This window comes from Arthrobacter sp. B3I4 (assembly GCF_030816855.1).
Classification (GTDB): Bacteria; Actinomycetota; Actinomycetes; order Actinomycetales; family Micrococcaceae; genus Arthrobacter.
Genome location: NZ_JAUSYK010000001.1, coordinates 113,574 through 226,552 on the forward strand (window position 1 = coordinate 113,574; position 112,979 = coordinate 226,552).

General features: G+C 66.7%; 97 protein-coding genes, 1 tRNA gene, 3 rRNA genes, 1 pseudogene and 1 riboswitch (2 of these 103 cut by a window edge). Of the genes and pseudogenes, 29 read left to right on the top strand and 73 right to left on the bottom strand.

From position 1 onward, the window contains the following. Positions 1-726: the 3' portion of a winged helix DNA-binding domain-containing protein gene (locus QFZ61_RS00505; protein ID WP_307032327.1), read on the top strand. It extends 468 nt beyond the left edge of the window; 726 of the gene's 1,194 nt are visible here — the last part of the coding sequence; its start codon lies beyond the left edge, outside the window; the stop codon is at positions 724-726. Positions 727-918: 192 nt separating this feature from the next. On the opposite strand, the gene groL is transcribed toward QFZ61_RS00505, so the two are convergent. The 5 genes from groL to QFZ61_RS00530 form a co-directional block, all read right to left on the bottom strand. Continuing rightward, positions 919-2,556 carry a chaperonin GroEL gene (groL, locus tag QFZ61_RS00510; RefSeq protein ID WP_307032329.1) on the bottom strand — a complete coding sequence of 546 codons (1,638 nt, stop codon included), beginning with the start codon at positions 2,554-2,556 and terminating at the stop codon, positions 919-921. A gap of 294 nt (positions 2,557-2,850) precedes the next feature. Continuing rightward, entirely contained in the window at positions 2,851-4,143 is a 1,293-nt protein-coding gene (locus QFZ61_RS00515) for an ABC transporter substrate-binding protein (RefSeq protein WP_307032331.1), read from the bottom strand. Positions 4,144-4,196: 53 nt separating this feature from the next. Continuing rightward, complete coding sequence (locus tag QFZ61_RS00520; protein WP_307032333.1) at positions 4,197-4,400, bottom strand: cold-shock protein; 204 nt, start codon at positions 4,398-4,400, stop codon at positions 4,197-4,199. Positions 4,401-4,469: 69 nt separating this feature from the next. After that, complete coding sequence (locus QFZ61_RS00525; protein ID WP_307032335.1) at positions 4,470-5,102, bottom strand: LytR C-terminal domain-containing protein; 633 nt, start codon at positions 5,100-5,102, stop codon at positions 4,470-4,472. Between the two features lie 90 nt (positions 5,103-5,192). After that, positions 5,193-5,516 (bottom strand): DUF3263 domain-containing protein, encoded by a 324-nt coding sequence (locus QFZ61_RS00530; protein ID WP_373427105.1) that lies wholly within the window; start codon positions 5,514-5,516, stop codon positions 5,193-5,195. Positions 5,517-5,631: 115 nt separating this feature from the next. Between QFZ61_RS00530 and QFZ61_RS00535 the strand changes: the two genes are divergently transcribed. Together QFZ61_RS00535 and QFZ61_RS00540 are read left to right on the top strand one after the other, a co-directional pair. Beyond that, entirely contained in the window at positions 5,632-6,426 is a 795-nt protein-coding gene (locus tag QFZ61_RS00535) for a uracil-DNA glycosylase (protein ID WP_307032336.1), read from the top strand. Between the two features lie 26 nt (positions 6,427-6,452). Next, on the top strand, positions 6,453-7,292 hold the full coding sequence (locus QFZ61_RS00540; RefSeq protein WP_307032338.1) for a siderophore-interacting protein: 840 nt from the start codon (positions 6,453-6,455) through the stop codon (positions 7,290-7,292). Positions 7,293-7,306: 14 nt separating this feature from the next. Here the strand turns inward: QFZ61_RS00540 and QFZ61_RS00545 are convergent, their stop codons facing one another. Next, positions 7,307-8,803, bottom strand: coding sequence for a threonine/serine exporter ThrE family protein (locus QFZ61_RS00545; RefSeq protein ID WP_307032340.1), 1,497 nt, complete (start codon positions 8,801-8,803; stop codon positions 7,307-7,309). Positions 8,804-8,834: 31 nt separating this feature from the next. After that, positions 8,835-9,908: a peptidoglycan bridge formation glycyltransferase FemA/FemB family protein gene (locus QFZ61_RS00550; RefSeq protein WP_307032342.1), complete on the bottom strand. Its 1,074-nt coding sequence runs from the start codon at positions 9,906-9,908 to the stop codon at positions 8,835-8,837. Positions 9,909-10,060: 152 nt separating this feature from the next. Between QFZ61_RS00550 and QFZ61_RS00555 the strand changes: the two genes are divergently transcribed. Next, on the top strand, positions 10,061-10,615 hold the full coding sequence (locus QFZ61_RS00555; RefSeq protein ID WP_307032343.1) for a TspO/MBR family protein: 555 nt from the start codon (positions 10,061-10,063) through the stop codon (positions 10,613-10,615). Positions 10,616-10,659: 44 nt separating this feature from the next. On the opposite strand, the gene QFZ61_RS00560 is transcribed toward QFZ61_RS00555, so the two are convergent. The 5 genes from QFZ61_RS00560 to gcvP all read right to left on the bottom strand — a co-directional run bounded on the left by QFZ61_RS00560 (position 10,660) and on the right by gcvP (position 18,390). After that, on the bottom strand, positions 10,660-12,072 hold the full coding sequence (locus tag QFZ61_RS00560; protein WP_307032345.1) for an L-serine ammonia-lyase: 1,413 nt from the start codon (positions 12,070-12,072) through the stop codon (positions 10,660-10,662). Positions 12,073-12,484: 412 nt separating this feature from the next. Next, positions 12,485-13,807, bottom strand: a complete 1,323-nt coding sequence (gene glyA, locus QFZ61_RS00565; RefSeq protein WP_307032347.1) for a serine hydroxymethyltransferase — start codon at positions 13,805-13,807, stop codon at positions 12,485-12,487. Continuing rightward, the gene (gene gcvH / locus QFZ61_RS00570) at positions 13,804-14,190 is read right to left on the bottom strand and encodes a glycine cleavage system protein GcvH (RefSeq protein WP_307032350.1); all 387 of its coding nucleotides are present in this window, start codon (positions 14,188-14,190) and stop codon (positions 13,804-13,806) included. Before gcvH ends, glyA begins: the two co-directional genes overlap by 4 nt. Before the next feature lie 179 nt (positions 14,191-14,369). Further along, positions 14,370-15,518: a glycine cleavage system aminomethyltransferase GcvT gene (gene gcvT / locus QFZ61_RS00575; RefSeq protein WP_307032352.1), complete on the bottom strand. Its 1,149-nt coding sequence runs from the start codon at positions 15,516-15,518 to the stop codon at positions 14,370-14,372. Between the two features lie 10 nt (positions 15,519-15,528). Then, positions 15,529-18,390, bottom strand: coding sequence for an aminomethyl-transferring glycine dehydrogenase (gcvP, locus tag QFZ61_RS00580; protein ID WP_373427106.1), 2,862 nt, complete (start codon positions 18,388-18,390; stop codon positions 15,529-15,531). Positions 18,391-18,545: 155 nt separating this feature from the next. Continuing rightward, a riboswitch (glycine riboswitch) is annotated at positions 18,546-18,644 on the bottom strand. Between the two features lie 307 nt (positions 18,645-18,951). Between gcvP and QFZ61_RS00585 the strand changes: the two genes are divergently transcribed. Next, on the top strand, positions 18,952-19,797 hold the full coding sequence (locus QFZ61_RS00585; protein WP_307032356.1) for an aldo/keto reductase: 846 nt from the start codon (positions 18,952-18,954) through the stop codon (positions 19,795-19,797). A 40-nt stretch (positions 19,798-19,837) separates the two neighbouring features. Here the strand turns inward: QFZ61_RS00585 and QFZ61_RS00590 are convergent, their stop codons facing one another. Beyond that, the gene (locus QFZ61_RS00590) at positions 19,838-20,377 is read right to left on the bottom strand and encodes a TetR/AcrR family transcriptional regulator (RefSeq protein WP_307032358.1); all 540 of its coding nucleotides are present in this window, start codon (positions 20,375-20,377) and stop codon (positions 19,838-19,840) included. A gap of 68 nt (positions 20,378-20,445) precedes the next feature. Here QFZ61_RS00590 and QFZ61_RS00595 point away from each other — a divergent pair, with 68 nt between their 5' ends. After that, positions 20,446-22,011 (top strand): MFS transporter, encoded by a 1,566-nt coding sequence (locus tag QFZ61_RS00595; protein ID WP_307032360.1) that lies wholly within the window; start codon positions 20,446-20,448, stop codon positions 22,009-22,011. Positions 22,012-22,117: 106 nt separating this feature from the next. On the opposite strand, the gene QFZ61_RS00600 is transcribed toward QFZ61_RS00595, so the two are convergent. After that, positions 22,118-22,603 (bottom strand): Dps family protein, encoded by a 486-nt coding sequence (locus QFZ61_RS00600; RefSeq protein ID WP_307032362.1) that lies wholly within the window; start codon positions 22,601-22,603, stop codon positions 22,118-22,120. 135 nt (positions 22,604-22,738) lie between these two features. After that, entirely contained in the window at positions 22,739-23,557 is an 819-nt protein-coding gene (locus QFZ61_RS00605; RefSeq protein WP_373427107.1) for a sigma-70 family RNA polymerase sigma factor, read from the bottom strand. Positions 23,558-23,781: 224 nt separating this feature from the next. Here QFZ61_RS00605 and QFZ61_RS00610 point away from each other — a divergent pair, with 224 nt between their 5' ends. Next, positions 23,782-24,297 carry a flagellar protein FlgN gene (locus tag QFZ61_RS00610; protein ID WP_307032366.1) on the top strand — a complete coding sequence of 172 codons (516 nt, stop codon included), beginning with the start codon at positions 23,782-23,784 and terminating at the stop codon, positions 24,295-24,297. A 91-nt stretch (positions 24,298-24,388) separates the two neighbouring features. On the opposite strand, the gene QFZ61_RS00615 is transcribed toward QFZ61_RS00610, so the two are convergent. The 29 genes from QFZ61_RS00615 to QFZ61_RS00755 all read right to left on the bottom strand — a co-directional run bounded on the left by QFZ61_RS00615 (position 24,389) and on the right by QFZ61_RS00755 (position 48,946). Beyond that, positions 24,389-24,643, bottom strand: coding sequence for a carbon storage regulator (locus QFZ61_RS00615; protein WP_307032368.1), 255 nt, complete (start codon positions 24,641-24,643; stop codon positions 24,389-24,391). A gap of 9 nt (positions 24,644-24,652) precedes the next feature. Beyond that, positions 24,653-25,816 (bottom strand): hypothetical protein, encoded by a 1,164-nt coding sequence (locus tag QFZ61_RS00620; protein ID WP_307032370.1) that lies wholly within the window; start codon positions 25,814-25,816, stop codon positions 24,653-24,655. Then, on the bottom strand, positions 25,794-27,842 hold the full coding sequence (locus tag QFZ61_RS00625; RefSeq protein WP_307032372.1) for a flagellar biosynthesis protein FlhA: 2,049 nt from the start codon (positions 27,840-27,842) through the stop codon (positions 25,794-25,796). The genes QFZ61_RS00620 and QFZ61_RS00625 overlap by 23 nt, the downstream gene beginning before the upstream one ends. Before the next feature lie 37 nt (positions 27,843-27,879). Beyond that, positions 27,880-28,962: a flagellar biosynthesis protein FlhB gene (locus QFZ61_RS00630; protein WP_307032374.1), complete on the bottom strand. Its 1,083-nt coding sequence runs from the start codon at positions 28,960-28,962 to the stop codon at positions 27,880-27,882. Next, a complete protein-coding gene (locus QFZ61_RS00635) occupies positions 28,962-29,720 on the bottom strand; it encodes a flagellar biosynthetic protein FliR (protein ID WP_307032376.1) in 759 nt (252 codons plus the stop codon). The genes QFZ61_RS00630 and QFZ61_RS00635 overlap by 1 nt, the downstream gene beginning before the upstream one ends. A 1-nt stretch (position 29,721) precedes the next feature. Beyond that, positions 29,722-29,997, bottom strand: a complete 276-nt coding sequence (gene fliQ / locus QFZ61_RS00640) for a flagellar biosynthesis protein FliQ (protein ID WP_175321994.1) — start codon at positions 29,995-29,997, stop codon at positions 29,722-29,724. After that, positions 29,994-30,830, bottom strand: a complete 837-nt coding sequence (fliP, locus tag QFZ61_RS00645) for a flagellar type III secretion system pore protein FliP (RefSeq protein ID WP_307032379.1) — start codon at positions 30,828-30,830, stop codon at positions 29,994-29,996. Before fliP ends, fliQ begins: the two co-directional genes overlap by 4 nt. Continuing rightward, a complete protein-coding gene (gene fliO, locus QFZ61_RS00650) occupies positions 30,827-31,438 on the bottom strand; it encodes a flagellar biosynthetic protein FliO (protein ID WP_307032381.1) in 612 nt (203 codons plus the stop codon). Before fliO ends, fliP begins: the two co-directional genes overlap by 4 nt. Further along, positions 31,439-32,167: a flagellar motor switch protein FliN gene (fliN, locus tag QFZ61_RS00655; RefSeq protein ID WP_307032383.1), complete on the bottom strand. Its 729-nt coding sequence runs from the start codon at positions 32,165-32,167 to the stop codon at positions 31,439-31,441. Continuing rightward, positions 32,164-33,060 (bottom strand): flagellar motor switch protein FliM, encoded by an 897-nt coding sequence (locus QFZ61_RS00660; RefSeq protein ID WP_307032385.1) that lies wholly within the window; start codon positions 33,058-33,060, stop codon positions 32,164-32,166. Before QFZ61_RS00660 ends, fliN begins: the two co-directional genes overlap by 4 nt. A 109-nt stretch (positions 33,061-33,169) precedes the next feature. Then, positions 33,170-33,997, bottom strand: coding sequence for a flagellar motor protein MotB (locus tag QFZ61_RS00665; protein ID WP_307032387.1), 828 nt, complete (start codon positions 33,995-33,997; stop codon positions 33,170-33,172). Then, entirely contained in the window at positions 33,994-34,809 is an 816-nt protein-coding gene (locus tag QFZ61_RS00670) for a motility protein A (RefSeq protein WP_307032389.1), read from the bottom strand. Before QFZ61_RS00670 ends, QFZ61_RS00665 begins: the two co-directional genes overlap by 4 nt. A gap of 3 nt (positions 34,810-34,812) precedes the next feature. Next, on the bottom strand, positions 34,813-35,106 hold the full coding sequence (locus QFZ61_RS00675; RefSeq protein WP_307032391.1) for a flagellar FlbD family protein: 294 nt from the start codon (positions 35,104-35,106) through the stop codon (positions 34,813-34,815). Positions 35,107-35,449: 343 nt separating this feature from the next. After that, the gene (locus QFZ61_RS00680) at positions 35,450-36,619 is read right to left on the bottom strand and encodes a flagellar hook protein FlgE (RefSeq protein WP_307032394.1); all 1,170 of its coding nucleotides are present in this window, start codon (positions 36,617-36,619) and stop codon (positions 35,450-35,452) included. A gap of 32 nt (positions 36,620-36,651) precedes the next feature. Then, positions 36,652-37,086, bottom strand: coding sequence for a flagellar hook assembly protein FlgD (locus QFZ61_RS00685; RefSeq protein WP_307032396.1), 435 nt, complete (start codon positions 37,084-37,086; stop codon positions 36,652-36,654). 18 nt (positions 37,087-37,104) lie between these two features. Next, positions 37,105-38,673, bottom strand: coding sequence for a flagellar hook-length control protein FliK (locus QFZ61_RS00690; protein WP_307037936.1), 1,569 nt, complete (start codon positions 38,671-38,673; stop codon positions 37,105-37,107). A 5-nt stretch (positions 38,674-38,678) separates the two neighbouring features. Next, positions 38,679-39,389, bottom strand: a complete 711-nt coding sequence (locus tag QFZ61_RS00695; RefSeq protein ID WP_307032398.1) for a C40 family peptidase — start codon at positions 39,387-39,389, stop codon at positions 38,679-38,681. Further along, entirely contained in the window at positions 39,386-39,820 is a 435-nt protein-coding gene (locus tag QFZ61_RS00700; RefSeq protein WP_307032400.1) for a flagellar FliJ family protein, read from the bottom strand. The genes QFZ61_RS00695 and QFZ61_RS00700 overlap by 4 nt, the downstream gene beginning before the upstream one ends. Further along, positions 39,817-41,145: a FliI/YscN family ATPase gene (locus tag QFZ61_RS00705; protein WP_307032402.1), complete on the bottom strand. Its 1,329-nt coding sequence runs from the start codon at positions 41,143-41,145 to the stop codon at positions 39,817-39,819. The genes QFZ61_RS00700 and QFZ61_RS00705 overlap by 4 nt, the downstream gene beginning before the upstream one ends. A 74-nt stretch (positions 41,146-41,219) precedes the next feature. After that, positions 41,220-41,855: a FliH/SctL family protein gene (locus QFZ61_RS00710; protein ID WP_307032404.1), complete on the bottom strand. Its 636-nt coding sequence runs from the start codon at positions 41,853-41,855 to the stop codon at positions 41,220-41,222. Then, a complete protein-coding gene (gene fliG / locus QFZ61_RS00715; protein WP_307032406.1) occupies positions 41,845-42,861 on the bottom strand; it encodes a flagellar motor switch protein FliG in 1,017 nt (338 codons plus the stop codon). The genes QFZ61_RS00710 and fliG overlap by 11 nt, the downstream gene beginning before the upstream one ends. Then, positions 42,858-44,468 (bottom strand): flagellar basal-body MS-ring/collar protein FliF, encoded by a 1,611-nt coding sequence (gene fliF / locus QFZ61_RS00720; protein ID WP_307032408.1) that lies wholly within the window; start codon positions 44,466-44,468, stop codon positions 42,858-42,860. Before fliF ends, fliG begins: the two co-directional genes overlap by 4 nt. Next, the gene (gene fliE, locus QFZ61_RS00725) at positions 44,468-44,773 is read right to left on the bottom strand and encodes a flagellar hook-basal body complex protein FliE (RefSeq protein ID WP_307032410.1); all 306 of its coding nucleotides are present in this window, start codon (positions 44,771-44,773) and stop codon (positions 44,468-44,470) included. The genes fliF and fliE overlap by 1 nt, the downstream gene beginning before the upstream one ends. Next, a complete protein-coding gene (locus tag QFZ61_RS00730) occupies positions 44,773-45,165 on the bottom strand; it encodes a flagellar basal body rod protein FlgC (protein WP_307032413.1) in 393 nt (130 codons plus the stop codon). Before QFZ61_RS00730 ends, fliE begins: the two co-directional genes overlap by 1 nt. Continuing rightward, positions 45,165-45,506, bottom strand: a complete 342-nt coding sequence (locus QFZ61_RS00735; protein ID WP_307032415.1) for a flagellar basal body protein — start codon at positions 45,504-45,506, stop codon at positions 45,165-45,167. The genes QFZ61_RS00730 and QFZ61_RS00735 overlap by 1 nt, the downstream gene beginning before the upstream one ends. Before the next feature lie 158 nt (positions 45,507-45,664). After that, positions 45,665-46,063 (bottom strand): hypothetical protein, encoded by a 399-nt coding sequence (locus QFZ61_RS00740; RefSeq protein ID WP_307032417.1) that lies wholly within the window; start codon positions 46,061-46,063, stop codon positions 45,665-45,667. Then, the gene (fliS, locus tag QFZ61_RS00745) at positions 46,056-46,589 is read right to left on the bottom strand and encodes a flagellar export chaperone FliS (protein ID WP_307032419.1); all 534 of its coding nucleotides are present in this window, start codon (positions 46,587-46,589) and stop codon (positions 46,056-46,058) included. Before fliS ends, QFZ61_RS00740 begins: the two co-directional genes overlap by 8 nt. Next, positions 46,589-47,923 carry a flagellar filament capping protein FliD gene (gene fliD / locus QFZ61_RS00750; protein WP_307032422.1) on the bottom strand — a complete coding sequence of 445 codons (1,335 nt, stop codon included), beginning with the start codon at positions 47,921-47,923 and terminating at the stop codon, positions 46,589-46,591. Before fliD ends, fliS begins: the two co-directional genes overlap by 1 nt. A gap of 186 nt (positions 47,924-48,109) precedes the next feature. Further along, complete coding sequence (locus QFZ61_RS00755; RefSeq protein WP_307032424.1) at positions 48,110-48,946, bottom strand: flagellin; 837 nt, start codon at positions 48,944-48,946, stop codon at positions 48,110-48,112. Between the two features lie 294 nt (positions 48,947-49,240). Here QFZ61_RS00755 and QFZ61_RS00760 point away from each other — a divergent pair, with 294 nt between their 5' ends. Genes QFZ61_RS00760 through fliW form a run of 4 tightly spaced genes read left to right on the top strand, consistent with a single transcriptional unit; the run spans position 49,241 to position 52,469 of the window. Further along, positions 49,241-49,726: a flagellar protein FlgN gene (locus QFZ61_RS00760; protein WP_307032426.1), complete on the top strand. Its 486-nt coding sequence runs from the start codon at positions 49,241-49,243 to the stop codon at positions 49,724-49,726. A 10-nt stretch (positions 49,727-49,736) separates the two neighbouring features. Then, positions 49,737-51,146 (top strand): flagellar hook-associated protein FlgK, encoded by a 1,410-nt coding sequence (gene flgK / locus QFZ61_RS00765; RefSeq protein WP_307032428.1) that lies wholly within the window; start codon positions 49,737-49,739, stop codon positions 51,144-51,146. Between the two features lie 4 nt (positions 51,147-51,150). Beyond that, a complete protein-coding gene (gene flgL / locus QFZ61_RS00770) occupies positions 51,151-52,074 on the top strand; it encodes a flagellar hook-associated protein FlgL (RefSeq protein WP_307032430.1) in 924 nt (307 codons plus the stop codon). Further along, complete coding sequence (fliW, locus tag QFZ61_RS00775) at positions 52,071-52,469, top strand: flagellar assembly protein FliW (protein ID WP_307032432.1); 399 nt, start codon at positions 52,071-52,073, stop codon at positions 52,467-52,469. The genes flgL and fliW overlap by 4 nt, the downstream gene beginning before the upstream one ends. A gap of 95 nt (positions 52,470-52,564) precedes the next feature. On the opposite strand, the gene QFZ61_RS00780 is transcribed toward fliW, so the two are convergent. Together QFZ61_RS00780 and QFZ61_RS00785 are read right to left on the bottom strand one after the other, a co-directional pair. Then, positions 52,565-53,086 (bottom strand): hypothetical protein, encoded by a 522-nt coding sequence (locus QFZ61_RS00780; RefSeq protein ID WP_307032433.1) that lies wholly within the window; start codon positions 53,084-53,086, stop codon positions 52,565-52,567. 285 nt (positions 53,087-53,371) lie between these two features. Further along, positions 53,372-53,674 carry a DUF4193 domain-containing protein gene (locus QFZ61_RS00785; RefSeq protein ID WP_307032435.1) on the bottom strand — a complete coding sequence of 101 codons (303 nt, stop codon included), beginning with the start codon at positions 53,672-53,674 and terminating at the stop codon, positions 53,372-53,374. 152 nt (positions 53,675-53,826) lie between these two features. Here QFZ61_RS00785 and QFZ61_RS00790 point away from each other — a divergent pair, with 152 nt between their 5' ends. Further along, entirely contained in the window at positions 53,827-54,174 is a 348-nt protein-coding gene (locus QFZ61_RS00790) for a hypothetical protein (protein ID WP_307032437.1), read from the top strand. 9 nt (positions 54,175-54,183) lie between these two features. On the opposite strand, the gene QFZ61_RS00795 is transcribed toward QFZ61_RS00790, so the two are convergent. After that, positions 54,184-54,669 carry a GyrI-like domain-containing protein gene (locus tag QFZ61_RS00795; protein WP_307032439.1) on the bottom strand — a complete coding sequence of 162 codons (486 nt, stop codon included), beginning with the start codon at positions 54,667-54,669 and terminating at the stop codon, positions 54,184-54,186. A 111-nt stretch (positions 54,670-54,780) separates the two neighbouring features. On the opposite strand from QFZ61_RS00795, the gene QFZ61_RS00800 reads away from it, so the two are divergent. From QFZ61_RS00800 to QFZ61_RS00810, 3 genes are all read left to right on the top strand, one after another. Beyond that, on the top strand, positions 54,781-55,599 hold the full coding sequence (locus tag QFZ61_RS00800) for a pyruvate, water dikinase regulatory protein (RefSeq protein ID WP_307032440.1): 819 nt from the start codon (positions 54,781-54,783) through the stop codon (positions 55,597-55,599). Between the two features lie 147 nt (positions 55,600-55,746). Further along, the gene (gene ppsA / locus QFZ61_RS00805) at positions 55,747-58,152 is read left to right on the top strand and encodes a phosphoenolpyruvate synthase (RefSeq protein WP_307032442.1); all 2,406 of its coding nucleotides are present in this window, start codon (positions 55,747-55,749) and stop codon (positions 58,150-58,152) included. 99 nt (positions 58,153-58,251) lie between these two features. After that, the gene (locus QFZ61_RS00810; protein WP_307032444.1) at positions 58,252-58,785 is read left to right on the top strand and encodes a DUF2231 domain-containing protein; all 534 of its coding nucleotides are present in this window, start codon (positions 58,252-58,254) and stop codon (positions 58,783-58,785) included. Positions 58,786-58,908: 123 nt separating this feature from the next. Here the strand turns inward: QFZ61_RS00810 and QFZ61_RS00815 are convergent, their stop codons facing one another. From QFZ61_RS00815 to QFZ61_RS00830, 4 genes are all read right to left on the bottom strand, one after another. Continuing rightward, a complete protein-coding gene (locus tag QFZ61_RS00815) occupies positions 58,909-59,115 on the bottom strand; it encodes a hypothetical protein (RefSeq protein ID WP_307032446.1) in 207 nt (68 codons plus the stop codon). A 171-nt stretch (positions 59,116-59,286) separates the two neighbouring features. Then, positions 59,287-59,907 carry an LUD domain-containing protein gene (locus tag QFZ61_RS00820; RefSeq protein WP_307032448.1) on the bottom strand — a complete coding sequence of 207 codons (621 nt, stop codon included), beginning with the start codon at positions 59,905-59,907 and terminating at the stop codon, positions 59,287-59,289. After that, positions 59,904-61,436, bottom strand: a complete 1,533-nt coding sequence (locus QFZ61_RS00825; protein WP_307032450.1) for a LutB/LldF family L-lactate oxidation iron-sulfur protein — start codon at positions 61,434-61,436, stop codon at positions 59,904-59,906. The genes QFZ61_RS00820 and QFZ61_RS00825 overlap by 4 nt, the downstream gene beginning before the upstream one ends. Beyond that, a complete protein-coding gene (locus QFZ61_RS00830; protein ID WP_307032452.1) occupies positions 61,433-62,236 on the bottom strand; it encodes a (Fe-S)-binding protein in 804 nt (267 codons plus the stop codon). The genes QFZ61_RS00825 and QFZ61_RS00830 overlap by 4 nt, the downstream gene beginning before the upstream one ends. 187 nt (positions 62,237-62,423) lie before the next feature. Between QFZ61_RS00830 and QFZ61_RS00835 the strand changes: the two genes are divergently transcribed. From QFZ61_RS00835 to QFZ61_RS00850, 4 genes are all read left to right on the top strand, one after another. Then, positions 62,424-64,184 carry an L-lactate permease gene (locus QFZ61_RS00835; RefSeq protein ID WP_307032454.1) on the top strand — a complete coding sequence of 587 codons (1,761 nt, stop codon included), beginning with the start codon at positions 62,424-62,426 and terminating at the stop codon, positions 64,182-64,184. A 74-nt stretch (positions 64,185-64,258) separates the two neighbouring features. Then, positions 64,259-65,011: a FadR/GntR family transcriptional regulator gene (locus QFZ61_RS00840; RefSeq protein WP_307032456.1), complete on the top strand. Its 753-nt coding sequence runs from the start codon at positions 64,259-64,261 to the stop codon at positions 65,009-65,011. 27 nt (positions 65,012-65,038) lie between these two features. Next, positions 65,039-67,897, top strand: a complete 2,859-nt coding sequence (locus QFZ61_RS00845; RefSeq protein ID WP_307032458.1) for an FAD-binding and (Fe-S)-binding domain-containing protein — start codon at positions 65,039-65,041, stop codon at positions 67,895-67,897. Positions 67,898-68,015: 118 nt separating this feature from the next. Continuing rightward, positions 68,016-68,627 (top strand): dihydrofolate reductase family protein, encoded by a 612-nt coding sequence (locus QFZ61_RS00850; RefSeq protein ID WP_307032460.1) that lies wholly within the window; start codon positions 68,016-68,018, stop codon positions 68,625-68,627. 203 nt (positions 68,628-68,830) lie between these two features. On the opposite strand, the gene QFZ61_RS00855 is transcribed toward QFZ61_RS00850, so the two are convergent. After that, positions 68,831-68,907, bottom strand: a tRNA-Thr gene (locus QFZ61_RS00855). Between the two features lie 148 nt (positions 68,908-69,055). Further along, positions 69,056-69,946: a DsbA family protein gene (locus QFZ61_RS00860; RefSeq protein WP_307032462.1), complete on the bottom strand. Its 891-nt coding sequence runs from the start codon at positions 69,944-69,946 to the stop codon at positions 69,056-69,058. A gap of 310 nt (positions 69,947-70,256) precedes the next feature. Between QFZ61_RS00860 and QFZ61_RS00865 the strand changes: the two genes are divergently transcribed. Together QFZ61_RS00865 and otsB are read left to right on the top strand one after the other, a co-directional pair. Then, entirely contained in the window at positions 70,257-71,666 is a 1,410-nt protein-coding gene (locus QFZ61_RS00865; protein WP_307037937.1) for a trehalose-6-phosphate synthase, read from the top strand. After that, complete coding sequence (gene otsB / locus QFZ61_RS00870) at positions 71,656-72,468, top strand: trehalose-phosphatase (RefSeq protein WP_307032464.1); 813 nt, start codon at positions 71,656-71,658, stop codon at positions 72,466-72,468. The genes QFZ61_RS00865 and otsB overlap by 11 nt, the downstream gene beginning before the upstream one ends. A gap of 1 nt (position 72,469) precedes the next feature. On the opposite strand, the gene QFZ61_RS00875 is transcribed toward otsB, so the two are convergent. Further along, on the bottom strand, positions 72,470-73,447 hold the full coding sequence (locus QFZ61_RS00875; protein WP_307032466.1) for an MIP/aquaporin family protein: 978 nt from the start codon (positions 73,445-73,447) through the stop codon (positions 72,470-72,472). Positions 73,448-73,606: 159 nt separating this feature from the next. Between QFZ61_RS00875 and QFZ61_RS00880 the strand changes: the two genes are divergently transcribed. Further along, a complete protein-coding gene (locus tag QFZ61_RS00880; protein ID WP_307032468.1) occupies positions 73,607-74,008 on the top strand; it encodes a hypothetical protein in 402 nt (133 codons plus the stop codon). Between the two features lie 38 nt (positions 74,009-74,046). Here QFZ61_RS00880 and QFZ61_RS00885 read toward each other — a convergent pair whose 3' ends face one another. Continuing rightward, positions 74,047-74,457, bottom strand: coding sequence for a VOC family protein (locus QFZ61_RS00885; RefSeq protein ID WP_307032470.1), 411 nt, complete (start codon positions 74,455-74,457; stop codon positions 74,047-74,049). A 263-nt stretch (positions 74,458-74,720) separates the two neighbouring features. Here QFZ61_RS00885 and QFZ61_RS00890 point away from each other — a divergent pair, with 263 nt between their 5' ends. Together QFZ61_RS00890 and QFZ61_RS00895 are read left to right on the top strand one after the other, a co-directional pair. Next, positions 74,721-75,803: an ABC transporter ATP-binding protein gene (locus QFZ61_RS00890; protein ID WP_307032472.1), complete on the top strand. Its 1,083-nt coding sequence runs from the start codon at positions 74,721-74,723 to the stop codon at positions 75,801-75,803. Between the two features lie 120 nt (positions 75,804-75,923). Beyond that, a pseudogene (locus QFZ61_RS00895) lies at positions 75,924-77,337 on the top strand (DUF4032 domain-containing protein). 15 nt (positions 77,338-77,352) lie between these two features. On the opposite strand, the gene QFZ61_RS00900 reads toward QFZ61_RS00895, so the two are convergent. From QFZ61_RS00900 to QFZ61_RS00920, 5 genes are all read right to left on the bottom strand, one after another. Continuing rightward, positions 77,353-78,723: an FAD-binding oxidoreductase gene (locus tag QFZ61_RS00900; protein ID WP_307032474.1), complete on the bottom strand. Its 1,371-nt coding sequence runs from the start codon at positions 78,721-78,723 to the stop codon at positions 77,353-77,355. A 49-nt stretch (positions 78,724-78,772) separates the two neighbouring features. Next, positions 78,773-80,644: a glycoside hydrolase family 13 protein gene (locus tag QFZ61_RS00905; protein ID WP_307032476.1), complete on the bottom strand. Its 1,872-nt coding sequence runs from the start codon at positions 80,642-80,644 to the stop codon at positions 78,773-78,775. A gap of 2 nt (positions 80,645-80,646) precedes the next feature. Continuing rightward, positions 80,647-81,612: a sugar ABC transporter permease gene (locus tag QFZ61_RS00910; protein ID WP_307032478.1), complete on the bottom strand. Its 966-nt coding sequence runs from the start codon at positions 81,610-81,612 to the stop codon at positions 80,647-80,649. Further along, positions 81,609-83,261: an ABC transporter permease subunit gene (locus QFZ61_RS00915; RefSeq protein ID WP_307032480.1), complete on the bottom strand. Its 1,653-nt coding sequence runs from the start codon at positions 83,259-83,261 to the stop codon at positions 81,609-81,611. The genes QFZ61_RS00910 and QFZ61_RS00915 overlap by 4 nt, the downstream gene beginning before the upstream one ends. Positions 83,262-83,390: 129 nt before the next feature. Continuing rightward, on the bottom strand, positions 83,391-84,695 hold the full coding sequence (locus QFZ61_RS00920) for a maltose ABC transporter substrate-binding protein (RefSeq protein WP_307032482.1): 1,305 nt from the start codon (positions 84,693-84,695) through the stop codon (positions 83,391-83,393). A gap of 324 nt (positions 84,696-85,019) precedes the next feature. Between QFZ61_RS00920 and QFZ61_RS00925 the strand changes: the two genes are divergently transcribed. Together QFZ61_RS00925 and QFZ61_RS00930 are read left to right on the top strand one after the other, a co-directional pair. Next, a complete protein-coding gene (locus QFZ61_RS00925) occupies positions 85,020-86,756 on the top strand; it encodes an alpha-amylase family glycosyl hydrolase (RefSeq protein ID WP_307032484.1) in 1,737 nt (578 codons plus the stop codon). A 2-nt stretch (positions 86,757-86,758) separates the two neighbouring features. Further along, the gene (locus QFZ61_RS00930; protein ID WP_307032486.1) at positions 86,759-87,790 is read left to right on the top strand and encodes a LacI family DNA-binding transcriptional regulator; all 1,032 of its coding nucleotides are present in this window, start codon (positions 86,759-86,761) and stop codon (positions 87,788-87,790) included. A 157-nt stretch (positions 87,791-87,947) separates the two neighbouring features. Here the strand turns inward: QFZ61_RS00930 and QFZ61_RS00935 are convergent, their stop codons facing one another. The 7 genes from QFZ61_RS00935 to QFZ61_RS00965 form a co-directional block, all read right to left on the bottom strand. Next, positions 87,948-88,436, bottom strand: coding sequence for an SRPBCC domain-containing protein (locus tag QFZ61_RS00935; protein ID WP_307032488.1), 489 nt, complete (start codon positions 88,434-88,436; stop codon positions 87,948-87,950). Between the two features lie 610 nt (positions 88,437-89,046). Further along, a 5S ribosomal RNA gene (rrf, locus tag QFZ61_RS00940) occupies positions 89,047-89,163 on the bottom strand. 229 nt (positions 89,164-89,392) lie between these two features. Continuing rightward, positions 89,393-92,519 (bottom strand): 23S ribosomal RNA (locus tag QFZ61_RS00945). A 554-nt stretch (positions 92,520-93,073) separates the two neighbouring features. After that, positions 93,074-94,599 (bottom strand): 16S ribosomal RNA (locus QFZ61_RS00950). The 16S, 23S and 5S rRNA genes sit together here, the layout of an rRNA operon. A 507-nt stretch (positions 94,600-95,106) precedes the next feature. Then, positions 95,107-98,832: a 1,4-alpha-glucan branching enzyme gene (locus tag QFZ61_RS00955; RefSeq protein ID WP_307032490.1), complete on the bottom strand. Its 3,726-nt coding sequence runs from the start codon at positions 98,830-98,832 to the stop codon at positions 95,107-95,109. A 1-nt stretch (position 98,833) separates the two neighbouring features. After that, positions 98,834-100,630, bottom strand: coding sequence for a maltose alpha-D-glucosyltransferase (treS, locus tag QFZ61_RS00960; protein WP_307032492.1), 1,797 nt, complete (start codon positions 100,628-100,630; stop codon positions 98,834-98,836). Then, positions 100,627-102,708 carry an alpha-1,4-glucan--maltose-1-phosphate maltosyltransferase gene (locus QFZ61_RS00965; RefSeq protein WP_307032494.1) on the bottom strand — a complete coding sequence of 694 codons (2,082 nt, stop codon included), beginning with the start codon at positions 102,706-102,708 and terminating at the stop codon, positions 100,627-100,629. The genes treS and QFZ61_RS00965 overlap by 4 nt, the downstream gene beginning before the upstream one ends. A gap of 140 nt (positions 102,709-102,848) precedes the next feature. Here QFZ61_RS00965 and glgP point away from each other — a divergent pair, with 140 nt between their 5' ends. After that, positions 102,849-105,467, top strand: coding sequence for an alpha-glucan family phosphorylase (gene glgP, locus QFZ61_RS00970; protein ID WP_307032496.1), 2,619 nt, complete (start codon positions 102,849-102,851; stop codon positions 105,465-105,467). Positions 105,468-105,508: 41 nt separating this feature from the next. Here glgP and QFZ61_RS00975 read toward each other — a convergent pair whose 3' ends face one another. From QFZ61_RS00975 to QFZ61_RS00990, 4 genes are all read right to left on the bottom strand, one after another. After that, positions 105,509-105,865 carry a barstar family protein gene (locus QFZ61_RS00975; RefSeq protein WP_307032498.1) on the bottom strand — a complete coding sequence of 119 codons (357 nt, stop codon included), beginning with the start codon at positions 105,863-105,865 and terminating at the stop codon, positions 105,509-105,511. Then, positions 105,862-106,395, bottom strand: a complete 534-nt coding sequence (locus QFZ61_RS00980) for a ribonuclease domain-containing protein (RefSeq protein ID WP_373427108.1) — start codon at positions 106,393-106,395, stop codon at positions 105,862-105,864. The genes QFZ61_RS00975 and QFZ61_RS00980 overlap by 4 nt, the downstream gene beginning before the upstream one ends. A gap of 58 nt (positions 106,396-106,453) precedes the next feature. After that, the gene (gene glgX, locus QFZ61_RS00985; RefSeq protein WP_307032500.1) at positions 106,454-108,568 is read right to left on the bottom strand and encodes a glycogen debranching protein GlgX; all 2,115 of its coding nucleotides are present in this window, start codon (positions 108,566-108,568) and stop codon (positions 106,454-106,456) included. 115 nt (positions 108,569-108,683) lie between these two features. Continuing rightward, on the bottom strand, positions 108,684-109,370 hold the full coding sequence (locus QFZ61_RS00990; RefSeq protein ID WP_307032502.1) for a DUF2848 domain-containing protein: 687 nt from the start codon (positions 109,368-109,370) through the stop codon (positions 108,684-108,686). A 137-nt stretch (positions 109,371-109,507) separates the two neighbouring features. Here QFZ61_RS00990 and QFZ61_RS00995 point away from each other — a divergent pair, with 137 nt between their 5' ends. Beyond that, positions 109,508-110,875, top strand: coding sequence for an MFS transporter (locus QFZ61_RS00995; RefSeq protein WP_307032504.1), 1,368 nt, complete (start codon positions 109,508-109,510; stop codon positions 110,873-110,875). A 6-nt stretch (positions 110,876-110,881) separates the two neighbouring features. Here the strand turns inward: QFZ61_RS00995 and QFZ61_RS01000 are convergent, their stop codons facing one another. Further along, positions 110,882-111,550: a GntR family transcriptional regulator gene (locus QFZ61_RS01000; RefSeq protein ID WP_307032506.1), complete on the bottom strand. Its 669-nt coding sequence runs from the start codon at positions 111,548-111,550 to the stop codon at positions 110,882-110,884. A gap of 31 nt (positions 111,551-111,581) precedes the next feature. On the opposite strand from QFZ61_RS01000, the gene QFZ61_RS01005 reads away from it, so the two are divergent. Continuing rightward, a complete protein-coding gene (locus QFZ61_RS01005) occupies positions 111,582-112,388 on the top strand; it encodes a carbon-nitrogen hydrolase family protein (protein ID WP_307032508.1) in 807 nt (268 codons plus the stop codon). Between the two features lie 102 nt (positions 112,389-112,490). On the opposite strand, the gene rlmB is transcribed toward QFZ61_RS01005, so the two are convergent. Next, positions 112,491-112,979, bottom strand: the 3' portion of a protein-coding gene (gene rlmB, locus QFZ61_RS01010; protein ID WP_307032510.1) for a 23S rRNA (guanosine(2251)-2'-O)-methyltransferase RlmB. The gene runs 504 nt beyond the window's last position; 489 of the gene's 993 nt are visible here — the last part of the coding sequence; its start codon lies beyond the right edge, outside the window; its stop codon occupies positions 112,491-112,493.

The window sequence follows — 112,979 nt, forward strand, 5'->3', positions numbered from 1 at the left end:
ATTGCCCACAGGCTGCCGAAACGGCAACGCGGCATCTGGGAACAGGAAGGCCCCTACGCCCCGGGGCTACCGCTCGGCGAAGGTGTCGTTCATTTCTGTGTCCGCATCCTCGCGCTGCAGGGGGTGGTCTGCTTCGCGCCGCGCGCCGGGAACAAGGCACCGTTCGTCCTCGTCGAGGAGTGGCTTGGCCGTTCCATCCCGGACGTCGACCCGAACCTCGCACGCGCCGAACTGCTTCGCCGCTTCCTGCGCTGCTACGGACCGTCCACGCGCGGGGACTTCGCCGTGTGGGCGGGTTTCCACGCCAGCGACACCGACCCCTGGTGGAACCTTTTGGGCGACGAGCTGACGCCGGTCGAGTTCGGCCGCACGTCGTGGATCCTCACCGAGGATCTGGACGCACTACGGTCGGCACCGATGCCGGCCGGGGCGCGCCTCCTTCCGCCTCACGATCCTTTCACCCAGATGCCCGACCGCCGGACGATCGTCGACCGTCAGTACCACCGAGAGGTATGGAAGAGGGTCGGCCAGCCGGGCGCGGTCCTCGTGAATGGTGAAATCACCGGCACATGGAGTCCGCGTAAGAGCGGTCGGAGACTGGCGGTCACTGTCAAAACGTTCGGCTTACTGACGGATCGGGCCAAGAAGTCACTTCAGGCCGAGGCCGAGCAGCTCGCGCCGTTGCGCGGGGCGTCGGCCGTTGAGGTCCAGTTCCGTACCTACTGAACGGCACATCCCGGGCGCGGAGCCGAGCCCGAGGTTGCTCAGATACTTTCGGACCGATGCCGCGACGCCTCACCACGGAGCGAGCGGGGTTAAATGCCGACGGCGGCCCCACCGAGGTGGGACCGCCGTCGCACCGGCCATCACCGCTTGTCAGCGGCAAGGACCGTTCAAGCCGGGCTTGGTGGCCGGGGGTTAGAAACCGCCCATGCCGCCCATGCCGCCCATGTCGTCGCCGCCGCCCATGGCCGGAGCGTTCTTCTCCGGCTTGTCGGCCACTACGGCCTCGGTGGTGAGGAACAGGCCGGCAATGGACGCCGCGTTCTGCAGGGCAGAGCGGGTGACCTTGACCGGGTCGTTGATGCCGGCTGCCAGCAGGTCGACGTATTCGCCGGTGGCTGCGTTCAGGCCGTGGCCTGCGGAGAGGCCGCGGACCTTGTCGACAACAACGCCAGGCTCCATGCCGGCGTTGAAGGCGATCTGCTTCAGCGGGGCGTCAATGGCTACGCGGACGATGTTCGCACCGGTCGCCTCGTCGCCTTCGAGCTGCAGGTTGGCGAACGCCTTGGCGCCGGCCTGGATCAGGGCCACGCCGCCGCCGGCGACGATGCCCTCTTCAACAGCAGCCTTGGCGTTGCGGACGGCGTCCTCAATGCGGTGCTTGCGTTCCTTGAGCTCGACTTCGGTTGCTGCACCGGCCTTGATGACTGCCACGCCGCCGGCCAGCTTGGCCAGGCGTTCCTGCAGCTTCTCGCGGTCGTAGTCGGAATCGGAGTTCTCGATTTCGGCACGGATCTGGGAGACGCGGCCGGCAATCTGGTCGGCGTCGCCTGCGCCCTCGACGATGGTGGTTTCGTCCTTGGTGACAACGACCTTGCGGGCCTTGCCGAGCAGTTCGAGGCCGGCGGTCTCGAGCTTGAGCCCGACTTCCTCGGAGATGACCTGGCCGCCGGTGAGGATGGCGATGTCGGCGAGCTGTGCCTTGCGGCGGTCACCGAAGCCCGGAGCCTTCACGGCGACGGACTTGAAGGTGCCACGGATCTTGTTGACGATCAGGGTGGCCAGTGCCTCGCCCTCGATGTCTTCGGCGATGATCAGCAGCGGCTTGTTGGACTGCATGACCTTTTCGAGGACAGCAACCAGTTCCTTGACGTTGGAGATCTTCGAGTTGACGATCAGGATGTACGGGTCCTCAAGGACCGTTTCCTGGCGCTCGGCGTCGGTTACGAAGTAGGCCGAGATGTAGCCCTTGTCGAAGCGCATGCCCTCGGTGAGTTCCAGCTCGAGGCCGAAGGTGTTCGACTCCTCGACGGTGATGACGCCTTCCTTGCCGACCTTGTCCAGGGCTTCGGCAATCAGGGCGCCAATTTCGTTGTCACCGGCAGAGATCGACGCGGTGGCGGCGATCTCTTCCTTGGTTTCGATTTCCTTGGCGGAGGCCAGGAGCTCGCGCGTGACCGCCTCGACGGCCTTCTCGATGCCGCGCTTGAGGGACAGCGGGTCAGCGCCGGCGGCGACGTTGCGCAGGCCTTCCTTGACCAGGGCCTGGGCCAGCACGGTGGCGGTGGTGGTACCGTCACCGGCGACGTCGTCAGTCTTCTTGGCAACTTCCTTGACCAGCTCGGCGCCGATCTTCTCGTAGGGGTCGTCCAGCTCGATCTCCTTGGCGATGGATACACCATCGTTGGTGATCGTGGGGGCGCCCCACTTCTTCTCGAGGACGACGTTGCGTCCACGCGGGCCGAGGGTGACCTTCACGGCGTCGGCGAGGATGTTCAGGCCCCGCTCAAGACCGCGGCGTGCCTCTTCATCAAATGCAATGATCTTGGCCATAACGGCAGTAGTCCTTTCGGGACAGTCGTTAAGAATGAACCTTTGCTGCGGTGCCCGCGACGGACGATTCCTGCCCGGCGGCCTCTGTACGCCGCCGGGCCGGGATCTCACCCCAGCCAGGTGTTTCTTTCGCTCCCGGTCAGCCCGCCGCCACAACGGACCCGGTGAAACCAGGCGCTGTATTAGCAGTCAATACGCGGGAGTGCTAACTCCATAATTAGCACTCCCCCGGGGAGAGTGCAAGCAGTGTTCCCTTGGGCCCCGGCGCTGCGGCGCCCGCTTCGCTAGGAGCGATCAGGTGCCCGCACTGCGCGCCATTTCGCTGCCCGTCATTTTTGCAGTGTTGTCCGGCCCATAGCTGTAAACCATGTAGGCGGCGGCAGTGACATCGCCGTTGCTGTCGAAGTTGATGGGGCCCGACTGGCCCTCGTAATCCGCGCGCTTGCCCGCGGTAAGCGCGGCCACGCACTCCTGGTAAGACTTGCAGGCGGCGGCCTCACCGGCGGCGCCGTCCGTGGGGCCGCCGGTGCCGCCGGAGACAGCGATCAGCCGAGACGCGATTGAGGCGCCGGCATCGTCTTGCGCCGCGGCGGCGGCGATCCCCGCGAGGTTGACGGCGTCGTAGGTCTCTGCGGCGAAAGCCATGTCCTTTAGGGCGGGGTCCACGGCAACCAGTTCGGCCTGAAAGTGGGCGGACGGGAAGACGCCCGGCAGCACTCCCCGCGTCCCGTCCAGCGCTTTGGACGCCAGGCCCTGCCCGTACTGGTTGACGGCCCCGTCGCTGAGCAGGAGTTTTTTTCCGGCCAGTCCCGCATTGTTTAGTTCAGCGATCGCGCCCTGGGCGCCGTCCCGTGCCACCAGGACGACGGCGTCGGGGGCGGCGCTCTTGGCGGCCGCCGCCGCCTGCTGCGCCTGTCCGGGCTGGAACTCGGCGTCCACGGCGGTGCCCAGGCCTGCCGCTTTCGCGGCCGCGGACACGGCCACGGCGACCTCCTTGCCGTAGCTCCCCTCCTCGTGCAGCACCGCTAGGGTCTTGGCGCCGCCGTCCTTGGCGAGCTTGACGAGGACCGATGCCTGCGCAACGTCGGCGGCGGCCGTCCGGAAGTAGTATCCGCCGCTCTTGTATTTACTGAGTCCGGGTGCCGTGTTCGCCGGGGAAATGATGGCGACCTTGGCGCGCGCGAGGACGTCGATGGCGTCAGCGGCGCGGCTGGAATCGGTCGGTCCGATGACGACATCAGCCTTCGCGGCCACCAGGTTCTTCGCCTGGGCGGCGGTGTCGGTGCCGACGGCTGCCGGCAGCAGTTCCACCGGCCTGCCCTTGTGACCGCCGGCGGCATTAATCTCCTTGACCGCCAGCTTGGCGGCCGCGAGCTGGGATGCGTTGAGGAAGCTTTGCTGTCCCGTATTGTCCAGGAGCACTCCGATCCGCAACGTGCCGTCCCCGCTTGCATCTGCGGCGTCCGTTCGCGCGTTCCCGGTGGGGCCGGCACACCCGGCCAGGGCCAGTACAGTGGCGATCCCGGCCGCCGCGGCCCGACTGAGCCGCCCGCCGAGCCGCCGGCCGGGCGTTGATGGGCCGGCCATTGGTCGTCGGTGGACGCCGCTCTGCGGTGAGACGGTTGCAGCGGAAAGTGACACTAGGCGGGCCGAACACTTTCAGCCTGCGGGCCCTTTTCGCCTTCGCCGACTTCCAACTCCACACGCTGGCCTTCGCTCAGGGCCCGGTAACCGTCCCCGGCAATCGCTGACCAGTGCACGAAGACATCGGCTCCGGAACTCTCGACGGTGATGAAGCCGTACCCTTTTTCTGCGTTAAACCATTTGACGGTCCCCAGTGCCATCTTGTCTCCAATTTCAGCTTGGTTGCTAACGGCGCACCTCGTTGTGGGCCGTGGTTGGTGAAGCGCGTTTTACCTAAAACCTGGGCCCAGGACGACGACCAGCGGCATCTTGAAGTCTGCCGAAGCCACCAGCGTCGGGATGCCGAGCAGTGAACCAAGCTCTTCAGCGTTCGCCTTCTGCTCCGGACCGTTGTAGAAGACCACCGAGGTCTGCTGCCGGGGGCCGCCCCAGTTGCCGAGCGGGCCCAGGACCCAGCCGGCCGAAGTGACGGTTGTCCCGACCCGCCCGGCCAGGCCCGCCGTCGTCGTTCCGTTGTAGATCGCCACCGGCTGGGACCTGTCCACAGCAGCTGTGGTGGGCAGGGGCGTGGCGGACGGCGCGGAAGCAGCGGGGGCGATGCTGCCGGTAGGTTCGCTGCCGGCCGAAGGGGTGGGGCTGGGAGTGGCCGTCGGTGCAGGCAGCGCAGCGGCGCTGCTGCTGGTGCTGGTCCGGTCCTGTGCCTCCGCGGTGTCGGCGGCGGGTCCGAAGCCGAGCCTCGGAAGCAGAAGGAACGCGACGAGGCCCACCGCGAGGGCCAGGGCTCCGAAGGAGAGGACGGGACCCAGACGGCGGGACGGGGGCGCCGAGACGGTCCGGTGGACGCCCTGGCGCGTGGAGATTTCCGGGACCCGATCGAATTCGTCCCGAGCGTACTTGGTCATGGTAAAGCGACGTCCTTGCTGATTCTGGCTGGTGGCCCGGGGTCGGAAAATCCGCGGATTTCCGCGTTTCCCGGCCGGCTTCCCGTGGTCTTAGGCCTCTGATCCCAAGCGCCGTGCGGTGCGGGCACGTTGTCGTGACGTACGTAGTCTACGCAGTCGCTTCACCAGCATGGGGTCGTGGGCCAGCGCCGCCTCAGTGTCGATCAAGGCATTCAGGATCTGGTAGTAGTGCGTGGCGGAGAGGTCGAAGAGTTCCCGGATTGCCTGTTCCTTGGCCCCGGCATACTTCCACCACTGCCGCTCCAGAGCGAGCATCTGCTGCTCCCGGCTGCTCAGCGGCGAGTCGTCAGCGCCGGGGGTCTGCGCGGAGCCGGACCCCTCCTCCTGGCGGTACTCGGGTGCTGCTTCAGCCACGACACTCTCCCTGGCTCGTTTTCCGATAGGTTTCCCCCACATGCTACGGCCGAATAACAGGGTTGTCATTTGGCCGGGCCGCTCGGGGCGCTCGCGGTCCTGCGAGAATGGGACCGTGTTTGATTCATCTGGTTCCGATGCGCACGGTTCCGAAGCGCTCTTCCAACTCGAACCCGGAACCGCCGGCGCGGCCGGGTTCGCGGAGTTGGCGCGCCTCCCGCTCGAGGAGCTCGTCGCGCCCGACTGGGCAGCGGCGCTGGCACCGGTCGAGCCGGAGCTGCGCCGGGCCCTGGAGTTCGTCGCCGCCGAGGCGGCTGCGGGCCATGAGGTGTTGCCTGCCCCATTGAACCTGCTGCGGGCCTTCCGCCAGCCCCTCGCCGGGGTGCGGGTATTGATCGTGGGGCAGGACCCGTACCCGACGCCGGGCCACGCCGTCGGGCTGTCCTTCGCGGTGGACGGCAGCACCCGGCCGATCCCGCGAAGCCTCGCCAACATTTACAAAGAGCTCGACGCCGACCTCGGGCTGCCGCCGCGGGTTCACGGGGACCTCAGCCGCTGGACGGAACAGGGCGTCCTGCTGCTCAACCGGGTGCTTAGTGTCCGGGCCGGCGCGGCCGGGTCGCACCGCAACAAGGGGTGGGAGGCCGTGACGGCTGCCGGGATCCGGGCCGTCGCGAACCGCACCGCTGGCGCCGGTGCCGCCGCACCGCTGGTGGCGATCCTCTGGGGCAGGGACGCCGAGGGAGCGAGGCCGTTGCTGGGCTCCACCCCGGTGCTGGCAAGCGCCCATCCGAGCCCGCTTTCCGCGTCCCGGGGGTTCTTCGGTTCCCGTCCCTTCAGCCGGGCCAACGCGCTGCTGAGGGCCCAGGGCGACGGCGCGGTGGACTGGGAACTGCCGCCGCTGCCCTGACCTGGTTCTTGGCTAGGCTTAGCTGCATGACTTCTGTCCCCGCCGCCACCTCCGCCAACCGGAAATCCCGTCCCCAGACGAATCTGACGGTGCTGCGGCGGGAGCAGCTCTCGCCGCACATGGTTCGGATCATCGCCGGCGGACCAGGCTTTGCCGGCTACATCAACAATGACTACGTGGACCGGTACGTCAAGATCGCCTTCCCGCAGCCCGGGGTCGACTATCCGCGCCCGCTGGACCTGTGGGCGATCCGTGACTCCCACCCCCGCGAGCAATGGCCGCATACCCGGACCTACACTGTCCGCTGGGTGGACGAGGCGGCGGAGGAGCTGGCAATCGACTTCGTCGTCCACGGCGACGAAGGCTTGGCCGGCCCCTGGGCCGCGGCCGCACAACCCGGAGACCCGCTCGTGTTCACCGGCCCGGGAGGCGGCTACAACCCTGACCCGGAGTCCGACTGGTACCTCTTCGCCGGCGACGAGTCCGCCCTGCCGGCGATCAGCGCCGCCATCGAGTCACTCCCCCGCGATGCCCGCGGACTGGCCTTCTTGGAGGTGGACAGCGAGGCCGACATCCTCTCCCTCGACGCGCCGGCAGGGCTCCGCCTGCACTGGCTGCTGCGCGGCGGGGTTGCGGCCGGCAGCAGCCCGCTCCTGGTAGAGGCGGTGCGGGACGCGGTCTGGCCCGAGGGTCGGGTCCAGGTCTTCGCGCACGGGGAGCGCGGCTACATGAAGAGCCTGCGGGCAGTGTTCTACACCCAGCGGGGCCTGGAACGCAGCCAGGTCTCGCTGTCCGGTTACTGGGCCAAGGGCCGGGTGGAAGACGACTTCCAGGCCGAGAAGAAGCTGCCGATCGGCAAGATCTAGCGCCGGAGCAGGACCTAGCGGCGCCGGGCCCGGCGCCGCTCGTTGCTGGCCAGGCTCTTGGTCAGCGGCCGGGCCAGCGTATCGCCGAGCACAATGCCGGCCGCGACGCCCAGCACAATTGCCCCGGCATTCAGCATGCCGCCGGCGCCCATCAGGATTTCCGACTCCTCGATAGTCAACACATACATGGAGCGGAATATGGTCAGGCCGGGCAGCAGGATCAGGGCGGCGGGCACGGCCACCACCAGCTGCGGGGCGCCCATCCGGAGCGCCACCACCCGTGCGAGCAGGCCGATGACGACGGCGGCGAGGGCGGGCGCGAACCGGGGTCCGATGCCGACGGCTGTCCCGCCGATCAGGACCAGATGACCGACGACGCCGACCGCGGCCGTCGGCAGCAGGAGCTTCAGCGATGTCTGTTCGGTCACGCCGATCGCGACGACGGCTATTGCCACCAGCGGGACCAGCACCCACAAGGGATACCTGGCCGGGAATGTTTCAGTGACATCGATTGATTCCATGCCGGTCATGGCACCGACGAGGAACCCGACCGCGATGCCGGCCACAAGGGCACCGAAGGTCAGCATGGTGGACAGGAACCGGCCGGCCGCTGTGACCGGAAAGCCGTTGATCGCGTCCTGCACGGATGAGACCAGCCGGCCCGTGGGCAGCAGCAGCAGGATTCCGCCGACCACCACGATGGCCGGTGCGATCCTGATTCCGACCGGGCTGCCGAAGCGCCACAGCAGCAGCGCGATCAGAGTCACCACAAAAGAACACGACGCCGTGATGAAGAAGTCCGGGGTCCGCCAGCGGCCCAGCTGCCGCGCCAGCAAGCTGATCAGCAGGTTCGACAGGAACGCGATGCCCGAAGCTGCCAGACCGCCGCCCAGCACCGCCACGAAGACCGCGGAGAAGACGCCGAACGCCACGGTGACCATCCAGCGCGGAAAGGGTTTGGGGCTGTGCGTGATGTCCTCGAGCCGGCGCGTGGCTTCCTCGCGTCCCACGCCGCCGGCCACGATGTCGGTGACCAGCTGGTGGACCTCGGCGAGGCCGGCGTAGTTGTTGGTCCAGGACCGCACCACGCGCAGCAGCGTGAGGGGCGTCTGATCCTTCGGGGCGTAGTTGATGGCCACCGACTGGTTGGTGATGTCGACCTCGATGTTTTTCAGCCCCAGGGCGGCCGTGACCGCGATGATGCTGGTCTCAACCTCAAGCGCACCAGCGCCGTACCGGAACATTGATTCGGCCAGTTTCAGGGCGAAATCGATGGTCTTGCGGGCCGAGGCGTCCACCCCGCCGACCTGGATCATCGGGTTGGCGTACGGGCTCCCGGCCAGCCGGTCGACGATACTCAGGGGCGCCGTCGGCGGATTTTCACCCTGGACCAGCCGGCGAAGCATCCGCTTGGCGGCGGCGTTCTGCCGGACCTGCACGGTAGACATCGGCTCCGTCCGGGGCAGGCCGTCCGTCTGCGGCCCGCGGCGGCCGTCCGGTGCATTGTTCATTGCGGCGCTCTCACTTCAACTTGCAGGCGATCTAGTAAAACTGCTGGCCCGTGCGCCGGGTGTACAGCTGGCGCGCCACCCGCTCGCCAGCCGTCATCCAGACCTTGTACTTCAGCGGGTTCAGGACCTGGTCGTAGCAGCCGACAAAGTCCGTGACGGTCTTACTGAAGCTGGTCTTGAACAGGCCCAGACCGTGGAACGGGTTGGACGTGTCCTTGAGCTTGTCACTGGGCGGCGTGCCGCAGAAGTCGTACTCGGTGCAGCCCAACTCCTTGAGTTGGTTGATCGCGGTCCACTGGACCAGATGCGAGTCGCCGTACTGGCTACGCTTCTGCAGCGAACCACCGTCCTTGTAGGTTCCCTTTCGCCCGTAGTTGATCACGAATGCTCCGACGGACGGGACACCGTTTTCGTAGACGAAGAGCAACCGGCCCTGGCCGCGGGACAGAAAGTTCGTCCAGAACTGGCGGTAATAGTCGAATTCGCGGACCCGGACCTGGGACTTCGCCTCCACCGTGGTGGTCATCAGGGCGTACATCGCCCGGAAGTTCTCCTCCGTGGCTTCGACGTTCCGAACTTCGACGCCCTCACGGATGGCCCTCCGGACGGCGTTGCGGCCGCGGGAGTGCAGGTTGCGCAGCAGCTGGTTTTCCTGCGGCGCGATATCCAGCAGCGCCGTGGAGTCGTTCGGTTGCAGGTTGGGGGTCTTGACCAGCCCCGCACTTTCGATGACCTTCCGCGCCTCGTCGGAAAGAATGATGTCCGGTTCGATCTTGATCGCGAAGACCCCCAGCCGTGCCCGCTTGACGAACTCGGCGTTGGCTGCCGCGATGCCCGGGATGTCCTCCACGGACGCGACGTCGGGACCCTTGATGAGATACCAGAACTTACCGAGGACGGGGAAGGACTTTTCCAGGACGAGGTTGTAGCTGGTGTAGTCGGCCGTCTCGTAAACCAGGTGCAGCGGCTTCCACCCGAAATGCTGCTTGACCTCGGCGAAGGCCTCGGATTGCAGCAGGTTCCCGCCGTTGGGATTTGAGGTGACGTGGCCATCCCAGTTGGCGACCTCTTCGGCGGAGGCAAAGCGGGCGGTGAATTCTCGCAAGGGTGCGGTATCCAATCTTTGCGGGACGAGCTTCGGCTGCATGCCTGGCATGCAGCATCAAGTCTATCGGGAGGCACGGGCGCCCCTGCGCCGGGTTCGGGACGTTGCAGCGCGCGGGCGTCGGCCGTCACCGCGGGCCTTAAACTGGGGGTATGCAAGCACACCCGGAACCGACCGCCGCCCGCAGCCTGACCCGTCCGGGCCGGGAGGGGCGCCGCGGTGCCGGCCGCCAGGTGCTGGCCCTGCTCGTGCTGCTGGGCGCGTCGGCTCTGGTGGCGGGGCTGGGCGGGCTGGCCACCGCCAACAATGTTCAGGGCTGGTATGCGGACGCGGATAAAGCTCCGTGGTCCCCGCCCAACTGGCTCTTCGGGCCGGTATGGACTTTCCTTTATGTTGCGATGGCGGTCGCCGCGTGGCTGGTCTGGCGCAGCCGGGCCGAAGGTACCCGGGCCGCCCTCACCACCTACGCGGTGCAGCTGGTGCTGAACCTGCTGTGGACGCCGGTGTTCTTCGGGCTGTACCCGTCATTGGGCACCCCCGCGCTGTGGATCAGCTTCGCCATCATCGCGGCCCTGGCCGTCGCCGTGGCGGCTACGGTGCTGCGCTTCGGGCCGATCAACCGCATTGCCGGTTTACTGATGCTCCCCTACCTGACCTGGGTGGTGTTCGCCTCGTCGCTGAACCTGTGGGCCGCGCTGCACAACTGAGGTACCTGACGCTCAAGCTCTCAGGTTCTCAGGCTCTCAGGCTCTCAGCACTCGACGACGTTGACGGCGAGGCCGCCCATCGCGGTTTCCTTGTATTTGGAGGACATGTCCTTGCCGGTCTCGCGCATGGTCACAATAACTTCGTCGAGCGATACCCGGTGCGTGCCGTCGCCCCAGAGGGCCATTTTGGCGGCGTTGATGGCTTTGGCGGCGGCGATGGCATTGCGCTCGATGCAGGGGACCTGGACCAGGCCGCCGATCGGGTCGCAGGTGAGACCCAAGTTGTGTTCCATCGCGATTTCCGCGGCGTTCTCGACCTGCTGCGGGGTGCCGCCCATCACTTCGGCCAGGCCTGCGGCCGCCATTGACGACGCCGACCCGACCTCCCCCTGGCAGCCGACTTCGGCCCCGGAGATCGAGGCCTGTTCCTTGTAGAGCACGCCAACGGCGCCGGCGGCCAGCAGGAACTTGACGATTGTGTCGTCGCGGTCGGCCTGGGTGGCCTTGTCCATGCCCGGGGCGAAGTGCAGCGCGTAGTAGAGCACCGCGGGAATGATCCCGGCGGCACCGTTGGTGGGCGCGGTGACAACGCGGCCGCCGGAGGCATTCTCCTCGTTCACGGCCAGCGCGATGAGGTTCACCCACTCCTGCCAGTACTTGGGGTCCCGGTAGTCGGGATCCTGGCCGCGGGTTTCCTTCAGCAGGCGCTCGTGCCAGTCCGGCGCCCGACGTCGGACCTTGAGGCCGCCGGGGAGCAGTCCCTCGCGTTTGAGCGAGGTCTCAACGCAATCGGCCATGACCGAGTAGATGTGCAGCAGCCCCTCGCGGATCTGTTCGTCAGTCCGGGCCGCGCGTTCGTTGACCTCCATCACTTCGCCGATGGAGAGACCCCTGGCCTGGCAGTGTTCGAGCAGTTCGGCGGCGGTGCGGAACGGCAGCGGAAGTTCCTTCTTGGACTCGGCGAGTTCCTGCAGCGCGCTGTCCTCCTCGCCCTCCCGGACGATGAAACCGCCACCGACGGAGAAGAACGTGGCGCTGTGCAGGACGGTGCCGTCGGCGTCGGAGACGGTGAAGGTCATGCCGTTGGTGTGCCGCGGCAGGACGGTCAGCGGCCGCAGTACCATGTCCTTCACGCCGTACGGCAAGGCGACGGATCCGGCCAGCTGGAGAGTTCCGGTCTCGGCGATCGCGGCGAGCCGGTCCTCCACTTCGGCCGGCAGGATCTTTTCCGGGTGGAAACCCTCCAAACCGAGCAGGATCGCCGTCATGGTTCCGTGCCCGTGCCCGGTCGCGGCGAGCGACCCGTACAGATCAACCCGCAGCGAGGCAACGCCGTCCAAGTCACCGGAGGCCTTGAGCTCCTCGGCAAACACGGCGGCAGCCCGCATCGGACCCACGGTATGGGAACTGGATGGACCTATTCCTATCGAGAAGAGGTCAAAGACGCCTACAGCCATTACTGAATCCTAACTAAAACACTTCTTGGTGAGCGTTGGGTGGCGGCCGGGCGAGCTCCTCCGCGTGCTCGGTCGGCGCCGCCCGCTGAGCGGACGTCGCACTCCCTTAGACGCACGCTTCCGGACCCCACCCGACCGCCGTTCGCAAGTCACCGAGTTGGGGTGAGCAAGACGTTGAGGCGGGCGCGCCGCGCTTTCAACGTCACCAACGCGGAGACGGGGAGTTGCGGTCGTCAACAGGCGGCGCCCCCGTCAGCGCACCGAAGGCGCGCTGTCCGCCGAGGGGCCGGCGGAGCCGGGCTTTTCGAAAGCGTGCGTCTAAGCGAGGAACGAGCGAGCACGCGTGAAAAGTCCGGTCCGCCGACCCCGTAGCCAGCCGCCCAAAGCCGGTCCCGCAGGCGACCACGAGCGATTAGCCCAGGTTGGCCACGGATGGGTAGAGCGGGTGGGCGGCGGCGAGGGCCTGGACCCGGGCGCGCAGCCCGGACAGGTCCGCGCCCGCGTCGGCGATTAGCGCTTCGGCGATGATGTCCGCGACCTCGGCGAACGCGGCTTCGCCGAAACCGCGGGTGGCCAGCGCAGGGGTGCCAATCCGCAGCCCCGAGGTAACCATCGGCGGCCGGGGGTCGAAGGGAACAGCGTTGCGGTTGACCGTGATGTCGATGGCCGCGAGCCGGTCCTCGGCTTCCTGGCCGTTGAGCTCGCAGTTGCGCAGGTCCACCAGGACCAGGTGCACGTCGGTGCCGCCGGAGATTACGTTGATCCCCTTGGCGGTGACGTCCGGCTGGACCAGCCGCTCGGCGAGGATCCGGGCGCCCGCGAGGACGCGCTCCTGGCGTTCCTTGAACTCGTCCGAGGCGGCGATCTTGAAGGCCACGGCTTTGCCGGCGATGACATGCTCGAGCGGGCCGCCCTGCTGGCCAGGGAACACGGCCGAGTTGATCTTCTTGGCAATGTCGGCGTCATTGGACAGGATGATGCCGCCACGGGGACCGGCGAGGGTCTTGTGCGTCGTCGAGGTGGTCACGTGCGCGTGCGGCACCGGCGAGGGGTGCAGCCCGGCCGCGACGAGACCGGCGAAGTGCGCCATGTCGACCATCAGGTAGGCGCCCACCGAGTCGGCGATGCGGCGGAACTCAGCGAAGTCCAGCTGCCGGGCGTAGGCGGACCAGCCGGCGACGATCAGCTGTGGCTTGTGCTCCTGGGCCAGGCGCTCCACCTCGGCCATGTCGATCCGGTGGTCATCCTCGCGGACCTGGTACGGGATGACGTTGTACAGCCGGCCGGAGAAGTTGATCTTCATGCCGTGGGTCAGGTGCCCGCCGTGCGCCAGGTTCAGGCCCATGATGGTATCGCCGGGACGGATCAGGGCATGCATCACGGAAGCGTTCGCCTGCGCGCCGGAGTGCGGCTGGACGTTGGCGTACCCGGCGCCGAACAGGGCCTTGACCCGGTCGATCGCGAGCTGCTCGATCACGTCAACGTGTTCACAGCCGCCGTAGTAGCGCTTGCCCGGGTAACCTTCGGCGTACTTGTTGGTCAGCACCGAACCCTGCGCCTGCATGACAGCCCGGGCGGTGTGGTTTTCCGAGGCGATCATTTCGAGGCCGTCGCGCTGGCGGGCCAGCTCGGCGTCGATCTTCGCCGCAATCTCCGGATCCAGGGCCGAAAGGTCCGCATCCAGGCTCGGGGAGACGACCTGCGCGAAGCCGGTTTCCGTTGCTGCCCCGCTCACAGCTCGCCGCCGTTCTTGGACGCGTAGTCCTGGGCGGAGAGCAGCGGGCCGTCGGAAACAGCAGCCACCTTGAAGAGCCAGCCGGCACCGTACGGATCGCTGTTGATCAGTGCGGGGTCGTCGACGACGGCGGGGTTGGTCTCGGTAACCTCGCCGGTGACCGGGGCGTACAGGTCCGAGACGGACTTGGTCGACTCGACCTCGCCGCAGGTCTCCCCCGCGCTCACCAAGGAGCCGACCTCGGGCAGGTCCACGTAGACGATGTCGCCGAGGGCGTCCGTGGCGACTGCGGAGATGCCGATGGACACAACATCGGTCCCAGCCTCCCGCGCAACCCACTCGTGCTCATCGGAATACTGAAGTTCGGGAGCTACTTTTGCCATGAAATTTCCTAAGTTCTAGAGGGTTAAAAATCCTGAAGCAATGCGGGAGGGGCAAAACACGGGGGTGGCCCGCCGTAGTTTTCGAAAGCGTGCGTCAAAGCGACGGAGGAGCAGCACGCGTGAAAACTAGGGCGCGCCGCCCCGGAGCCAGCCACGGCCGCGGGACGGCAGACGCCGGCCTACTTTTGCCGCTTGTAGAACGGCAGTGCCACGACTTCGAACGGCTCGGCCTTGCCGCGCAGGTCGATGTCCAGGGCGGTGCCGGGTTCGGTGAATTCGACGTCGACGTAGGCCAGCGCGACCGGGTAGCCCAGGGTCGGCGACGGCTGGCCGGAGGTCACTTCGCCGACGACTGCCCCGTCTTTGAGGACCGGGTAGTGTCCGCGGCCGGCCCGGCGGCCCAGGCCCTTGAGGCCCACGAGCCTGCGGCCGGAGGTGGTCCCGGCACCGGCTTCCTTCTTCGCAGCCAGGGCTGCCTTGCCGATGAAGTCGCCTTCCTTGGAGAGCGCGACAACGGGTCCCAGCCCGGCGGCAAAGGGGTTGCCCTCAAGGGAAAGCTCGTTGCCGTAGAGCGGCATCCCGGCTTCGAGCCGCAGCGAGTCGCGGGAGGCGAGGCCGGCGGGTGTCAGTTCGCCGGGTTCGGCGATGGCGACGAGCGCCTGCCAGAGGGTGGCGGCGTCGTCGTTGGACACAAAGATCTCAAAGCCGTCCTCGCCGGTGTAGCCGGTCCGGGCGAGCAGCAAATTCTGGCTAGCGCCATTGAGCAGGAACGGGACCTCGACGGCGGCGTAGTACTTCAGCCCGGTAACGAGCTCGTGCTGGGCTGCCGGAACCAGGCGCAGCAGGATGGCCTCCGCCTTCGGGCCTTGGACCGCGACCAGCGAGATCTCGGCGGAGGCGTCGTGGACGTCCACATCGAATCCCGCGGCCCGCTCCGCGAGGGCTGCGGCGACGACCTTGGCGTTGCCGGCGTTGGGGACGACCAGGAACTTGTCCGTGCCGTCGGCCTGCTCCGGGCGGCGGTAGGTAATGAGGTCGTCAATAATGCCGCCGTCCTCGTTGCAGATCAGCGAATACTTGGCCTTGCCGACCGCCATCGCGGAGATTTTGCCGACCAGGGCGTAGTCCAGGAAGGCGGCGGCGTCCGGGCCGGTGACCCAGACTTCACCCATGTGGGAGAGGTCGAACAGGCCCGCGGAGCTGCGGACGGCGCGGTGTTCGGCGAGTTCGGAGCTGTACTTGAGCGGCATCTGCCAGCCGCCAAAGTCCGTGAAGGACGCGCCGAGCTTCTTGTGCTCTTCGTACAGGGCCGTGGTGTTCTCAGTCATGTCGGGATCCTTAGTTCTCAAACTCGGAAAGCGGCGGGCAGGAGCAGATCAGGTTGCGGTCACCGGCGGCGCCGTCGATCCGGCCCACCGGCGGGAAGTACTTGTCCTGCTTGAGCGTGTGCACCGGGAAGACGGCCTGTTCGCGGGAGTAGCCGCGCTCCCAGCCGGTGCTGATCACGGCCGCCGCGGTGTGCGGGGCGTTGCGCAGCGGGCTGTGCTCGACCGTGAAGTCACCGTGGGCGACCTGGTCGATCTCGGCGCGGATGGAGATCATCGCGTCGATGAACCGGTCGATTTCGCCGAGGTCCTCGGATTCGGTGGGCTCGACCATCAGCGTGCCGGCCACCGGGAACGCCAGCGTGGGGGCGTGGAAGCCATAGTCGATCAGGCGCTTGGCGACATCCTCGGCGGTCACCCCGGTCTTGGCCGTGAGTTCGCGCAGGTCCAGGATGCACTCGTGCGCCACGAGACCGCCTTCGCCGGTGTAAAGCACCGGGAAGTAGTCGTTCAGCCGGGCCGCCACGTAGTTCGCCGCGAGCAGGGCCGCCTTGGTGGCCTCGGTCAGGCCCGCACCGCCCATGAGCTTCACGTACGCCCAGGAGATCGGCAGCACGCCGGCCGAACCGTAGCGCGAGGCGGAGATCGGGGTGCCGCCGGCGCCGTTGGCCGGGTCCGCTGCGTTGCCGGGCATGAACGGGGCCAGGTGGGCCTTGGCCGCGACCGGACCGACGCCGGGTCCGCCGCCGCCATGCGGGATGCAGAAGGTTTTGTGCAGGTTCAGGTGCGAGACGTCGCCGCCGAACTGGCCCGGCTGGGCGAGCCCGACGAGGGCGTTCAGGTTGGCGCCGTCGACGTAGACCTGGCCGCCGGCGGCGTGGACCGCGTCGCAGACCTCGCGGACGTCGGCGTCGTACACCCCGTGCGTGGACGGGTAGGTGATCATGATCGCCGAGAGCGCGTCGTTGTGCAGCTCGATCTTGGCCTGCAGGTCCGCGTGGTCAATGGTGCCGTCCGTGGCGGTGGCGACGACGACAACCTTCATGCCGGCGAGCACCGCGGAGGCCGCATTCGTGCCGTGCGCGGAGGCCGGGATCAGGCAGATGTTGCGCTGGTCCTCGCCGCGGGAGAGGTGGTAGCCGCGGATCGCGAGCAGCCCGGCCAGCTCGCCCTGGGAACCGGCGTTGGGCTGGATGGACACCTGGTCGTAGCCGGTGATCTCGGTCAGCTGGGCTTCGAGGTCCTCGATCAGTTCACGCCAGCCGGCGGTCTGTGACTCGGGGGCGAAGGGGTGGATGGAGGCGAACTCCGGCCAGGAGATGGCTTCCATTTCCGCCGTGGCGTTCAGCTTCATGGTGCAGGAACCCAGCGGAATCATGGTGCGGTCCAGCGCCAGGTCCCGGTCGGAGAGCCTGCGGATGTAACGCAGTAGCTGGGTTTCGGAGCGGTGCGTGTTGAACACCGGGTGCTGCAGGTAGTCGGAGGTGCGTTCGACGGCGGTGTCCAGGGCGAAGCCTTCCACCGTGTCCACCACGCTGGCACCGAAGGCGGCGACGACGTCGGCGACGTTTGCCCCCGTCGTGGCTTCATCGGCAGAAATGCCGACGGTGTCGGCGTCGATGGCGCGCAGGTTGATGCCCCGGGCGTCGGCGGCGGCGATGATGTCCGCAGCCTTGCCGGGCACGGAGACGGTGACGGTGTCGAAGAAAGAGGTGTGCTGCACGTCCAGGCCGGCGGCCTTAAGGGAGGCGGCGATGGTGCGGGCGTGGCTGTGGGTGGTTTCAGCGATGGCCTTCAGTCCGTCCGGGCCGTGGTAAACGGCGTAGAAGGAAGCGACGATGGCCAGCAGCGCCTGTGCCGTGCAGATGTTGGAGGTGGCCTTCTCGCGACGGATATGCTGCTCGCGGGTCTGCAGTGCCAGCCGGTAGGCCGGAGTCCCGGCGTTGTCTTTGGAGACTCCCACCAGGCGGCCGGGCATCGAGCGCTCCAGGCCCTTCGCCACTGCCATGTAGGCGGCGTGCGGGCCGCCAAAGAAGAGCGGCACGCCGAAACGCTGCGCGGAGCCGACGGCGATGTCCGCGCCCTGCTCACCGGGAGGGGTGATCAGGGTCAGTGCGAGCAGGTCCGCGGCCACGGTGACGAGCGCGCCGCGCTCCTTGGCTTCGGCGATGACGGCGGAGTGGTCGAACACGCGGCCGGAAGCTCCCGGCTGCTGGAGGACGACGCCGTTGATGGCGCCATCGGGCAGGGCCTTGGACAAGTCGGCGACCTCGACCTCGAAGCCGAGGGCCTCCGCGCGGCCCTTCACGATGGCGATGGTCTGTGGCAGGCAGTCGGCGTCGAGGACGGTCTTGCCGTCGTGCGCGGCTTTGTTCTTGTTGGCGCGGCGCATCATCAGCACGGCCTCGGCGACGGCGGTGGCTTCGTCCAGCAGCGAGGCGTTGGCGATCGGCAGGCCGACGAGGTCCTGGACCATGGTCTGGAAGTTCAGCAGCGCCTCGAGCCGGCCCTGGGAGATTTCCGGCTGGTACGGGGTGTAGGCGGTGTACCAGGCCGGGGCTTCCAGGATGTTGCGGCGGATCACGGCCGGCGTGACGGTGTCGTAGTAGCCCTGGCCGATCATCTGGACCGCGGTCTTGTTCTTGGCGGCGAGCCTGCGCAGCGCGGCCAGGACCTCGACTTCGCTGAGCGCTTCGTTGAGCTTCAGCGGTGAGTCCTGCCGGATGCCCTTCGGAACGGCGGTGTCGACCAGTGCGTCGACGGTGTCGTAGCCGACAGCCTTCAGCATGGCGTCGACGTCGGCCTGGTGGCGGGCGCCGACGTGCCGGTCGACGAAGGACGTGGAGGCTGAGGTAACAGTCACAAGGAACTCCATAACTAAGGCGGCGCAGGGTACGCCACATTGATTCGGGTTCCTCCCCGCTCTGTATTGGACCTGAGAGTTTCCGCACAGCCGCTGATCGAGGCTCCGCTTGCACCGTCGGTGAGCACGGCACTTCCGGGGAGGTGCCTGCTGCTTTCCAGAGTGGCCTTGCCGCGGCGGTACCTGGGCCTGAGAGATTCCTGGGGAGGGTTTGCTCCTACGGCGCCTGCGTGTACCTACTGGCAGGACTCTCCCGCCGCAGATCAAAGGCATATTCAATTGCTCGTGACCGTAGTCACAGCTTCCATTGTCCTATGCCGGAGGCGCGTCCGCAAACCCGCGCCGAACCCTGCCCGCGAGCCGCGCCGACCCACCCGACGCTCCCTCACGTCCGGCGGGGAGCGGACCGGCTGTCCCTCAGCCTTGACGGGCAGCGGCCCGACCCTCCCTCACCTTCGGCAGGCAGCGGACCGGGCAGCGGAGGCTAGGGTTGAGCCGTGCCGAGGTCAGGCAGACGGTTAGCAGACTAGGAGTTCAGTCATGTTGGAGCGAAGGTCCTTCGGGGACACAGGTTTGGACGTTTCTATCCTCGGGCTGGGGGCCGGACAGATCGGCGAGAGTGATGTTACCGAGGCCGAAGCCGCCGAGGTACTCAACGGGGCCTTGGATCTCGGGGTCACGCTGGTCGATACGGCCGCCAGTTACGGCTTAAGTGAGGAACGCATCGGCCGGCACCTCGGACGGCGTCGGGACGAGTTTGTGCTGTCAACCAAAGGCGGGCCCAAAATTAACGGGCAACGGGACTGGTCGCCGGGCAGCGTCTTGGAAAGCATTGAGCAGTCGCTGCGGTTGACCCGGTCAGAGCGGATCGACATCTTTTATCTGCACTCCTGCCCGGTGGAGGTTCTGGAGCGCGGTGACCTGCAGGACACCCTGGACCAGGCCGTGGCCGCCGGCAAGATCGGCGTTGCCGGTTATAGCGGAGACAATGCCGCTCTTGCCTTCGCGACGGAGTCCGGCCGGTTTGGTGCCATTGAAACCAGCGTCAACGTCGCCGACCAGTGGAACCTTCGGAACGTTCTCGGCCGGCGGACTGGGCTCGGAGTAATCGCCAAGCGCCCAATCGCGAACGCACCGTGGCGATTCGCCGAACGGCCGGCCGGGAACTACGCAGAGCTGTATTGGGAGCGGCTTCGGGCTCTCGACCTCGACCCGGGCGACCTGGATTGGGCAGAGTTCGCCCTGCGCTTCACGGTGTACGCGCCGGGTGTGCAGACCGCAATTGCTGGCACGGCCAAGCTGGATCACCTGCGCAGCAATATCGCGGCCGCGGGCAAGGGCCCCCTTCCCGCCGATGCCCTCGAAGGCATCGACCGCGCCTGGCAGGCAGTCGGCGCGGATTGGCCGGCCTCAACCTAAGGCAGCGTCCCACCACAGCCCACCGGAACTGAGGGAGGGTCTAGCTGCGAAGGCGTTCGACGGCGGCAAGCAGGCTGTCGACGTCGCCGGCTACCTTGCGGGGCGCCTCGGCGGGGCCTCGGGCGAGCATGGCGTTAAAGTAGAGCCCGTCGCCCATGTAGAGGACCGGTTTGGCCATGGCCGTGCCGACGTCGTCCGCCAGCAGCGCGAGCCAGCTGGCCTGCACTTCGGCCATCCGCCGCAGCGTCTCCGCATGCGCGACCTCGGCCAGGCGGGTCGCGGCCACGAACACCCGGTCCAGCGGGGTGTCGGCCCACACTGAGGATTTGATGAAATAGGCTGCCGCCCCTTCCGGGGCCGCCGCCATCGCGTCCAAGTCTTCTGCGAGCAGCCGGTCCAGCCGCTCCAGCAATACCGAGACCAGGGCTTCCTTGTTGGGGAAGTGGTACAGCAGACCGCCCTTGGAGACGCCCGCCTGCCTGGCGACCGCGTCCAGCGTAGCGGCCCGTTCGCCTTCGGAAATCAGCAAGGACTCGAAGGCATCAAGGACGGCTTCACGGGCGACGGGTTTTCTGGCCATGGCACCCATCATGCCCGCAGGTGCCGCAAATTCTTAACTATACCGTCTGGACGGTATAGTTAAGCCGCATGGACATCATCCTCGACACCGCCGCACGCCGAAAGGAGTCTGCCCCGCGGGCACCCCGGCGGGATTGGCTGGCGCTGGCACTGCTGATGTGTCCGGTCCTGCTCGTGGCCGTCGACAACACGGCCCTTACCTTTGCACTCCCGGCCATCGCCCGGGATCTGGACGCCACCGGCGTCGAACTGCTCTGGACGGTGGATGCCTATCCGCTGGTCCTTGCCGGACTTCTCGTAGCGATGGGCAGTCTGGGCGACAGGATCGGGCGGCGCCGGCTGTTGTTCGTCGGCAGCGCCGGTTTCGCGGCCGTTTCGGCAGCGACGGCGTTTGCACCCAGCGCGGAGTGGCTGATCGCCGGCCGCGCCGGTCTGGGCTTCTTTGGCGCCATGTTGATGCCGTCCACGCTGTCGCTGATCCGCAACATCTTCCCCGAACCGAACCGCAGGCGGCTTGCGGTGGCGATCTGGGCCGCCGGTTTCTCCGGCGGCGCCGCACTGGGCCCCATTCTGGGCGGCTGGCTGGTGGAGCACCTGTGGTGGGGCGCGGTCCTCCTGATCGCAGTGCCCATCATCCTGCCGCTGCTGCTCCTCGGCGCGCTCCTGATTCCTGAATCCCGCGACCCGCACCCCGGCCCGGTGGACGGGCCCAGCATTGCCCTGTCGCTGCTGGCCATGGTTCCTGCCGTTTACGGCATCAAGGTCCTGGCCACCGAGGGCCCGGCCGCCGAGCCGCTCGCGGCGCTCGGCGCGGGCCTGCTGATGGGATACCTGTTTATCCGACGCCAGCACCGGCTGGCGTCGGACACGTCATCCACTCCCCTACTGGACCTGTCCCTGTTCGCCAACCCCGTCTTCAGCACCGCCATCATTGCCAACGTCCTGGCGTTGTTCTCGTACAACGGCTTCATCCTGTTCCTGGCCCAGCATCTGCAACTACTGGAAGGGCAGTCCCCCTCGGAGTCCGGCCTGGCAATGGTCCCGGCGCTGGCCGCCACCGTCGTCGCCGGACTGCTGGTGGTGCCGCTGGTCCGCAAGGTCCGCCCCGGCTTCGTGGTGGCCGGCGGCCTGCTGCTGAGCGCGGCAGGGTACGGCCTGGTGGCCCTCGGGAACCACGACGGCGGCCCGGGCGTACTGCTGGCTGCCCTGCTGGTGCTGTGTCTGGGTGTCGGCGCCGCCGAGACCATTTCCAACGATCTGATCCTGGGGTCGGCACCGGCGGCGAAGTCGGGCGCCGCGGCGGCCATCTCGGAAACCGGCTACGAGGTCGGCTCGCTGCTCGGCACCGCCATCCTCGGCTCCATCCTGACGGCCTCCTACCAGCGCAACCTCCAGCTGCCCGCTGGCTCCGCCCAGGCGGCCCCCGCCGCGGCGCAACAGGCCAAAGAAACCCTTGCCGGCGCCGCGGAGCTGGCACAGTCGCTGCCGGCCCCGCTTGCCGAAACCATGATGGCAGCGGCCCGGTCCGCATTCGACTCCGGCGTCCACATCACGGCGGCCATCGCGCTGGTCCTGATGGCGGGAGCCGCGGTCCTCGCCGCCGTCGTACTGCGCAAGGTCCCGACGGCGGCCTAACAGCGTCTACCAAGGGCCGTAATGGGTTAAACAGCAGCGTCCCCCCCGGATGAGATCCGGCTGAGGACGCTGCTGTTCGCTGTGAAGGCTCCCGGAAAGGGCGCCGTTACTTCTTCTTGGAGTCCGCTTTGGTGACGTCGGCGGTGGCACGCATGGTTTCGGCGTTCACCATCCAGGCGTACTGCTCGAACTTGGCAATGAAGGCGTGGAGCAGGTCCGCCGTCGTGGGATCTTCCTCGTCGACTTCGTCGTGCACCTTGCGCATTGTGCCGACGGCGGCCTCGAGCGCGGCAACGATCTTGTCGATCGCATCCTTGGTGTTGATCAGGCCGGTCGGGAATTCGGCGAGCGACGTGGTCTTGGAGACGGTGGAGCTGCGGCCGTCGGGCAGCGCGTGGAGCGCCCGCATCCGCTCGGCCATTTCGTCGGCAAAGCCGCGGGCAGCTTCAATAATCTCATCCAGCTGCAGGTGGAGGTCGCGGAAGTTCGTTCCCACGATGTTCCAGTGGGCCTGCTTGCCCTGGACGTGGAGTTCGATCAGGTCCACGAGAACTGCCTGCAGGTTGCTCGTCAGGGTCGGCGTTGCTTTCATGCATCCTCCTTGATAGGAACGGCCGTTACGGCGCTATGCCACCGACGCTATCCCACCGAGAATGCCGCCCGCGATGGTCCCGGAGGAATTTCACGATAAGCTTACTAAGTGACCTTACTAAATGTCGGCGCCCGGCTAGACGGCCTGGTTGAGCATCGGCCCCTGCGGAAAGAAGGCCCGGGTGATGCCGCCGGCCGTGGCCTGCGAAAGCTGCGCGAGGTAGTCGTTCCGGCGCCGCGGCGTGATGCGGGACTGCGGTTCGAAATTCCGGTCCGGGTCGTCCGTGTAGTGGGCGGTGAGCCCGTCGCGCATGAGGCGGATCGCCTCGGCGCGCTGCTGCGAGACGGCCGCGTGGGTGGAGCCCAGTTCGGCCGCGAGGTCCTTGACGGTCCGGTCACCGAAGTAGATCTCCTCGACGACGTAACGCATCCGTTCGGGCAGCGACTTCACGGCGGCACGGAGGTACTGGAGCCGTTCGTCGGCCAGCACCGAGCTTTCCGGGGACAGCGTTTCTGCGGCCAGCGTGTCGACGACGGCGTCATCCAGCGGGGTAAGGGTCCGGGACGCGTCCGCGAGGGCCGCTTCGACCACGCTTTGCTGGACGCCCAGGGCCGCCGCGATTTCGTCAACGGAGGGGGTGCGGCCGAGCGCCGCTCCCAGCGTTTCCTGGACCGACATCGTCTCTTTTATCCGGCGGCGCGCCGAGCGTGTGGCCCAGTCGCTGGCGCGCATCTCGTCCGCGAACGCGCCGAGGATGCGCCGTCGGGCGAACGCCCCGAAGGGTACGCCCAGATCCGGATCGAAGGCATCAGCCGAGGTAATGAGGGCGACGGCACCAGCCGACGCAAGGTCATCGCGCGAGAGGTGTGACGCCTTCGAGCACAAATCTGAGACGAGATAGCCGACCAGCGGAAGATGCTGAGTGACCATCTCGTTTCGTTCCACGCGATTCAATAGTGTGTCCCCCCATGAGACCGGATCAGGAGCTGAGAAAGGTGGCGGCTGCACCGGAAAACCGTCGCGCGTTCCCCCCATGGGAGGCGGTATTCGAGGTCCGGGCGCAGCACCCAGATCGAAACCTATCACCTGATCCGGAATCTGCGTGTACCCTCAGGAAAAAGCTTGGCTGAAAATGCGCAAAGCCGTAATTTCGCCGGGATAGCAAGGAAATGAGGCCCATGGGTGCAGGGGATCTTTCGGCGGCGCTGTGGCAGGAGCGGCGCCAGCTCGAACTGCTGCTGTTTCGGCTGGAAACGCAGCGCCTGCACGTGTCGGCCGGCAATATCCAATGGCTGACGTTCACCGCTTCTGAGGTGGAGGCCGTGCTCGACCGGCTGCGCTTCGAGGCCCTGGCCAGGAACGTTGAATCCGCGGCCGTGGCCGGGCAATGGGGCCTGCCGGCGCAGGCGACGCTGGTGGAACTGGTGGCTGCGGCTCCGCCGGGTTCCTGGCCGACTGTCCTGCAGGACCACTTGGACGGCTTGCGGGTTTTGTTGGTGCGGCTCGGGGAGGTGGCGCGCGCCAACGAGCAAGCGCTCCTGAGCTTGGAGCCGCCGGCCGGTCCGCGCGATGCCGCCGGGATGCTGGAACAGCTGACGACGGCAGAGAACATTGAGCGCGCTTTGGCCATCACCCGCCGCGCCACCGAACAGTGGATGGCCCAGTATCTCGGCGACGACGCGACCCCCCACTAGGGCCGGTCGACGGCAGTTGGGCCGCTGGCAGTTAGGCCGGGCCGACGGGGGCGGGCAGTGGCCGTCAGCCGCAGGGGGCTGACAGCGGCCGTCAGCCGCGGGCCGCGGGCGGCGGCAGCAGGCCGCGAAGTGCGTCCTCGGTGCCCTGGCCAGCCTCTGCACCGGCTTCCGCTGCCGCAAGGTTGGCAGCAGCGATGGCCTCGATGACTTCCCGGCGTTGGATCGGCACGCCGCGGGGCGCCTCGATCCCAATCCGGACACCGTCGCCGCGGCCTTCCAGAACAGTGATGACGATGCCGTCGCCGATCATGATCTGTTCGCCCGGCTTGCGTGTAAGTACCAGCATTCTCTCAATCTACCCTTCGCGGCCCGACGCTGCGGTCCATGGTGCCGGGCCGGTCAGCGGGCGGCCGTCGATCCAGCCCACCGGCAGTCCGAGGGCGTCCACGCTTTCCGGAGTCGCGGTGTCTGCCGCACCGACGACGGCGACCGCTGCCACCTCGACCCGGGCCAGCAGCAGGCTGACCCACCGGGCGGTGTCCTCGGGCTTACGCCCGGCGTCGACGACCACCCAGACCTGATCCGGAGAGAGCGCGGCAATGGCCTGAAGCCGGGCGAGGGTGTTTCGGGCTTTGCCCAGGCCGAAGGCGGCCAGCACCGTCTGCTCGGTCTCGACGGCGTGGGCGCGGGCCGCCGTCGCGCTGTGGCGTCCGTCCAAGTGCAGGTGGCCGTAGGCACTCAGCTCGCCAGCGGTGCGCACGTCAGCGCCACCGGCGGCCAGGGACATGGCGAGGGCGGTGTCCAGCGGATCATCGCCGAGGCCCACCAGCACCACCAGGTCTCCGGTGCCGCTCAGCACGGCCGGCGCGGCCGGCGCTGTCCGGCGTGCCGGTGCCGCGGTCCGACCCGCCGGCGCCCCGACCGGAGCGGCGCGATTCGCCGGCACGTCTGCCGCACCTTCCCGGTCCGCGCCCTGCGGGCCGGCCGGAACCTGCACCGGTTCTGCCGCGCCGGCCGCGGTCGGCCGAAGCCCGGCGCCCAGCTGGTCCAGCAGTTCAGCGAAACCCGGCGTCTCGGTGGAGAGGGCCGGCTGGTCGGACCGGTGCAGCGTGAGCTCCGCGGCATCGGCCTCCGCCAGCAGGGCGGCGATCGCGTCGCCCTGCAGCGCGTGCCCGGGAGCCACGGCGACCCGTGCGGCCGGCACGGGCCGCGGCGTCCCGGCCGGTGCAGGCCGGGACTTCTCCCCCGGTGCCACCGGGGCGCCAGGTGCCGGGCTGGCGGACGGCGGCTCGCCGTCGGCCAGGATGTCCGCGTCCGGGATCACCTCGCCGGTGACGACGGCGTTCCGGGGCTGGAGCTCGACGACGGCCTCGTAGCGGTTCGCGGCGAAGAGCCCGGCGATTCCGGGGCTGCTGACGCGCTCGGCGGAGATGATGCGGGCAGCCGGACCGTACAGGGCTTCTGCCTTGCTGCGGATTTCCTCAAGCGAGGCTCCCTTAAGCCGATAGCGGTTCGGCATGGCGCACGACTCCTACAGTTTCGATCCGGACGTTGGCGGAGGTGACTTCGCGGTAGGACAGCACCGGCACGGAACCGGGCTGCGCTCCGACCAGCCGGTGAATGGCCGGGCGCAGAGCGGGGGCGCAGACCAGGACGGCCTGCCGGTTCGCAGCGGCGGCAGAGTCGACCGCGTTGCCCACCGACCGGAGGACGGCGTCGAGCCGGTCCTGTCCCATCACTATCTGGCTGCCGCCCTCGGCCGGCCGCATGTCCTCGAGCATGGACTGCTCCAGCAGCGGGTCGATCATGATCACATTGAGCACCGGGCCGTCCATGAACTTCGCAGTCAGCGCCGGACCCAGCGACTGGCGCGCCGCCTCCACCAGGGACTCCGGGTCCGTGGTGACCTTGGCGCGGAGGGTCAGTGCTTCGTAGATCCGGGCCAGGTCGTTGATGGGGACCTGTTCGTCGAGAAGGCCCTGGAGGACGCGCTGCAGTTCCGCGAGCGAGAGCAGCGCCGGTGTGAGCTCATCAACCGCGGAGGGGCTTTGTTTGCGGACGCCCTCGGTCAGCACCCGGACGTCCTCGCGGGACAGCAGCCGGGCGGCGTTGGCGGTGACGATCGAAGACAGGTGGGTGACCAGCACCGACACCCGGTCAATCACGGTGGCCCCGGTCATTTCGGCGTTGTGCCGCATTTCCGCCGGAATCCACTTCCCAGCCAGGCCGAAGACCGGCTCGATCATGGCGGTGCCCGGCAGCGAGTCCAGTGAGTCACCCAGTGCCAGCATCTGCCCGGCGGGGGCGGTGCCGCGGCCGGATTCCACGCCCGCGATCCGGATGGCATAGGTGGCCGGGGGCAGGTCCACGCTGTCCCGGGTGCGGACCGGCGGAATGACCAGGCCCAGTTCCATCGCGATCTTGTGCCGCAGCGAGCGGACCCGGGCCAGCAGGTCGTCGGAGGCGCCGGAGACCATGTCGACCAGATCGGGCGCCAGCAGGATTTCCACCGGGTGGACGCGCATGTCCTCGAGCAGTTTCTCGTTCGGGTCCTGTTCCGGGGCGTTCAGCGCGGCGGCCTCGGCGTCGCGGACCTGCTCCACCTGCCGCAGAGCGGCGGAGGTGCGGCGTGAGGCGATGATCAGCCCGGCTCCGACCAGGATGAACGGAAGGGGCGGCATGCCCGGGATGAGGGCCATGGCGATGGCGGCGATGCCGGCGATCAGCAGCGCGTTGGGTGACTGCAGCAGCTGGGTGGACGCGGTCCTGCCCATGTCCGCCTCGGCGTTGGAGCGGGTCACGATCATGCCGGTGGAGACGGCCATCAGCAGCGCGGGAATCTGCGTGACCAGCCCGTCGCCCATGGTCAACAGTCCGTAGGTGTTGAGGGCGTCACCGATTTCCATGCCGCGCTGCAGCATGCCGATGGCGATGCCGCCGACGAAGTTAATGATGATGATGATGACGCCGGCGATCGCGTCGCCCTTGACGAACTTGGAGGCACCGTCCATGGCGCCGTAGAAGTCCGCCTCGGCGGAGACCTCGGCGCGCCGTTCCCGAGCCTGGCCATCGGTGATCAGACCGCCGTTGAGATCGGCGTCGATCGCCATTTGCTTGCCCGGCATGGCGTCAAGGGTGAAGCGTGCCCCCACTTCGGCGACGCGTTCGGCGCCCTTGGTCACAACGACGAACTGGATGACGACCAGGATCAGGAAGACGACGGCGCCGATGATCATGGAGCCGCCCACGGTGACCTTGCCGAAGGCCTCGATCACTTGTCCGGCATAGCCGTTGCCCAGGACCAGGCGGGTCGAGGCGACGTTGAGGCCCAGCCGGAACAGCGTGGCGACGAGCAGCAGCGAGGGGAACACCGAGAAGTCCAGCGGCTTCTTCACGAACATGCTGGTCAGCAGCACCAGCAGCGCGAGCAGGATGTTGCACACGATGAGGAAGTCCAGCAGGGGTGCCGGCACCGGAACCACCAGCAGCAGCACGATGCCGACAATGCCGATCGGCACCGCCAGCCGGGCGAGCCTGTTGTTCATGACGCGGTCCTTTCACAGACGCTGGTAGGACTAAAAGTCATCGTGCTGCCCCGGCCATCCGGTGCAGCCCGGCGGCCGCGCCCCGGGCCTTGAGGGACATCACGAAGGCCAGGACGCCGGCGACGGCGTGGTAGAAATCCACCGGGATTTCCTGCCCCAGTTCGCAGGCACCATGCAGCGCCCTGGTGAGTGGAATGTCCTGGACCATCGGCACGCTCTTCTCTTCGGCTTCCTGCCGGATCCGGGCCGCGACGTGGCCCGCGCCTTTGGCAACCACCCGCGGAGCGGATTTTCCGGGCTCGTACTTCAGCGCGACGGCGACGTGCGTCGGGTTGACGAGGACGACGTCGGCGTCCCCAATCGCGGCGATCATGCGGTTCCGGCTCATCGCCAGCTGCCGGGCCCGGCGCTGGGAGCGGATCAGCGGATCGCCTTCGCTGCTTTTGTTCTCGTCCTGGATTTCCTTCTTGGACATCCGGGTCTTCTTCCGGTTGCGGCGCATCACCACGAAGAAGTCGACGGCCGCCAGCCCGATCCCGGCGAAAACGGCGAACTGCACCAGGGAAGAGATGCCGCCGCCCGCCGCCGCGACAACACCGGAGACCGGCAGGCCGCCGGCGGTCAGCAGCACCGGAACAAGCCCCTGCACCACCGAGTAGAGCACCAAGCCCACGACGCTGGCCTTCAGCAGGGCCTTGACGCCGCCCCAGAGTGCCTGGGTACCGAAGATGCGCTTCAGCCCGCTGAGCAGTTTGAAATTATCAAAGTCCAGCCGGAACTTCTTCAGGTGGATCCCGCCCTGCAGGGCCGAGCCGACGAGGACCACGATCAGCACCACGATCAGCATCGGACTCAGGATGCCTGCCAGCGAGCCGAGGCCATCGTCGAGGGCCTTGACAGCCTTGGCCGGGTCCGGCTGCGCCATGACGGCCTTGACGGTGAAGAGCTGGTCGGTGGCGGCGCTCGCGCCGCGCTGCACGGTGGCCGGGATCATGACGGCAGCGGCGCCCACCGCCAGCCACGCGGTGAGGTCCTGGGAACGGGACAGCTGGCCCTTGGACCGGACCTCGCGCATCCGTTTGTCGGTGGCTTGTTCGGTCTTTTCCTGTGAATCAGCCATCAGCCCACCCCCAGCACCGTCTTGGCGGCCTGCCCGGCGAGGGTGGAGACGATCCGGGGCAAGGCGAGGAAAAGGAACCCGGCCAGCGCCAGGGTCAGCATGATCTTCAGCGGGAAGCCCAGCGAGAAGGCATTCAGCGCCGGCGCCACCCGCGTCAGCAGGCCCAGTCCGACGTCGGCGAGGAACAGCACCACCAGCAGCGGTCCGGCGATTTGGACCGCGGCGAGGAACATCCCGGTGACAGCGGAGACCATGGCCTGCACCGGCTGTGCGAGGTCGAGCCCGCCGGCCAGGGGCAGCGCGGTGAAGCTTCCGGTCAGGCCGCCGATGACAAGCTGGTACCCGTCGGAGGCGAACAGCAGGGCCAGCGCGGCCATCTGCAGCAGCCGGGTGAACTGGGCGCCGTTGACCATCATTTGCGGGTCGAACGCCTGGGCCATCTGGAAGCCGCTGAAGAGGTCTATCAGGCTGCCGGCGGACTGCACGGCGGCGAAGACCAGCAGCACCAGGAAGCCCAGGACCAGGCCCGTGACGAGTTCCAGGATCACCCCGGTGAAGAACCCGGCGGTATCACGGGCGACGTAGCCGGCGGAAACCCGCTGCGTGACGGCCAGGCCCAGCCCTACGCCCAGCATGGCCTTGATCCGGCCCGGAAAGGCCTGATGCGCGAACGGCGGCGCCACGACCAGGAACGCGGTCATCCGGACGGTGGCCAGCAGCAGGACCTCCAGCCACGCCTGGTCGATCGGGATGCCCACCTCACAGGCCCCCGAGCAGCGAGGGGATCTTGGCGAACAGGTCGTTGGTGAAGGCGACCATCTCCGAGATCATCCAGTGCCCGCAGATCAGCAGGGCCACAGCCACGGCGGCGAGTTTAGGCACGAAGGACAGGGTGGCTTCCTGGAGCTGGGTGATGGACTGCAGCAGCGAAATCGCCAGGCCCACCACGAGCGCGGTCACGAGTACCGGGGCGGACAGTTTGGCGGCCACGATCATGGCCTGGAGGCAGATGTCCAGGACGGCGTTGGCGTTCATCCCGTGGCCGCATAACTCTGGATCAGCGAGGTGATGATCAGGCCCCAGCCGTCCACGAGGACGAAGAGCAGGATCTTGAACGGCAGCGAGATCATCACCGGCGGGAGCATCATCATACCCATCGACATAAGGGCGGCCGAGACCACGAGGTCGATCACCAGGAACGGGATGAAGATGACAAAGCCGATGATGAACGCCGACCGCAGTTCGGAAATCATGAACGCCGGAATGAGCGTCTGCAGCGGGACCGCCTCGGGGGTGGCCGGGTTCTCCATCGCGGCAGCGCGGGTCATCAAGGCGATGTCTTCCTCACGCGTGTGCGCGAGCATGAAGTGCTGCAGCGGCCCGGAGCCGGCGCTGAGAGCGCCGTTAAAGTCGAGGGTGCCGTTCAGGTAGGGCTGGACACCGATGCTGTTCATCTCGTTGATGACCGGCCACATGACGAAGATCGACAGGAACAGGGCCAGACCCGCCAGCACCTGGTTCGGCGGAATGGACGGCAGGGAGAGCGCGTTGCGGGTCATCGCGAGCACCACGAAGATCTTGGTGAACGAGGTCATCATCAGCAGCAGCGCGGGGGCCACGGAGAGCAGCGTGATCCCGATCAGGGTCAGGACCGCAGTGGAGGGCTTTCCGTCCATGCCGTTGATTTCGATGTTGACACTGCCGTTGTCCGGGGCGGCCGGCGGGGTCGGTGGCGCAGGTGGCGCCGGCGGAACGGGAGCGGCGTGACCGGCGGAGGCGTTAAGCCAAAGCAACAGAACCGCGAAGAGTACGGCCACCAGGCCGAGCACCAGCAGCCTGGGAGTCCGGGAAGTAAGAGGGCGGATCAATTGCGGCGTCCGCTCCTGAGCGCGGCGGCGGCCTGCTTCCAGGTAGCGCCCGACAGGATCGACCCGGCCAACATCGAATCGTGCAGCGGCGGGTGCGTCCCGGCGAGGGTGCCGCGGCCCGGGGCCGTCCGGGCGTGCGCGTCGCGGTGGGTGGAGCTGCGTCGGCGCAGCGGCAACTCGGGTGCCCCCGCTGGCGTGCCGGGCAGGATGCCCGGCTGGTCGACGGCGTGCCCGAGGGCCGCCGCGTCAGCCGGGGCGGTGGCCGGCGCGGCGGTGGAGGCGCCGGCGAGGATCTGCGCGAAAGCTCCGGCGGCCCGGCCGCGGTGGGGCTCATGCGTCGGTTCCGCGGCGGCCTCTTCGGGGATATCGCCCGTGTGCAGGACGTTGACGGCGTGGTCGGTGACCCCGAGCAGGAAGCGCTGCCCGCCGGCGTCGACGACGACGACCGAGGCGCGCTGGCCGACGCTTTGGCGGCTGACGACGCTCAGGGCGGCGTCAGCGCGCCGTCGTCCTGTGCCTCTGCCGAGACGGCGTTGCAGCAACCAGATCAAGCCAAGCACCGCGCCCAGGGCTACGGCTACCCGCAGCCCAAGGATCAGCGAGTCCATTCAGCTAAGCCCCTCGGCGACGTCGAGGATCCGGGTGATCCGGACGGCGTAGTCCTGGTCCAGAACGACTACCTCGCCGTGGGCGATCAGCCGGCCGTTCAGCAGCACGTCCGCCGGGGCACCGGCGGAGCGGTCCAGTTCGATGACCTTGCCCGGTTCGAGTGAGAGCACGTCGCGGACGGACATGCGGGTACGGCCGATTTCGACGGTCAGTGCCATTTCGATGTTGTTGATCCGGCCCAGCCGGCCGGCGACCGTGTCGCCGCCGCCGAACAGGTCCGCCCCGCGGTCCTGACTTGTGCCATGTTCGCGCAGCCGGACAGCGAACCAGGCAGCCGGGTTGGTGCCGTCGGAGAGTTCAAAGACCGCGGTGTCCGGGTCGGAGAGCAGGCCGGAAGCGTCGGATTCGCGCAGGTCGGAGAGCACACCGGCGCCGAACACCGAGCTGGCGCTTTCCATGGCCGGGCGGAGCACATCGGTGACGGAAACGACGCCGAGCTGCCCGCCGGCCATGCCGCCGGCAGCCTCGTCCAGGAAGGTGCGGTCGCTGAGCATCAGGGCAAGATCGGCGGTGACGGAACCGACGAAGGTCGCTGTCACGGCCTGCCGGGCGTAGGGCGCGGCGGCGCGGGCGGGAACCAGGGCGGCAACTTTCAGCGCCACCGGGCTCGGCAGCTCCTCAACGAGCCGTTCCGCCGACGATTCGTGCTTGGTCAGGGTCATGCTCATTGGTTGTTCTCCTCGATGGTGACAATGACTGCGGCGGCCCGCGACCCGTTGCGGGCGGGGGCGGCGGTGGCCAGCCTCGTACCGTCCAAGGTGACGTCGAAGGGCCGGTTTTCCAGGTGCGGGAGGGTCAGAACGTCCCCGACAGCGAGGCCCAGGACCTCGCTGGGGGTGACGTACGACGTCGAGAGCCTGACCGAGAGCTCCACCGGGACACGCTCCAGCTGCGAACTGATCCGGCCGGCGGCGTCACCGCGGTTGTCCGTTGGGTTGACCTTTTTGAGCCGGCCGAGCAGCAGCGCGGCCGGGACGGCCAGGGTGGCGGGGGCGCTGATGTTGCCGACATTGATGATGAAGGCGGCGACGATCATGAGCTCGCTGGGCGCGGCGGCCTGGGCGAACTGCGAATTGTACTGGACCGTGTCCACCCGGACGGTTTCGCTCAGCAGCGGCCCGAGCGAGTAGCCGAGGTCTTCCAGCGCCTCGTCCATGAGTCCCTTCACCAGGGCCTGCTCGATCTGGGTGAACTTCCGGTCCGGCATGGCCGAATCCTGGGAAGCGCCGAGCATCCGGTTAATCCAGCCCAGGGCTGCCGGCGCGGGGAACTGCACCACGAGCTTGGAGTCCTGCGACTCGACGGTGCACAGCACCATGGCCGTTACGGCCGGCAGGGACGCGGCGTACTCGTCGTAGCTTTGCATGCGCACGTCTTCGAGCCGCACCACGGACTTGACTCGGACCTTGGCGGTCAGCTGGGTCCCCCACTGGCGGGCGAACGTTTCAAAGGCGAGTTCCAGGACCCTGCTGTGCTCCCGCGCCAGCGTCGCGGGACGCCGGAAGTCGTAGACACTGACGGTCCGCTCCCGTACCACTTCCCGCTCATCCAAAACACTCACGGTTTGCACTATCGGCAAGCCGTCCTCCGTCGTAAGCAAGCTGCCGCAGACAATGTCCGAGGCAAGCCGGATAGGAAGAACTCGACAGGCCAGCAGGGGGACGAACTGCCTATTGCTGGCTGAGCTTCAGCGCTTGGGGAATCAGGGCCCGGACGACGTCGGGCTTGTCCGAAATCACCACGATGTCCACCCGGCGGTTCCGTTCCATCAGTTCCGGCGTGGAGTCGTCGTTGACCTGCCGGGCGGATCCGAAAGCGACGGCCCCGATCCGCGCCGGGGGGATGCCGCCGCGGTCCACCATGTAGCGCAGCACGTTGACGGCGCGTGCCGAGGAGAGCTCCCAGGTGGACGGGTAGGCGGTGATGCCGTTGGCCGCGTGGCCCTCCACCATGATCTCCAGCGCCGCCGGGCCGAGGATGGGCGAGATGATCTGCAGCACCTGGGAGGCGCGGGTGGTCAGTTCGGGCCGGTCCGCGGCAAAGAAAGCCTGGGAGCCGATCAGTTTGACCGTCAGGCCGCGCTGGTCGATCTGGAATTCGACGTTGTCGGTGAGCCCGGCGGCGGCGAGGCCGGCCCGCATTTTCGCCTCGAGGGCGCGCAGCCGGTCCACCTCTTTCTTGGCCTCCTCCAGCGCTGCCTGCGACGCCGGGGTCCCCGGAGCCGGGACGGCGGCAAATGCTTCGAGGTTTTTGTCCACGTATTCGGGCGGAACGACTGTGCCTTCCGCCGTATCCACGGTTTCCGAGGCCGTCACGCCGAAGCCGGTGGCGAGCGAGTCGCGGAGCTTCTCGAACTTGTTGGCGTCGACCGTGGACATGGCGTAGAGCACGATAAACAGGCACATCAGGACCGTGACCATGTCCATGTAGGACGCCATCCAGCGTTCGTCGACGTGGTGGACTTCGGGTTTCTTGCGCGGGCGCCGACGGCCGCTCACGCGGCGCTGTCCAGCACTTCGGCGTCGGCTGCCGCGGCCTTGCGTCCGGTGCCTGCGCTTTTGAGCTGGTGTTCCGGAACCATGGAGCGCAGCCGTTCGGCCAGCAGGAGGGGCTGGGCGCCGGACTGCACCGCGAGCATTCCCTCCATTACGAGGGTCATGCGTTCGATGTCGAGCTCTGAGAGCCGGGCCAGGCGGGAGCTGAACGGCAGCCAGATGAAGTTGGCGGAGAGCAGGCCCCACAGGGTTGCGACGAATGCCGCGGCGATCATATGCCCCAGTTCGTCCGGCTTGGAAAGGTTCTCCAGGACATGGGTGAGGGAGACAACGGTGCCGACGATCCCGACGGTGGGCGCGTAGCCGCCGAGGCTGGCGAAGAACTTGGAGGAGGCGTGGTCGCTGCGGGATTTGGTGTCGATCTCGTCCTCCATCTGCATCCGGAGGTCCTCGGCGTCGGTGCCGTCGGCGATGTTCTGCAGGGCGCGTGCCAGGAAGGGGTCCTTGACGCTCGCCGCCTCCTCCTCGAGGGAGAGCAGGCCCTCGGCCCGGGCTTTCTCCGCGAAGCGGACCATCTGGTCGATGTTTTCCTGCGGCTTGGCCGTCTTGCCCATGAACATGGCCGGCACGGACTTGAAGGCCTGGAGCACGTCTTTGAGGGTGTTGCCGGCCAGCCCAATGGCCAGGGTTGCCCCGAAGACCAGGACCAGGGGTCCGGGCAGCAACAGCGCGGTGATGCTGCCGCCTTCAATGAGCACCATGGCGATGACGGAGCCGAAGGCCAGAAGCAGTCCAATGATTGTTGCGGGATCCATGGCTTACTTCCTTGGTGGTTCTGTTGCTGAGGAGGAGGCGTCGTCGTCGTCGTCCGCCCCGGCCGGCGGGACCAGGCTCAGCGGGTAACCCGTGACGGCGGGGAAATCTCGCGCCTTGCTGAGTACGTAGGCCCGGTAGTCGGCGATCAGCTCGACAACCTCGGCCAGGCTTTCCAGCACCACGTATGCGGCGCCGTCGAGCGTGACCAGATGGGTGTCCGGGCTCTCGTGGATCCGTTCAATCAGGTCCGGATTGACCGCGAAGCGCGTTCCGTTGAGGCGTGTGACGACGATCATGGGCCGATTCTGCTCTGGGGACTGCCCGACCGAGCGGCCAAGCGGGGATGGTGTTCTCCCCTTACTGTCGGCCGCCCTTGGGCTTTCGTTAGGAATGTGGCCAGATACACGAAGAGGGTCCCCCAAGGACCCTCTGCCATGTGGCCGCCGTTACCCGGCCTTCGTTCGCCCGTCCATCATAAGCATGCTTATTGTTATTTGTCAGTTTGGGTGCGCGGCCAGGCGGCAGGACGGGCTGATGCGGGCGTCCGCTCCGGCGGACGGTGCGACACATCGACGACGGCCCCACTCCCCCCGCGGTGCGGTTGGGGGTTGGGGCCGTCGTCGGGTACCTGGCGGAAACTCAACGCTTGAGGTTGCCCAGCTCCTGCAGGACCTCGTCGGAGGTCGTGATGATCCGGGCGTTGGCCTGGAAGCCGCGCTGGGCGACGATCAGGTTGGTGAACTCCTGGGAGAGGTCCACGTTGGACATCTCCAGCGAGCCGCCGGCCAGGGTGCCGATGCCCGGGTCGCCGGCCGCGCCCAGCTGGACGTTGCCGGAGTTGGCGGTGGCGACGTAGGAGGAGCCGCCGGCCTTCTCCAGGCCTGCCGGGTTGGTGAACTTGGCCAGCGCGATCTTGGCCAGGACCTGTTTGGTGCCGTTGCTGAAGGATCCGATCAGGGATCCGTCGTTGCCCAGCGTGAAGGACTCCAACTTGCCGACGGCGGAGCCGTTCTGGCCGCTGACGGTCAGCGAGCTCATCCCGGCGAACGCGGAGACCTGGGAGAGGTCGACGTTGATGCCGCCGAGTGCCATCGTCGAGCCCGACGTCAGCTTGCCGTTGGCGAAGGTCATGGTCATCGAACCGGTGGTAGCACCGTCGGTGCCGTCAACGTTCCAGCTGTTGCCGCCGTTGGCGGTGAACTTCAGGCTGATGTCGCGAGCGGCGCCGGTGGCGTCGTAGACCTTGACTACACGATCGAAGCTGGCACCGGCCGCGGCGTCACGCGGGAGGTTGCCGTCCAGGGTGACCTTCGTGGTGGGGGTCGCGATCATCGTGTTGGGGTTGAGCGTGATGTCGCCGATGGCCCCGGCCTGGTTGACTACGCCGTTCTGCGCGGTCCAGCCCTGCAGGATGCCGCCGTCGGGGCTTACCAGCTGGCTGGCGGCGTCGAACGTCATGGAACCGGCACGGGTGAACAGCTGCTGGCCGCCCTTGCTCGTGACGAAGAATCCGTCGCCGGAGATCATCATGTCCGTGGCCCGGCCGGTGCTCTGCGACGAGCCCTGGGCGAAGTTGGTGCTGACGCCGGCGACGCGGACGCCGAGGCCGATCTGGGCGGGGTTGCTGCCGCCGGTCTCGCCCTGCGGCGCCGACGCGCCCTGGGTCATCTGCGAGAGGGTGTCCTGGAACTGCGTGGAGGACGCCTTGAAGCCGGCCGTGTTGACGTTGGCGATGTTGTTGCCGGTGACATCCAGCATGGTCTGGTGGGCGCGAAGGCCGGAGATTCCGGAGTACAGCGAGCGGAGCATGGGAACTGCCTTTCTACGGGAGGAAAACTTGGTCAGGAAGCGGCCGGCGGGGTGAGGCCGGTGATGGAGTCGAGCGGAATGGAGAGGTCCCCGACCTTGACGGTGGGCACCGCGCCGGCGAAGGACACCGAGTCGGCGATTCCGGTGCCGGTGGTGCCGTCGGCCAGGGTGTAGCCGACGGAGTGGCCGATCAGCTGCGCTGCTGCCGAGCGCATCTGCAGGGAGAACCCCTCTTTGCTGTTGGAGGTCAGCTCGGTCATTTTTTCCATCATGGAGAGCTGGATGGTCTGGGCCATCATCTGGTTGGTGTCCATGGGGGCGCTGGGGTTCTGGTTCTTCAGCTGGGCTACCAGCAGTGACATGAACACGTTGGCGTCCATGGTCTGCACGGGCGCCCGGACGGCAGCAGCCTGCGGGGTCGTCCCGGCTGCCGTCACCGGCTGGGGGGCGATGGGCTGGATTGTCATGGGTGGGGTTCCTTCGTGTCAGACGAGAATGTCGAGGGTGGTTTGCGGGCCGTTCAGAATCCTGGTGGTGCGCAGTGAGGCTTCGTCCGCCAGTGCGTCCCAACGGTGGCCAGGCCGAGCATCGCCCGGACCGTTCCTTCCGCCCGGATTGTTGCCGGCCCCCGGGCCGCCACCGGCGTCCTGGCCGCGGCCTTGGTCACGGTCCTGCCCGGCGTCGAGCCCCTGGCCGGGCGGACCGCCGTGATCCGAGACGTCCAGGCTTGCGCCGAACCCGGAACCGGCCAGTTCCCTGCGCAATTCGGGCAGGATCGCCCGCAGCGCTTCCCGGCCGGTGTCCCCCGGGGCGAACAATTCGATCCGCACCCCGGTGCCGTCGATATGCGCGCGCACGGTCAGCGGTCCCAGGTCCTCCGGAGTGACTTTGAGGGTCATGATGTGCTGGCCGTGCGGCGCTGCGGCGAGCGTGAAGAGCGGTTTGGACAGCTGCGGCTGGAGGGCCGGCTGGGGCGCCGACGCCTGAGTCGCGGGCGGCCCGGCGGGAGTACCGGGCCCGGGTGTCACAGGCGCAGAGGCCGGGCCGGGTGCCGCCAGCGCCGACGCGGTCGCCGCCGCTAATCCATCAGCCGGGACGGCCGCCAGCGGGAGGGCATCCGTGGCCGGGGCCGTGTGGTCGGCCGGTTTGCTTACGCCGGCTCCGGCCATCACGGCGCCGGCGGGCGTGCCGGTCGGCACGCTGGTCGCGCGGGAACTCCCAGGCATGGCGGGCAGGGGGACGGCAGAGGCCGCGGGGCCGGCCATTCCGCCGGCCGGCGTCGCCGCTTCGGGGCCGGACGATGCGGTTTGCACTCCGTTCGGCACCGAAACGAAGGCCGACGCAGCTGCACGCGGAACCGACGCAACGTCCGCCGAGACCGCCGTCGTGGCGGCAGCCTGCATGGCAGCGGCGGTTGCGGACCCAGCACTGCCGGTCGGTGTAAGGCTTGCATCGAAAGGGGCGACGGCAGGTGCGGCGGCCGGGCCGCTTAACGCCTCCGCTGTCACCGCACCTGCGGTAGCAGCGGCGGCGGTAGCAGCGGCTGCGGCGTGAGTCGGGGCCGCGCTGCCGAACGCACCGGGGTTCATCCAGCCCCAAGCGGTGATGGCGGTGGCGGTGGCAATAGAGGCCGACGCGGGATCTGCCGTCGTCGTGCCGGCCGGCTCCGGCTCGGCGCCTGTTTCTTGGTTCGCGTCCGCCGTCGTCTCAGTATCGTTCGAGGTGGCGGGGGCCGGATTCACCGGAGGCACGATTACCGAACCGGCCAAACCTGAGGGAGGCACGATTACCGAACCGGCCAAACCTGAGGGAGGCAGGATTACGGAAACCGTCGAACCTGAGGGAGCGTTGGGGCTGGACGGCGCCGAACCTGAGGGAGCGTTGGGGGTAGGTGCTGCGGCGGCATCGACGGCGTCGCTCAGGACGGAACCGAAGCCGCTGGCTGTTCCCTTGTCCGCGCGCGTACCGGTGCTGTGCCCGGTGGTGCTGTGCCCGGAAGCCCGGGTTTTCGCCGCACTCCCGGTGAGCGCGGAGGCCAGGTCCAGCGAAGCCATGTTTTTCACGCGCCGCCGCCTGCCGGGACGATCCGCCGGATGGAGGTCAGGTTGGACTGCTGCTCCCAAGCGTCGCGGATCTGGATCGTCTTGCCCGGCACCGGCGCGTCGATCGCTTTGCCGTTGCCCAGGTAGATGGAGATGTGGTTTCCGCCGAAACTGATCAGCAGATCACCGGGTTTGGCCTGGGCGAGCGACGCCACCGGTGTGCCCTGCTTCATCTGGTCGCTGACAACCCGGGGAAGTTCCACGCCGAGGTCCTTGAAGACCCGCTGGGTGAAGCCGGAGCAGTCCATCCCGGTGGCCGGGTTGGTCCCGCCCCACACGTAGGGCACCCCGATGTACTTCTTCGCCATGGCCACCACGTCGGTGCCGGTTGCAGCCCCTGCCGGCACCGGCGCGGGACCGGCGACGGCGGACGGCTGGGCAAGCCCTTTGAGCGCGCCCAACGGTGAACCGCCGGGGCCCGTGGCTCGGCCGAGGCTGGTGGCCAGCGAGGACAGGTCCGTTCCGGCGCTGGCACCGCTGCCGCCGAGCGCCGCGGTGAGCGCGTCGGTGAAGGAGGCGGCGTCGCCGTTTCCGGTTCCGGTCGCGAGGGAGGTCGCGGCGGCGGACTTCAACGCCGCGGAGGTGCTTTCGGCCTGGGCGGGCCGGGTCAGTTCGGCGATCATTGACTGGATGCTCTGCATCCGGCCCAATGCTTCGGTCATGCTCATGAGCGCACCTGCTGCTCGTCGCGGTGCCAGATAGTGGAGGAGATTTCGTCCAGGGCTGACTGTTCGGCCCGCAGCTCCGCGGTGTTGACCTCGGCCTGGTGCCGGGCCTCCAGCTTTTCGAGGCCGACGGAGCGGGTGCGCGCGGCGATGAATTCCCCGCGGGCGGTGGCTTCGTCGGTCTCCGCGACGCGGGCAAGGTTTTGCAGGTCCGCGAGCATGCTGTGGGATGCCGACCGGGAGGCGGCGACGGCGCGCAGCGACGCGGAGCTGACGATGTCGCCGTCGGTCGCAGCGAGCTGGCGGCGGGCAGACGTTTCCCTGGCCCGCACCGAACTGGAGCGGGAGCGGGCACGGGCCAGGCCGGTGGCAGCCTCGTCCTGCTGGATTTGGCGGAGGCGCAGCAGCCCCGCAAGCGTAAATTGCCGGCTCATGCCGCGGCTCCCAGAATCGAAGTGAGGTGTCCCAGCTGGCGCCAGGACTCAGGGTGGGGGGTGGACTCCTCCAAGGGCTGTTGCAGGAAGCCGGCGACGGAGTCCTCGTGCGCCAGGGCGGCGTCCACCAGCGGGTTGGTCCCGGTCTGGTAGGCGCCGACGTCGATCAGGTCCTGGGCTGCCTTGTGGGCGGCGAGGACCCGGCGCAACACGGCGGCCGCCTCGAGGTGCGGCCGGGCGTTGACCTTGGAGGCGACGCGGGAAACCGAGCCCAGCACGTCCACGGACGGGAAATGTCCGGTCACGGCGAGCTTGCGGTCCAGCACCACGTGACCGTCCAGGATGGACCGCGCGGCGTCGGCAATCGGTTCGTTGTGGTCGTCGCCATCCACCAGCACGGTGTAGATCCCGGTCACGGAGCCGGTTTCGGCGGTTCCGGCGCGTTCCAGCAGCCGCGCCAGAATGGAGAAGGTCGACGGCGGGTAGCCACGGGTGGCAGGCGGCTCGCCGGCGGAGAGGCCGATTTCCCGCTGGGCCATGGCTACGCGGGTGAGCGAATCCATCATCAGGACGACGTCCTGGCCCTGGTCGCGGAAGGATTCGGCGATGCGGGTGGCGGTGAACGCGGCGCGCATGCGCATCAGCGCCGGTTCATCCGAGGTGGCGACGACGACGACCGAGCGCGCCAGCCCGGCCGGTCCTAGATCGTCTTCGAGGAACTCACGGACTTCACGGCCGCGCTCCCCCACCAGGGCGATGACGGACACTTCGGCGTCGGTGCCGCGGGCGATCATGGACAACAGGGAGGACTTGCCAACACCGGATCCGGCGAAAAGGCCCATGCGCTGGCCTTTGCCGAGAGTGGTCATGGTGTCCAGCACCCGAACCCCGGTCTGCAGGGCGGTGTCGATCCGGGCCCGCTTCATGGCGTTGGGGGCTTCGTTGTCGATCGGGACGCGCGGTCCGCTGAACAGAGGGCCCTTGCCGTCGATCGGGCGGCCCAGGCCGTCGAGCACGCGGCCGAACAGTCCTGCGCCGGTGGGGACCAGCACGGTGCCGCCCTTGGCGCGGACCGGGTCCCCGGCGGCGACGCCCGCCAGACGGCCCAGCGGCATGCAGCGCACAGCGCCATCGACGGCTGCCACTACTTCGGCGTCGAGCCCGGGGTTCTCCCCCACGGTGACCAGGTCACCGAGCGCGCAGTCCAGGCCGGACACTTCCAGTCCCAGGCCCATCACCGAGGTGACGGTGCCGACCCGCTGCGGCGCGGCCGCTGCGAGCGCAGCGGCGAAGTCGTCGCCCTTGGGACGCCACGGGGCGATCATGGCCGTCCGCCCGGGGCAGTCCCGGCAGTGTTGCCGCCGTCGTTGCCGGCAGTGCCGTTGCGATCCCGCGGGGGTCACTGCTGGTCCCCCAGCAAGGCTGCCTTGGCCCGGGCCAGGGCGCTGCCCAGGCTGGCGTCGAGCCAGCCCTGCTGGTATTCGACCTTCGCGTCGCCGCGCTGCAGGGACGCGTCCGCGAGCAGCGGCAGGCCGGCAGGCTGGTCCTGGCCTTCCTTGGCGAGCACCTCAACATCGGCCGGGTGCAGCCGGATTGCCAGCACGGTGGCGGCGTCGTTGCCGGACAGGGCACGGTCAAGTGCGGCGCGGGCGGTGCGGGTTCCCTCGGCAAGTTCGTACCCGAGGATGGCCTCGGCAAGCTCCAGCGCCGTGCGGGCCAGGACCTCCTCGGCGTCGTGCAGGGCCTGCACGTTGCGGTGGGCGAAGTCGGCGCGGGCCACGGCGAGCGCGCGGACGGCCCGGTCCAGGTCCTGCTGCCCGGCGGCCAGCGCGGCAGCCTGCTCGGCGGCCATCCGGTCACGCCAGCGGCGCTGTTCCTTGGCGGCGGCGCGGACTCCTGCGGCATAGCCAGCGGCGTGGCCCTCGGTGTAACCGGCCTGCTCGTTGGCCGGCCCGCTGGAACGCAGCGACGGGAAGACGATGCGGGCGGGAGCCGCGTCAGTGGATGTCCTGGCCGCTGATCCGTCAGTAAACATAGTCTTCTTCGTCCCCGCGCTGGATCGTGATCGCTCCCTCGGCCTCGAGTTCGCGGATGGAGCGGACGACGGCGGCGCGGGCCTCCTCGATCTGTGAGGCGCGCAGCGGTCCCAGCGCGGCCATCTCGGATTCGAGGATTTCCAGGTTGCGCCCGGAGACGTTGGTGGTGATGGTTTCCAGGACCTGTTCCGAGGCGCCTTTCATGGCCACGGCCAGGACGGAGGCGTCCAGGCCGCGGAGCACCAGCTGCACGTCGCGGCGTTCCAGCTTCACGATGTCGTCGAAGGTGACCATCTGTGCGCGGATTTCCACGGCGAGATCCGGGTCGAGCAGGTCCAGGCCGTCGAGGACGGAGCGTTCCGTGCCGGCGTCGGTGCGGTTGATGATTTCCAGCAGCGGGGCGATGCCGCCCACCACCTTGGACGCCTGCTGGGAGACGGCCGCTCCGCCGCGAAGCTTCAGGGTGTCCGCCACGATGCCGATGGCCTCGGGCGCGCCGGAACCCATGGTGGCGATGCTGAGCGCCACGTCGGCGCGCAGCGAGCCGGGCAGGCCGGACATCACGGCCGAGGCCTTGCGCGGGCTGAGGTGGGCCAGGACCAAGGCGATGGTCTGCGGCAGCTCCCCGTCGATCAGCGCAAGGATCTGCACCGGCTCAATGTCTTCGAGGAACTCAAAGGACTTGCCGGCCATGTTCACGGTCAGCCGGTTGATCAGGCCCGCGGCCTTCTCGGACCCGAAGGATGCTTCCAGCAGCCCTTCGGCGAGCTCGCGGCCGCCCCGGGCCTGGCGCGGGCTGCTCAGGGCAGCCTCGTGGAAGTCCTTCATGATCTGCGTGGCGACCTCGGGGTCAACCTTGCGCAGGCGGACGATCTCGGCGGCGATGTCCTCCGCCTCCGTGTCGGTGAACTGGGCCATCACCAGGGCGGCGTTGACCGGGCTCATCTGCAACAGCACGACGGCGGCGCGCTGGGTGCCGGTCAGGGTCGATTCGGCAAGCTTCATGCGGGCTGCCTGTCATCCATCAGGCCCCGGAGGTAGTCGGCGGCCTTTTCCGGGTTGGCGGCGACCATGCTGTCGATTTCCTGCATCCTGCGTTCTGCTTCGAGCACTTCCAGCGGCGGGGCCGGCAGCGGCTGCAGCGGAAGCGCGGTCAGCGGAATGGCCGACGTTGCGGGCGCCGGATCGATGGCCGTGACGGCGGGGATCACCGGCAACAGGTCCAGGCGTTCGCCCAGGTCCACCGGCTCGCGCTTTTGCCGGCGGCGCAAAATGACCGTGATGATCAGGGCCAGGATCAGCAATCCGAGCAGGATGCTGCCAGCGGTGACGAGGGTGCTGAAGAACGCTGCCTGCTTCTGCGCCTCGATCTCGGCCTTGGCGGCGTCGAGGGAGGCGTTTGCCTGGTCGGCGGCCGCCGTGCTGAACGGGATGACCTCGACGGTGACGACGTCGCCGCGGGCCTTGTCGACGCCGGCCGCGGACGTGACCAGTGCGGTCAGCGAGCCGAGGTTCAGCCCGCCGGCAGCAGACTGGCTGACGGCCACGGAGATGGTCTGGCGTTTGACCGCTCCGGGCGGGATGACCCTGTCCTCGGTGACCTTGTTGACGGCGTTGTTCTTGGTTTCGGTCGTGGAGTCGAAGCTCCCGTTGCCGCTGCCGCCGCCCGGGACGGCGATGTTGTCCGGACCGAGGACGCCGGCGGCGCCTCCCCCGGTTCCGCTGTACTTCTCCGTCTTGGCGGATTCGCTAAGCGGCAACGCCCCCGGGGTGTTGGAGAACGTTTCGCTCTTCTGCTGGGCGGATTCGCCGGTGACATCCGCGGCCACCGCGACGGTCGAGTTCCCCGGGCCGACGACGCGGTCCAGGACGGCGCGGACGGCGTCGCCGGTACGCTGCTGGTAGTCGGTGGCCTGCTTGGAGGATGAGCCAGCGGCCCCGCCGCCGACCGTGGACAGGACGTTGCCCTGTGAGTCGACCACCGAGACGTTCGCTGGTTTGAGGTTTTCGATGGCGGCGGAGGTCAGGTGCACGATGGCCTGGACCTTGTCACCGGACAGCGTGACGCCCGGGGCGGTTTCGATGAAGACTGAAGCGGTGGTGTCCGGAGTCTTCGACACGAAGACGGTCTTCTCCGGGATCGCGAGCCGGACAGCGGCGGTCTTGACGCCTTCCATGGCACCGATGGTGCTGGCCAGCTCGCCCTCAAGGGCGCGTTTGTAGGTGACCGACTGCTGGAACTCGGAGGAGGTGACGCCCATCTTGTCCAGCAGGGAGTACCCGGTGGCGGCCGCCGTCGGAAGGCCGGCGGCAGCAGCCTTGAGCCGCTCGTCGTAAACCTTGTCCTGCGGCACGAGGACCGTAGCGCCGCCGTCGCTGAGTTCATACGGCACGTTGTCCTTGCGCAGTTGCTCCACGATGCCGTTCGCATCCGTGTTTTTGAGACCGGAGAACAGCGGCGTCATGGTGGGCCGGGTGAGCCAGGCCGAGAGGGCGACGATGCCGACGATCAGCAGTGCGGCGCCGAGGACAGCCAGCGTGCGCTGGCCTGCGGTGAAACCTTTGAGCCCGGTGCCGAAGCGCTGGAAGAAGACTGTTATCTGCGGAGGCATCAGGCCTGCATCCTCATGATCTCGTTGAATGCGTCAACGCCCTTGTTCCGGACGGTGGCCACGAGTTCGAGCGTAATCTGCGCCCGGCTCGCAGCGATGGTGGCGTTGTGGACGTCATCGAGGTTCCCGGTCACCGCGGAGACGGCAAGTTCCTTCGACGTCGACTGCAGTTGCTGGAGGTTGTCCACGGCGCCGGTAAGGGAGGACGCGAAGCCGGAACCGTCGGTGCCGGGCACCGTTGCGGTACCCGAGAGATAGTCCGTGGGAAGGACGCCCTGGACCGGGGCGATGGGGGAAACAGGCATCAGGATCTTCCAATCTCAAGGGCGGCGAGATAGGTCTCGCGGGCGCGATCCACGACCTGGGCGTTGGCCTGGTAGCCGCGCTGGGCGATGATCAGCGCGCCCATCTGCTCGGCCATGTCGATGTCCGGGTATTTCACGTTGCCGTCGGCGTCGGCGAGGGGGTGGTCCGGCTGGTACACGATGCGGCCGGTGGCGTCGCCCAACTGGGTGCTTTTGACGTACACGCCGGTTCCCTCGGCACCTTCGGCGGCCTCAACGTACTTGGCGCGGAACGCCGGGCCGGAGGTGGCCGAGGCGTTGTTCATGTTGGCGAGGTTGTCCGAGACCGCGTCGAGCCACTTGCGGTGCACGGTGAGGGCGGAGCCGGCAATGCCGATGGCGTCGAAGGTCATCAGTTGGTCCTCAGGGCGGCGCGGACGGCGGTGAATTCCCCGCCGATGGCACGGGCGGCGAACTGGAAGCGCAGTACGGTGTCGATGTTCGAAAGGGTTTCCGTGTCCAGGTTCACGTTGTTGCCGTTCAGCTGGGTGGGCTCGAGTGAGCTTCCCGTGGTGGCGTCGGCATGGCCGTCCCCGGACTTCACGGACGCAGCCAGGGCAGCTTCAAAGCTGACGCGCTGGGCGTGGTAATTCGGGGTGTTGACGTTCGCGATGTTGTTCGCGATCGCACGTTGGCGCAGAGCCAGCCCGTCCATGGCGCTGGCCAGGGCGGAAGAAGTCACGGATTCGAGCACGGAGTCCTGCCTGGGAATGTGTGGGAGGTGGCCGATCCGTGGCCGAGAAATCGAGCGATCCGTGCTCTTACAGTGGTTATCGGCACTGGTCAGCGCCGCGTTAGGAGAATTGTGAAAGGTTTGTTCGGGTTTCTTCTGCTGGCCGGTCGGCGGCGATCTTAGCCGTTGACGTCCAGGTAGATCGCGCCGGAGGGATCGCCGACTCCTGGGACCGAGCTGACGGCGTGCAACTGGCGTGCCACGTCCTGCTTGGCGGCTTCAAGGCGCCGTGCGACCCGCTCCTGGGCGGCGGACAGCGCCATGGCGCGCCGCCGGGCCTCGGGCGGCAGCGGGCCCCTCAGTGTTGGCGGGGACCAGCGCTGCACCGGCAAAGCAGCCACCGGCTGCCCCGGGGCGGACAACGGACCCAGCGGGTCCTTCAGCGTTTTTTCAGCGGCCACCACCGCCATCTCCAGGACGTCCAGCACCCGCAACCAGGCCGCAACGGCCGGGTCTTCGGCGGGTTCCCCGGTGGGGTCGGAGTCGGGATAGTCCTCCCAGTAGACCTGCTCAGCCAAAGCCAAGGCTCCCGCCGGTGGAGCCTGCCGGGGAGGCCCAGGCACCGGCCGCAGCGAAGGGCCGCCCGGTGGCCGGCGCTGCCGCCGCCGGCTGGGCAGCCGGGACTGCAGCGGCGGCTTCGTGCCAGGCCTGACGCAGGGGTTCCAGCAACTCGATCGCCTCGCGCGTCAGGGCAGGGTCACGCTGGATGTTGGCGTTGACCAGGGCCGTGAAGGCGTAGTTGTACAGGCCGAGCAGTCCGTCCGCACCGTCCCATGCGTCGGTCTTGAGCGAGGAAATCAGTTCGGCGATGATGGCCTGGCCGTGCAGCAGGTTCTCCGAGGCGACCGGCCAGTTGGCACTCTGCTGCGCAGTCTCGGCGCGGCCGAGGTCCAGCAGCAGCCGGTCGTAGAGCATGGTGAGCAGGCGTGCCGGTGGCGCGGAGAGGACCGAGTCCGCGAGGTACTGGTTGCGCTGGGCGGCGCTGCCATAACCACCGCCATAGCTGTTGCCGTAGCCGCCGTGGCCGAAGGGGGTGCTGGTCATTACTTGGCGCTCCCGCCGGAGAGGCCTGCGAGCTGGGAAGTGAGCCAGGACTGTTGCGCCTTCATGTTGCTCAGGGCGGTTTCCAGACCTGAGTAGGTCCGCTGCAGGGTGGCTTTGCGGGAGGCGAGCCGGCTGTCCCAGTCGCTGATGCGGTCTGCGAGGTCACGGACTTCGGACTGCTGCCCGGTGATCTTGGTGGTCAGGGTGCCGGTGTACTTGTCCGAGGCATTGGTCGCAGCCGTGGCGATGCGTCCGGCGAGCTCCTGCACCTTGGCTGCCGTGCCGGCGGGGTCCGCCGTCAGTGCGGCACCGAACTTGGCGGCGTCAAACTCCATGGTGCCGGTTTTGGTGATGCTGATGCCGATTTCCGACGGCGAGCGCGGCGGTGTGCCCACCGGCAACGAGGCGGCGGAGAGGATGTTCTGGTTCACCGAGCGGACCGTGCTGTCCCCGGCGAAGACTCCGGCAGAGGTTTTGGTACCGCTGGTGTTTGTGGTGGTGCTGACCGCAGTTTTACTGGCAACCAGCGAGAAGATGCCGTTGACGCCGTCCACCAGGTCGGAGGCGACCTTGGTGATGCCGGCGTCATCGCGCGAGACAGTCAAGGTGACAGGGGCAGCACTGATTTCCTTGGCCGTGAGCGTCACTCCAGGCAAAACGTCCACAAACGTGTTCGTTGAGGACTTGATCGTGGCCTGTATCGCGACCGGGCTCGACGGCCAGAGCACGAGCTCAGCGTCCTGGGGAGCCTTGATATCGGTAAAAGCCGAACCTGGGTCAGTGATGGTGAAGGCACCGGCTGCGCCGGACTTTGTGGCGGTGAACTGGATCCGGAAGTCACCGCCGCCGACGTCGACCTTGGTCGCGGTGACTCCGGCACCCGCAGCATTCACGGCGCTGACGACGTCGTCAAGGTTGCTGGTGAGCGGCTCGATCGTATAGGGCGTTCCGCCGCTGTTGATCGTCATGGTCGTGTAGGGCCAGCCCGTGACTGCGTTCACCTTGGGCGTTACGGTGACCTGGGTCTGCGCCAGCTTGGTCACCTGAAAGTCGAGCGAGCCCGCTTTGGCGGCCGCGGTGGTGGTGGCGACGACCTTGTCGCTGCTGGTGGTCGCAGTGTAGAGGTCCAGCGCGCCCGGCTTGGCAGCGGCCGTTGCCTGGGTCGCCAGGGCGGCTACTTTTCCGTTGAGCCCTTGCAGGGCTGAAACCATCGACTGGATGTCATAGGACTTGTTCTTGAGCAGGGTCTGCGGGAGGGCCTCTGACTGCATGATCGAGCCGATCAGGGCGGTGGTATCCAGTCCGCTGGCCAGCCCGTCGAGTGAGATTCCCATCGCTGCCTCTCTTGTTGGTCAAGAACGCTTAGTGCTGCTGCTTTTTGCAGTGTCGGTGTTGCGCGTAAGGGCCGGACGATGGTTTTGCCATCGTCCGGCCCTTCCGCAGCTTGCTGATCGGGGGTGTCTCTTCGTCCGATCAGGGTGGCAGCCTGACTTCTAGACTGCCGGTTTGGCGGGTCCGGCCTAGCGCAGGAGCGAAAGAACGCCCTGGCTGGACTGGTTTGCCTGGGCCAGCATTGCGGTGCCGGCCTGGGACAGGATGTTGGCCTTGGTGAACTTGACCATTTCCTGCGCCATGTCGACGTCGGCGATCCGGGACTGAGCGGCCTGCAGGTTCTCACCGGCAACGTTCAGCGACTTCACTGCGTGCTCAAGGCGGTTCTGGGTGGCACCCAGGTCTGCGCGCTGCGCCGAGACGGCCGCGATGGCCGTGTCGATGGTGCCGATCGTGGTCTGGGCGTCACCGTTCGTGGAGACGTTGAAGCCGCCAGCCGTGGTGGAGCTGGACAGGGTGCCGGTTGCCGTAGCGACGTCACCGAGCGTGACCGCGATGGTGTCGTTGGCGGTGCCGCCGGCGCCGACCTGGATGTTCAGCGAACCGCCCTTGAGCAGGTCCTTGCCATTGAAGTTGGTGCCCTGGGTGAGGCGGTCCAGCTCCTTACCCAGCGAGTCACCTTCCTTCTTGATGGCGTCGCGGGCTGCCGTGTTGTTGGTGTCGTTCGCACCCTGGACAGCGAGGTCACGCATGCGCTGGAGGATGGAGTGAACTTCGGTCAGGGCGCCTTCCGTGGTCTGGATGACCGAGATGCCGTCCTGGGCGTTGCGTGCAGCCTGGGCCGAGCCGGTGACCTGCGCTTTGAGGCCCTCGGAGATGGACAGGCCTGCTGCGTCATCGCCGGCGCGGTTGATGCGCAGGCCGGTGGACAGCTTCTCCAGGGACTTGGAGAGGTCGTTCTGGGTGGAGTTGAGGTTGCGGTACGAGTTGTTAGCCGCGAGGTTGTTGTTAATGACGAAGCCCATGATGTTTCCTCCGTGAGTTGGGACTGTAAGCGAGGGCCCATCCGTGGGCCGTCAGGAGTAGTTATCGCCACTACGGCGGCGGCGGTAAGGAAAAACGAGAAATTCTTTTCGAGTTTCCTGAGCCGCAAGAATCCGCTTGTTTTCAGCCCTTCCTGCTAACGCCTGCGTAAACCCTGCCGATAGTTTGTACGAACCCTGCTGCAGGCTGCATCGTCCGCACGATCACTTCGAGGCCCGGCAGCACCGCATCACCTACTCGCATCACTGACACTCATAAGGGAGCCGTCCGGACCCATGGCAATCCACGAACTTTCAGCCCTGCTGTGGCGAGAGCGTGAACTTCTTGACGTTCTGACGTTCAAGCTGGAGGAAGAGCAGCTGCTCCTCACGTCCGGGAAATCCCGTTGGCTGCCGCACGGCACTAAGGAAGTAGAGCAGGTGCTGGGGCACCTCTCCCAGGCCAGCCTGGCCCGCACCATCGAGGCCGCCGTCGTCGCCGAGACCTGGGGCCTGCCCACCGACGCGACGCTCGGTGAACTGGCAGCAGCCGCGCCGGAAGGCGCCTGGGCTGAGGTCCTTACCGCGCATCTGACAGCCCTGACCCGCCAGACCGCCCTGATCAAGGAACTGCGCGACGCGAACGAGCAATACTTGCGCACCGCCGTCCGTTCCACCCAGGAGTCGCTCGCGGACCTGCGTCCGGCCACCGCCGGCACCTACGACGCCCACGGCAAGACCGGGGAATCGGCCGGCTCCCGCATCTTCGACCAGCAGTTCTAAGGAAGCGACCATGAGCACCTTTGGCGCCTTGAATACCGCCTACCGCGGGCTGACCGCCGCCCAGCAGGGCATGAACGTCGCCGGGCAGAACATCGCCAACGCTGCCACCGAAGGCTACACCCGGCAGCGCGTCCAGCAGTCCGCCCTCGCCGCACCGGCTCAGGGCCTGTACGGCTCCGGCCGCCCCGAGGCAGGCCAGGGCGTCTCGGTGGACGCCATCGCGCGGCTCGGCAGCAGCGTCCTGGATGCCAGCGTCCGCTCGGCAAGCGCGCAGGCGGCCTACGCGGGTGTCCGTTCCACCGCGCTGCAGGGCATCGAAGGTATCCTGCAGGAACCCGGTGACAACGGCATCTCCACCGCCCTCCAGGGGTTTTGGTCCGCATGGCAGGGGGCTGCAAACCAGCCGGATGAGGACGGCCCGAAAGGCCTGCTCTTGAACGCTGCCAATTCGCTGACGGACAAGATCTCCTCCGGCTACCAGGCGCTTCAAGGGCAGTGGAGCAGCGTCCGGGCCCAGGCCGCCGACGCCGTCGACGCGGTCAATGCCGCGGCAACCCAGGTGGCGGCCTACAACACCACCATCCGTTCCACGCTGAACGCCGGTGGCTCGGCAAACGAGCTGATTGACGCCCGCGCCAAGCTCACGGAAACCCTTTCGCGCCTTGCCGGCGCCACCGTCCGTGAACAGCCCGACGGCACCGTGGACGTCCACATTGGCGGTAACGCGCTGGTGATGGGCACCTCGGTGCGGGAGCTGGAACTCTCCGGCAGCCAGACCGGGGATGCGCTCGGATCTTCAGTGCAGCTGCTCTGGAAGAACCCGGCAGGAGTAGCCTCCGCGGACGGTGGAGAGATCGCCGGCGCGCTGTCGGTGCTGGCTCCCGCTTCCGGTGGCATTGGCGGAGCCATTGCTGAGGCGGCCGAGTCGTACAACCAGCTCGCGTCTGCCCTCGCCGGGGCAGTCAATACCGCCCATCGAGCGGGAACGACCGGGGCCGGGGCCACCGGCGTCGACTTCTTCACGGTCACCGGGTCCCCCGCTGCGCTCGGTATCGCAGGCCCATCCAGCACTGCCGACATCGCACTTAAGCTGCCTGGAAAGGGCGCGCTGGATACCAGCATCGCGGACCAGATCTCCCAGCTCGGTACCGGTGCGGCCTCACCGGACAAGGTCTGGTCAGGCATCGTCACCAACATCGGCGTGCAGTCGCGAGGCGCCCAGCAACGCGAGGCACTGACCGGCGCCGCCCAGGCGTCGGCGGTCACCGGACGGGCCTCGCAGGCGTCGGTGAGCCTGGACGAGGAAAACGTCAACCTGCTCACCAACCAGCACGCCTACCAGGCGGCGGCACGGGTGATGACGGCGGTCGACGAGGCCCTTGATGTCCTGATCAACCGCACCGGACTGGTAGGAAGGTAGAGCCATGCTGAACCGGGTAACAAACCTGACCATGAACGCGGCCGCCCAGCGGACCTTGCAGACGCAGCAGGCCAAGTTGGCCGAACTGCAGGACAAAGCCACGACGCTGAACAAGATCTCCCGCCCCTCGGACGATCCCGCCGCCACCGCGCAGGCCCTGGCTACCCGCTCTCTCCAGGCGGCCAATGCCCAGTACGGCAGGAACATCGACGACGGCAACACTTGGCTCACGGCGGCCGATGCCGCACTGGAGCATGCCACCAACGTGATGCACCGGGTCAAGGACCTTACCGTCATGGCCGGTAACGACGCCCTGCCGCAGTCCGGCAAGGACGCCATCGCCAACGAGTTGGAGTCACTGAACCAGGACCTGGTCTCGATCGCCAACAGCCAGCACCTGGGCCGCAACATCTTTGCCGGCAGTTCGGACGCACCCGGAGCCTTCACCCCCGGCACCCCGCGCGATCCGCGCATCCCCGGCGACACCGGAACCCCGCCCACATTCAACGGCACCGGCATCAGCCCGGTTGAGCGGCGGATCAGCGCCACCCAGAGCGTCCGGGTCGACGCTGACGGGGCCGCCATCTTCGGCAACGGCAGCGGTTCCGTTTTCGACATCGTGAGCAAGCTGGCCGCCGACCTGCGCACCGGCACGGACATTGCCCCGCGGGCGGCCGACGTCGACGCCGCGTTTAAGACCATCGTCAACGGCCGTGCTGAAATTGGAACACGGCAGGCACAGCTGGAACGTGCCGGCAACGTCAACACCGAATTGGAGGCCTCCTTGGACGCCCAGAGGACCGGTATAGAAAAGGCTGACCTTGGCAGCGTGATCATGGACCTGAAGCTTCAGGAAACCAACTACCAGGTGGCCCTCGCCGCTACCGCCCGGGTGCTGCAGCCCACGCTGATGGACTTCCTGCGATGAACGCCGTTCTGAGCAGCACGCCGGTAACGTTTACCGCCCCGATGCCGGGGCTGGAAACCGTCCACGACTTCGCTCTGCGGAACATCGACAGCGCCCCGGGCCTGTTCGCCCTCGAAGCAGAGCAGCCCGTTACCGTGCGGCTCTTTCTGGCGGACGCCGCTGTGTTCGTTCCGGGCTACACCCCGCCGCTACCGGCCGGCGCCAGGGAGGCCCTGGAACTCCGTGACGGTGAGGCGCCGCAGGTGCTGGTGGTGGTCAACCACTCCCCCGCTGCCACAACCGTGAACCTGATGGCGCCCATCGTGCTGAACCCTGCAACGCGGCGCTGCGCCCAGCTGGTGCTGGACGGCAAGGAGTACCCGCTCCGGGCAGACCTCGGCGCACTCCAACGCTAACCACCCGGTCACCCGCCGTAGGCCGGGCACCGGTAGAGACCGGTGCCGCGTCACGAGTAACCGACGCCTGGCCCGAGTAGTGACCCGACGCCGGCTCACCAGTAGTGCGCGACGTCCACCACGAGGCGCGAGCCCGAGCCCGGTCCGGCTAAGGCGAATACCCGGAAGGGCAGCCGGGCCCGGACGCCGAGGCCCAGGCTGGAGTACCCCTCAAAGCTGCCGGCCCAGGCCAGCTGCCGGAAGGTCTGGTAACCGCCCACTTCGCTCAGCTCGTTCTTGTTGGCAGGGTTGTACGTTGGCTGGCCGGCGTCGTCGTACGCTGGGGCGTTGACGGTCAGTTGGATAAACGCACGGCCCCGCAGCGGGACCGGCGAACCGGAGCCGTCCTGGCTGACCTGGGGAACATACCGCACCGTGTAGCCCGCTACCGGCCCGTTGAGGTCGATGACCAGGCGGTCGAAGCAGTAGTGCCGGCCCGTCCGGACGTTGACCACCTTCGACTGGCTCATCGCAGGGTCGGACTTGGCCAGGGACCCCCACACCAGCCCGCAGTACGGCTCAGCAACCGCCGGACCAGGCGCCAGCAGTCCCAGCCCTACCGCCATCAGCACAGCCATGAGCCAAACGGACAATCTCTTGCCAAAAGATCCAGCCACGCGGACCGCCCCCTCAAGTCACCCGGAAATCCCACTCAGCCGGATACCTCAAGGGTAGATCTGCCAGCCCGCGGTGACGAGGGTCCGTTGACCCACGCGAGCTGGTCGGGCGGCACCGCCCGGGTGCGGGCTGGCCGGGCCTCACCCCGGGTATGGCAAAGCGCCGGGCCCCTGCGGGGTCCGACGCTTTGCGTTGGATTCAAATTTGGTACGGGCCTGCAATCCGGGCCCGCGGTGAAGGGCTGTCTAGCCTTCGCAGTCGATGCAGTACTTCATGCCGTTCTTTTCCTTGGCAACCTGGGACCGGTGGCGGACCAGGAAGCAGGAGGAGCAGGTGAATTCATCGGACTGCTCCGGAACAACAATCACCGTCAGCTCTTCGCCGGAGAGATCGGCGCCGGGAAGGTCGATTCCTTCAGCCGTGTCGTTCTCGTCGACGTCGATAACAGCAGTCTGGGCGCCGCCGCCGCGGGACGCCTGAAGGGCCTCCAGCGATTCAGCGGGAGACTCTTCTTCTGTCTTGCGTGGGGCGTCGTAATCGGTAGCCATAGCGGGATTCACTTTCGTTGCTGCGCAGCGCCATTTCAGGCACCTAAGTGAAGCAGTTTAGGGCATCAGGACCACAGTTGGAGAATAGTGTGTTTAAAGCGACATTCGCGTCGCGGGACCACCCAAGTGTTCGAGCGAACCTGGAGGCAAAGATGGCAACCAAACTCAACAAGAAGGCACTGGCACACGCGCGCAAGCTCGTCAAGGAAGGGAAGGTCGAGCACGACTCCCGGGACGACTGGAGCGAGCACGCGCCGTCGACGGAACAGGAAAACACATTCATCGATAAGAACGGGTTCGCGGACTTCGCCGCCTGGCACCTGGGGCTGGATCCGGACGCTTCGGAGGGGACCAAGGGCAGCGTGAGCTTCCCCTTCGGCGACTTCAAGAAGGTGCACCGCTGCGCCGTCGTTTCATTGGAGAGCCGGGCGGCGCAACATGATCACGATGACATCGCGGCCGCGGCCAAGAAGCTTCTCGAAGAGATCGACGCAGACTAGCGGCCGGACTCAGGCGACCGGCCAGACGATCAGCGTCTTCCAGGTGGCTGGGTCCGGCTCCGCGGAAGGATCGCTGAGGTAGTACTCCCACATGGCATTGCCGGGCGTCAGGCCCTGCTCCTGCATCCGGGCCATCACGGCGTTGTAGGTTTCCGGCAGGCTCTCATACGGACCCACATGCAGCGCTTCGAGGGCACGGCCGGCCGGCAGCGTTCCGGCGGTCACGCCGCCATCGCTGCCACCCGGGTAGGGTGCCGCGAGCGGGAAACCCGCTTCGACATCGACGACGTCGGTGGGCATGCCGCGGTACAGCGCAAACGGCGGCCCGGCGAGCTGGACATGCTGCTGCTGAAGCGCCGACATCACGGACGAGTAGGCGCGGTCGAAGAATTCGCGCAGCGCGTTCATCGGCACGGTTTCGCGGATCACGGCCGTTGGCTTCTCTTCAAGGTCGGAGGACTTGATTTCAGGCGTTCCCGGATTCGTTTCGCTCATAGGTTTTACCCTCTGCCAGGCTCCTCAGGGCGGTCAAGGGCCTAACGTCCCCCGCGGCGCGGTGGACCGCTTTGCCGCCCTCTTCGGCCGGCTTTGGTGGACAATGCCTTCATGACCAACGAGGATCTTCGGCCTGTCTACTTCCTTTCGGACAGCACCGGCATCACAGCGGAAACGCTCGGCAACACCCTGCTGACCCAGTTCCCGGCCAACAATTTTGACCGCATCACAGTCCCCTTCATTACGACGGCCGGGCAGGCCAGATCCGTTGTTGAGATCATCGACCGGCTCGCCGCCAAAGGACCGCGGCCGGTCGTGTTTTCCACCGCGGTGAGCAAAGATGTCCGCGACGTCCTGGCGACCTGCCAGGGAATCGTGGTCGATCTCATTGGCCCGCACGTGGGGCAGCTGGAGCAGGCGCTGGGCAGCGCAGCCAGCGGCGAGCCGGGGCGCGCGCACGGCCTCGGCAATGCTGCGCGCTACCAGTCGCGGATGGCCGCGGTGGAGTACGCCATGGAACACGACGACGGGCAGAGCCTGCGCGCGCTTGAAAAGGCGCAGGTAATTCTCGTGGCACCTTCCCGTTGTGGCAAGACACCAACAACCATGTACCTTGCCCTGCAGCACGGGATCTTCGCCGCCAACTTTCCCCTGGTGGACGAGGACTTCGAAAAGGAGGGTCTCCCCAGGCCGTTGCGCCCGTTTGTTTCAAAGTGTTTCGGCCTCTCTTCGAACCCTCTGCGCCTGAGCCAGATCCGCACTGAGCGGCGGCGGGGCTCACCCTATGCGTCGCTGCGGCAGTGTGGCTTTGAGCTGCGCAGTGCCGAGCGCCTCTATGTGGAGCACGGAATTCCGTACCTCAACTCTGCAACAGTGTCCGTGGAGGAAATGGCGGCGACGATTCTGCAGCGGATGAACCTCAAGCATTAGCGAAAATTTTCACAAGCGCGGTGTGGCGCACGTCATATGGCACGGACGTGGGAGACCTGTCACTGTGGACAGGAATTGTGCCCGGCAACCGGCCATCGCCGCATGCGGGCGTTCGCGCACCTCATTCTCTGCGAAGGAGCAGTAAAAATGACGACAGATATCCTGTGGTTTTCCGAACTTGGACTCAAGGACCTGGACCGGGTTGGCGGCAAGAACGCCTCCCTGGGCGAGATGGTGCAGAACCTCACGTCAGCCGGTGTGCAGGTACCGGACGGTTTCGCCACGACGGCGGACGCGTACCGCCGCTTCCTGGCGGATTCGGGCCTGGACCAGCAGATCGCCGACAGGCTGGTGGGCCTGGACACCGACGACGTCACGGCACTGGCCGCCGCAGGCCAGGAGATCCGGTCGCTGATCCGTGAAACATCGTTCCTGCCCGACTTCGAAGCGCAGATCCGCAGCTCCTACGATCAGCTCGTCGAAAAGCACGGCGGCTCCGAAGACCTGTCCTGGGCGGTGCGCTCCAGCGCCACCGCGGAAGACCTCCCCGACGCCTCCTTCGCCGGCCAGCAGGAAACCTTCCTCAACGTCCGCGGCATCGAGAACATCCTGCAGGCCATCAAGGACGTCTTCGCCTCGCTCTACAACGACCGGGCCATCGCCTACCGGGTGCATCACAAATTCGAGCACGCCGAAGTCGCCCTTTCAGCGGGCGTCCAGCGGATGGTGCGTTCCGACGTCGGCGCTTCCGGTGTCATGTTCACCATGGACACCGAGTCCGGCTTCCAAGATGCCGTGTTCGTCACCTCGTCCTACGGCCTGGGCGAGGCGGTGGTTCAGGGTGCCGTGAACCCTGATGAGTTTTACGTCTACAAGCCTGCCCTGCAGGCGGGCCGCCCCGCCGTGCTGAAGCGCGGACTGGGTGAGAAGGCACTGCAGATGACGTACACCGCCAACAGTGAAATCGGCCGCACCATCGACTTCGTCCCGGTTGAGGCGTCGCTGCGGAACCGTTTCAGCCTCAGCGACGCGGACGTCGAGCAGCTCGCCCGCCACGCCATAGCGATTGAGAACCACTACGGCCGGCCGATGGACATCGAATGGGGCAAGGACGGTATCGACGGCGGCCTCTACATCCTGCAGGCGCGCCCGGAGACGGTGCAGTCCCGCCGGGCTCCGGGCACCACCAGCCGCTACCGTCTCAACGCGACCGGCCCAGTGCTGGCCGAAGGCCGCGCCATCGGCCAGCGCATCGGCGCCGGCAGCGTCCGCGTCCTCACCTCGATCGACCAGATGGCCGCCTTCCAGACCGGTGACGTCCTTGTCGCCGACATGACCGACCCGGACTGGGAACCGATCATGAAGCGTGCCTCCGCAATCGTGACCAACCGCGGCGGGCGCACCTGCCACGCCGCCATCATCGCCCGGGAACTAGGGATTCCCGCCGTCGTCGGAACCGGGGAGGCCACCGACGTTCTCGCCAATGACCGCAAGGTCACGGTCTCCTGCGCCGACGGTGAGACGGGCATCATCTACGACGGCATTCTCGACTTCACCGTGGAGGAAACCGGGATCACCACAATGCCGCAGGCCCCCGTCAAGGTCATGATGAACGTCGGAACCCCGGAACAGGCGTTCACCTTCGCTCAGCTGCCGAACCACGGTGTGGGGCTGGCGCGGCTGGAGTTCATCATCAACCGCCAGATCGGCATCCACCCCAAAGCGCTGCTGAACATGGACGACCAGCCAGCCGAGGTGCTGGCAGAAATCCGGGAGCGGACCGCGGCGTACGACAGCCCGCGCGACTACTACATCAAGCGCCTGGCCGAAGGGGTGGCCACCATCGCCGCGGCGTTCGCGCCGGAGCCGGTGATTGTCCGGATGTCCGACTTCAAGTCCAATGAATACGCCAACCTCCTCGGCGGCCCCGCCTACGAGCCGCACGAAGAGAACCCGATGATCGGCTTCCGGGGCGCCTCACGCTACCTGGAACCGAGCTTCCGGGACTGCTTCGACCTCGAATGCGAGGCCCTCTCGTTCGTCCGCAACGAAATGGGCCTGACCAACGTCAAACTGATGATCCCCTTCGTGCGCACCCTGGACGAGGCCCGGGGCGTGATCGACCTGCTGGGCGAGAACGGCCTGCGCCGCGGCGAAAACGGACTGGAGGTCATCATGATGTGCGAACTCCCGTCCAACGCCCTGCTCGCCGACGAGTTCCTTGACCACTTCGACGGTTTCTCCATCGGCTCCAACGACATGACCCAGCTAACCCTCGGTCTCGACCGGGACTCCGCCATCGTCGCCGGCAGCTTCGACGAACGCGATCCGGCCGTCAAGAAGCTTCTGAGCATGGCGATCAAGGCCTGCAAAGCGCGCGGCAAGTACGTGGGCATCTGCGGGCAGGGCCCCAGCGACCACCCGGATCTCGCCGAATGGCTGGTGGCCGAAGGCATCGATTCCGTCTCCCTGAACCCGGACACCGTCGTGGAAACCTGGATCCGGCTCGCCAACACGGCGGACGGGATCGACGCCGGCGCGGCGGCGAACTGACTCAACCCGCGGAGTGGCTGCCGAGGCAGCAGCGCGGCCGGTGCTCGACACCTGCCGCGCTGTTGCCCGCCGGCCGCCGGCAGGCGTACCTTAATGGGCGTGAGCGACCTGTCAGTTCCGCTGCGCGTGGCCCGTGCCATCGGGGAGAGCCCGCTTTCCGAGCGTGTGGCCGCGGCGCAGGACCTCGTTTACGGGCCGGTGCTCAGATGGGCGCAGCGCAGCGCCTTTCATACGGACGTCCTCGGCCATTCGATCCATCCGCCACTCACCGACCTGACACTCGGGTGCTGGATCAGCGCAGCCATCCTCGACGTGGCCGGGAAGCCCCAGGACCGCCACGGCGCCACCCTCCTGGTGGCCGCCGGCTTGGCCGCAGCCGTGCCAACTGCCTTCGCCGGAGCGAGCGACTGGGCGGGAATGACAGGCACCGATCGACGCATCGGGGCCGTGCACGGACTTGGCACCGACGCCGCCGTCTTCCTTCTCCTCGGCTCCCTGATCGCCCGCACGCGCGGACGCCATTCCCTGGGCGTGCAGCTGGGCTTGGCCGGCAACGCCGTTATGGCAGGCACCGGATTCCTGGGCGGACACCTGGCGCTCAACCGCGGAACCGCCCGCCGGACCCCCGCTTAGCGCGCCAGCCGGGCAAGGTCCCGCCGGACCCTTGTTTAAGCGTTCGGTTAGGGCGCCCGCCAGCCAAGGTGGGACAAGCAGCAGTCGCCGGCGCTCCCCGCCGGCCGCGCTGCTGCCTTCACGTCACCGTTTGTCTCTGCTCTCGAATTCCTCGTCGAGCTCATAGCGGCGGAATTCTGTTTCCGGGTTCGGCTCGCCGTCGGCCACAATCTCGTGGTCAAACTGGCGCTGGACCTGGCTGTCCAGCACCTGCAATTCCCGGTCCGAAACCTCCCCCAAACGCTCGGGGAAGGGCTCGTCAGGGGTCAGATGGAGATTCTCCGCCGTCATGTAATCGCCATCCTTCGCTTTCGTATCCGGCACCCCAGCGGGGCCGATACGGACAGTATAAGCAGGATGCGGCCGCGAGAATTGGGTACTTTCGGCGCTTGACCCGGGCCGCTTATTTCAGCAAGCCGGAGCGCGCCCCTGCCTGCCTGAGGGGATCACCGAAGGGTGCACTTAGCGGCCGATGATGACGTCCAGGATGCGAGGTCCGTGAACACCTTCGACGCGTTCCAACTCGATGTCGCTGGTGGCGCTCGGTCCGCTGATCAGCGTGAGCGGCCGGGTACCGTCAATGCGGCGCAGCGACTCGGGCAGGATCCCGGCGATGTCCGCGGCGTTCACGACGCAGATGTGATGGTCCGGGACGAGGCTGATCGCCCGGCGGCCCTGGTTGGGGCTGCCGTCCAGGATGATGGTTCCCGTTTCGGCGACAGCGGCAGCACTGCCGGTGACGACGGCGCCGATGCCGTCCAGCTCGGCCACGCTCAGCGGCGCGGCGGCCGAGTCCACCCGCCGACGGGCATCGGATTCGGTGACCCAGGCGGCGTCGAGCCCTTCCGGCGCGACGTAGCTGCCGACGTCGGCGAGGAGCTCGGCAATCCGCGCCGGCACGTCTGCTGCCGCCACGACGGAGACCCTGGCCTTGTAGTCGACTAGCCGGTCGGAGAGCAGGTGCACCAGTGCGTCTTGGTCCAGCTCGGACGTTGCCCGGTACTCCCGGGGGATCTCCGGGGCCACGGGCGCGTCCCGCAGCGCAGAACGGATACGGCCCAGGATGTCTTCGCGTGCGCTCATGCTCCGGTTTCCTCGTTTTGAGTCGTGTCTTGGGTCTTGCCACCGTGTTGTTCCGCACCCTGGCGCTCTTTGGCCCACCAGTTCCGGAAGGACTGCGCGGGAGGCGCGGGGATGTCGCGGCTCTGCGTCCAGCCGGCGGCGATGCCGGGCAGCTTCTTGATCTTCTTGTCGCGCCCGGCAGCCAGCCGGCCGAGCGGCAGGCCTCTTTCGAGCAGTCCGAGCCGCTTGCCGGAGGACAGTGCCCAGGACGCGGCCGACATGCCGACGTCCATCTGGCTGGGCAGCTTCTTCTTCCCGCGCTGGCTGTCGACGTCGACGCTGCGCAGGTGCACGAGGATGTCCGGGATGTTGATCTTCACCGGGCAGGCGTCGTAGCAGGCTCCGCACAGCGAGGAGGCGTACGGCAGCGAGCTGTTTTCCTCGGACTCGATGCCGGTCAGCAGCGGGGACAGGATCGCGCCGATCGGGCCCGGGTAGGTGGAGCCGTAGGCGTGGCCGCCGGTCCGTTCGTACACCGGGCAGACGTTCATGCAGGCGCTGCAACGGATGCAGTGCAGCGCGGACCGGCCCATCTCATCGGCCAGGGCGGCACTGCGCCCGTTGTCCAGCAGCACGAGGTGCACGTTCTGCGGCCCGTCGCCCTCGGTCACGCCGGTCCACAGCGAGGTGTACGGGTTCATCCGTTCCCCGGTGGACGAGCGCGGGAGCAGCTGCATGAACACTTCAAGGTCCTGCCAGCTGGGCAGCAGCTTTTCGACGCCCATCACGGTGATCAGGGTTTCCGGCAGGGTCAGGCACATCCGGCCGTTGCCTTCGGATTCGACGACGGCGAGGGTTCCGGAATCGGCCAGCGCGAAGTTGGCTCCGGAGACGGCCACCTTGGCCGTGAGGAACTTGCGGCGCAGGTGCGCGCGGGCGGCCATGGCGAGCACCGCCGGGTTGTCAGTGAGCTCAGGGTCGGCGCCGGGCATCTCGCGCAGGAAGATGTCCCGGATCTCGGTGCGGTTCTTGTGGATGGCCGGCACCAGGATATGGCTGGGCTTGTCGTGGTCCAGCTGGACGATCAACTCGGCCAGGTCCGTTTCGAAGGCCGCGATTCCCTGCTCTTCGAGGTACTCGTTGAGCCCGATCTCCTGGGTGGCCATGGATTTGACCTTGACCACCTCGGTTTCGCCAGTGTCCCTGATCAGACCCGCGACGATTTCGTTGGCCTCGCTGGCGTCGCGCGCCCAGTGGATCACTCCGCCGCGCGCGGTGAAGTTCTGCTCGAACTGTTCCAGGAGTTCGGGCAGCCGGGCCATCACGGATTCCTTGATGGCGGAGCCGGCGTCGCGCAGCTGCTCCCAGTCCGGCAGTTCGGACACCACTTGGAGCCGCTTGTCGCGGATGGTGTGGGTGGCGTGGCCGAGATTGGCGCGCAGCTGCGCGTTGCCCAGCTCGCGGTGCGCGGCCTTGGGGAAGGATTCGGCGGCGTGCAGGTTGCCGGAGCCGAAGACCGGCAGGGAGGGCATGCCCAGGAAGGTGCTCATCGGGTGGCCTTTCCGGTGCTGACGTGGACGTCGCCGGTGACGGAAGCGGGCGCCCCCATGGTGCTGGCGAGGATTTCAGCGAGGTGCAGAGTAGTAACGTTGCTGCCCTGACGGGACAGGCCACCCCCAATGTGCATCAGGCAGGACGCGTCGCCACCGGTGCACAGTTCGGCGCCGGTGGTGCGGATGTTGGCCGCCTTGTCTTCGAGCATGGCCGAGGACACGTCCGCGTTCTTAATTGAGAAGGTGCCGCCGAAGCCGCAACACTGGTCCGCCTCCGGGAGGTCGACCAAGTCGATCCCGGCCACGGTGCGTAACAGCCGGGACTGGCGGTCGCCGAGGCGGAGCAGACGCATGCCGTGGCAGCTGGGGTGGTAGGTGACGCGGTGCGGGAAGTAGGAGCCGAGCTGGGCGCCGGCGTCGGTCACGCCGAGGACGTCCACGAGCAGTTCGGAGAGCTCGTAGGTCCGGGCGCCGACGGCGGCGGCGCGGGTTTCCAGGGCGGTGTCGCCGCAGGAGCGGGCGACCATCGGGTGCTGGTGCTTCACCGACGCGACGCAGGACCCGGAAGGTGCGACGGCGACGTCGTACTCCTCCGTGTCGAACGCGTCCACATGGTTGGCGACCACCGGAACCGCTTCCTTCAGGTAGCCGCTGTTGACGTGCATCTGGCCGCAGCAGGCCTGGCCCGCTGGAAACACGACCTCGTGTCCCAGCCGTTCCAGGATGCTGACCGTGGCCTGCGCCGTGCGCGGATACATCGCATCCACGATGCAGGTGGCAAACAAAGCGATTCTCATGACAGCCTTTCGAGCAGCGTCAGGACATGTGGTCTGACCATAGTAAAGCACGTGACGACGGCCACTCACCAGAAGCGCTTGGTAGTGCCGGGGCTCACATTCGTGGTGAGAGGTACGCTACACTCTCATGGTCCGACCACAGTGGTCTGACCAAAGACTCGTCGTCTCTCAACGTAGAGGAACCTTCGTGGACCACTTCACCCCCAGCACAGATCCGGTGCTCAACAGCGTGGCCTGGTCGGCCATCGTCGGCCTGCTCCCGCTGCTCACCTTCTTCCTCCTGCTCGCCGTGGTGAAGACCAAGGCCCATGTGGCCGGCGGCTTCGCCCTGCTGGTCGCCCTCGTGGTTGGCGTCGTGGCCTTCCAGATGCCGGCCGGCCTGGCGATCCTCTCGGCCACCCAGGGCGGCGTCTTCGGCGCGTTCCCGGTGCTGTGGATTGTCATCATGGCCGTGTGGCTCTACCAGGTCACCGTGCTCAGCGGCCGGTTCGAGGACCTGCGCCGCGTCTTCGACGTCATCGGCGGAGGCGATGTGCGGCTGCAAGCCGTGTTGGTGGCCTTCTGCTTCGGCGGTCTGCTCGAGGCCCTCGCCGGCTTTGGCGCCCCGGTCGCGATCACCGCCACGATGCTGCTCGCCCTCGGGCTGCCGCCGCTGCGCGCCGCCGCAGCCGTGCTGGTCGCCAACACCGCGCCCGTCGCGTTCGGTGCGATGGCCATTCCGATCACCACCGCCGCCGGCCTCACCGGCCTGCACGCCACGGATATCGGTTCCATCGTCGGCCGCCAGGCCCCGCTGCTGGCCACCTTCGTACCGCTGATCCTGCTCTTCATCCTGGACGGCCGGCGCGGCATCAAGGACTGCTGGCCGGCCGCCCTCGTGGTCGGCGGCTCCTTCGCCACCGCCCAGTTCCTCTGCTCCAACTACTTCTCCTACGAACTCACCGACATCGTCGCCTCGCTCACCGGCCTCGGTGCGGCCGTAATCTTCTTCCGCCTCTGGAAGCCCCGCGGAGGCAGCGAGGCGCGGGAACGCCTTCGGGTTGCCTCCGGCGCCGCCACGACAGCCGGTTCCAGCGCCGCCGGCAACGGAGCGAACACCGGATCCCACAGCGGCTCGCACGGCGGTGCGGTGTCCACCGCCGAGAAGGCCTCGGACGGTCTCACGCCCTCGCGCACCTGGCTCGCCCTGTTCCCGTACTTCCTCGTGATCGTGGTCTTCGCCATCGGCAAGCTGTGGAAGCTCGGCGTCGACGTGCCGGCCTTCCTCGCCTCCACGGACGTCAAGATCCCGTGGCCCATCCTGCACGACGCCCTGGTCAGCGCCGACGGCAAGCCCGTTTCCTCCACCGTGTACGTCTTCCAGTGGCTCTCCAGCCCAGGCACCATGCTGCTGATCACCGGGCTGATCGTGGCGTTCGTCTACTCCAAGTACGACGACGGCGGCCGCTACCGTCTCACGGTCGGCGATGCGGTCCTCGACATCTGGCGCACCATCGTCAAGATGCGTTGGGCCGGCCTGACGATCATCACCGTGCTCGCGCTGGCCTACGTCATGAACAACTCCGGCCAGACGGTCTCGATCGGCACCTGGCTCGCGGGCACCGGTTCTTTCTTCGCTTTCCTCTCCCCCGTGCTCGGCTGGCTGGGCACGGCAGTGACCGGCTCCGACACCTCCGCCAACGCCCTGTTCGCCAAGCTGCAGCAGACCGCGGGCCTGAAGGCCGGCATCGATCCGAACCTGCTGGTGGCAGCCAACACCTCCGGCGGCGTCGTCGGCAAGCTGATCAGCCCGCAGAACCTCGCCATCGCGGCCACAGCGGTCAACCTGGACGGCCAGGAATCGGTGATCCTGCGTAAAGTGGTCGGGTGGAGCGTGGCTCTGCTGCTGGTGCTGTGCACGCTTGTCTTCCTGCAGTCGACGCCTGTTCTGGGCTGGATGCTGCCGTAGCGTCCGGCCCCGCAAACCAGAAAGGGTGCGGGCCGCCACCGCGGCTCGCACCTACCCGTTGGAAGGAAGCACCCGTGACAGCCGCCGAAGCAGGAGCTGCCCCCCGCCGTCGTACCTATGACGCGCTCCTGCGGGACATCGAGGCGGATCTGCGCTCCGGCAAGATCACCCTCGGTGACCGCCTGCCGGGCGAGCGGACACTCGCCGAAAACTACGGCATTTCCAGGGCGTCGGTGCGGGAAGCGATCCGGATTCTGGATGCCATGGGCGTCGTCCGCAGCTCGGTCGGTTCGGGACCCACGTCGGGCGCCATCGTCATCTCCGATCCCTCCGCGGGCTTGTCCTCCGCCCTGCGGTTGCACGTCGCGAGCAGCCGGCTGCCGGTCGAGGACATCGTGCAGACGCGTATCCTGCTCGAAACCTGGACGGCGCAGGCCGGGGCGGCCCGGACCGGCGGCGAGGAGGAACTGGAGCAGGCAGCCCAGCTGCTGGAGGCCATGGACAACCCGGATCTGGACCGCGCCTCCTTCCACGAACTCGACGCGCGGTTCCACGTTGCGCTGAGCTCGCTGGCCGGGAACGCCGTCGTGGCCACGATGATGGAATCGCTCAGCGGTTCCATCGTCGGGTACGTCAAGGGCGCGATGGACGCAATGGAGGCCTGGCCGGACGTGCTGTCCGTGCTCCGGGCCCAGCACCACGGCATTTTCGACGCCGTCGAGGCACGGGACGGCGAGCTCGCAGCCCGCCTCCTGCGCGAGCACATCGAATGGTTCTACCAGCGGGCGCGGGAAGCGACCCCGCCGCAGCAATCTCCCACCCCGTAGCACTTCCGAAAGACCCTGGAGCAGCGCATGACAACCACGGCGGCAGCCACATCCCCGATCGGCCAGCTGGACTTTGACCAGCTGGGGCTGGACACCGTCAGCACCCGGGACTTGGACCGCCGGGCCATGGCGCACGACGCCTCGCACTACCTGTTGATCCCCCAGGGCGTCGCCACCCCGCGCACCGCCGAGGACGTCGCGGCCCTGCTGCGGCGCAGCCGCGAACTCGGCCTTCCGGCCACCTTCCGTTCCGGCGGCACGAGCCTGTCCGGCCAGGCACTCAGCGACAGCCTGCTGATCAACACCCGCCAGCACTTCCGCGGCGTCGAAGTCCTCGACGGCGGCGCCCGGGTCCGCGTCCAGCCCGGCGCCACGGTCCGCAGCGTCAACGCCCGGCTGGCCGCCTTCGGCCGCAAACTCGGCCCCGATCCGGCCAGCGAGATCGCCTGCACCGTGGGCGGCGTAATCGCGAACAACTCCTCCGGGATGGCCTGCGGCACCGAGTTCAACACCTACCGCACACTGGAGTCGATGGTGCTGGTCCTGCCCTCCGGCACGGTCATCGACACTGCAGCCCCCGACGCTGACGCGCGGCTGCGGGAACTGGAACCAGACCTGCACGAGGGCCTGCTCCGGCTGCGCCGCCGGGTAGCCGGGAATGCCGGTTCCGTGCGGACCATCACCGCACTGTTCTCGATGAAGAACACCATGGGCTACGGCGTGAACTCCTTCCTGGATTACGAACGCGCCGTAGACATCCTGATGCACCTCATGATCGGTAGCGAAGGCACCCTCGGCTTCGTTGCCGAGGCGGTGTTCCGCACTGTTGAGGTGAAACCCGCCGTCGCCACGGGCCTGTTGGTCTTCAACACGCTCGCCGCCGCGACCGCTGCATTGCCGGACCTCGGGGGCTCCGGCCTGGCGACCATTGAGCTGATGGACGCGGCAGCGCTGAAGGTCGCCCAGCTCGCCGCCGACGCCCCGGCAGCCATCCGTTCCCTTCCCGTGCACGGACACACCGCCCTGCTGATCGAACACCAGGGCACCGACGCCGAGGAGCTGTCCGCCAAGCGGCGGGCCTCGCAGGAGCTTTTCGAGTCGCTGGACCTGGCCTCGCCGTTCGCGCTGACGACCGACCCCAAGGACCGTGCCGCGCTGTGGCACGTCCGCAAGGGCCTCTACACCACGGTGGCCGGCGCCCGCCCGTCCGGAACCAACGCACTGCTGGAAGACATCGTGGTCCCGGTCCCGGCGCTGGCTGACACCTGCGGTGAACTGACGCGGCTCTTCGCCGAACACCGTTATGAGGAGTCGGTGATCTTCGGGCACGCGAAGGACGGCAACGTCCACTTCATGCTCAACGAACGCTTCGACGACCCGGCCCAGCTGCTGCGCTACCAGGCCTTCACCGATGACATGGTGGACCTGGTCCTCGGCGCCGGCGGCTCGCTCAAGGCCGAGCACGGCACCGGACGGATCATGGCGCCCTTCGTCCGCCGCCAGTACGGCGACGAGCTTTACGAGGTGATGAAGGAGATCAAACGGCTGATCGACCCTGCCAACCTGCTGAACCCGGGTGTGCTCCTGGCCGAGGAACCGCTCTCCTACATCGAGAACCTCAAGGTGGCGCCGACCGTCGAGGAAGAAGTGGACCGCTGCGTCGAATGCGGTTACTGCGAACCGGTCTGCCCCAGCAAGGACATCACCCTCACGCCCCGGCAGCGCATCGTGCTGCGCCGCGAGATCGCGGCCGCGGAACAGCGCGGCGACACCGCCCTCGCCGCCCGGCTGCGTAAGGACTACGACTACGACGGCGTGCAGACCTGCGCCGCTGACGGTATGTGCGTCACCGCCTGCCCGGTGCTGATCAACACCGGGGACCTGGTGCGGCGGCTGCGGAAGGAAAACGCGAACGCCGTCGCCGAGGCCGGCTGGAGCGCCGCCGCGGACCGCTGGGGCGCCGTCACTGCCGGCGGCGGGCTGGCCCTGACCGTGGCGAAGGCGATGCCGGCTCCCCTGGCGAAGGCAGCGACCGCCGTCGGGCGTGCCGTGCTGGGCGCTGAGACTGTGCCGGCCTACGACGCCGTGCTGCCCGCCGGCGGCTCCAGGCGCCGGCCACGCCAGGACCCGGACAGCATCGCGGTGTTCTTCCCCGCCTGCATCGGCACCATGTTCGGGCCGGCGGATGCGCCCGGCGGCACTGGGAAAGGTACGGGGAAAGGGTCCGCGCAGGCATTCCTGGACCTCTGCGAGCGCGCCGGCATTGGACTCACTGTTCCGGAGGGCATCGAGAGCCTGTGCTGCGGCACCCCGTGGAAGTCCAAGGGCTTCTCGCAGGGCTACGCTGCCATGTCCATGAAGGTGCTGGACGGGCTGTATGCGGCGAGCGGCCAGGGCCGGCTGCCGGTGGTGTGCGACGCCGCCTCCTGCACCGAGGGCCTGGACACCATGAAGCGGCTCGCCGCGGAGTCCGGGGAACGCTACGCCGGCCTGCGCTTCGTGGATTCGGTGGAGTTCGTCCACCAGCACGTGCTCGGGAAGCTCACGGTGACTTCGCCGGTGGGCTCGATGGCCCTGCACCCCACCTGCTCCTCCACCCAGCTGGGGACCAACGGCGCCTTGATGGACATCGCCCGGACGGTCACAGAGGACGTGTTCGTGCCGCTGAACTGGGGCTGCTGTGCCTTCGCCGGTGACCGGGGGCTGCTGCACCCGGAGTTGACCGACTCCGCCACGGACAAGCAGGCGCGCGAAATCAACGAGCGTGAATTCGACGCCTACGCCTCGACCAACCGCACCTGCGAACTGGGCATGTCCAAGGCCACCGGCCACTCCTACCGCCACCTGCTGGAAATCCTCGAGGAGGCCACGCGGCCTGTGGGGTGAGTCGTGTCCCGGAGTTTTGCGGCCGCACCGAAACCCGTTGCGCCCCAGGGGACGCTGTGCCAGCCTCAAAGTAATCCCGCCGCGCGGGCGCCGGCGGGCGCCAGCGAAGGAGCACAGCATGGGACTGATCCATATCGACCTTTTCACAACCCTCGACGGCGTCGCCCAAGCACCCGGCGCCCCGGAGGAGGACCCTGACAGCGGATTCACGTTTGGCGGCTGGCAGGCGCCGCTCATCGACGAGGTCGTCGGCAGCCAGGCCGACGCCGGGATGGCGGGGATGGATGCGCTGCTGCTGGGACGCCGCACCTACGACATCTTCGCCGCGTACTGGCCGCATCAGGACGGAAACATCGCCCGGCTGTTCAACAACATCCCGAAATACGTCGCTTCGCGCAGCACGCCCACCCTCGAATGGGCCGGTTCCACCCTGCTCGGCCCTGACACCGCCGCCGCCGTAGGGAAACTTCGGGACCGTCACGAGCACGTGCACGTCATCGGCAGCCTCGACCTCGTGCAGACCCTCTTCGCCGAACGGCTCTTCGACCGGCTTACGCTCTGGGTCTACCCGATCCTGCTCGGCAGCGGCAAGAAGGTCTTTGCCGACGGCGTGGTCCCGACGAACCTTCGGCTCATCGAGCCCGTCGTCGCCTCACCCAAGGGCGCCGTGATGCATCGCTACGCCTTGGCCGACGGCACCCCCGGCGTCGGGAACATGGCCGCCCGCTGAGAGGTCCTAGGAACTGGCCGGCGGGCCCGGGGAGAGTGTCCGTCCGGGGCGGCTTTGCGGCCTGCTGGGTCCTTTTTGAGGGCGTTGGCTGCGGCGCGTCCCTGTCAAAGTGCCCCGAATCTGCCGCACCGGGACCGGCCCGAGGCCTGCGCATAAAAGAAACCCCTCCGTTCCGGGCAAATTGCCGGAACGGAGGGGTTCGTTGGGGCCCCCTGTCGGATTCGAACCGACGACCCCCGCTTTACAAGAGCGGTGCTCTGGCCAACTGAGCTAAGGAGGCAATCCGCCGTCGTCGTTTCCCCAGAGGGCCGGACGTTGACAGCTAGATAAGGGTAGCCCACGGACGCCTGCCGGTAAAAAACACCGGCAACGAAACAGCCCGGCCCCGGAGATGGAATCCGGAACCGGGCTGCTGCCGCGCGGGGCGGTTACTTCTTTGCGTCGACCGCGGCCTGCAGGAACTGGTCGAACGGAGTCTGGGCACTGTCACCCTTGCCCCACTGCTTGCCATCGACGAAGACGGTCGGCGTACCGGTCACACCGATGGACGCCGCCTCCTGCGTCGTGTACTTCACGTACGGGCGGTAGGTCTTGTCATCCACGCACTTGTCGATGCTCTTCGCGCCGACGTCGGTGGCCATCTTCTTCAGCTCGTTGTCCGGAAGGCCGGCGCCGCCTTCGGCCGGCTGCTTCGCGAACAGCGCGTCGACAAACGCGGCATACTTCTCCGGCGATTCGTTCACAACGCACGCAGCGGCGTTGGCTGCCCGGGAGGAGTAGTTGGTGCTCGAACGGCTGTCCAGGAAGCCAAGCGGCCGGTATTCGACGGTGATCTTGCCGTCGTTGCGCAGCTTGGTGAGCGTCTCGTTGTACCGGGCCTCAAAGTCCTTGCACACCGGGCAGATGAAGTCGATGTACAGAACCACCTTGACCGGCTTGCCGGCTTCGGCCTCCGCGCCGGGTGCCTTGATCTCTGCCGGCGGGGTGGCAGGAGCGGACGGCAGGTCAGCGAGCTTGACGGTGGCCGGGTCGGACTTCGCCACCTCGGAGTTGGCCAGCAGGGTGACCCCGCCGTGGACGTTCCCGTTCGCCGGCGTCGGACCGGAATCGGCGACCGGGGCGTTGTTCTTGATGTTCGAGGTGACCACCAGGGCGACAATCACGATGATGGCGACGACGGCCGCGACGATGCCCCAGCCGATGAGCAGCTTGTTGCGCTTGTCCTTTTTCAGCTGCGCTTCACGGATCTCACGGGCTTTCTCGCGGGCCGCGGCGGTGCGCTCCGCTTTGGACTGACGGGGTTCGTTTGCGGGGCTCATTAGTTCCTCGGGTCGATCGGCCTGGAAGGGTCCACTGGGTGGCAACTTCATCATTTTAGGGGAGAAACCTCGGAGCTTGCGCTTTCAAGTTCCTTCCGTGAGCCCAACGGACGAATAGCACGGAAGATTCCGCCCGGCTAGGGTGGACAGGAGCCACAAGCGACCCCAGGGGGCACCAATGCAAGCAACCGAGTACACGGAGCAACGCGCCGAGCAGGGCACTGCGCGGACGTCCGACGGCGGGACGGACAGCGCGGCGACCGCGGAACAGCACCCGGACGCGTCCGGGTCCGGCGACCACTTTGATTTCATGGTGGTGTCAAACCGTTTGCCCGTGGACCGCTGCGCCGCTGATGAGCCCGGCTGTGAAGACGGCTGGCGCCGCTCCCCCGGCGGCCTGGTGACTGCGCTGGCCCCGATGATGACGAAGACCGACGGCGCATGGGTGGGCTGGCACGGCGCGCCGGACGAGCACCTCGAACCGTTCAGCCACGGCGGCATCGACCTCATCCCGGTCCAGCTCAGCACCCGCGACGTCGAGTTCTACTACGAGGGCTTCTCCAACGCCACCCTCTGGCCGCTCTACCATGACGTGATCGCCCCGCCGGAGTTCCACCGCACCTGGTGGGATACTTACCGGAAGGTCAACAAGCGCTTCGCCGACGCCGTGATCCGCCACGCGGCCCAGGGCGCGACCGTCTGGGTGCAGGACTACCAGCTCCAGCTGGTCCCGAAGATGCTCCGTGAGGAAAGGCCCGACCTCAGGATCGGGTTCTTCAACCACATCCCTTTCCCGCCGCCGGAGATCTTCGCGCAGCTGCCCTGGCGCCGGGCGATCATCGACGGCCTGCTGGGCGCGGATCTGGTGGGTTTCCAGCGCAGCAGCGACGCCGGGAACTTCATGCGCTCGGCCCGCCGCTTCCTCGGCGCCAGCGTGAAGCAGCAGCAGGTCCACGTCCGCGGCGCCGACGGTGAGACCACCCACATCGCCCGTGCCCAGGCCTTCCCGATCTCAATTGACGTGAAGCAAATCAGCGAACTGGCACGGAACCCGGAGATCATCGAACGCGCCAAACAGATCCGCATAGACCTCGGCAACCCCAAAACCATCCTGCTCGGCGTCGACCGGCTGGACTACACCAAGGGCATCCGGCACCGGCTCAAGGCCTATGAGGAACTGCTGCAGGACGGCAAGGTCACCGTCGAGGACGCCTCCCTCATCCAGGTGGCCAGCCCCAGCCGCGAGCGCGTCGAACAGTACCGCCTGCTGCGGGAGGAAATCGAAGGCACCGTCGGCCACATCAACGGCACCTACGACACGATGCAGAACACCGCTGTCCGCTATCTGCACCACAGCTACCCGGTGGAGGAGATGGTCGCGCTGTACCTGGCTGCCGACGTCATGCTCGTCACCGCACTGCGCGACGGCATGAACCTCGTCGCCAAGGAGTACGTCACCGCCCGGACCAACAACGACGGCGCCTTGGTGCTGAGCGAGTTCGCGGGAGCCGCGGACCAGCTCAAGCAGGCGCTCCTGATGAACCCGCACGACATCGACGGGCTCAAGGACACGGTCATGCGGGCCGTCAACATGCAGCCCGCGGAAGCTGCACGCCGGATGCGGGCCATGCGCAAGCAGATCCTGGACCACGACGTCGACCTCTGGTCCGCGGACTTCCTTCGCGCACTGCAGGAGAAGGTGGTCCGTGATGACTCCTGAGAACGACCCGGCCCGGCCCATGCTGTCCCTCAGCCCTGAGCTGCTGGCGGCCGTGCACCGCGCCGCCGGCACGGAGCAGCTGCTGGTGGCGATGGACTTCGACGGCACCATGGCCCCGCTCGTGGACCACGCGGCGGATGCCCGCTCGCTGCCCCGTTCCGCCGCCGCGTTCGCCGCCCTCGCGGAGCTTCCGCGGACGACGACGGCCCTGATCTCCGGACGTGCCCTGGACAGCCTCCGGGCGGTCGCCTCGCCGCCGGAAAAGACCCTGTTGATCGGCAGCCACGGCGCGGAAATCTGGATGGGCCCCGGCTCCGCCGAACTCCAGCTCGACGACGCCCAGCGGGAACTGCTGGCCGAAGTGCGGCAGCAGCTGGCCGAGATCGTGGACCAGGCTCCCGGCACGTTGTTGGAGGACAAGCCTGCCGGCGTCGTGCTGCACACCCGGCTCGCCTCCGACGACGTCGCCGAGGACGCGGTCGCCGCCGCGAAGGCGGCCCTGCAGGACCGCCCGGGAGTCTTCCTCAAGACCGGGAACCGGGTGCTGGAGACCGCCGTCGTCCACGCTTCCAAGGGCGACGGTGTTGCGTTCCTCCGGCAGGCCAGCGGCGCCACCGCCGTCGTCTTCGCCGGCGACGACACGACGGACGAGGACGCCCTGCACCGTCTCATCCCCGGGGACGTCGGCGTCAAAGTGGGCCTGGACTTCACCCAGGCCGAGTTCCGGGTGGAAGCGCCCGTGCATGTGGCCGAACTGCTGGAAGCCCTGCTGCGGGAGCGGACGAAGGCCGTCGGCGCCTGAGCTAGATCTGGGCCTCCCGTGTGGCCTGGGACGACGGGGGTGTCTCCCCGCCGGCCCGGCCCGGAGGCGTCGATTCCTGCAGCTTCTCGCGCGCGTGCAGCACGTCGCCAACAAACCAGTCATAGAGCAGCACACCGATCATGCCGCCAATCAGCGGACCGATGATGGGCACCCAGAAATACCAGCTGAAGGCTCCGTCAACTGTCCCCGGCAGGGCCGTCTGCCCCCACCCCGCCAGCCAGGCGAATAGCCTCGGCCCGAAATCACGGGCCGGGTTGATGGCGTAACCGGCGTTGGCGCCGATGGACATGCCGATGGCCGCAACGGCCAGGCCGGTCATGAACGGGCCGAGGTTCGCCTGCACAGCCGTGTTGCGCATGTCGATGATGGCGACGACGAACATGAGCAGGAATGCCGTTCCGGCGATCTGGTCAACGAGCGGCCCCACGGGGTTGCCGTTGAAGTACGGCGCCGGGAAAGTGGCGAAAATCGAGTAGGTGGCCAGGCCTTTCGGGTCCGCGCGTCCGGTCCCCGCCGCCTTGTTATAGGCGTCAATGGCGTCGTGGTACAGCAGGTACACTATCGCGGCACCGGCGAAAGCCCCCAGCACCTGGGCAACGATATACGGCCCCACCTTGTTCCAAGGAAACTTCCGCCGCAGCGCAAACGCCACCGTGACGGCCGGGTTGATGTGGGCGCCGCTGACGCCGCCGGCGACGTAAATCGCCAGGGTCACCGCCAGGGCCCATCCCCAGGTAATCAGCAGCCAGTCTCCGGCGGCCATAAAGATCGTTGTCGGCGTCTGTGCCCTGCCTGATCCTGGCAACGCTGCGACGGCCATGGCCACTACGCCGTCGCCAAAGACAATTAGCACGAACGTGCCAAGAAATTCTGCAAGAAGTTCGCCCCAGGTCCCGCCCAGCCGCTTGAGGCCACTGCCGTTCCGGACCGCATTTCTTAATGGACTGATGTCACTCATCGTGATCGGCTCCTCGAGTCATCTGCTCCATATCGTCAATTGACAACCCCAGTAGTTTTATGCTACCCCTCTCAACTTCTCCTGTCGGGAAGTCGCGCTCCTCGCTAGACTGGAAGTGCGCCGCATAGACGCAGATTTCGTTTCGGGAAGGGAACGATCATGAGTGACAGCAGCGGCATTAACACCCCGGACCGGTCTGGCTCGGACGCGGAGCCCGAGGAAAAAGACCTGCGCGGCAGGTACGTTGAGGGCAACTTCGGGAAGGCCGGCGCCGAACGCGGCCGCCGCGCCGATGACGAAGAGGGTCAATACATCGAAGGCAACTACGGTGAAGCCGGCAGTGAAGGCGGGATCCCCGAGCCGCTGGGTGACAAAGCCCGCGAATCGGGCCGGTACGTAAAGGCCAACTACGGCCAGGCCGGATCGGTTCCCGGACGGACAGCCGAATCGGAGATCGGCCGGTACTCGGAAGGTAACTACGGGGCGGACGGCACGGTGGATCCCACGCGCAAAGCCCATACCGGCAAAGAGGCGAAACCAGAATCAACCGACCCGCAGTAGGTGCCTTTTCCACCCCTCAGAACAACAGCAGGTGCCCCTCAGCCGACCGGATCGGCCGGCTCGTATCCGATGAGCCAGTGCAGTCCGTGTCGGTCTACGACCTGCCCGTCTGAAGCGCCCCACGGCTTCGGCGCCAGGGGGTCGACCACCCGGCCGCCGGCGGCGAGTTTGTCGAACCAGTCGTGGAGCGTCGCCGGTTCGGCGGTGCCCAGCAGGGACAGCATGAGGCCCTCGCAGCGCACAGTTTTCTCGCCTGCCGCCGCGTCCGATCCGGCCAGCGCCACCGCGCCCCGAAGTTCCCCGTGGGCGATGGCCTCCGGCGGCCCGTCGCTGCGGCTGAAGTCCTCATAGGTGAACAAGGCAAGCTCCCCGCCGAAGATATCAGCGTAGAAGCCGAGCGCTTCCCGCGCCGTACCGGGGAAACTGACGTAGATCTGCAATGCCGACATGCGCACAGCCTACACACCGGTTCCTTCTGCGGGGTGAGGGACATCATGTGTGGGATCGGTAACCTTTCGCCCCGCAAGCGGAAAATCTGACATACTCTGTATGTGACGCGGCGCACAGCTACCGTGCGGCGTCGCTTGCTACTCCTCGGCTTCGGCCGGGGAGTACGCGTGACCGGCCCAGCCGGAAGCGTCATAACTGGATACTAAGAACCATTCACTACGGATCGTCCGGCACGTACCTGCCGGTGAAGGGATTGATAACTGTGGCAACAGTTACTTTTGACAACGCAACACGTTTGTACCCGGGCACCGAGAAGCCCGCTGTTGACAAGCTCAACATCGAAATCGCCGACGGCGAGTTCCTGGTCCTCGTTGGACCCTCCGGCTGCGGAAAGTCGACCTCCCTGCGTATGCTCGCGGGTCTTGAGGACGTCAACTCCGGCCGGATCCTCATCGGTGACCGCGACGTCACCGACATGCCGCCCAAGGACCGCGACATCGCCATGGTGTTCCAGAACTACGCCCTGTACCCGCACATGACGGTTGCAGACAACATGGGCTTCGCCCTGAAGATTGCAGGCGTCAGCAAGGAAGAGCGCGCCGAACGTGTCCGCGAAGCCGCCAAGCTGCTCGACCTCGAGCCGTACCTGGACCGCAAGCCGAAGGCCCTCTCCGGCGGTCAGCGCCAGCGCGTCGCCATGGGCCGCGCCATCGTGCGCAACCCGCAGGTGTTCCTGATGGACGAGCCGCTCTCCAACCTTGACGCCAAGCTCCGCGTTCAGACCCGCACCCAGATCGCGTCGCTGACCCGTCGCCTGGGCGTCACCACCGTCTACGTCACCCACGACCAGGTCGAGGCCATGACCATGGGCGACCGCGTCGCCGTGCTCAAGGACGGCCTGCTGATGCAGGTGGATACCCCGCGCAACCTGTACGACAAGCCCAAGAACGTCTTCGTCGCCGGCTTCATCGGCTCCCCGGCCATGAACCTGCTGGAACTTCCCGTCGTCGACGGCGGCGTCCAGTTCGGCGGCACCATCTACCCGGTCCCGCACGACGTCCTCGAAGGGGCCAGCGGCAAGACCGTGACGCTTGGCTCCCGCCCGGAGGACCTCGAGACCGTTGCCCAGGGCGAGGGCCTTCAGGTTGAGGTCGACGTCGTCGAAGAGCTCGGCGCCGACGCCTACGTCTACGGCCACACCACCCTTGACGGCAAGGACCACGACATCGTGGCCCGCGTCGACGGCCGCCGTCCTCCGATGAAGGGTGAGACCGTCTGGGTCCGTCCGCAGTCGGGCCACGTGCACCTGTTCGACACCAAGACCGGCCTGCGCCTGGGCGACTGACGCCACGGCTCTTGCGGTGGCGGTCCTCCTACGGGGGGGCCGCCGTCGGCCTTTAACCGGTCTTTTTAGGCGTGCCCCGCTCCGGTACGGGAGAATTGCCTCATGACCGAGGAAAACCGCATGAGCGAGGACAACGGTGCCCAGTGGCACGACGAACCGACTGATTACGGACAGATCGGCAAACTGCCCCGGTACGTCGCCGCCAGCGCCAACGACGGCAAGGGCCTGTCCAGCTCGCTGAGCATCACGGCCGCCGCCACCGACCCGGAGCTGCTGGACCTGCCCTGGCACATCGCCCTGGAGGACTGGCCCGCCGACTACCTCGCGGCGCTCCCCCGCGGCATTTCCCGGCACATCGTGCGTTTCGCGCACCTCGGCGGATCCGTAATCGCGATCAAGGAAACCTCGGAACACATCGCCCGGCATGAGTACCACATGCTGCGCAAGCTGGCCCGGCTGGATGTCCCGTGCGTGGAGCCGGTGGCGGTCATCACCGGCCGCACCACCCCGGAAGGCCGGCCGCTGAACCCCGTGCTGGTCACCCGGCACCTGAAGTTTTCGATGCCGTACCGCGCGCTGTTCTCCCAGATGCTGCGCAAGGACACCCTGACCCGCCTGATCGACCGCGCAGGCCCTGCTGCTGGTCCGGCTGCACCTGATCGGTTTCTACTGGGGCGACGTCTCGCTCTCCAACACCCTGTTCCGCCGCGACGCCGGCGCGTTCGCCGCCTACCTCGTGGACGCCGAGACGGGAGAGCTGTACCCGGACCTGTCCACCGGGCAGCGCGAGTACGACCTCGAAATCGCCCGGGTCAACATCGCCGGGGAACTCATGGACCTGCTCGACGGCGGCCTGATCGAGGAGAAAGTGGACCCGGTCGCGACCAGCGAGCTGATCATGGAAAGCTACCGGCGTCTCTGGGCGGAGCTGACGGAGAAGGAATCCTTTGAGATCGGCGAGCGCTGGCGGGTGGCCGCGCGCATCCGGCGGCTCAACGAACTCGGCTTCGACGTCGAGGAATACGCGATCAAGACCACCCAGAACGGCTCCACGATCCAGCTCCAGCCCAAGGTGGTGGACGCCGGTCACCACCAGCGCCGGCTGCTGCGCCTGACCGGCCTGGATGCGCAGGAGAACCAGGCCCGCCGGCTGCTCAACGACATGGACTCGTTCCGCGCGGACAACAACCCGGGCATGGACGAGGAGTACAGCGCGCACCTCTGGCTGAGCCAGATCTTCGAGCCGATTGTCCGTTCCATCCCCCGCGACCTGTCCGGCAAGCTGGAGCCGGCCGAGGCCGTGCACGAGATCCTTGAGCACCGCTGGTACATGTCGGAAAAGGAGAACCGGCACATCCCGCTGGCCGAGGCGGTGCAGTCCTACATCGATTCCGAGCTCCGGCACCGCCGGGATGAGGCAGCGATCATGCTCAACCCGGACACCGAGCTGCTCAAGATCCTTGAGGTCGAGACCGAGGAGTCCCGCTACGGCGACGACGAGGCGGACGACGAATACCCGGACGCCGACGACTGATCATCCCGGGCTGGGCTAGATCGCCTTGCCCGGGTTCAGGATCCCGGCCGGGTCGAAGAGCTCCTTGATCCGGCGCTGCAGTTCACGCACCGGTTCCTTTTGCTCCAGCCCCAGCCAGCGCAGCTTGTACTGCCCGACGCCGTGTTCACCGGTGATGGTGCCGCCCATCGCGAGCGCCACTGTCACCGAATCGTCCAACGCGGCGCCAAGGCGCTCCATGGCCCCGGCTTCCACCTCATTTCCGGACCGGTCCACCCAGAACGTCGGGTGCAGGTTCCCGTCGCCGGCGTGCGCCACCACCTTGAGCTTGACCGCGTGTTTCACGGCCATCGCTTCCAGCTCCGCGACGTAGTCCACCAGCCGTGAGCGGGGTACGGCAACGTCTTCGCCCACCCGGTATTCGTCGTGGGACTCCGCGCCGCGGCTGTGCCGGCGCAGTTCGACAAGCTGCTCGGCCTCGGCGTCGGCCTCCATGGTGACCACCGCGCCGCCGGCGGCGAGCAGCGGCCGGATCGCGGCTGCTTCCGCCGCGGCGCCGAAACCGTCGGTCTGGATCAGCAGCAGGGAGGCACCCCGCGACGCCAGGTCCGACCCGTGGGCAGCGTCGAGCTGTGCCAAGGTTCCGCTGTCAAGCAGTTCCATGATGGCCGGCTGCACCCGGGCGTTCCCCACCGCGAGGACCCCGGCGGCGGCGCTGCGGAAGTCCGGGTAGAACGCGGCGACGGTATGGACCTCCCGCGGCAGGTACTTGAGCCGGACGGTGACGCCGACGACGATCCCGAGGGTCCCCTCGGACCCCACGAACAGCCCGGTGAGATCGTAACCCGCCACTCCTTTAAAGGTCTGGTGGCCGGTGTGGATGAGGGTGCCGTCGGCGAGCACGACGTCGAGCGCCAGCACGGAATCCCGGGTGACGCCGTACTTCGCGCAGCGCAATCCGCCGGCGTTCGTGGCGACGTTGCCGCCGACCGTGGACATCCGGTAACTGGCCGGGTCCGGAGCGAACATCAGGCCATGGACCGCCGCGGCAGCGTTCAGTTCGGCGTTGACGACGCCGGGTTCGACGACGGCGGTCTCGTCGTCGGGGTTGAGGTCCAGGATGCGGTTCATCCGTTCCAGGCTGAGCACCACGCAGCCTTCGCTGGCGTGCGCGCCGCCGGATACACCGGTCCCGGCGCCGCGGGCAACCAGCGGAACCCGCCGGGCGGCGCAGGCCCGGACCACCAACTGGACGTCCGCGACGGACTCGGCGTGGACAACGGCCTGCGGCAGCCGGTAATCCAGCACCGGCGCCTGGTCCACGGCGTAGGCGGCGAGGGTAGCTTCATCCACGGCGACTTTCGCCCCGCCCAGGGCGGACTCCAGCTCCTCAACGATGCTGCGCATGCGTTCTCCAGTTCTCCATTGAATCCGGTCTTCAGTTCCGGCCTTCAGTCTAAGGCGGCGGCACCCGGACTCCGGGCAGCAGCCAGACGGCAGCCGCCGGACCCCCGGCGCGGATGAGCACGTCCTCAGTTGCCACGCCGATCTCGCCGTGGCTAAACACCGGCGGGTGGGCGAGTCCGGCGAGCTGGCTGGAGGAGAGCAGGCCGGCGGCGAGGCCGACATCGGCGGCCGCCCGGGCCACGACCACCAGTACCGCGCTGTCCGCGCTCTCCCGGATGAAGGCCAGCGCGTCCCCTTCGGCGTGCAGCCAGCGGATTCCGCCGCCGGTCAGCGCCGGCTGCTGCCGGCGCAGCGCGGCAAGCGCCGCGTACATGCCCCGCAGGTCGCGCAGGATGCGGTCCGGGTCGGTCCACGGCATGGGCGTCCGGGAGGATTCACCGTTGTCGCCCTTGAGCCCGAATTCGTCCCCGGCGAACATCACCGGTACGCCGGGCAGGCTGAACATCAACACCGCCCCCAGCCGCTGGCCGCCGTCGATCATCACCGTCGCGGCGCGGGCGGTGTCGTGGCTGTTGAGGGCATTCATGTTTTGCCGGCGGACATCCCAGCTGAATGCCGCCGCGAGGTCCTGGTGCGTGGCGAGGAACTCCTCGGCATCGATCCGGTGCGGTCCGGGCAGCGGCGTGCCGAAGAAGTTGACGTGCGCGGCGTCGTTGCCGGCGAGCCAGGCCCACAATGGCCGGGTGAAGTTGGAGTACGTCATGGCGCCGTGCCAGTGCTCGCCGCTGAAGTCTGGGGCGGCATCGTTGGTCGCCTCGGCAAGCAGCGCGGCGTCCGGGTTGATTTCCCGGACCCGCTTCGCGATCAGCCTGGCCACTTCCTGGTTGAGGTCGGTCCCGCCCAGCCGGCCGGTCATGTTCCCGACATCGATCCGCCAGCCGTCCAGGTTGAACGGCGGCCGGAGCCAGCGGGCCACGGGGGAATCGTCGTCGAGGACGAACCTTTCCCGCAGGGCGTCCGAGCCCCAGTTGAGTTTCGGCAGTGACGCGACGCCGTACCAGGCCTCGTAGCTGCTGTGGTCGGCGTTGAAGTAGTAATAGCCGGCTTCCTCGGACTCCGGCACGGTGAGGGCGCGCTGGAACCACTCGTGCGCCGCGCCGGAGTGGTTGGCGGTCAGGTCCCCCAGCACTTTGAGGCCGCGGGCATGGGCTGCCTCGACCAGTTCCATTAGGGCCTGGTCGCCGCCCAGCAGCGGGTCCACCGCAGCGAAGGTGGCGGCGTCGTAGCGGTGGTTGGAGCGGGCTGGGAAGAACGGTGTGAGGTAGATGATGTCCGCCCCCAGCGCCTGGATGTGGTCCAGCTGCTCGGTGACTCCGTGCAGGTCCCCGCCGTAGAACTGCAGGGGCGTCTGCTCCGAGGAGCCCTGCACCGGCGTGCTGTCCCAGTCGGCAGGCACGGCCCAGTCCGGCGGGGTGTGCTCCGAGGCCCGGGATGAGCGCGCAAACCGGTCCGGGAAGACCTGGTACAGCGTCCCCCGGCGCAGCCACGGGGGCGCGGCCGGGAATGTGGTCAGCCGGAAGTCGGCGTAGTCGGAAACATCCCGGCTGAACAGGCCCTGCGCGTTGAGGTTCCAGTAGCGGCCGCCGGATTCGAGCAGGAACCGGTAGCGGAGCACCGGGTTGGTCATCGTCGTCTCGGCTTCCCACCAGGCCCAGCCGTCCGCCGCGCCGAGCCCGGCGGCGGCGTCGTAGCGGGGTTCGCCGTCGTGCACGGAGCGCAGCCACACCCGGTCCGCGCTGCCCCACACTTCCGGGATGCGGAGGCGGAGCCGGACCGGAGCCTCGAGCGCGGTCTGCTGCGGGGCGTGCAGCTCCGAGCCGTCGTGGTGTGGAAGCGGTCCGGCGGCCGCGGCACCGGACATGCCTAGCCCTTCACCGAACCAGCCGTCAGGCCGCTGACGATGTAGCGCTGCAGGAACAGGAACAAGGCCATCACCGGCAGCGCCGAGATCACTGCGCCGGCGGCAAAGACGCCCCAGTTTTCGGAGCGCTGCTGCGCCACGAAGGAGTAGAGCCCGACGGCGAGGGTCTGGCTGTCCGGGTCGGTGAGCACCACGGACGCGATCACGAATTCACCCGAGATGGAGATGTAGGTCAGGAGCCCGACGACGGCCAGGATGGGCGTGACCAGCCGCATAATGATGCCGAAGAAGATCTGGGTGTGGCTGGCGCCGTCGATTTTGGCCGCCTCATCCAGGGACTGCGGCACGGTGTTGAAGAACCCGTACATGAGGTAGGTGTTCACGCCGAGGGCACCGCCGAGGTAGACCATGATCAGGCCGAGCTGGCTGCCCAGGCCCAGCGCCGGAATCACCTCGGAGATGCCGCTGAGCAGCAGGAAGATCGCGACCACGGCGAGCAGTTGCGGGAACATCTGCAGCAGCAGCAGGCTCAGCAGGCCCACACGCCGGCCGGTGAACCGCATCCGGGAGAACGCGTAGGCCGCCATCGCGCCGAGGAAGACGGTGGCCACGGAGGTCACCCCGCCCACCACCAGGGTGTTCAGGAACCAGCGTGCGAACGGCCGGGAGGGGATGTTGAACAGCGCGGCGAAGTTGCCGAAGTCGATCTTGCTGAACAGCGCGTTGGATCCCACCAGGGTGCCGGTGGAGTTCAGGGCTGCGGACAGCACGTAGAGCAGCGGGAAGACGGCGAAGACGGTCACAGTGACGCCGACCAGGTGCCGCCAGCCCTTGTCTTTGAACCATGCTCCGAAAGGGCGCCTGCGGTGCAGCGACCTGAGGTGGGCGACATCGGTGGTGCCACCGACGGCGGTGGGGTGGTCCGTCGTCGTTGCCGGCGGAGCGGTGCGCGGTGCTGGCCCGTTCATGAGTTCACGTCCTCGAGTGCCTTGGTCTGCCTGAAGCTGATGGCCGAAACGGTGGCCACAATGATGAAGATGATGATGGCGAGGGCGCTGGCGAGGCCATAGTCACGGCCGGTCCCCTGCCCGAACGCCACCTTGTACACCAGCGTGATCAGAATGTCGGTGGCCCCGATATCCCGGTTGGTGTCAGCGAAACGCGGTCCGCCGTTGGTGAGCATGTAGATGACGTTGAAGTTGTTGAAATTGAAGGCAAAGGATGAGATCAGCAGGGGCGCGATGGAGACCAGCAGCAGCGGGAGCTTGATGGAACGGAACACCCGCCACGGTCCGGCGCCGTCCATCCGGGCGGCTTCGTCCAGTTCGGAGGGCAGCGACTGCAGCGCGCCGGTGCAGACCAGGAACATGTAGGGGTAGCCGAGCCAGAGGTTGACCACCAGCACGCTGATCTTGGCCAGCACCGGGTCCGTGAGCCAGCCGATGCTGGCGCCGCCCAGCAGTGTCTGGTTGAGCCAGCCGAATTCGGGGTTGAGGATGCCGGACCAGACGAGCCCGGTGAGGAAGGCCGGGAAGGCGTAGGGCAGGATCATCAGGATCCGGTAGACCTTCTTGCCCTTGAGGTCCTCACGGTTGAACGCGATGGCCAGGAACAGGCCCAGGGCGAAGGTCAGGGCCACCGAGGCGAGGGCGAAGGTGAAGGTCCAGAGGATGACGCCCAGCAGCGGGCCGCGCAGGCTGGGATCGGTGAACGCGCGGGCGAAGTTCTCCATCCCGACGTCGATCTTCCAGCCGGTGGACAGCGTCTCGCCGCTGTCCGTGGCGAAGGCGCCCTTGCCGTTGTCACGGTAGACGGCGCCGGTGTCCGTGTCGGTGAAGGTGTCCGCGGCAGCGTCGTATTTCAGCGCGGGCTTGAACTGGTAGGCGGAGCTGCCGTCGGCGGTGCGCAGCGTGCCGTCCGCGGGGTCCGCGGAGACCGGCACGGTGATGCCCAGGATGCTCTGCTGGTTGGCCACGATTTCCTGGAAGTTCAGCGTCCGGTAGCCGGCCAAGGCGTTGGCTTTGCCGGTGGAGTCCTTCCCGGCGCCGGTTACTTCCTCCAGCGGGGTGTCTGTGCTGCCGAGCGAGACTTTGCCGGCGGGGTCGGTGAAGAGCAGGTAGAAGGAGTTGTCTTTGGCCAGCACGGCTGCTTTGTAGGCGGGCGAATCGGGAACGCGCTTCTGGGCGGTGAGCTGGATGGCGGCAACAGCGTCTTCCTTGGTGCTGTTGTGGCCATCGCCGTAGTTGGTGAAGGCGATGTAGCCGCTGAACAGGACCACGAAGACCTGGAAGACCAGCAGGAACAGCACGCCGGGCGCCAGGTATTTGGCGGGCAGGCCCCCCTTGCGCAGGTAAATCCAGTTGATCGCCAGGACGACGACGGCGGAAATTGCCAGGGCGGCCCAGGACTGGCTCAGGAACAGCATCATCAGGACGTAGACCGCGAGGGCATCGACGAGGCCGAGCAGCACGATCTTGGCGATCGTGCCCTTGGTCCCGTCCTGCCGGTGCGGGCCACGGAGCCTTCCGGCCGGGCCTCCGGTAGCGGATGGGCCGGCGTTCCGGGCCGGTGGCGCGGCAGCGGGGCCGGAGCCCTCGCGGAGTTCAGTATCTGGCATAGCTGTCTTCAGTCCTAGGGAGAAGCTGGATGATGCAGGAACGGGCCGGGCGGTCTGGTGCCGCCCGGCCCGGTGCTGTGCGGGTCCTGACGCTCTGCCGGCGGCGAGCGTCAGCACCCTGAAGCGGGGTTAGCCCCCGATTTTCGCCTTGATGCTGGCGGCCATCTTGGTCCAGTCAGCAGCGGGGTCGCCCTGGCCCTTGATGAGGGCGAGCTCGGTGCCTCCCCAGTCAGCCCAGACGGCGCTCATTTCCGGAATGGCCGGCATCGGGACGCCGGTGGCACCGATCTTGCCGAAGGCAGCCACGATCGGATCGCTGGCGGCCTTCTCGAAGGAGGACTTCAGCGCCGGCGGGCGGCCGCCGGCCTTGTACATGGAATCCTGGGCCGCTTCGGAGGTGAGGTAGTTGGTCACGAACTCGTTGGTGGCCAGGGCGTTCGCGCTCTTGGCGCTGATGAAGAAGCCGTTGACGCCGATGAAGGGCTGGGCGGGCTTGTCACCGGCGGTCGGCAGCGCGTCCACGGCGAACTTGAGGCCCTTCTTCTGCACATCCGGGACATTCCACGGGCCGGTCAGGTAGTACGGGGACTCTCCGGCCAGGAACTTCTCCTTGGCGATGTCACCGGTGATGTTGGAGTTGATGATCTTCTCGCCGGTGTCGCCCCAGGCGACCAACTTCTTGGCGAATTCGACGCCGGCGGCGTCACCGATCAGGAGCTGCTTCGGGTCGTAGCCGCCGTCGGAAGCCTTGCCGAACACCTGGGAGCCCATCGAGGACTGCAGCGGGTACAGGTGGTAGGGGTCACCCTGCTTCGGGTCCATGCCGACGAGGAACGGGAACTTGGCCTTGCCGTCGGCAACAGCCTTCTTGCCGTTGGCGATGACCTCGTCCATGGTCTTCGCGGCGTCCGGCACGATGGCGGTGTTGCGCAGCAGCCCGATGTTTTCGATCGCGTACGGCACGCCGTAGACCGAGCCGTTGTAGGTCATGGCCTTGATGGACGAATCCTGGAAGGAGCCCTTCTTGTCGCCGAGCTCGACCGGGGCAATGACGCCGTTCTGGACGAACTTGCCTACCCAGTCGTGCGGACCGACGATGAGGTCCGGGCCCTTGCCGGTGGGGACCTGGGTGATGAAGTCGTCGCGGACTGCCGCGAAGTCCTTCACCACGAGCTTCACTTCAATTCCGGTGTCCGCCAGGAATTTTGCCGTGATGTCCTTCAGTGCGGGCGAGCGCTCGGCGTCGACCCACATCGTGATGGTGCCGGCGCCGGCGGACTTGAGGTCCGGCTTTGCCGTGGCCGTTGCCGTTGCCGGGGCGGTCGCTGCCGTGCCGCCGCACGCGCTGAGAGCCAGCGCTGCTGCGACAGAGATGGCACCTGCCGTGAATACCCGGCGGCTGGTCCCGGTTGTGAGGGTGTTCTGCACCTTCATTGGTGTCCCTTTCATAAAATCCTGCATCCACGGGTCAGGCCGGATCAGTGGCGTCCGGGCCTCGTGGCATCATCGGTGATGTAGCTCACAGCTGCAAGCGCTTCCAAGCTACACGGTGTCCGCAACTTTGGAAAGTCATCCGAGAGTGGCGTGTCGGAAAGTGTAGTCACCTTCGGTCTGAGTGGCTTCGCGGGTTGCGCGTCGGGCCGGGGGCCGTTCGGGGAGCTCCGGGTCAGAACGTTTTCTGGTGACATTTCCGCGGCACGGACGGATTAAAAGTGGAAGCGTTTTCAATTTGGCGGGAAGGGCCTTACGATTACCGCCATGTCCGTTGATACAGTCCCCTCAGCCCTCGCCGGTCCGCTGACTCTGGTGCACCCCGCAGACCCCACTCCCGGCTGGTGGCGCTCCGCCGTGATTTACCAGGTGTACCCGCGTTCCTTCCGCGATCTGAACGGCGACGGCGTCGGCGACCTCGCCGGCATCACCGCCGAACTGCCCCAGCTTGCAGAGCTCGACGTCGACGCCGTCTGGCTCTCGCCGTTCTACCGTTCTCCGCAGCGGGACGCCGGCTACGACGTAAGCGACTACTGCGACGTTGACCCGCTGTTCGGCACGCTCACCGACTTCGACGCCATGATGGCCGAAGCCCAACGTCTGGGTCTGCGGCTGATTGTGGATCTGGTGCCCAACCACTGCTCGGACCAGCACGCCGCGTTCCAGGGCGCCCTGGCCGCCCCGCCCGGCAGCCCTCAACGGGACATGTTCATCTTCCGCGACGGCAGCGGCGATTCCGGCGAACAGCCCCCGAACAACTGGCAGTCACACTTCGGCGGACCGGCCTGGACCCGCATCACCGAACCCGACGGCACCCCCGGCCAGTGGTACCTGCACCTTTTCGACACCTCCCAGCCCGACTTCAACTGGGACAACGACGCCGTCCACGCCGAATTTGAGCGCGTCCTGCGCTTCTGGCTGGACCGCGGCGTCTCCGGCTTCCGCGTCGACGTGGCCCACGCCCTCGTCAAAGCCCCGGGGCTGCCCGAGTGGGGCGGCCGCGCCGACGGGAACAGCTCGGACGGATTCCCCGGCCACAAGGCGCCGATGTTTGGCCAGCCCGCGCTGCACGAGATCTACCGCAAGTGGCGGGGCCTTCTTGCCGAATACGGCCCGGACCGCATCCTCTGTGCCGAAGCCAACGTTGACCCGCTCCCCCGGCTGGCCGACTGGGTCCGCCCGGACGAGATGCACCAGGCCTTTAACTTCCCCTACCTGCATGCCGGCCTGGATCCGCATCGGATGCGCCGCGTGATCACGGAGTCGCTGAACGCACTGGACGCCGTCGGGGCGCCGAGCACGTGGGTGCTGTCCAACCACGACGTCGTCCGGCACGCCACGCGTTTCGGCTACGACGGGCCCGCGCCGCGTGACGGCGACGGAATCGGCACCGCGGATGCGCAGCCGGATGAGGAACTGGGACGCTCCCGCGCCGCGGCCGCCTCGATGTTCATGCTAGGGCTGCCCGGCGGCGCCTACCTCTACCAGGGCGAGGAGCTGGGCCTGCCCGACGGCATCGACATTCCGGACCACCAGCGGCAGGACCCGACCTTCGGCCGCACCGGCGGGGAGCGGCGGGGCCGCGACGGCTGCCGGGTGCCGCTGCCGTGGCGCGCTGCCGAACTGCACGCCGGGTTCGGCGCCGGGGCCGACCCTTGGCTGCCGCAGCCGGCAAGCTTCACGGCGCTGGCCCGGGACACCCAGGCCGCGTCGCCGTCGTCGCACCTGTTCCTCTACCGGCGGATGCTGGAACTCCGGCGGGAGCTCAGCCTCGGCCGGGGCTCACTGGCCTGGATCGAGGACTGGTGCACGGACTCTTCCCTGGCCTACCTCAACGGCACCACCGCGGTGCTGCTGAACGTCGGACAGGAACCAATCGAACTGCCCGCCGGCGAGGTACTGCTGCGCAGCGGGGCGGAAGCGCAGCACGACGGCAGCACGCATCAGTTAAGCTCAGGTGAAACTGTTTGGCTGAAGATCTACATCGAGGACACGGAGAGCTGAGAATGCCCGGCATCAAGGACGTCGCGGAACGGGCCGGCCTCTCCATCGCCACCGTTTCGCGCGCCTTGAGCGGCAAAGGCAACGTCTCGACCCGGAGCCGCGAACGGGCTCAGGCCGCCGCCGCGGAACTGGGCTTCGTCCTGTCCTACCATGCCTCCAGTCTGGCGTCCGGGCGGACCCACAACGTCGGCGTCGTGGTTCCGTCCGTGCACCGCTGGTTCTTCTCCTCCGTGGTTGAGGGCGTCTCCGCGACCCTGCTCGACGCCGGCTACGACCTCACGCTCTACAACGTCAGCGAGGGTGAGGAGCGCCGGCACAGCGTCCTCAACGACTTCCTGCTGCGCAAGCGCGTGGACGCAGCCATTGCGGTGTCCCTGGAACTCAGCGAGGCCGAGATCCAGCAACTGCTGGCCATCCACCGCCCGATTGTCGGCATTGGTGGTCCCCTGCCCGGAGCGTCCACCATCCGCATCGACGACTCGGGCATCGCCGAGGCGGCCGCCCGGCACCTGATCCAACTCGGCCACAGCAAGATAGCCCACCTGACCGGCGGTGCCGCGTACGACAAGGACTTCCGGCTCCCGGGTACCCGCCAGGCAGGCTTCACCGCGGCGATGCGGGACGCGGGCCTACCGGTCCGTCCAGAGTGGCTGGTTTCGGCTGACTTCACGATCCAGGGCGCGTACGCTAGCGCCCGCCAGCTGCTGGGCAGCTCGCCGGAACGTCCGACGGCCGTCTTCGCTGCCTCGGACGAGATGGCGATTGGCACCATCCTGGCAGCCCGGGATTTCGGACTGCGGGTACCTCAAGATCTGTCGGTCATCGGGATCGATGGCCATGAACTCGGTGAAGTCTTCGGCCTCACAACCATCGATCAGGACGCGCGGGGCCAAGGCGCCCTGGCGGTGCGCCGGCTGCTGGCCGGGCTCGAGGGCGACGGCGAACCCGCTGCCGCGCACATGGAGTATCCGACCAAGTTCGTGATCCGCTCCAGTACGGCCGTTCCCCCGGCCGACACGGTCCCGCTACGCTGACCGACGCCGGTTAGCCGGCTGTTGCAGCGCGGCGGCTGCGTTCCTGCCCAGTTACTCTTCCCGCCGGCAGTCACGGCCGGTGAAAGGCCCCGAACAATCGCGGACCTCGGCCGTCCGGGCAGGTCCCACGCTCGAGTAACTGGGCTGGAACGCTCCGCTAGTCGCCGGCGCCGCCCATGAACCGCACGAACCGCTGCAGCACGACAGGCCAGGCCGCGTCGCCCTCGGCACGGGTCGCAGCCGGGTCCTGGGCTCCCTCCCAGCCGCTCTGGACCAAACGCAGCTCCGTGCCGTCCTCGACGGCCCGGAAGGAGACCCGCAGCTCCGTGGACCACAGGGCTTGGCTGCCCGGGTGCCAGCTGGCGTGGAAGGAGAGCGGCGGCTGCCAGTCGTCTATGGAGCCCCAAACAGCTGTCCTGCCATCATCAGCGGTCTCAAGGATCAGGTTCTCCTCGAACTCCACGTAAGAGCCGGGGCCGTAGACGCTGTGCCCTTCGAGCGGCCACCACAGGTGCGTGTGCTCGGTGAAACCCATGAAGGCCCGCGCCACAGGACCGGGCACAACGACTGTGTGCACCACCGGGTCCAGGCCCTCGTCAGACCCAGGTTCGGACGCCGCCGCGGCATGGCTGAAGAGGTTATCCATGGGCAACAACTCTACAAGCTCCCCCACCCCCACACGCTCCCTCAGCTCCGGCAGATTTCTTCCGGACGCTCCCGCAGTTGATGCGGGCGTCGGTGTGTGGGGGTCGCTGTGTTAGGCGCCGTATCTGAGGGACGGTGGCCCGATTGGGGGCCGTATGTGAGGGAGCGTCGTCCGGTTACGGGCCGGTGCTGAGGGAGCGTCGTACCCGTGGGGGCCGTATGTGAGGGTGCGGCGTCCGGTTACGGGCCGGTGCTGAGGGAGCGTCGTACCCGTGGGGGCCGTATGTGAGGGAGCGTCGTCCGGTTACGGGCCGGTGCTGAGGGAGCGTCGTACCCGTGGGGGCCGTATGTGAGGGAGCGTCGTCCGGTTACGGGCCGGTGCTGAGGGAGCGTCGTACCCGTGGGGGCCGTATGTGAGGGAGCGTCGTCCGGTTACGGGCCGGTGCTGAGGGAGCGTCGTACCCGTGGGGGCCGTATGTGAGGGAGCGTCGTCCGGTTACGGGCCGGTGCTGAGGGAGCGTCGTACCCGTGGGGGCCGGTTGGGAGGGAGGGGTTTTGGGGGTTTAAAGAGCTCAGGCCCCGACGTGTGTCGGGGCCTGGCTGTAATGGTTGTCCGGCGGTGTCCTACTCTCCCACACCCTCCCGGGTGCAGTACCATCGGCGCTGTGGGTCTTAGCTTCCGGGTTCGGAATGGGACCGGGCGTTTCCCCCACGCTATGACCGCCGTAACCCTGTGTCCGCACCCCTGGTGGCCGGCCCTGGTGGGGGGGCGGTTTTCCCTGGGTGGGAAATCTTGTGGTTACAACATGTGGTGTTGTATTCAGTTGTTTTGGTTCGTCAAGCAACGTACCCGTGGGTTTGTTGTTTGGGAACCACATAGTGGACGCAAGCAGTCTTGTTTCTTTTCCCCCGCCCGTGGTGCAAACGCTTTTGAAGTTCGTTTGCCGGGTGGGGTGTGTGGTGTAAGTTATCGGCCTATTAGTACCGGTCAGCTTCACGAGTCGTTAGTCCTCGCTTCCACATCCGGCCTATCAACCCAGTGGTCTGGCTGGGGGCCTCTCACACACGAGGTGTATGGAAATCTCATCTTGAAGCGAGCTTCCCGCTTAGATGCTTTCAGCGGTTATCCCATCCGAACGTAGCTAATCAGCGGTGCACTTGGCAGTACAACTGACACACCAGAGGTTCGTCCGTCCCGGTCCTCTCGTACTAAGGACAGCCCTTCTCAAATTTCCTGCGCGCGCAGCGGATAGGGACCGAACTGTCTCACGACGTTCTAAACCCAGCTCGCGTACCGCTTTAATGGGCGAACAGCCCAACCCTTGGGACCTACTCCAGCCCCAGGATGCGACGAGCCGACATCGAGGTGCCAAACCATGCCGTCGATATGGACTCTTGGGCAAGATCAGCCTGTTATCCCCGAGGTACCTTTTATCCGTTGAGCGACGGCCATTCCACAATGTACCGCCGGATCACTAGTCCCGACTTTCGTCCCTGCTCGAGATGTCTCTCTCACAGTCAAGCTCCCTTGTGCACTTACACTCGACACCTGATTGCCAACCAGGCTGAGGGAACCTTTGGGCGCCTCCGTTACTTTTTAGGAGGCAACCGCCCCAGTTAAACTACCCATCAGGCACTGTCCCTGACCCGGATTACGGGCCGAAGTTAGATGTCCAAAGTGACCAGAGTGGTATTTCAACGATGACTCCACCCGGACTGGCGTCCGGGCTTCAACGTCTCCCACCTATCCTACACAAGCCACTCCGAACACCAATACCAAACTATAGTAAAGGTCTCGGGGTCTTTCCGTCCTGCTGCGCGTAACGAGCATCTTTACTCGTACTGCAATTTCGCCGAGTTTATGGTTGAGACAGCGGGGAAGTCGTTACTCCATTCGTGCAGGTCGGAACTTACCCGACAAGGAATTTCGCTACCTTAGGATGGTTATAGTTACCACCGCCGTTTACTGGGGCTTAAATTCTCAGCTTCGCCTTGCGGCTAACCGGTCCTCTTAACCTTCCAGCACCGGGCAGGAGTCAGTCCGTATACATCGTCTTGCGACTTCGCACGGACCTGTGTTTTTAGTAAACAGTCGCTTCCCCCTGGTCTCTGCGGCCCCGCCACGCTCCGGACAGCATGTGTCCATCACGATAGGGGCCCCCCTTCTCCCGAAGTTACGGGGGCATTTTGCCGAGTTCCTTAACCATAATTCTCTCGATCGCCTTAGTATTCTCTACCTGATCACCTGTGTCGGTTTGGGGTACGGGCGGCTAAAACCTCGCGTCGATGCTTTTCTCGGCAGCATAGGATCACCGGATCCCCCCATACGGGGGTCCCATCGGGTCTCAGGCATCATGAACGGCGGATTTGCCTACCGTTCGCCCTACATCCTTAGACCGGGGCAACCATCGCCCGGCCCGGCTACCTTCCTGCGTCACACCTGTTAATACGCTTGCCTCCCAGGATCAGGTCCCGCGCTCCACCAAAACCCTCACACCACAAGGGTGAAAAGGGCAGGTCTCGGGCGGTTAGTATCCCCTGTTCAGCATGGGCGGTTTTTCGCCGGTACGGGAATATCAACCCGTTGTCCATCGACTACGCCTGTCGGCCTCGCCTTAGGTCCCGACTTACCCAGGGCAGATTAGCTTGACCCTGGAACCCTTGATCATTCGGCGGACGGGTTTCTCACCCGTCTTTCGCTACTCATGCCTGCATTCTCACTCGTGTAGGCTCCACCGCTGGTTTCCACCGCGACTTCACTGCCCACACGACGCTCCCCTACCCATCCAGACGCCTGAACCACAAGGGCTTAGCAAAAATCTGAATGCCACAACTTCGGCGGTGTACTTGAGCCCCGCTACATTGTCGGCGCGGAATCACTTGACCAGTGAGCTATTACGCACTCTTTTAAGGATGGCTGCTTCTAAGCCAACCTCCTGGTTGTCTTCGCAACTCCACATCCTTTCCCACTTAGCACACGCTTAGGGGCCTTAGTTGGTGGTCTGGGCTGTTTCCCTCTCGACTATGAAGCTTATCCCCCACAGTCTCACTGCTGCGCTCTCACTTACCGGCATTCGGAGTTTGGCTGACGTCAGTAACCTTGTAGGGCCCATTAGCCATCCAGTAGCTCTACCTCCGGTAAGAAACACGCAACGCTGCACCTAAATGCATTTCGGGGAGAACCAGCTATCACGAAGTTTGATTGGCCTTTCACCCCTACCCACAGCTCATCCCCTCCATTTTCAACTGAAGTGGGTTCGGTCCTCCACGACGTCTTACCGTCGCTTCAACCTGGCCATGGGTAGATCACTTCGCTTCGGGTCTAGATCACGCCACTGCAACGCCCTGTTCAGACTCGCTTTCGCTACGGCTTCCCCACACGGGTTAACCTCGCGACGTAACACTAACTCGCAGGCTCATTCTTCAAAAGGCACGCCGTCACAACTACAAGGCTGCTCCGACGGATTGTAAGCACACGGTTTCAGGTACTGTTTCACTCCCCTCCCGGGGTACTTTTCACCTTTCCCTCACGGTACTGGTCCGCTATCGGTCATTAGGGAGTATTTAGGCTTATCAGGTGGTCCTGACAGATTCACACGGGATTTCTCGGGCCCCGTGCTACTTGGGATACTCTCCGGGCGGCATGACAACATTTCGGTTACGGGGCTCACACCCTCTCTGGCCGGCCTTTCAAGACCGTTCACCTATGCCCATGCAACACACCCCACTGTCCCGGCAGAGACAGAACGGAAAGTCCCACAACCCCGACCATGCAACGCCCGCCGGCTATCACACATGGAACGGTTTAGCCTGATCCGCGTTCGCTCGCCACTACTAACGGAATCACTATTGTTTTCTCTTCCTGCGGGTACTGAGATGTTTCACTTCCCCGCGTTCCCTCCACGCACCCTATGTGTTCAGATGCGGGTCACCAGGTCACTCGCGCGCCTGGCGGGGTTTCCCCATTCGGACACCCTGGGATCACAGTCCGGTTATCGACTCCCCCAGGCTTATCGCAGATTCCTACGTCCTTCTTCGGCTCCTAATGCCAAGGCATCCACCGTGTGCTCTTAAAAACTTGACCACAAAAGATCAATCAGTAATTTTCGAGAGAACCATGAAAACCACCGCCCCGCCCCAAAGGACAGAAACGACAGATCCAGGTTCATATTCTTGGAAATTGCTTCTTATAAAAGATGCTCGCGTCCACTATGTAGTTCTCAAACAACAACCCCAGACCACACACCCCACACACCAGAACCCCCGCAAAAGGGGCACATCACAGTGCATGCTCGCTGCAGCCGGGAAACCAGAAACACACAAGCCCCACACCCCGCACCCCCACCCCCCGCAAAAGAGGAAGAACGCCCGGGCCATGGTCCTGTTGTCTCAGGACCCAACAGTGTGCCAAACACGAAACCGCCCCATCCCCGTCCGCACCGTTCCAGGACACCCGAACCCCGAAGGGAACGACAATGTCCGTACTGGGTGCCGGCAGAAAAACCGGCGGCCGCTATTTGCTGATATTCCACCCGTGAGCACCCGCCGCAGAACTTTCGTCTGCGCAACGGGCGTACTCCTGACAACACCACCACACAGGCACACAGGCCCGGCGGGGTTGTTGTAGGTGCTCCTTAGAAAGGAGGTGATCCAGCCGCACCTTCCGGTACGGCTACCTTGTTACGACTTAGTCCCAATCGCCAGTCCCACCTTCGACAGCTCCCTCCCACAAGGGGTTAGGCCACCGGCTTCGGGTGTTACCAACTTTCGTGACTTGACGGGCGGTGTGTACAAGGCCCGGGAACGTATTCACCGCAGCGTTGCTGATCTGCGATTACTAGCGACTCCGACTTCATGGGGTCGAGTTGCAGACCCCAATCCGAACTGAGACCGGCTTTTTGGGATTAGCTCCACCTCACAGTATCGCAACCCTTTGTACCGGCCATTGTAGCATGCGTGAAGCCCAAGACATAAGGGGCATGATGATTTGACGTCGTCCCCACCTTCCTCCGAGTTGACCCCGGCAGTCTCCCATGAGTCCCCGCCATTACGCGCTGGCAACATGGAACGAGGGTTGCGCTCGTTGCGGGACTTAACCCAACATCTCACGACACGAGCTGACGACAACCATGCACCACCTGTGAACCGGCCCCAAAGGGGAAGGACTGTTTCCAGCCCGGTCCGGCCCATGTCAAGCCTTGGTAAGGTTCTTCGCGTTGCATCGAATTAATCCGCATGCTCCGCCGCTTGTGCGGGCCCCCGTCAATTCCTTTGAGTTTTAGCCTTGCGGCCGTACTCCCCAGGCGGGGCACTTAATGCGTTAGCTACGGCGCGGAAAACGTGGAATGTCCCCCACACCTAGTGCCCAACGTTTACGGCATGGACTACCAGGGTATCTAATCCTGTTCGCTCCCCATGCTTTCGCTCCTCAGCGTCAGTTAATGCCCAGAGACCTGCCTTCGCCATCGGTGTTCCTCCTGATATCTGCGCATTTCACCGCTACACCAGGAATTCCAGTCTCCCCTACATCACTCTAGTCTGCCCGTACCCACCGCAGATCCGGAGTTGAGCCCCGGACTTTCACGGCAGACGCGACAAACCGCCTACGAGCTCTTTACGCCCAATAATTCCGGATAACGCTTGCGCCCTACGTATTACCGCGGCTGCTGGCACGTAGTTAGCCGGCGCTTCTTCTGCAGGTACCGTCACTTTCGCTTCTTCCCTACTGAAAGAGGTTTACAACCCGAAGGCCGTCATCCCTCACGCGGCGTCGCTGCATCAGGCTTGCGCCCATTGTGCAATATTCCCCACTGCTGCCTCCCGTAGGAGTCTGGGCCGTGTCTCAGTCCCAGTGTGGCCGGTCACCCTCTCAGGCCGGCTACCCGTCGTCGCCTTGGTGAGCCATTACCTCACCAACAAGCTGATAGGCCGCGAGTCCATCCAAAACCACAAAAAGCTTTCCACCCCCCACCATGCGATGAGGAGTCATATCCGGTATTAGACCCAGTTTCCCAGGCTTATCCCAGAGTTAAGGGCAGGTTACTCACGTGTTACTCACCCGTTCGCCACTAATCCCCCCAGCAAGCTGGAGATCATCGTTCGACTTGCATGTGTTAAGCACGCCGCCAGCGTTCATCCTGAGCCAGGATCAAACTCTCCGTTGAAGAACAGACACAACCAAAGAACCACGGGAAAACGCGGAACCAGGCTGCACAAAATTTGAAACCAGCTGTAAAAACCATGCCATCCACGGGATGGACAACACAGCCAAAACAACCAATCAATAAAACAATTGGTATCAACAAACTTGGCACACTATTGAGTTCTCAAACAACAGACACACCCGGCACCACCACAACCTCAGCCGTGGATCGCTCCGGAGCAACTTTTCAAACTTACCCGCGCGCTTCGCCCTAGTCAAATCAGCGCTCCGACTCAGTCTTGCCAGAGGCTTCGTGGTCTTCTTGGCGGATCAACTCCGGGGAGCAGCGCGGAAATAAACTGTACCACCAGTTGGAGCGGGTGACAAAGCGGCCCCCTCCCCGGCTGCTGTCGGCGGCCGGCCGGAGCAACGCGGGGGAACGGAAAAGCCCGGAACCACAAGGTTCCGGGCTTCCACGGTCCGGGCTGGAAACGCCCGGATGTTCGGGAGGTCTCAGGCCGGAAACGACCTAGTCGGTCGCCTTGAAGTAGGCGGCACCCAGCGGCGGCAGCGTCACCGTGATCGCGGCGGGCTGTCCGTCGATGCCGTCATCGCTTGCGGTCAGCGTGCCCTCGTTCAGCACGCCCGAGCCACCGTAGGCGGCGGCGTCGGTGTTCAGCACTTCCTGCCACTGCCCGCCGGAGGGGACTCCCAGTCGGAAGTCCCGGTGCGGGGCGCCGGAGAAGTTCAAAGCGCACACCAGCGGGTTGCCGGCCGCGTCCCGGCGGATGAAGGTCAAGACGTTCCGATCAGCGTCCCCGCCGTTGATCCACTGGAAGCCGTCCGGATCGTTGTCCCGCTCGTACAGCGCCGGGGTGGAGCTGTAGAGCTCGTTGAGGTCCTTGGTCAGCAACTGCAGACCGCGGTGCGCGGGGATGTCCGCGAGCCACCAGTCGAGCCCGTACTGTTCGGACCATTCGGCTTCCTGGCCGAACTCGGTGCCCATGAAGATGAGCTGCTTGCCGGGGTGGGCCCACTGGTAGCCCAGGAAGGCGCGCAGGTTGGCGAGCTGCTGCCACCGGTCCCCCGGCATCTTGCGCAGCATGGATCCCTTGCCGTGGACAACCTCATCGTGGCTGATCGGCAGTAGGAAGTTCTCCGTGAAGGCGTACACCAAGGAGAACGTAATGGTGCCGTGGTGCCACTTGCGGTTGTACGGGTCCTCGGCCGCGTACTTGAGCGAGTCGTGCATCCAGCCCATGTTCCATTTGATCCCGAAGCCCAGGCCGCCCTGGCTGGTGGGGGCGGTGACACCCGGGAAAGCAGTGGATTCCTCGGCGATCATGACCGCGCCGGGGTGGGTCTTGTAGACGGTGGCGTTGACTTCCTGCAGGAAGGAGATCGCTTCAAGGTTCTCCCGGCCGCCGAAGCGGTTCGGCTTCCACTGCCCCTCTTGCCGGGAGTAGTCCAGGTAGAGCATCGAGGCCACGGCGTCGACCCGCAGGCCGTCGATGTGGAACTCGTCCAGCCAGTACAGTGCGTTGGCGACGAGGAAGTTGCGGACCTCGCTGCGGCCGAAGTCGAAGATCAGGGTTCCCCAGTCGGGGTGTTCGCCGAGGTTGGGGTCGGAGTGCTCGTACAGCGGCTCGCCGTCGAACTGAGCCAGGGCCCACGCGTCCTTGGGGAAGTGCGCCGGGACCCAGTCAAGGAGCACGCCGATGCCGGCCTGGTGCAGCTCGTCCACGAGGTGCCGGAACTCGTCCGGGTGGCCGAAGCGGGAGGTCGGCGCGAAATAGGACGTCACTTGGTAGCCCCAGGACCCGCCGAAGGGGTGCTCGGCGACCGGCATGAACTCCACGTGGGTGAAGCCGAGCCACTTCACGTACTCCACGAGTTCCTTGGCCAGCTGGCGGTAATCCAGGCCGACGCGCCAGGATCCCAGGTGGACCTCGTAAACGCTCATCGGCGAGTTGTGGGGGTCCCGGGCGGCGCGGGCCTTCATCCACTCCTCGTCCTTGAAGGCGTAGGAGGGCTCCACGACGCGGGACGCCGTGAGCGGTGGAACCTCGGTACCGAAGGCGAGCGGGTCCGCTTTCTCCACCCAGTGGCCGTGCCGGCCCTTGATCTCAAACTTGTAGCGCGCCCCTGCTAAAACGCCCGGAATAAACAGTTCCCACACGCCTGAGGAACCAAGCGAGCGCATGGAATACTCACGGCCGTCCCAGCCGTTGAAGTCACCCTTGATGCGCACTGCCTGGGCATTCGGGGCCCAGACCGCAAAGGACACGCCGTCGACGTCGCCCAGGGACGACTTGTAGTGGCGGACATGGGAACCGAGAACGTCCCAGAGCCGCTCATGGCGGCCTTCGCCGATCAGGTGCAGGTCGATCTCGCCCACGGTCGGCAGGTAGCGGTAGGGCTCGTCCGACTGCTGCGGTTCCTGGCCCTCGTAGGTGACCTCCAGCCGGTAATCCGGCACGTGCCCTTGTTCCACCGGCTCCAGCACGGCCACCCACACGCCACCGGACTCGTGTGACATCGGGGTGCGGCCGGCCGCGGTCACGACGGAAACGGCTTCGGCCATGTGCTTTACGGTGCGGATGGTGACGTGGCCGTAGTCGTCAAGGTGGGCGCCCAGGACCGAGTGCGGCGCGTGGTGCTCCCCTGCTGCGACCCGTGCGAGGGTGTCCGCGGCCACGGGAAGCGGGACACCGGGTCGTTCGGTACGTGCTGAACCTGTCACTTTGTTACCTTCCGCTGCGGCTTCGGCTGGAACGCCGGAGCCTGTACTGCCAAGGAGACGACGGGATGCGTTCACCGGGATGGCGAGCCAGTCGGGCCTGTTTCGTAGTTCGTAAACAACTTCGTAGAGGGCTTTGTCGAGCCACAGCGCCTCGAACAAGGGCGAGTCGCGGTCGACCGTGCCCGGGGTGACCTCCGCGTAGCCGGCCAGGAAGGCCTCCGCGCAGTCGTCCACCCAGCTTTCGGGGACCGCGGCGGCGTCGGACTCACGGTCGGCCGCGCCGGCGGCGTAGTCGAAGGACCGGAGCATGCCGACGACGTCGCGTAGCGGCACGTCGGGGAAGTTGCGTTCGGAGATCGGCCGCAACGGCTCGCCTTCAAAGTCGAGGATCGCCCAGCGCGGGGGCGTTGCCGGCCCGCCTGGAACCTGCAGGATCTGGCCCAAGTGCAAATCGCCGTGGATCCGCTGCAGGTGGCCGGCGCCGGTGCCTTCGAGCCGGGCCAGAAGCGCCTCGAGGGCGTCATCGAAGGGGCCGACGGCGGCCCCGGCTTCGGCCCAGGACTGCCGGACGCGGGCGGCCACGCCGGGGGCGATGTCGCCGCCCGGGGTCCCCTCGACGGCGGTGCCCAGCGCCTCGGCCAGCCGGCGGTGCACGGTTGCCGTGGCGACGCCCAGCCCGTGCGCTTCGGCGGTGAAGTCAGTTCCGGTGCTGGCGGCGTCGACGGCGAGGCGCCACGCGTCCAGGCCGCCGGCCAGGAATTCATGAGCGACGGCGAGCTCGCCGCGGGCTGTGCGGTCTGCCGGCTGGCCCGCGTTGCCCGCCGGGACCGTCCACTGGCCGGTCACCCAGCCGAGAGTCGCAGGGACCTCCGCGGTGTTGCCGGCGGTCAGTGCCGCGCCGATCTCCACCTCGGGGTTCTGTCCCTCGGACAGCACCCGGAAGAACTTCAGGATCGCTGCCGAAGAGCCGTCATCGACGATCACCGAGCTGTTCGATTGCTCGCCGGAGAGCACCCGGACCTTGCCGGTAGCCAACGGCAGCCGGTGATCCGATTCCACGAGGTGGCCGGCGGCGGTGCCGTCAGCCGTCGCGGCCCGTGCCTGCATCAGTTCGAGCCACGCGGCGATGAAGGCCGGATCGTGGACTCCGTCATAGACCCAGCCGGGGGCGGGGTCGGTGCCCTCCGCCGGGAGTTCCCCGAGCAACGCGGCGCTGGCTCCGGCCAGCGGCACGGTGCGCAGGCTGAGCGGCACCTGGACGACGTCGGTACGGTCGCCGTCCGCGGTCGGATACGTCACGGCCAGCAGCAGGACCTCGAGCCTGGATGCTTCCGGTGCCGGTGTTTCCGCCGCCGGGGCGGCCACCGGCCTCGCGCCGGGCCCGGCGTTCAGCTCCACGCGGCCCACCTGTTCAAAGCTGAACCGCGCGCTCTTGACCGGGAACCAGCGCTGACGCGGAAGCCAGCTCCGGAGCAGGGTGTCCAGGGCGGGGGAAAGGATGGGTCGCGTCATGTCAGCCTTCGATGGACAGGATAGGCATCGCCATGGTCTGGGGCGACGCCGGGTTGGAGGCAGCCGAGCGGATCCGCAGCCAGAAGAAGTCGTGGCTGCCCAAGGTCAAGGTCAGCGTCCCGTCATCGGAGATGGCCGGGAACGCCTGACCGCCAAAGACGTCGCGCAGGCCGCGGCCTGCGTACTGCGGAAGTTTGAGCGTGGTCGCGACCGGGTGCTGGGACAGGTTGAAGGCGCACAGGACGGTCTCCGGCTCCTCCCCTGCGGAGTTGCCGGCCGGCAAATCGCGCAGGTAGGACAGGACGACGTCGTGGTCCGCTTCAACGTGCTGGAACGACCCGAGTCCGAAGGCAGGGTGGTTCTTGCGGACGCTGAGGATCTGCCGCGTCCAGCGCAGCAGCGAACCGGAGTGCGCCGCCTCTGCTTCCACGTTGGCCATGCTGTAGTTGTAGACCAGCGACTGGATGACCGGAAGGTAGAGCTTGCCCGGGTCGGCGTTGGAGAACCCGGCGTTGCGGTCCGGGTTCCACTGCATCGGGGTGCGGACCGCGTCGCGGTCCTCGAGCCAGATGTTGTCGCCCATGCCGATTTCGTCGCCGTAGTACAGGAACGGGCTGCCCGGCAGCGAGAGCAGCAGGGCGTTGATCAGCTCGATCTCGGAGCGGGAGTTGTCCAGCAGCGGGGCCAGCCGGCGGCGGATGCCGATGTTGGCGCGCATGCGCGGATCCGGCGCGTACCAGCCCAGCATCGCCGCGCGCTCGTCGGAGGTGACCATCTCCAGGGTCAGCTCATCGTGGTTGCGCAGGAACGTGCCCCACTGAGCGCCCTCCGGAATGTCCGGGGTGTCCTTCATCGTCTCGATGATCGGCGCGGCCTTCTGGTCCCGCAGTGCGTAGTACAGCCGCGGCATGATCGGGAAGTGGAAAGCCATGTGGCATTCGGGTTCCTCTTCGCTGCCGAAGTACTCGACCACTTCCGCGGGCGGCTGGTTGGCTTCGGCGATGATTACCCGTCCCGGGTAGCTCTCGTCGACCATCCGGCGCAGCTGGCGGAGGAACTCGTGCGTCGCCGGCAGGTTCTCGCAGTTGGTGCCTTCCTCTTCAAAGAGGTAGGGGATGGCGTCTGCGCGGAAACCGTCAATGCCCTGGTCCAGCCAGAACCGGACGACGTCGAAGAGGGCGTCGATAACTTTGGGGTTCTCAAAGTTCAGGTCCGGCTGGTGGCTGAAGAAGCGGTGCCAGAAGAACTGGCGGCGGATCGGATCGAACGTCCAGTTAGACTCCTCGGTGTCCACGAAGATGATGCGGGCGTCCTGGTACTTCTCGTCCGTGTCGCTCCAGACGTAGAAATCCCCGAAAGGACCGTCCGGGTCCTTGCGCGATTCCTGGAACCAGGGGTGCTGGTCAGAGGTGTGGTTCAGCGGCAAGTCAATGATGACGCGCACGCCTCGGGCGTGGGCCTCCGCGACGAGGCGTTTGAAATCGCTGATCGTGCCGAATTCGTCCAGCACGGAGTTGTAGTCGGAGATGTCGTAGCCGCCGTCGCGCAGCGGGGACTGGAAGAACGGCGGCAGCCACAGGCAGTCGACGCCGAGCCACTGCAGGTAATCCAGTTTTTCGATCAGGCCGTGGAAGTCGCCGGAGCCGTCACCGTTGCCGTCCGCGAAGCCCCGGACCAGGACCTCATAGAAGACCGCCTTGCGGTACCAGAGGGGATCGTGCTGGAGGCCCGGTGCGTTCAGTTCAAAGTTTCCCTTCGGCGTGAAGTGCTGGCTGGGGTTGCCTGGACTAAAACTCACTGGTGGGACCTCCGAATGTGCAGGATGTGGGCGGGTTCGACGTGCGCGTCGAGGCGTACGTAGTTGTACTCGCCCCATTCCCAGCTTTCGCCGGTCAGCAGGTCCTGGACGATGTATCCGCCGTTGTGGGTCAGGTCCTCGGGATCCAGCTCGAGGGCGGCAAGGTCCAGCGACACCGTGCTTTCCCGGATGCCGTGCGGGTCCACGTTGACCACAATGATCAGGGTGTCCTTTGTGCCGTCCGGGAGGGTCTTGTGCTTGGAGTACACGACGGTCGCATTGTCGGTGCTGGTGTGCAGGGTCAGGTTCTGCAAGTCGCCGAGCGCGGGATGGCTGTGCCGGATCTCGTTGAGCCGGGTGATGTACGGGGTCAGCGTGCGGCCGGACTGCGCTGCCGCGTCCCAGTCTCGGGCCTTGTACTCGAACTTCTCGTTGTCGATGTACTCCTCCGCGCCCGGCCGGGCCACGTGCTCGTACAGTTCGAAGCCGGCGTACACGCCCCAGATGGGGCTCGCGGTGGCGGCGAGCGTGGCGCGGATCTTGAAGGCCGCAGGGCCGCCGTACTGCAGGTACTCGGTGAGGATGTCCGGGGTGTTGACGAAGAAGTTCGGCCGGAAGTAGGCCGGGGATTCGTGGCTGACTTCCTGGAAGTACTCCTCCAACTCCTCCTTGGTGTTGCGCCAGGTGAAGTAGGAGTAGGACTGCTGGAAGCCGGCCCGGCCGAGGGCGTGCATCATCGCCGGCCGGGTGAACGCTTCGGCGAGGAAGACGACGTCGGGGTGTTTCTTGTTGACCTTGGCAATCAGCCACTCCCAGAACCACACCGGCTTGGTGTGCGGGTTGTCCACGCGGAAGATCTTGACCCCGTGGCTGACCCAGAGCAGGACAATCCGGAGGATTTCGTTGGACAGGCCGGCGGGGTCGTTGTCGAAGTTGAGCGGGAAGATGTCCTGGTACTTCTTGGGCGGGTTCTCGGCATAGGCGATGGTGCCGTCCACGCGGGTAGTGAACCATTCCGGATTGCTCTGCACCCAGGGGTGGTCCGGAGCGGCCTGAAGCGCCAGGTCCAGGGCGACCTCCAGTCCGAGTTCGCCGGCGCGGGCTACGAACGCATCGAAGTCCTCAAAGCTGCCCAGGTCGGGATGGATGGCATCGTGGCCGCCCTCCTTGGCACCGATCGCCCAAGGCGAGCCGGGGTCGTGCGGTCCGGCCAGCAGGGTGTTGTTCGGACCCTTGCGGTGCTGGGTTCCGATTGGGTGGATCGGGGGCATGTAGATAACGTCGAAGCCCATGGCGGCGACGGCGTCGAGGCGCTTCGCGGCGGTCTGGAACGTGCCGGAGGTCCATTCGCCCGTCTCGTGGTTGCGGACGGCGCCCTCGGAACGCGGGAAGAACTCGTACCAGGCGCCGCGGCCGGCGAGCTCGCGCTCCACCAGCAGCGGGTAGGGCTCGGAGACGGTGACCAGTTCGCGAATCGACTGCCGGTCGATGACGCTCGCGACGTCGGCGCTGAAGCCGGCGGCGAGGCGTTCCTCCGGCGTCTTCGAGGCGTCGGAGAGGCCGACGACGGCGATCCGGAGCGTCCGCCGGTCGGCGGAGGGCCGGCTGGCATCCTCGGAGGCCTCGGTCAGCAGCGCGGCGCCCTCGGCCAGCATCAGCTCGACGTCGATGCCGGCTTCGACCTTGACCTCGGCGTTATGGTGCCAGGTGCCGTAGCGGTCGTGCCAGGCCTCGATGACGAAGGACCAGAATCCGGTGCCGGACGGGGTGAGCAGGCCTTCCCAGAGGTCGGTGCCTTTGCCCCGGTCTCCGCGCGGCGGCGCGAGCCGCACGCGCTGGCGTTCCTTGCCCCGGGGATCCAAGAGCACAGCGCTCACACCGAGCATGTCGTGGCCCTCGCGGAAGGCTGTGGCGCCCACGACGACGCTCTCTCCTACTACCGCTTTGGCTGGAAACCTGCCGTTTTCAACCGCGGGCTGCACGTTGGTGATCGGAAACCTGCCGAATTTCAGCCCATCAGTAATCAGGGCCTTCGGCTTTTGCTTGGATGCGGCACTGGCTCGGGAGTTAGTCGTCACAACCTCGACGTTATCTACAAATCGCACAGAATGCTAAGCCTGCTCACTTTCTTGCGCTGATCTTGGGGCTCATCCGACATTTACCGGAAAGAAACCCAAAGCAGTTCCGGGGCCTCGACTTCTGGATTAGTGTTTCGCAGGTGAAGGCTATCCGGAGATTTACCGTCAGAACCGTTCTCCCCGAATCGATCCGGCCCCTGGCGCGGCTCGCCACCAACCTTCGCTGGTCGTGGCACCTGCCGACCCGGGAGCTTTTCGAGCAGCTGAACCCGCAGATCTGGGCCGAAAGCGCCCAGGATCCTGTGACCTTCCTGGGCCTGGTGAGCCGGGAAGAGCTGCAGCGCCTCGCGGCGGACCAGGAGGTGGTCCGCCGCGTCCACGCGGCCGCCGCAGACCTGGACGCTTACATCGAACAGCCCCGCTGGTACCAGGGCCTGGGAGAGGATGCCCCGCGCTGCATCGCGTACTTTTCCCCCGAGTTCGGCATCACCGAGGTCCTGCCGCAGTACTCCGGCGGCCTCGGCATCCTGGCCGGAGACCACCTGAAAGCAGCCTCGGACCTCGGCGTCCCGCTGATCGGCGTCGGCCTGCTGTACCAGGCCGGCTACTTCAAGCAGTCCCTCTCCCGCGACGCCTGGCAGCAGGAGACGTACCCGGTGCTGGACCCGGACGGCCTGCCACTGACCCTACTGCGCGAGGCAGCGCCGGACGGCAACGGCCGGCCGGTCGAAATATCACTGCCGCTGCCCCACGGTCGCCGCCTGCTGGCGCACGTGTGGCGGGCCGACGTCGGGCGCGTCCCGCTACTGCTGCTGGACTCCAATGTGCCCGGCAACGACGACGCTGCCCGCGGCATCACTGACCGTCTGTACGGCGGCGGCGGCGACCACCGGCTGCAACAGGAGCTCCTGCTGGGCATGGGCGGGGTCAAGGCCCTCCGCGCCTACCAGCGGTTGACCGGCGCCCCCGCACCCGAGGTCTTCCACACCAACGAAGGCCACGCCGGTTTCCTCGGCGTCGAACGGATCCAGGAATTGATGTCCGGGGAAAATCCGCTCAGCTGGGACGAAGCCCTGACCGCCGGGCGCGCCTCGACGGTCTTCACAACCCACACCCCGGTACCGGCCGGCATCGACCGTTTCGAGACCTCGCAGATCGAGCACTTTTTCGCTGCCGGCCTGGCCCCCGATGTTCCGACCGCAAAGATCCTGGACCTGGGCCGCGAAGACTTTACTGAGGGCAACCCGTTCGTCTTCAACATGGCGGTCATGGGGCTGCGGCTGGCGCAGCGCGCCAACGGCGTCGCGAAGCTGCACGGCGTCGTGTCCCGCGGCATGTTCTCTGCGCTCTGGCCGGGATTTGACCACACCGAGGTGCCCATCACCTCAGTCACCAACGGCGTCCACGTCCCCACGTGGGTGGATCCGCGGATCTCACAGCTGGCCCGCGAACAATTCGGCTCCGACGCGGAGACGGAGGGCCGTTGGGATCTGGCCTACAACGTTACGGACGAGGCATTGTGGGCGCTCCGGCGGGAGATGCGGGTCTCCCTCGTGGAGGACGTCCGGCGTCGGCTACGCGCGGCCTGGAAGAAACGTGGGGCGGCGGACGCTGAACTGTCCTGGACCGACTCGGTGCTCGATCCGGACATCCTGACAATCGGCTTCGCCCGCCGGGTGCCCACCTATAAGCGCCTGACCCTGATGCTCCGGGACCCCGAGCGGCTCAAGGCTCTGCTGCTGCACAAAACCCACCCGATCCAGTTGGTGATCGCCGGTAAATCCCACCCGGCCGATGACGCCGGCAAGAAGATGATCCAGGACCTGGTCCGTTTCACCGACGACCCGGAAGTCCGGCACCGGATCGCATTCCTGCCCAACTACGACATCGCCATGGCACGGACCCTGTTCCCTGGCTGTGATGTCTGGCTCAACAACCCGTTGCGCCCGCTGGAAGCCTGCGGCACCTCCGGCATGAAGGCGGCGATCAACGGCTCGCTCAACCTCTCCGTGCTGGACGGCTGGTGGGATGAAATGTACGACGGCGAGAACGGCTGGGCGATCCCGACGGCCAACAACGACGCCTCCCCGGAGGAACGCGACGACATTGAGGCCGCCGCGCTGTACGAGCTCCTCGAAACCCAGGTCGCGCCGAAGTTCTACGGCCTCACCGTCTCCGCGGGTGCAGGCGCTGCAGGCCCGTCGCAGTCGGAGCCGCAGAAGGTGCCCACGCACTGGGTATCGATGATCAAGCACACCATGACGCATCTGGGCCCCGCCGTGTCTGCGGACCGGATGCTGCAGGACTACGTCAACGTCCTCTACCGGCCCGCGGCCGTCGCCGGCCGGCACGCCTCGGCGAACAACTTTGCCGAGGCGAAGGCACTGGCCGCCTGGTGCTCCCGGGTCCGCGCAGCCTGGCCGCAGATCCAGGTCGAGCATGTGGACTCCGTGGGCGTTTCGGAGGATCCGCAGATAGGCGACGACCTGCAGGTGAACGCCTACGTGGCGCTCCACGATCTGCCGCCGGAGGACGTGGCGGTGGAGGTGGCCTATGGCCGCGCCGAGGACAACGACCAGCTGAGCGACGTCACCGTGATCGAGCTGAAATCGGCCGAGGACCTGGGCAAAGGCCGTTACTTGTTCAGCGGCACCCTTGTGATCGACCGGTCCGGTTCGTTCGGTTACACCGTCCGGGTGCTGCCCAAGCACGAGGGGTTGGCGTCGAAGGCCGAGCTGGGTTTGATCGTCAACGCCTGAGCGGGCCCGCGTTTGCTCTGGTCGCTGGATCGGTGCCCCCGCTAGAGGCAGACGGCGATGACTTTGAGATCCTGGCCGGCGTAGCGCTCGGCGTCTTGCAGGACTTCGCAGATGATGCCGAAGGCGCGGTCGGCGCGGAAGGCGGCCGGGACCTGCCAGATGACGGTGACCGGCCGCTGCCCGTTCTCGCTGGCGGCATCCGCGAAGTCGTGCAGGGAGTCGTTGAGGGCGTCGAGGTTGACTCCGTAGTGGTCCGGGAAATCCAGGACTTCCCCGAAGGCTGCCAGGACTGCCTTCTTCGAATCCGCGGCCGGGATGATCAGCGCGCGGCGGCCGGCGTCGTGGACCTGTGCCCGGAGTTTTTCAAGGGTCCAGGTGTCCGCGGAGAAAATTCTCATGTCAGCCTTACTTGCCTTCTGCGATGAATTTGAACGATTCGTAATGGTCGTCGGTGTAGTACTTTTTCCCCGGCGTCGCCTGCCACGATCCGGCGGGCGCCCCGGTCCGACTCCCCTGGCGTCCGCACCGTGTACTCGCGGTAGTACCCGGAGGCCCTCTGCGGCAGAACCCTCTCGAAGTTTCCGAACGGAACGTTGTCCCTCGAGTAGGGGTACGGGCCGCCGCGGGCGATCAGCTGGAGCGTCTGCCGCGCCTCCGGCGGGAGCTGCGATGCCTTGATTTCCGGCAGCCGGGACGGATTGGCGACGCCGGCCTGCGTCGCCCGGGCAGCGGCCGAGGTCTGCGCGGGGTTGATTCTCTGCCCGGGGCTTGTCTCCCCGGGGGTTGTCCGCCCGAGGCTGCTCGGCGCAGGACCGGCCTGCCCTGCATTGGGCGGCGCGGTGCCGGGCTCCGGGCTGGCGAGCACAAAGGCCAGCACCACCAGTCCAAGCAACACGGCGAGCAGACCTATCAGCCGCTGGATTTTCATGCGTGCGAACCTATCGCTTTCCCCAATGTCTACCCATTTTCTCCCAGCCGGCGAACGGCTAGACCCGGTAGATGTTGATGCTGTTGGCCTGGACCACGTCCCGTTCGCCGGAGGAGATCCGGGTGCCCTGGCGTTGGTCGTGTAAATCGGAGGTGGTCAGCCGCAATTCGTAGAGCCGGGGACCGGAGCCGTCGTCGTTAGGGACCGCCGGAAGCGTGACCTTCACGTCTTCAGCGCCGCCATTGACCACCACGAGACCGTCCACGCGGCCGACGTCGGACCCGAGCAGGAGCTGCACCACCCGGTGGCTCGGATCCTGCCACCGCTCGGCGGACATCTGTTCGCCATGCGCGTCGAACCAGTGGAAGTAGGACTGCTGCTCACGCGAGGGATAATCGTGCGGCTGGCCGGCGAGAAACTCCTTGCGCAGCCTGATCACACGCTTGGTACTGCGGAGCATGGAGTGCGACTCCGGGGTGCTGGTCCAGTCGATCCACGTGATGGGGTTGTCCTGGCAGTACGCGTTGTTGTTTCCCTGTTGGCTGCGGCCAAGCTCGTCGCCGGCGGTAATCATCGGCACGCCGAGAGAGATCATCAACGAGGCCATCAGGTTGCGGCTGCTCTGTGCCCGCCTTTTGAGGACGGCCTCATCCTCGGTCCGGCCCTCAAAGCCGTGGTTGTAGCTGCGGTTGTCGCCGTGGCCGTCGCGGTTCTGCTCACCGTTAGCCTCGTTGTGCTTGCGGTCGAAGGCGACCATATCGGCCAGGGTGAACCCGTCGTGGGCAGTGATGAAATTGACCGAAGCCAGCCGGCCCCGTCCCGAGGGTGCGAAGAGCTCCGCGGAACCCGAGAGCGCATCCGCGAGCCGTGCCACCGATCCGCCCTGCCCGCCGGCGTCGATGGCGGCCCGGTCGGCCAGCCAAAAGGTGCGCACGGCGTCGCGGAAATGGTCGTTCCAGTCCACCCAGCCGACGGGGAAACGGCCGGTCTGCCACCCGCCGTAGCCGATGTCCCACGGTTCGGCGATGAGCTTCGCTTCGGACAGCACAGGGTCCGCTGCGACGGCGACCAGGAAGGGATGTCTCGGGTCGAACTCGTTCGCGGCGTTGCGGCACAAGGTAACGGCGAGGTCGAAACGGAAGCCGTCGACGTGGAATTCGTTCACCCAGTACCGCAGCGAGTCCAGCACCAGCTGCACCACGCGCGGCTCACCGAAGTTCAGTGTGTTGCCGCAGCCGGTGGTATCCACGTACTTGCCGTGTCCGTCGTGGCGGTAGTACTGCAGTTCGCCCAGGCCGCGGAAACTCAGTGTTGGCCCGTCGGTGCCGCCTTCCGCGGTGTGGTTATAGACGACGTCGAGGATTACCTCAAGCCCGGCTGCGTGCAGCAGCTTGACCATGCCCTTGAACTCGTCCTGCACTGCCTGCGGGCCCGACTCCCGGGCTGCCTGGGTGGCGTAGCCGGGATGCGGCGCGAAGAACGCCGCCGTGTTGTAGCCCCAGTAGTTGGTCAAGCCCAGGTTCTGCAGATGCAGTTCGTCGATGTGGAAGTGGACCGGCAAGAGCTGGACAGCGGTGACGCCGAGCGAAACCAGGTGCTCGACCATGGCCGGGTGCGCCATGCCGGCGTAGGTTCCCTGAAGATGCTCCGGGATGTCCGGATGCAGCATCGTCTGGCCGCGGACATGAGCCTCGTAGATGATGGTGTTGCGCCAGGGAGTCCGCGGACCCTGGTCCACGCCCCAGTCGAAGTCGCTCGACATCCGGACGCTGGTGATGAAGTTGTCCCGCTCATCCACGCCGCGGCCGTACGGGTCCAGCAGCAACGGCTGCACGCCGTCGGCGTCGAAGTCCATCGTGGGCACCGGCAGGGGAAAGGCCTCGTCTGCCGGGGAGGCGCGCAGTCCATAACGCGAGCCGACGGGCAGGCCCTCGACGATGCCGTGGTGCACGCCGTCCGTGACGTTCGGCAGAGTGCTCACCTGCCAGTTGCCGCGGGGAACCTGGTACACGATCTCCAGAGTGGCTACGCCGGGGGCATAGACCGCCACGTTTGCAAAGCCGCCCCGGGGATCGTCCGTCACCGGAGAACCCGTGCGGGGGACGCTGACGCCGAGCGGCATCGGCCGCGAAGCATCCACGGTGGTAGCTGGCTCTACAAAGGACTTGACCATCGCTTATAGCTTAGCCGGGGACGACAAGTGGGGGCCTTTCCGTCCGGCCGGTTACGACGGCGCAGAGCCAGGGGCGCCGAGCCAGGGGCGCCTTCTGCCCTGCGCCGGCGTCGGGCTAGCCGATCGGCGCCGCCATCTCCCGGACGCGGTAGCTGGCGCCGATGGTTTCGCCGGTTACGGGGTCGCCCAGCTCCACACGCCAGGTGGGCGCGAATTGGTCCACGCCGTGGACCATGGCTACCGTGCCGGACAGCAGTACCGTCCCGGGCTTGTTGAGGTTCCGCTCCTCGAGCTTTTCGATCCAGTAGTCCGGGCTCAGGAGCGCCCCCATGGTGCTGTCCTGGATTAGAGTTTCCACCCCGTCCTGGTCCGTGACCCATCCACGGATGGTAATGCTGTCCAGGTGGTCGCGAACGTCGTCGAGCCTCCAGGCTTTCTTGCCGAGAACGTCGGGGCTCGCGTTCTTGCTCCAAGCGACGCCGTGGACCTCCAAGGCGCGGTCCGTATGGTCGCAGGCCACCGTGAGCAAGGGGCCCTGATCCGAAATCACAAGGGCCCACTCCGCTTCGCCGGAAGTCCTGGTGTGCTGGACGTCCACGACATCCGGCTGGGCAGCAAGATACGGGGACACGGGGTAAAGCGCCGGCGTGGTGCTTGGGCCCGGGACCCCGAGTTCGGCGAGCTCTGCGATGTGGGCCTGCACCTCGTCCTGCTCGCGCCCGGCGTACCCAGCGTTAAGGAGGTCGGTGACCTCCACGGAAACCGTGGAACCGTCCGTCAGTTCAAATGTCAGCTCAGTCATGGTCAGTCCTTCTTGGTCGGGTCCCTGAATTCACACAGTGTTTACAAATAACACTCGCCATATCGGTGTTCGTATGCCTAATGTATACAACATGCATAGGGAGTGACGCCAGTCACCTGCAAGCGAAAGGAAGCCCCATGGCAGCCAACCCCGAGTCCGCGGCGCCGCCGGCGCCGGAGGAGTCTTTGGACAGGAAGAGCCTCCTCAAGGCCTTCGCCGCCAGCCTCACCGGCACGTCCCTAGAGTGGTACGACTTCGCCGTCTACTCTGCGGCCGCCGCCGTAGTCTTCCCGGCTATTTTCTTTCCGGCCAGCGATCCTCTGACCGGAACCATGCTGGCGTTCTCGACATATGCGGTGGGCTACGTCTCGCGGCCGGTAGGCGGAATCATCTTCGGCCGGCTGGGTGACCGGATTGGGCGAAAGAAGGTGCTGGTGGTGACGTTGATGCTCATCGGCCTCGCCACTTTCCTTATCGGCCTGCTGCCCACGTACAACAACGTCGGCATGGTCGCCGGTGCACTGCTCGTGGTGTTGCGCTTCGCGCAGGGCGTTGGTGTGGGCGGCGAGTGGGGCTCCGCGGTGCTGCTCTCCAGTGAATTCGGCGACCCTCGGCGCCGCGGCTTTTGGTCCTCTGCTGCCCAGATCGGCCCGCCGGCCGGCAACCTTCTGGCCAACGGTGCGCTGGCTTTGCTGACCACTTTGCTTTCCGAGCAGGCCTTCCTTGATTACGGCTGGCGCATAGCGTTCCTCGTGTCTGCCATTCTCGTCGGCTTCGGTCTCTGGATCCGCTTGAAGCTGGAAGACACCCCGGTGTTCCGTGCCATCGAAGCGAAAGGCGACGCACCCAACGCCCCCATCACCGAGGTCTTCAAGCACGAACTGCGTCCGCTGGTTGCGGCCGTCCTGAGCCGCGTCGGACCGGACGTGCTCTACGCCATGTTCACGGTGTTCACCCTGACCTACGGGACAACGGCGCTGGGCCTTCAGCGCAACCAGGTGCTCATCGCGGTCATGATTGGCTCCGCTTTCCAACTGGTGTGCATCCCGCTCGCCGGCGCGGTATCGGACCGGATCAACCGCCGCCTGGTCTACGGCGGTGCCGCCGTCGCCGGCGCCATTTGGTCATACATCTTCTTCATAGTTCTGGCCGGTAAATCGCCAGTGGTGCTTGTGGTCGGCATCGTATTGGGGCTGCTGACCCACTCGTTCATGTATGGCCCCCAGGCGGCCTTCGTCGTCGAACAGTTCTCCCCCAGGCTTCGCTCCACCGGCTCTTCTCTTGCCTACACGTTCGCCGGGGTGATCGGCGGGGCCATCGCGCCGCTGATGTTCACCGTCCTGTTGAGCGCGTTCAACAGCTGGGTTCCAGTCGCGGCCTATGTCACCGTCGCCTGCGTCCTGACGCTCGTGGGGCTGCTCCTTGGGCGGGACTCGAATGTTCAGGAGGACGAGGATTACCTCGAGAGCTACGCCGAAATCCAGACCGTCCGGGCCGGGGCATAGGCCGGATCAGGCCCGAAGGAACAAATCGAGCGTGACGGCGAGGTGATGGTCGATGGCTGCCTGTGCGGCCTCCACCTCACCTCGCCGGAGTGCGGCCAGGATGACGCCGTGCTCGTCGCAGACTCGGATCTGACGGTCCTGCGTGCGGAAGAGCGCTTCGACACCGACGAAAACCTGACGGGCGCGCAGCCGGTTGTAGGTCTGCGAAATGAGCTCATTGGCACCCGCGTCGACGAGGAGCTGATGGAAATGCTGATCCAGCCGAATGAATTCCGTCGCCTGGTCCCGGCCGGCTTCGCCGGTCGTCTCGGCCAGGATCTTGCGCTGCTCGTCGAGGGTCTCTGCCATCTGCTCCACCGGAGCCGTTCCATCGCGGATAGTCGTAGCCGCCACGTGTCGTTCCAAGACTCCGCGCAACTCGAACAGTTCGGCGATCTGGCGACCCGAAATGACCGGAATCAAGGCGCCCCTGTTCGGGATCAACTCAATCAACCCGTCCGAAACCAGCAGCAGCAGCGCTTCACGAACCGGGGTGCGCGACACACCGATGTCCTTGGCGAGTTCTTGCTCATTGACGAACTTGCCCTGCATGGTGGGGTCCACGAGTATCTGGTCCCGCAAATATTCGTAGGCCCTTTGCCGGCCTGTCGCTGCATCCCCTGATCGCTGTTGCATACTTTACGTATACACCAATTTGGAGGTAACTGTGCGCGTAGCACTTGCTCAAATCATCACGGGCCGCGAGCTTGACCAGAATCTTGATCTGGTGCGGGACTACACCGGCAAGGCCAAAGCCGGCGGTGCAGACCTGGTGGTCTTCCCGGAAGCGACCATGCGCGCCTTTGGTCATTCGCTGCTGGACATCGCCGAACCCCTGGACGGCCCATGGGCGTCGGAGGTCCGTGCCATCGCCGCGGAAGAGGGCATCGTCATTGCCGCCGGCATGTTCACGCCGGGCGCGTCCGACGCCGGAGCGGCCAAGGTCCGCAACACCCTGCTGGTCACCGGGCCGGGCGTCGAGGGAAGCTACGACAAGATCCACCTGTACGACGCCTTCGGCTTCGCCGAGTCCGATACCGTGGACGCCGGCACGAAGCCCGTGACGTTCGACGTCGACGGCGTCACCTTCGGCCTGGCCACGTGCTACGACGTGCGGTTCCCGGACCTGTTCACCGAAAACGCCGAACGCGGCGCCCTGGTCAACATCGTTTGTGCCTCGTGGGGAGCCGGGCCGGGCAAGGTCGATCAGTGGAAGCTGCTGGCCCGCGCCCGCGCTGTTGACTCCACCACGTACGTCCTCGCTTGCGGACAGGGCGACCCGGCCAGCGTCGGTCTCGAAGCCAAGGGGTCCGCTCCTACCGGCGTCGGGCACTCCGCCGTCGTGTCTCCGTTCGGCGAAGTTCTCCAGGAACTCGAGGGCGCCCCTGGACTGCTCTTCGCGGACCTGGACCCCGCCGTCGTCCGGGACGCCCGCACCAAGCTCCCGGTCCTCGCCAACCGCCACAAGTTCTAAACCCGGACGCCGGATCAAGCGCGGCGACGCGCAAATGCCCTGACGCTACCGGTATTCCCGGAGCATCAGGGCATTTGCGCGTCGATGTAACAGAGGGGGGGGTTACTTGGCGGCGCGCTGGCGGGAGATTTCGTAGAGGGAGATGCCGACAGCCATGGAGGCGTTGAGCGATTCCATCGCGGAGTCGATCGGGATGGAGACGATCTGGTCGCAGTTTTCGCGGACCAGCCGGCTCAGGCCCTTGCCTTCAGACCCGACAACAACGCAGACCGGCTCGGTGGCCAGAGCCAGATCGGGCAGCGAGACGTCGCCGTCGCCGTCGAGGCCCAGCACGTAGATGCCCATGTTCTTGAAGGCCTTGAGTGTGCTGTTGAGGTTCGCGGCACGGGCCACGGGGACGCGGACGGCGGCACCGGCGCTGGTCTTCCAGGCCGAGGCGGTGACACCGACCGAGCGGCGTTCCGGCACGACCACGCCGTGGCCGCTGAACGCGGAGACGGAGCGGATGATGGCGCCGAGGTTACGCGGGTCGGTAATGCCGTCGAGGGCCACGAAGAGCGGGGCGTTGGCGATGTGGCCCTTCTTCCAGCC

What these genes read in the sequence shown, in the direction of transcription:
- groL (WP_307032329.1), bottom strand. Translation starts at nt 2,556, where the DNA reads ATGGCCAAGATCATTGCATTTGATGAAGAGGCACGCCGCGGTCTTGAG.
- QFZ61_RS00515 (WP_307032331.1), bottom strand. Translation starts at nt 4,143, where the DNA reads ATGGCCGGCCCATCAACGCCCGGCCGGCGGCTCGGCGGGCGGCTCAGT.
- QFZ61_RS00520 (WP_307032333.1), bottom strand. Translation starts at nt 4,400, where the DNA reads ATGGCACTGGGGACCGTCAAATGGTTTAACGCAGAAAAAGGGTACGGC.
- QFZ61_RS00525 (WP_307032335.1), bottom strand. Translation starts at nt 5,102, where the DNA reads ATGACCAAGTACGCTCGGGACGAATTCGATCGGGTCCCGGAAATCTCC.
- QFZ61_RS00540 (WP_307032338.1), top strand. Translation starts at nt 6,453, where the DNA reads ATGACTTCTGTCCCCGCCGCCACCTCCGCCAACCGGAAATCCCGTCCC.
- QFZ61_RS00545 (WP_307032340.1), bottom strand. Translation starts at nt 8,803, where the DNA reads ATGAACAATGCACCGGACGGCCGCCGCGGGCCGCAGACGGACGGCCTG.
- QFZ61_RS00555 (WP_307032343.1), top strand. Translation starts at nt 10,061, where the DNA reads ATGCAAGCACACCCGGAACCGACCGCCGCCCGCAGCCTGACCCGTCCG.
- QFZ61_RS00560 (WP_307032345.1), bottom strand. Translation starts at nt 12,072, where the DNA reads ATGGCTGTAGGCGTCTTTGACCTCTTCTCGATAGGAATAGGTCCATCC.
- gcvH (WP_307032350.1), bottom strand. Translation starts at nt 14,190, where the DNA reads ATGGCAAAAGTAGCTCCCGAACTTCAGTATTCCGATGAGCACGAGTGG.
- gcvT (WP_307032352.1), bottom strand. Translation starts at nt 15,518, where the DNA reads ATGACTGAGAACACCACGGCCCTGTACGAAGAGCACAAGAAGCTCGGC.
- gcvP (WP_373427106.1), bottom strand. Translation starts at nt 18,390, where the DNA reads ATGGAGTTCCTTGTGACTGTTACCTCAGCCTCCACGTCCTTCGTCGAC.
- QFZ61_RS00590 (WP_307032358.1), bottom strand. Translation starts at nt 20,377, where the DNA reads ATGGCCAGAAAACCCGTCGCCCGTGAAGCCGTCCTTGATGCCTTCGAG.
- QFZ61_RS00595 (WP_307032360.1), top strand. Translation starts at nt 20,446, where the DNA reads ATGGACATCATCCTCGACACCGCCGCACGCCGAAAGGAGTCTGCCCCG.
- QFZ61_RS00600 (WP_307032362.1), bottom strand. Translation starts at nt 22,603, where the DNA reads ATGAAAGCAACGCCGACCCTGACGAGCAACCTGCAGGCAGTTCTCGTG.
- QFZ61_RS00610 (WP_307032366.1), top strand. Translation starts at nt 23,782, where the DNA reads ATGGGTGCAGGGGATCTTTCGGCGGCGCTGTGGCAGGAGCGGCGCCAG.
- QFZ61_RS00615 (WP_307032368.1), bottom strand. Translation starts at nt 24,643, where the DNA reads ATGCTGGTACTTACACGCAAGCCGGGCGAACAGATCATGATCGGCGAC.
- QFZ61_RS00620 (WP_307032370.1), bottom strand. Translation starts at nt 25,816, where the DNA reads ATGCCGAACCGCTATCGGCTTAAGGGAGCCTCGCTTGAGGAAATCCGC.
- QFZ61_RS00625 (WP_307032372.1), bottom strand. Translation starts at nt 27,842, where the DNA reads ATGAACAACAGGCTCGCCCGGCTGGCGGTGCCGATCGGCATTGTCGGC.
- QFZ61_RS00630 (WP_307032374.1), bottom strand. Translation starts at nt 28,962, where the DNA reads ATGGCTGATTCACAGGAAAAGACCGAACAAGCCACCGACAAACGGATG.
- fliQ (WP_175321994.1), bottom strand. Translation starts at nt 29,997, where the DNA reads ATGAACGCCAACGCCGTCCTGGACATCTGCCTCCAGGCCATGATCGTG.
- fliO (WP_307032381.1), bottom strand. Translation starts at nt 31,438, where the DNA reads ATGGACTCGCTGATCCTTGGGCTGCGGGTAGCCGTAGCCCTGGGCGCG.
- fliN (WP_307032383.1), bottom strand. Translation starts at nt 32,167, where the DNA reads ATGAGCATGACCCTGACCAAGCACGAATCGTCGGCGGAACGGCTCGTT.
- QFZ61_RS00670 (WP_307032389.1), bottom strand. Translation starts at nt 34,809, where the DNA reads ATGGATCCCGCAACAATCATTGGACTGCTTCTGGCCTTCGGCTCCGTC.
- QFZ61_RS00675 (WP_307032391.1), bottom strand. Translation starts at nt 35,106, where the DNA reads ATGATCGTCGTCACACGCCTCAACGGAACGCGCTTCGCGGTCAATCCG.
- QFZ61_RS00680 (WP_307032394.1), bottom strand. Translation starts at nt 36,619, where the DNA reads ATGCTCCGCTCGCTGTACTCCGGAATCTCCGGCCTTCGCGCCCACCAG.
- QFZ61_RS00685 (WP_307032396.1), bottom strand. Translation starts at nt 37,086, where the DNA reads ATGACAATCCAGCCCATCGCCCCCCAGCCGGTGACGGCAGCCGGGACG.
- QFZ61_RS00690 (WP_307037936.1), bottom strand. Translation starts at nt 38,673, where the DNA reads ATGGCTTCGCTGGACCTGGCCTCCGCGCTCACCGGGAGTGCGGCGAAA.
- QFZ61_RS00695 (WP_307032398.1), bottom strand. Translation starts at nt 39,389, where the DNA reads ATGAGCATGACCGAAGCATTGGGCCGGATGCAGAGCATCCAGTCAATG.
- QFZ61_RS00700 (WP_307032400.1), bottom strand. Translation starts at nt 39,820, where the DNA reads ATGAGCCGGCAATTTACGCTTGCGGGGCTGCTGCGCCTCCGCCAAATC.
- QFZ61_RS00705 (WP_307032402.1), bottom strand. Translation starts at nt 41,145, where the DNA reads ATGATCGCCCCGTGGCGTCCCAAGGGCGACGACTTCGCCGCTGCGCTC.
- QFZ61_RS00710 (WP_307032404.1), bottom strand. Translation starts at nt 41,855, where the DNA reads ATGTTTACTGACGGATCAGCGGCCAGGACATCCACTGACGCGGCTCCC.
- fliG (WP_307032406.1), bottom strand. Translation starts at nt 42,861, where the DNA reads ATGAAGCTTGCCGAATCGACCCTGACCGGCACCCAGCGCGCCGCCGTC.
- fliF (WP_307032408.1), bottom strand. Translation starts at nt 44,468, where the DNA reads ATGCCTCCGCAGATAACAGTCTTCTTCCAGCGCTTCGGCACCGGGCTC.
- fliE (WP_307032410.1), bottom strand. Translation starts at nt 44,773, where the DNA reads ATGCCTGTTTCCCCCATCGCCCCGGTCCAGGGCGTCCTTCCCACGGAC.
- QFZ61_RS00730 (WP_307032413.1), bottom strand. Translation starts at nt 45,165, where the DNA reads ATGACCTTCGACGCCATCGGCATTGCCGGCTCCGCCCTCACCGTGCAC.
- fliS (WP_307032419.1), bottom strand. Translation starts at nt 46,589, where the DNA reads ATGACCAGCACCCCCTTCGGCCACGGCGGCTACGGCAACAGCTATGGC.
- fliD (WP_307032422.1), bottom strand. Translation starts at nt 47,923, where the DNA reads ATGGGAATCTCACTCGACGGGCTGGCCAGCGGACTGGATACCACCGCC.
- QFZ61_RS00755 (WP_307032424.1), bottom strand. Translation starts at nt 48,946, where the DNA reads ATGGGCTTCGTCATTAACAACAACCTCGCGGCTAACAACTCGTACCGC.
- QFZ61_RS00760 (WP_307032426.1), top strand. Translation starts at nt 49,241, where the DNA reads ATGGCAATCCACGAACTTTCAGCCCTGCTGTGGCGAGAGCGTGAACTT.
- flgK (WP_307032428.1), top strand. Translation starts at nt 49,737, where the DNA reads ATGAGCACCTTTGGCGCCTTGAATACCGCCTACCGCGGGCTGACCGCC.
- flgL (WP_307032430.1), top strand. Translation starts at nt 51,151, where the DNA reads ATGCTGAACCGGGTAACAAACCTGACCATGAACGCGGCCGCCCAGCGG.
- fliW (WP_307032432.1), top strand. Translation starts at nt 52,071, where the DNA reads ATGAACGCCGTTCTGAGCAGCACGCCGGTAACGTTTACCGCCCCGATG.
- QFZ61_RS00780 (WP_307032433.1), bottom strand. Translation starts at nt 53,086, where the DNA reads ATGGCTGTGCTGATGGCGGTAGGGCTGGGACTGCTGGCGCCTGGTCCG.
- QFZ61_RS00785 (WP_307032435.1), bottom strand. Translation starts at nt 53,674, where the DNA reads ATGGCTACCGATTACGACGCCCCACGCAAGACAGAAGAAGAGTCTCCC.
- QFZ61_RS00790 (WP_307032437.1), top strand. Translation starts at nt 53,827, where the DNA reads ATGGCAACCAAACTCAACAAGAAGGCACTGGCACACGCGCGCAAGCTC.
- QFZ61_RS00795 (WP_307032439.1), bottom strand. Translation starts at nt 54,669, where the DNA reads ATGAGCGAAACGAATCCGGGAACGCCTGAAATCAAGTCCTCCGACCTT.
- QFZ61_RS00800 (WP_307032440.1), top strand. Translation starts at nt 54,781, where the DNA reads ATGACCAACGAGGATCTTCGGCCTGTCTACTTCCTTTCGGACAGCACC.
- ppsA (WP_307032442.1), top strand. Translation starts at nt 55,747, where the DNA reads ATGACGACAGATATCCTGTGGTTTTCCGAACTTGGACTCAAGGACCTG.
- QFZ61_RS00815 (WP_307032446.1), bottom strand. Translation starts at nt 59,115, where the DNA reads ATGACGGCGGAGAATCTCCATCTGACCCCTGACGAGCCCTTCCCCGAG.
- QFZ61_RS00820 (WP_307032448.1), bottom strand. Translation starts at nt 59,907, where the DNA reads ATGAGCGCACGCGAAGACATCCTGGGCCGTATCCGTTCTGCGCTGCGG.
- QFZ61_RS00825 (WP_307032450.1), bottom strand. Translation starts at nt 61,436, where the DNA reads ATGAGCACCTTCCTGGGCATGCCCTCCCTGCCGGTCTTCGGCTCCGGC.
- QFZ61_RS00830 (WP_307032452.1), bottom strand. Translation starts at nt 62,236, where the DNA reads ATGAGAATCGCTTTGTTTGCCACCTGCATCGTGGATGCGATGTATCCG.
- QFZ61_RS00845 (WP_307032458.1), top strand. Translation starts at nt 65,039, where the DNA reads ATGACAACCACGGCGGCAGCCACATCCCCGATCGGCCAGCTGGACTTT.
- QFZ61_RS00850 (WP_307032460.1), top strand. Translation starts at nt 68,016, where the DNA reads ATGGGACTGATCCATATCGACCTTTTCACAACCCTCGACGGCGTCGCC.
- QFZ61_RS00860 (WP_307032462.1), bottom strand. Translation starts at nt 69,946, where the DNA reads ATGAGCCCCGCAAACGAACCCCGTCAGTCCAAAGCGGAGCGCACCGCC.
- QFZ61_RS00865 (WP_307037937.1), top strand. Translation starts at nt 70,257, where the DNA reads ATGGTGGTGTCAAACCGTTTGCCCGTGGACCGCTGCGCCGCTGATGAG.
- otsB (WP_307032464.1), top strand. Translation starts at nt 71,656, where the DNA reads ATGACTCCTGAGAACGACCCGGCCCGGCCCATGCTGTCCCTCAGCCCT.
- QFZ61_RS00875 (WP_307032466.1), bottom strand. Translation starts at nt 73,447, where the DNA reads ATGAGTGACATCAGTCCATTAAGAAATGCGGTCCGGAACGGCAGTGGC.
- QFZ61_RS00880 (WP_307032468.1), top strand. Translation starts at nt 73,607, where the DNA reads ATGAGTGACAGCAGCGGCATTAACACCCCGGACCGGTCTGGCTCGGAC.
- QFZ61_RS00885 (WP_307032470.1), bottom strand. Translation starts at nt 74,457, where the DNA reads ATGTCGGCATTGCAGATCTACGTCAGTTTCCCCGGTACGGCGCGGGAA.
- QFZ61_RS00900 (WP_307032474.1), bottom strand. Translation starts at nt 78,723, where the DNA reads ATGCGCAGCATCGTTGAGGAGCTGGAGTCCGCCCTGGGCGGGGCGAAA.
- QFZ61_RS00905 (WP_307032476.1), bottom strand. Translation starts at nt 80,644, where the DNA reads ATGTCCGGTGCCGCGGCCGCCGGACCGCTTCCACACCACGACGGCTCG.
- QFZ61_RS00910 (WP_307032478.1), bottom strand. Translation starts at nt 81,612, where the DNA reads ATGAACGGGCCAGCACCGCGCACCGCTCCGCCGGCAACGACGACGGAC.
- QFZ61_RS00915 (WP_307032480.1), bottom strand. Translation starts at nt 83,261, where the DNA reads ATGCCAGATACTGAACTCCGCGAGGGCTCCGGCCCCGCTGCCGCGCCA.
- QFZ61_RS00920 (WP_307032482.1), bottom strand. Translation starts at nt 84,695, where the DNA reads ATGAAGGTGCAGAACACCCTCACAACCGGGACCAGCCGCCGGGTATTC.
- QFZ61_RS00925 (WP_307032484.1), top strand. Translation starts at nt 85,020, where the DNA reads ATGTCCGTTGATACAGTCCCCTCAGCCCTCGCCGGTCCGCTGACTCTG.
- QFZ61_RS00930 (WP_307032486.1), top strand. Translation starts at nt 86,759, where the DNA reads ATGCCCGGCATCAAGGACGTCGCGGAACGGGCCGGCCTCTCCATCGCC.
- QFZ61_RS00935 (WP_307032488.1), bottom strand. Translation starts at nt 88,436, where the DNA reads ATGGATAACCTCTTCAGCCATGCCGCGGCGGCGTCCGAACCTGGGTCT.
- QFZ61_RS00955 (WP_307032490.1), bottom strand. Translation starts at nt 98,832, where the DNA reads ATGACGCGACCCATCCTTTCCCCCGCCCTGGACACCCTGCTCCGGAGC.
- QFZ61_RS00975 (WP_307032498.1), bottom strand. Translation starts at nt 105,865, where the DNA reads ATGAGAATTTTCTCCGCGGACACCTGGACCCTTGAAAAACTCCGGGCA.
- QFZ61_RS00980 (WP_373427108.1), bottom strand. Translation starts at nt 106,395, where the DNA reads ATGAAAATCCAGCGGCTGATAGGTCTGCTCGCCGTGTTGCTTGGACTG.
- glgX (WP_307032500.1), bottom strand. Translation starts at nt 108,568, where the DNA reads ATGGTCAAGTCCTTTGTAGAGCCAGCTACCACCGTGGATGCTTCGCGG.
- QFZ61_RS00990 (WP_307032502.1), bottom strand. Translation starts at nt 109,370, where the DNA reads ATGACTGAGCTGACATTTGAACTGACGGACGGTTCCACGGTTTCCGTG.
- QFZ61_RS00995 (WP_307032504.1), top strand. Translation starts at nt 109,508, where the DNA reads ATGGCAGCCAACCCCGAGTCCGCGGCGCCGCCGGCGCCGGAGGAGTCT.
- QFZ61_RS01000 (WP_307032506.1), bottom strand. Translation starts at nt 111,550, where the DNA reads ATGCAACAGCGATCAGGGGATGCAGCGACAGGCCGGCAAAGGGCCTAC.